Consider the following 115,343-nt stretch of genomic DNA (forward strand, 5'->3'; position numbering starts at 1 on the left):
GTTGCAACACCGGTATTTGAAACACCTGTTGTTGCAACATCTGTGGTTGCCACGCCGGTATCTGAAACACCTGTGGTTCAACCGCCCGTAGTTGAGACACCTGTAGTTGAAACACCTGTAGTTGAAACACCTGTAATTGAAACGCCGGTAGTTGAAACACCTGTGGTTGAAACGCCAACAACAGAAGTACAGCAAGATTTACCTTTTGACGAGCCTCAAGTAGTAGCACAAGTAACTGAAGATGCTATCGAAAAACCGAAGCGAGTTATATCGAGAAAACCAAGCCCGAAAATCAGTTCAAAAGCAGGTAAGGTTTCGAGTAAAGGCAGTAAGCCAGGTAAATCATCTTCACCGATGACTAAAACAGAAACGATTACGATGATCAATGAAATCCCTACTGACTTCGTTGCAAACGAAAATCGTAAGGAACATGCTTCATCAGGTAAGATGGCAATGGTATCTGATGCAGTTAGCCGCAGTGGTGCTGGTCCAACAAAACCGTAGATTTTATCAGTAAAGTATCATCTTTACCGATAGGTGAAACTAAAAAAGCCAGTCATTAGACTGGCTTTTTATTGGCTATAATTGACGTTTATCATTACTTTTATACAACCTATTAAACTTTAATCGGTAACAACCTTAAAAGTATTCTTTTCAAAAGCCCTAAATAATTGGCTATAGGGGTAAACATCAGCAAAAATTTACTTTAGCTTAGAGAGTACTTTCATATTATTCAGATAAATTTTAAATCCCCTAAAATATCAAGTGATTAGCACTAAAGTACAACCTCCTTATACAACGAAGCTTCTAACAAACAGTTTTAATTCCTAAAACATATAACCCTAACACTGACATGATCTAAACTTAACTGATATAAGTCAAAGCTGATCTTGTGCTCAATCGAGGTTAAATTTACTAACAGTAAGAAGCATAAAGTCATTTAAGTTTCAGGGCGGAAATATATGAGTGTTATTTGGAAAAATCATGCAAATCGGCTAATAGACTTCGTTAATAACGATAACGAAGTTCAAGCACACCTTTATCTTGAACAGTTAATGCTATTCCCTTTAGATATTCAAGATAAGATAATTAATGACATTAGCCACTTGGCACATTGTAATTGTGAAGCCGTCTCAAACATCATCAATCAATATATGATGTTTGAGCTCAAATAACCAATGGATTTACTAACGAGATAATTGTTGCTCTCTTAATTTTGCAACTTCATCGCGTAAATTAGCAGCTTGTTCAAACTCTAGATTTTGAGCATGGCTAAGCATATCATTTTCAAGCTGTTTAATTTTTTTATCAATCTCTTTAATAGATAATACTTTATAATCTGTTGCTTGTTCAGCCACATTTAACAACGTATCACTTGAAGATACCGTACCATTGTGAAGTGCATCACTGATTTTGCTTATGACTCCCCGAGGGGTAATATTATTGTCAATATTGTATTGATGCTGCATCTCACGTCGACGTTCGGTTTCATCAATCGCTTTTTTCATTGAACCGGTAATTTTCGCCGCATACAAAATAGCACGGCCATTAATATTACGAGCAGCACGACCAATGGTTTGAATTAGGGAACGCTCTGAGCGTAAAAAACCTTCTTTATCAGCATCTAAAATCGCCACTAACGACACTTCAGGCATATCTAAACCTTCGCGTAGTAAGTTAATACCAACCAGGACATCAAACTTACCTAAACGAAAATCGCGAATAATTTCGACACGTTCAACAGTATCAATATCAGAGTGTAAATAGCGCGCTTTTACATTATGTTCATCTAAGTAATCAGTAAGATCTTCAGCCATCCTCTTGGTTAACGTAGTGGCTAAAACACGCTCTTGGATAGCAACACGTTTACGAATTTCAGACAATAAGTCATCAACTTGCGTTTCAACAGGACGAACTTCAATAATGGGATCGAGTAATCCTGTTGGACGTACAAGCTGCTGGGCAATATCATCACCTGACTTTTCAATTTCATAATTACTGGGTGTCGCTGAAACATAAATTGTTTGCGGGGCTAACGCTTCAAATTCATCAAACTTCATTGGCCGGTTATCGAGCGCGGAAGGTAAACGAAAACCATAATTCACTAAGTTTTCTTTACGTGAACGATCCCCTTTATACATCGCACCTATTTGCGGCACCGTCACATGAGATTCATCAATAATTAATAAGCCATCATCCGGTAAATAATCGAACAAAGTCGGTGGTGCTTCGCCTTCACCTCGACCTGACAAATATCGAGAATAATTTTCAATACCCGAGCAATAACCCAGCTCTGTCATCATTTCAATATCAAACTGCGTACGTTGCACGATACGCTGCTCTTCTACTAAGCGGTTATTTTCTTTGAGAAATGTTGAACGCTCTTTGAGTTCGATCTTTATTTTATCAATTGCTGATAATACTTTATCTCTTGGCGTTGCATAATGTGTTTTAGGATATACCGTTACTCTTTCTAAAGTACGGTCAACTTGTCCAGTCAGCGGATCAAACATTGACAAGCGTTCTATTTCTTCATCAAATAATTCAACACGTAACGCTAAACGGTCCGACTCTGCAGGAAATATATCAATAACATCGCCACGCACCCGATAAGTCGCTCGCTGAAAAGCAACATCGTTACGCTTATACTGTAATTCAGCGAGGCGGCGTAAAATATCGCGCTGATTAATAATATCGCCAACACTGATGTGTAACATCATTTTTAAGTACGAGTCAGGATCGCCCAAACCATAAATAGCAGAAACTGAAGCAATAATAATAACGTCCCGGCGCTCAAGTAGTGCCTTAGTGGCCGACAAACGCATTTGCTCGATATGTTCGTTAACAGAAGCATCTTTCTCTATAAAAGTATCGGTTGTAGGCACATAGGCTTCTGGCTGGTAGTAATCATAATAAGAAACAAAGTATTCCACCGCGTTGTTTGGAAAGAACTCCTTCATTTCGCTATAAAGTTGAGCTGCGAGGGTTTTATTAGGCGCAATCATCATCGTTGGACGATTTGACGTGGCAACAATATTAGCAATCGTGAAGGTCTTTCCTGAGCCAGTCACACCTAAGAGTGTTTGATGTGCTAAACCACTTCCAAGGCCTTCAAGTAATTGTTTAATGGCAGCAGGCTGATCACCATTGGGTGTATAATCTGACTTTAAGTCCATGGTTTTCATTATGATACTTCCTTTGCTTCAGCAAACTCACGTGAAAATTGTTTATTAAATAAACGGTAAGAAATCATCGCCATAATAAGATTACCAAGAAATCCACCAATAAAAAAACCTTCCAACCCATAATAAACACTGCCGAAATAGGCGAGAGGTACGTAACAGATAAAGAGTCGAACAGCACTAAGCATTAATGCCACCATCGGTTTATGCAGTGCATTAAATGAAGAGTTAGTTAAAATAATAACTCCCTGTAATCCATAGCCTAATGGCAATATCCACATAAATAAAATAATAATATCAGCTACGGCTTGTTCTTTCGAGAAAATATCAGCGATAAAAGGAGCAATTAACACAAGTAAAAAATAGATAAGTAACTGCCATATCAAGACAAACTTTATTGATGCTTTATAACTTTTTTCAACACGGTGCATATTACCTGCACCAAAATTTTGACTGATAAAAGGAGGTAGCGTCATAGACATAGCCAAAACGACTAAACAGGCTATCGATTCAATACGAGAGCCAACACCAAAGGCAGCAACTGCTGACTCACCATAGTTAGCCACAATCGCCGTTAAAACAGCAGCAGCTAGTGGAGTAAGCATATTAGCACCCGCTGCGGGTAAACCTATGTGTAAAATACCTTTACTTGAAGCAATAAATGTCTTTAATGGTAAAAGTTTAGTATGAATTAATTGACGCTTTACACCAACAATGTATAAAACCAATAATAATCCAAAAATCCAAGAAATTAATGTCGCTATTGCAGCACCTTTTATTCCCATCGCTGGGATAGGTCCTAACCCAAAAATAAAAATAGGGTCTAATATCGCATTAATTAAACCAGCGCTGCCCATGATTACACTAGGTGTTTTAGTATCACCAGAAGCCCTTAAAATTGAATTACCTATCATCGGGCCAATTAAACAAATACTGCCGATAAACCAAATATCCATGTATTCATGAATAAGTGGTAATAAGGCTTCACTCGCCCCTAATAATAAAAAAATTTCATCAATAAAGTAAAAACCTGCTAAAGATAAGAGGCCAACAATGATTGCAGCTAAATATATAGCAGCGGTACCTGAATTTTTTGCTGACTCATCACTGCCCCTCCCCAACGCTTTAGCAATAACTGCTGACGTGCCAATACCTAGGCCAATCGTTAGACTGATGACAGTAAAAGTAATCGGAAAGGTAAAGCTAATAGCGGCTAAAGGCTGTGTACCAAGTAAGCCAACAAAAAAAGTATCAACTAAATTAAAGGTCATTAATAAAACCATACCGTAGATCATGGGAATGGTCATGCGTTTAATCGTATCTGCAACGGGGTCTTCAAGTAAGTTGATTTTCTTAGTTTTATTTTTTTCGGTCATTTAAAGGTAGCTTTTGCTTGTCTTTGCAGGAAAATACCAAAGTATTGTAAAAGATAGTGATAAGACTCGCTATGTATATATTTTATTTCAACTTCATTTTAATTTTTTATATAAATTTAATGTTAAAAAAAATAAATAATAACGTTGAAATATCTTTACTTTTGTATAATCCACAGCAAATGGGTATAAAAACTGACGTTGCACAAAAATCACACTAAGAGAGTAAAACCGACAACAAAAAAAGCTAATGCATTGTTATAAAAGAATAAAGATAAAAATCCATTATATCCCTGTTTAGCTGTAACGTGCATTCTTCACCCTAGTTACGCTTTTTTACACTTTAACTCACAAAGTTATCCACAGATTCCGTGGATAACTTTGTGCAATAGTCACTTACAAATCTAAAGAGCAAAAATAGCACTGAATTTGAAGATAAAGCAGACTTAGTGTCGACAAAACAAGCAAACAAACAAAATAATGATTTTTTTCTACATTTTGTGTTGACAGTTCACCCACGGACATTTAATATCTCGCCCCGTTAGCCAAGACCCTTGGCAAACAAAACAATTCCTCAATAGCTCAGTTGGTAGAGCAACGGACTGTTAATCCGTTTGTCCCTGGTTCAAGTCCAGGTTGAGGAGCCAAATTATAGTAATGGCTTTATAGTATTTTAAAGCGGTTACATGAAGAACAATTCCTCAATAGCTCAGTTGGTAGAGCAACGGACTGTTAATCCGTTTGTCCCTGGTTCAAGTCCAGGTTGAGGAGCCATATTGAAAAGCCTGCAAGTATTTGCAGGCTTTTTTATTAATTTAAATTACTATACTTCACTTGATTTATAGTGATGATTGAAAGCACAATTCCTCAATAGCTCAGTTGGTAGAGCAACGGACTGTTAATCCGTTTGTCCCTGGTTCAAGTCCAGGTTGAGGAGCCACATAAGATAAGCCTGCAAATATTTGCAGGCTTTTTTTTTCTGAATAACGATACTTCAATTAATTTATTGTAATGACTTAAAGCACAATTTTTCAATAGCTCCGTTGGTAGAGCAACGGACTGTGCTTAAATAAAACGAGCGTTTGCCCCTGGTTCAAGTCCAGGTTGAGGAGCCACATAAGATAAGCCTGCAAATGTTTGCAGGCTTTTTTTTAATCTGAAAATTTGTAAACCTCGATTATATGACAAAAACGTAACAGCAAAAATACTCGCGAGCCTACTTATAAAAGTAAGGTTAACCACTTATTACTTAACTTGTATTTACCTTCACTTCCAATAAAGTACACAACCCACACAATAAATTAAAATAAATTCAGATAATGTGTAAGTTTTTAACTCCTAAGGTTACTAACTAAACATAACTTCTATAAAAACGAGAACACAATGAACAATACTTCAGCTAAAAACACTAAATTTAATAAACAACCAACTGGCAGTAAAACACTAGGCTTTTTAAAAGCTCTAGCCTTTTACGCTATTTCTTATACATTTTGGATTTTGCTATTTGTAATGAATGACGGACCTGGTGGCGTAGAGTCTCAACATTTAGTCGTAATAGGTATCGCTCACACCATATTGATCTTTATTCATGGCATATCAGCTTTTGACCCCAAAGGCTCTGCAAGCAAAGAACTTCATCACTAACTCTACACTTAAGTTAGACAGAACTGTTTGAACCACCTGTGTAACGCATATTTCAAGTTATCGGTTTAAGCTGACATCATGTATAAGGGCATAGATAAGAGTGAAAGAAAGACTAACTATTGGCCGGGTAATCATAAAAAAATTAAACAAGAACATTAAAAATTAAAACCATCAGTATTACAAAATTGCTTTGAGCAATTACCTTTTCGGTTTGTTTATCTAAGGTGAAATTTTAAATTATTGTTAACTAAATAAACAAACCAATGACATACGGGTTTTATTTAAAACCGCTTAATCATCTAAGCGGGTAATCAAACTAGAAGTATCCCAACGATTACCGCCTTTTTTCTGAACCGTTTCATAGTAACCGTCTAATTGTTTTGTAACCGTTAAGTCAGCTCCAATCTTTTCAGCTTCACTAAACGCCATGGCTAAATCTTTTCTGACCCAGTCAACCGCAAAACCAAAATCAAACTCTCGAGCACACATTGTTTTACCACGATTATCCATTTGCCAAGAGCCCGCAGCACCTTTTGAAATGGTTTCGATTAACTTGTCAGTATCTAAGCCCGCCTTTTGAGCGAAATTCAATCCTTCAGCTAAACCCTGTACGGTATTAACAAAACAAATTTGATTCACCATTTTAGCTAACTGCCCAGAGCCAACTTTACCCATTAATTGGCTAAAGCGTGCATAAGTATCTATTACCGGTTTTATTTGTTCAAAAATATTAAGTTCACCGCCAGCCATAATCGTTAAGACACCATTTTCAGCGCCAGCTTGGCCTCCCGATACAGGTGCATCAATAAAGTGCTTATTTTGTAATTTAGCAAGTGAATCAAGATCTCTTGCCAGCTCTGCTGAAGCGGTAGTGTGGTCAACTAAAATAGCACCGATAGCTAAGCCCGAAAATATGCCATCGTCGCCTAAAACAACTTGTCTTACATCGTTGTCATTCCCTACACATGAAAAGACAATCTCGCAGCCTTCTGCGGCTTCTCTTGGGGTATTAGCTAAACAACCACCAAATTCCTTTACCCATTTTTCTGCCTTTGCTGTTGTGCGGTTATATACACAAACATCAAAACCTGCATTTTTCAAATGCCCGGCCATAGGATAGCCCATTACGCCTAAACCAATAAATGCTACTTTTTTCATATTATCTCCATGATAGGTTAAGTAAACGAATACATCTGATTGTTCAGTAAATGCTACAAAAGTTTATAAAATACGTAGCATGAATTCATGTCAAAAAAAAAGCCTATTACTTACATAATGGGCTCTTAATATTTTTAACACATACATTAATAGTTAAATATAGTCGACTGATACAATCTCATATTCAACAACACCGCCGGGTATAGTAATTTCTACTTCAGAATCAACTTCTTTACCAATTAAACCACGTGCAATAGGTGAGTTTAATGATATACGCCCTGTTTTAAAGTCAGCTTCATCGTCGCCAACAATTTTATAAGTGACTTCCACTTCGGTATCGATGTTTAATAAGGTAACGGTTGTACCAAAAATCACTTTGCCATGATTGGGTATTTTAGTTATGTCGATAACCTGAGCATTACAAAGCCTTCCTTCAATATCTTGAATTCGTCCTTCACAAAAGCCCTGCTCTTCTTTTGCTGCATGATATTCTGCATTTTCTTTTAAATCACCATGCTCTCGGGCAACCGCAATATCTTTTACAATGCGAGGGCGTTTTTCTGTTTTTAAAACTCTAAGCTCTTCTTTTAGCTGTTCAGCACCAAGAAGTGTCATTGGATATTTTGTCATTTTTCTCTTCTTTTTCAAATGATAAAGGTGGCTTACTTAAAAAGTATAACCACCCTTATATAATATATTTTTAATAAGGTATTTACTTAATGGTAAGCAAACACCCTACATAGTTCGTTATTAACTACATTGTTTATGCAGTTCTTGTATCGATGTTACCGTATTTCTGTCGTCAGCGGAATGAGATTGGCATGTAGCAAATGCTGCATTCAAGGTCGTAGTATATTCCACCTTATAGCGCAATGCTCCTCCACGCAAGACTTTAGAATCTTCAATCGCTTTGCGACCTTCTGTGGTGTTAATAATATAACTATACTCACCATTTTTGATTCTATCAAGAATATGCGGTCGCCCCTCTTGAACTTTATTTACAAGACGGCATGGTATATTAGCTTCACCCAATATTATCGCTGTTCCATGAGTCGCATCAACATCATACCCTAAAGCAACCAACTGTTTCGCTAATTCAACAACACGTACTTTATCACTATTACGAACAGAGATTAACGCACGACCTGATTTAGGTACTGAAACACCGGCACCCAAACAAGCTTTTGCGTACGCTTCTTCAAATGTCTTGCCAACGCCCATCACTTCACCCGTAGAGCGCATTTCTGGTCCTACTAATGGATCACTGCCATGAAACTTGTTAAACGGAATAACAACTTCTTTCACAGAGAAATAAGGTGGAATAATTTCTTTCGTTATACCTTGCTCTTTCAATGACTTTCCTGCCATAACACGTGCACCTATTTTAGCTAAAGGAACAGAAGTCGCTTTAGATACAAAAGGAATAGTACGTGCAGCACGAGGGTTTACTTCAATAATGTAAACTTCGTTATCTTTTACCGCCATCTGGGTATTCATCAAGCCAACAACACCTAGCTCAAAAGCTAAATCAGTGACTTGTTTGCGCATAACATCTTGAACTTCTTGGCTTAAGCTATAAGCAGGCAATGAACATGCTGAATCGCCTGAGTGAACACCTGCTTGTTCAATATGTTGCATAATTCCGCCAACAACCACATCGGTACCGTCACAAATAACGTCAATATCAACTTCAATCGCATCATCAAGGAAATGGTCAAGTAATACTGGCGAGTCATTTGAAACGCTAACCGCTTCGGTCATATAACGACGTAAATCGTCTAGGTCATAAACAATTTCCATTGCACGGCCACCTAGAACATAAGACGGACGAACAACTAATGGGAAACCAATCGCTTCGGCTTTCGCCATTGCTTCTTCGATTGACGTAACAGTAGCATTTTCAGGTTGCAATAAACCTAAACGTTCAACGGCTTGTTGGAAGCGTTCTCGGTCTTCTGCTCTGTCGATAGCATCAGGAGACGTACCAATAATTGGCACACCGGCAGCTTCTAAGGCACGCGCTAATTTAAGAGGCGTTTGACCGCCATATTGCACAATGACGCCTTTAGGCTTTTCAATACGAACAATCTCGAGTACATCTTCGAAAGTGATTGATTCAAAATATAAACGATCAGATGTGTCGTAATCGGTTGAAACCGTTTCAGGATTACAGTTCACCATAATTGTTTCATAACCGTCTTCGCGGAGTGCTAATGCAGCATGAACACAACAGTAATCAAATTCAATTCCCTGACCAATACGGTTTGGACCGCCACCTAAGATCATAATTGATTCTTTATCGGTTGGGTTTGCTTCACACTCTTCATCATAAGTTGAATACATGTAAGCTGTATCAGAACTAAATTCAGCGGCGCAGGTATCAACACGTTTATAAACGGGGAAGATATTAGCGTTATGGCGTTTTTTACGCACTTCAGCTTCAGCGATACCAATTAAATCAGCAAGGCGAGAATCAGCAAAACCTTTGCGCTTAAGTTTGCGTAAATAATCGGCTGTTAATATTTTTAAACCGCCTTCAGCAACTTTTGCTTCTTCTAAAACGATATCTTCAATTTGAATAAGGAACCAACGGTCAATCATGGTTAAACGGTAAATATCATCAACTGTTAACCCTAAACGGAACGCATCAGCAATATACCAGATACGGTCAGAACCCGCTTCTTGAAGCTCGTGCATAATTTTAGTTTTAGCGCCAGGTTGTGTTACATCAACCATAGAGTCAAAACCATTGACGCCAACTTCTAAGCCACGTAATGCTTTTTGTAAGGATTCTTGTTGGTTACGGCCAATTGCCATTACTTCGCCAACAGATTTCATTTGCGTGGTTAAACGGTCTTCACAACCCGCAAATTTTTCAAAGTTAAAACGTGGGATTTTAGTAACAACATAATCGATAGTTGGCTCAAATGACGCAGGTGTTGCGCCACCGGTGATATCGTTAGTTAATTCGTCAAGCGTATAACCTACTGCTAATTTTGCAGCGATTTTTGCTATCGGAAAACCTGTTGCTTTGGAAGCTAATGCCGATGAACGAGAAACACGTGGATTCATCTCAATGATAACCATACGGCCAGTCTTAGGACAAATACCAAATTGTACGTTTGACCCCCCAGTTTCAACACCGATTTCACGTAAAACTGCAATCGAGGCATTACGCATAATCTGGTATTCTTTGTCTGTTAACGTTTGCGCAGGAGCAACCGTTATAGAATCACCGGTATGAATACCCATAGGGTCAAAGTTTTCAATCGAACAGATAATAATACAATTATCATTTTTGTCACGAACCACTTCCATTTCATATTCTTTCCAACCGATTAATGATTCATCAATCAATAATTCTGAGGTTGGAGAAAGATCTAAACCGCGCGTACAAATTTCATGGAATTCTTCGCGGTTATAAGCAATACCGCCACCACTGCCACCCATCGTAAATGAAGGACGAATAATACAAGGAAAACCTAGAACTTTACTGGCTGCATGCGCTTCTTCAATCGTATGCACAATTTCGGCATTGGGGGTATCTAAGCCAATCGCTTTCATTGCTTTGTCAAAGCGGGATCTATCTTCTGCTTTATCAATCGCATCAGCGGTTGCGCCGATCATCTCAACATTGAATTCTTTTAGTACGCCTTTTGCTTCAAGTTCTAAAGCACAGTTTAAAGCGGTTTGACCACCCATTGTCGGTAAAACCGCACAAGGACGTTCTTTTTCAATAATTTTACGCACAACTTCCCAGTGAATAGGCTCGATATAAGTTGCATCAGCCATTTCTGGATCAGTCATAATTGTAGCTGGATTTGAGTTAACTAATATAACTCGATAACCTTCTTCACGAAGTGCTTTACAGGCTTGTGCACCTGAATAATCAAATTCACAGGCTTGACCAATAACGATTGGACCCGCGCCTAAAATCAAGATACTTTTTAAATCAGTACGTTTTCCCATTTTTTAATTCTCTCTTATATCTTGTTGAAGGGCTAAGCTTTTTTATCGTTCATTAGATCGATGAAGTGATCAAATAATGGTGCAGCATCTGCAGGCCCAGGGCTTGCTTCTGGGTGACCTTGAAAACTAAAGGCTGGCTTGTCTGTGCGATGAATACCTTGAATTGACTGATCAAATAACGAGACGTGCGTGACTTTCAAATTCGCGGGCATTTTGTTTGCATCAATCGCAAAACCATGATTCTGCGCAGTTATCATAACAACATTGCGTGCGAAGTCTTTAACTGGATGGTTGCCACCATGATGACCAAATTTCATTTTTACGGTACCCGCGCCACTGGCTAAGCCAAGGAGTTGATGACCCAAACAAATGCCAAAAATTGGGGTGTCTGTTTCTAAAAATGTCTTGATTGCGGAAATGGCGTAATCACAGGGTTCTGGATCACCAGGTCCATTTGATAAAAATATACCATCGGGATTCATAGCAAGAACATCACTAGCAGGTGTTTGTGCTGGTACGACTGTTACTTTACAACCGCGGTCGACTAACATACGCAAAATATTACGTTTGGCACCAAAATCGTAGGCAACTACGTGAAACTGTGAATTTTCAGGAGTAATATGACCTTTACCTAATTCCCAGCTACCTTCTGTCCATTGATATTGCTCTTTCGTTGAAACAACTTTTGCTAAATCCATACCTTTAAGGCCTGGAAAAGCTTTAGCTTGAGCTAAAGCCTCTTTTTCTAAGGCCTCAGACATTGTATCAACAGTCATGATGCAACCGTTTTGAGCACCTTTTTCACGAAGAATACGCGTTAATTTACGCGTATCAATATCTGCAATCCCTAAAACATTACGTGCTTTTAGGTAGTCGCTTAAATTCTGTTCATTTCGAAAATTACTCGCTAATAGCGGTAAGTCACGAATAACTAAACCTTTAGCCCAAATAGTGTTTGATTCTTCATCTTCACTATTGGTACCTGTATTACCGATATGCGGGTACGTTAGGGTAATAATTTGCTCTGCATATGATGGGTCGGTAAGAATTTCTTGGTAACCGGTCATTGAAGTATTGAATACTACTTCACCAACAGCCGCTCCGTCTGCACCAATAGCGGTGCCTTTAAATACAGTGCCGTCTTCAAGCACTAAAATGGCAGATTTAGTCAATTTAACCTCCGTAAAGAAGAAAGAAGCTTAACGATGCAACTAAAAAACATCATTAAGTACAATTACGTGTCGGCTGTTTCCTCTAGAAACACCCATAAAAAATGCCAAAAATTTCGTTATTACTAACAGAACCACTAAATTTTTGACAAAATCCACTTATTTTACGCTTGTATCACATATTCGTCTAGCGATAATTGTAAAAACTAAGCGTTTAATTGAATATTCAGTTAAAACAGCCAAAAGTAACTGTTTTCCTTAAAATTTTATTATTTTAAGCCTAAAACATCCTGCATATCATAAAAGCCATTATCTGCTTCACTTAACCAGAATGCGGCTCTCATAGCACCTAGAGCGAAAGTCATTCTTGAACTAGCACGATGGGTGATTTCTAACCGTTCACCAATATCTGCAAAAAAGGCGGTATGCTCACCAACAATGTCTCCTGCTCGCACAGTGGCAAAACCAATGGTTTCTTTATCGCGCTCACCAGTAATACCTTCACGGCCATAAACAGCCACTTTATTTAAGTCTCTACCTAGAGTATTTGCTATGACTTGCCCCATTTTTACGGCTGTACCAGACGGAGCATCTTTCTTAAATCTATGATGTGCTTCAAATATTTCTATATCAGTATAGTCACCAATTGCTTTTGCGGTAACTTCTAGTAGTTTAAACATTAAATTAACGCCGACGCTGGTATTGGGTGCCAAAATAACAGGCATACTTTTTCCTGCTTCTTCAATAATGTTAACTTGTTCATCACTAAACCCCGTAGTACCAATAACGAGTGCTTTATGATGTTGTTGACACCATTTTATATTCTCTAACGTTGTTTCAATGGATGTAAAATCAATAAAAACATCAGCATTTATTAAGTCGTTTAAGTTTGTTGATGTTTTTTGGCCAATAGCGCCAATACCGGCGAGTTCGCCTAAATCAAAATGAGCAAACGATGATAATTCTCGTACGCTGCCACCCACAAGTTCAATAGATTGGTGCTCAACGGCAGCTTGAATTAAGTTACGCCCCATGCGGCCGCTACATCCTAAGATGGCTACTTTTACTTTCATTTTAAATCTCTATAAATTTATATTTTGATACAAGTCACTTTTAACGTACCAACACTAATGGTATTGCTAACTCAACACTGTTGGTTAAGTCGTGTGAAACAACACTGACTATTTTAAAGGCTTCGGCTATCTTAACAATATGAAAAAAAGCGGTAAAGTCAGCATAGATTTCATCATTGTTATCAATAAAAGCCCAATCAATACAAATATCGACGGATCCGTTAGCTGATTGATTATAGCTTGCAATTGTAGGGACTATTTTTTGTGTATTTGCGTGCTTTAATACCGTAAAAATATTTTCAAATTCTTGATTGAATGTTTCACTGTCCACTAAATAAGCAATTTTATCGGGGGTATGTAATGTACAAGGTAAATGGTAACAAGCACGTGCAGCAGCTAAATTACAATCTTCAAAGGCAGAAATATAATCTTTAAATAATTTGATCAGTGCTCGCTCTAACATGCGTTCCTACTTTTATGACGTTGTTAAGGTTAAATATCTATTGGCTTATATTAGTTATGTTTGCAGGGTATTCAACATTCATTACTATTACGGTAAAGACTCCTGCGTTACTTCTTGCATCCATATAGTCAACGCACCACGATATTGCTGGCAAGGACGGTGGTACTTAACTTTTGTCTGCAACTAAAGCTGACCAAGTATCCCGCCCATAAAAAAGCCCTCAACGGAGGGCTTTAAAAAACGAATTAGCTAACAATGGCTAATAACTCAACATCAAATACCAATGTTGAGTATGGTGGTATAGCACCTTGTGAGCCTTGCTCACCGTAAGCTAAATGGTAAGGTACGTATAAACGCCACTTAGAACCTTCAGCCATTATCTGTAAAGCTTCTGTCCAACCAGGAATAACGCCACCTACTGGAAATTCAGCAGGTTGGCCACGGTCTAAAGAACTATCAAAAATGTCGCCATTAATAAAAGTACCGTGATAATGAACACGAACCATACTTGCGGCTGTTGGCTTTTCGCCTTCACCCGTTGCTAATACTTCATATTGAAGACCAGACTCAGTAACCGTTACTTCATCACGCTTAGCATTTTCAATTAAGTATGCTTCGCCTTCAGCTGATTTTTCTTTAGCTGCAGCTTGTTCTAACTCTTGCATTTTTTTCGAAACAACTGAAAACGCAGCATTTAAATCTTCGTCTGATACTTGGCTTGCTGAATTAGCAATAGCATCAGCTAAACCCGCTTGTACAGCAGATACGTCAAATTCTTTGAAAGGGTTATTACGTAGTTGATCACCTAATTGACGACCTACACCGTAACTTACGCGTTGCTCAATAGTTTCAAATGTATTTTCTGACATGATATTCCTTATGTTTTCACCGACACAGTTATTGTGCAAAATGGCGATTAGATAAAAATTCGCGCAAGGATAACATAAAGTGGTGCTGGTCTGTAGCCTGAACTTAATACATTTTTTAATTTCCAGTTATGTCGCTATTTTTTATCGTTTTGCTATCAGTAAACTTTACGATAGACTAGCGTTAACTTAATGTTAAAGATAATTTTATGAATACAGAAGTCGTGACAACTCCCCCTAAAAAACGTTTAGTTAGTCTATTACCTTTTGCTGTTTTTCTGTGCTTATTCCTCGGTACCGGTATTGTACTGACACTACAAGGCGTTGAGTTTGCTTTTTATCAACTCCCTGCCAGTATCGCCATTATTCCTGCAATCTTAGTTGCTATATACCTAGGAAAAGACAGTATTAATGACCAAGTTAGCCAATTTATTTCGGGGGCTGGTCATGCAAATATTATTACAATGTGTGTAATTTATTTACTCGCAGGGGCTTTCGCTACGGTTGCCAAGACAACGGGGAGTGTTGATGCCAGCGTTCAATTAGGTTTGTCATTTTTCCCTGACTATTTACTATTGCCTGGTTTATTTTTAGTGGCTGCTTTTTTAGCAACAGCCATGGGGACCTCTATGGGAACTATTGCCGCTATTGCTCCGGTTGCACTTGGGTTCATCGAGTCTGCTAATTTAGATGCTTCAATTGTTGCTGGTTGCATTATCTCTGGTGCTATTTTTGGAGATAACTTGTCAATAATCTCTGACACCACCATAGCCTCAACACGGAGTCAGGGGGCACATATGAAAGATAAGTTTAAGGTTAACTTTAAATTTGCCGTACCTGCTGCACTTTTATGTTTGCTTATTTATGCCTCGATGGGGGTAAGTATTCCACACGAGCAGGTTCAAGATATTAATGTGCTTGGTTTACTGCCTTACTTGGTCATTTTAACGCTAGCTTTAATGGGCATTAATGTCTTTGTGGTTTTAATTGTTGGTATTATTTTCGCGGCAGCAATAGGCATGTATGATAACGGTTACCAATTGTCCAAATGGATAAGCGATATAAATGCAGGTTTTGGCAGCATGCAAGACATTTTCATTCTGTCGCTGTTTATTGGTGGTTTAAGTGAATTGATAAAGCGCCAAGGGGGCTTAGCCGCCCTAACCCATAGTATTGAAAATTTTGCGCGTAAACTTAACCCTAACAATAAAAAACGAGCGGCAGGTTTTGGTATAGCTTCATTAGCTTTTGCCTGTAATTTTTTCACCGCAAACAATACAGTATCTATTATTGTCACAGGTGAAACGGCGAAAGAGCTTGCTGATGATGGTGGTGTTAGCCCTGCTCACTCTGCCAGTTTATTAGATATCTACGCCTGTATTAACCAAGGTTTACTACCTTATGGTGCTCAAGCTTTACTATTAGGCGCTACTTTGAAAATATCACCTATAGAAGTCGTATCAAGCGCTTTTTATCCAATGATTTTACTCGTTGTTGCGAGCATTGCTTTTTGGCGAATTACTCGATAATTTTATTACCCTCCTGTTTTTCGGTGCTTATTTTTTATAATGAGCACGTTATCACTTTCCCTCTACAATCTTTAATAATGAATTACTCTCCATATCAAAGTAATTCATACCCCACCACTCACCTGTATGTTTTATGAGCGTCACTTGCGGAAAATATAGGCTTAATGTATAACACCAAAAACATACGAAAAAAGTTGTAAACAAAGTCAAATTAAAATCTAAATAAAAAATATAATAGACAAGGAAAACGAGTAAATGACAATGTCAAAAATCATTTTACCTATCGCTTTAGCCTGTAGCTTTTATTAACACCTTTGCTGAATCATCAAAGCCCGAAGTTCAAAAAATAGACCGCATTATCAATAAAGCATATCAGCTTATGGACTTTAACAGATCTGTGACCATCGCTAATGCTAAAGGTGTGATTTACCAAAATGCACTTGGTTTTGCTGATCAGAACAAAAAAATTAAATTAACAACAGACCACCTTTTAAGTATGGGCTCAATTTCGAAGGAATTTTCCACTGTTGCTTTAATCATGCTTGAGAAAGGAGGAAAAGTTCACGGCAACGATAAAGTAAGTATATATTTAACGAACTTGCCTACATGGGGAAAGACATCTCCATAGAACAACTCTTATCGCATACAAGTGGTTTACCTCAAATAGAATGGAGCCTAAATCTAGATACTACTGCAGTTGTAAAACAATTGATGTCGATAAAGACTTTAGCAGTAACACCCGGTACTGATTATTTATATGGGAACTTAAATGTTTTATTACGTGCTGGGGTTATTGAAAAAATAACAAGTCAGCCATTCACTACTTTTGTAAAAGAAAAGTTATTTATACCAGCCAAAATGACAAGTACCTTCAACAAAGTAGATCTTAATGATGTTCGTCCATCTGTTGTTGGTGATTATACATCAGCTATATTAAGTATCTCCTATTTCACCACCCCTGACGATTTATACCTTTGGGGAAAAACATTAATGAATAATCAATTTATTAATAAAGCTTCAATGCAAAGGGCTTTAAGACCTCATACGTTATCAGGTATGTCTTCACGCACATATTTTGATTTAGGGAATTTCATGAAGAATGATAAAGGCGAGATGACTTTATTGTTAAACGATGGCAGTAACCCTGATCACCATGCAATTAAAGCAAATCATCTAGATAAAGAGTCGATCATGATTTTAATGTCTAGCGACAGACGAAAAGTGACACTGTTTGAACTGAATGATTACATCGCTGATCTCGAACAATACAATAATAATGAAATTCCAGCCTCTTGGTGGCTCAGTAATGAAATAAAAAAGTCAAATTTTATTGAAGCATTCGGCAAATTCAAAACAACGATTAATGAGAAAAAATTATTTAATTGTTAGTGAAGATGCCATAAATAAATTGGATAACGCAATTGAAGTGATGAAGTTAAATACTGAGCTTTATCCTAATTCAGCTAATACTTATGATACTTATGATACTTATGCTGAGTTACTTGATCACACTAAACAATACAAAAAAGCGTTGCCTGTTATCCAAAAAGGATTAAAGCTGGAAAATAAAAAGAGCAATACTAAATTAATCAAATTTTTGAATGGGCATTTAATAACAGTAAATAAAAACCTATAACAGACTATTTCATTAAAAAATAAACACCCAATAATCTTTATAAGAAAGAGTTATTGAAAAACCTACAGATAGATTATCTGCTGATCTGTGTCAATGCCACTTTTCAGGTGCTTAAAGTTGAATCCGCTAATTCGCCGAAACGAATACAGCGACAATACCTAAGCCGAATATTGGGCATTTATCATTACAGGAAGTGTCAAAGTCCGCTGATGATCAAACTACGATTTATCGTAATTACGCTCTGCTTCCCAATAATTCGGCCCCCCATAAATGACAAGGAAATTTTTCTCTGTTATAAAATCGTTCTACAATGAAATAATATAAGTTAGACAATTAAACTTAAGCTGAAAAACTCAGATAATAGGTAAAGTAATGTTGCCTAACTAAGATCCGATAACAGTAATATAGCCAAGACTAAAATCGTCTACTTGGCAGCTTAAGTCGATACGTTGCTCATCACTTTTACTCAAAATAGCAGTAACTTGCTTTAAATTATCTGTACATAATAAAATTTTAGAAAACGTTACTTCTTTTTTTGTTTTTAGATTAAAAGCGGGCTGACAATCCTTAAGTACATCTACACAAGCTGAAATTATTGTTTTATTTATTTCTCTTTCTTGTAAAAGATGATCTATTTCGGCTTTCGCTATATTATTTTTAATTGCAGCAAAGACACAGGCAACCTGTAATTCTAGCATAACAACATTACGTAATTTACCTTTACTATCATTAAACAACCCTAATAAACAAGGCACTTTTCCTTCGTGTGCTTGTTGCTTATCTGCTGAATCCAAAGTGATAGTCATAGACAAACTTAAATTAAGTGTTTCATTCAATCGAGATACTTCGGGTAAGAACACTAACTTTTTTTTATTACTCTGAATCAAAGGTAAAACAGCATTATGCAATTCTTCAACATCAATGAGATAACAGATTCTGGCTTAGTGATCTCATCCTTATTATTGTTAATACTGGTGGAGAATGCCTACAAACAAGGGGTTAAAAAACGCACTGAAGAAGCCTTTATACTTATCAAGTTTGAAGCTAAAGAGCAAATTATGGCATTTGAAATATAAAATAATTTCGATGAGAATGAACAATCCAGCAACACGGGTATTGGGCTACAAAATTTAGAACAACGCCGAAAGCTCATCTACCCTGATTTACATCAGCTGGATATTTCATCTGAAAATGGCGTGTATTCGGTTCGGCTTGAAATACAATTAAAAAGCTAAGATAAGTATGAATAACAAAGACATTCGTTTTATGTTCATCGATGATGAACCTATCGCTCATTATATCATAGAAGAATACTATACAAACTTGCCACATTTCAAGTTGGTTAATCATAGTTATAACGCGCTGGAAGCCATGCAGTTTCTCGCGACCAACAGTGTCGATTTAATGTTTCTCGATATCAATATGCCAAAATTAAGCGGCTTTGATTTTCTAAAAACGTTAATGGTAAAACCAACAGTTATTGTTACTACCGCTTATCAAGAATTTGCCCTAGAAGGATTCGAATTAAATGTCAGTGACTACCTATTAAAACCGTTCAGTTTTGAACGTTTCCTAAAAGCAGTGAATAAAGTAACTTCTGAAAAGAATATTCATTTAACAGAACATCAGACTGTTTCAAATATTCCAAGTATTGTGGAAGACCTAAACCAAAGAATATTTATCAAGGGTGATAAAGCTCATCACCAAATTTCCCTAAATGACATTCTTTATATTGAAGCTTGCGGTAACTATTGTTTAGTTTATTGTAGTGATGGCAAAATAGTCACCCATCAAAAAATATCTCAGTTCGAAAACGAATTACCTCAGAATTTATTTATGAGAGTACATAAATCTTTCATTGTTGCTAAAAATAAAATCAACAGTGTGAGCTCTGGGCAAATTGAAGTAGCTGATTCAACCATCCCTATTGGTCAAACCTACAAAAAAAGATTAATAGAATTTATTAAATAAATTCAGTTTATCTAAATTTTTTTTAACCATGTATTGAGGTTAAATAGTCGATCAAATCGACAAACTATTCACAACTGTTATATTATTTCACAAGCTAAACTCATCTTAGAAACAGCAAAGGTATGAAACCTTAGTATAAAAAACGTTTGCTAATGGAATCAGAACTAATTAATTTATAAACAATACCTTCAATTTGTTGTAATAACCGCTTCAATTATAATTGAGCGATTTCCTGGCTTAAATCAATATTGCTATTGGTGACAATTTTTTCGAGTACTATCACCCTATTAACAAGTATATCTAACCTTTGTTGCGTCGCTATAATAGTATGACTCTCTCTGTCTTTTTGTAGCACTAATAATTTTTGATTCATCTCTGATTTGTACATAAAATAATTGCGTACAAACATTATGAGTAAAATTGGTGATGAAAGTGTCATCAATACTAAAAATAATTCAAACATTGCTAATCTCCTTTAGGTGCTTTGAGTTGTTAGTGAAGAATGAGGGGGCTCATCAGATCGATTTTTCCATAATGACTTAAAGGTTATTTCGCGCTTTTTCCCACGTCGAACAAGAAGATGTATGTAAACCAGACTTAGAATAATCGAGCTTGCCTTAAATATATTACCTTCTAAATCTCCTGCTGCACCGCCAGACATACCGAATATTCCATAAGCTGCATTCATAAAAATATGCATCCACAACGGAAACCAGATCCGGTAACCTGATTCACAAAACAACCAAGCAAACCAAGTACCTGCTACGGAAGTGATTGCGAAAGCCGCACAAGCTGACATAGGATCATGTCCTTGATATATATGTCCTAAACCAAAAATGACTGAACTCACTAAAGCTGCGGGTATAAAGCCTAGACGGCAATATCGAAATAAAACACCAAATAATACCGCTCTAAATAGAATTTCTTCGAATACACCTGCATATACTGAACCGACCATGACCCCTGACAGTGCTAAGTTTAGTTCGTTACTTAAGTAAGCGTAACCTAATACCATTGGTAAACAGCAAGCAACAGCTGCTTTAAGGTAATGTTCAAAGCCTTCTATTTTTAGCCCTAAAATTTCTTGTAAACTCACATCTCTAAATAATAAGCGTGCTGCTAAGACTAAGAAACTATATTTAAATAAATAGCTCGCGGGTGTTAATAACAGATAAGATTGTTGGTCCATCACTAATAATGATTCACTCCAACTTTCTCCCCAAAAATATTTCATCACATAATGACAGAATATAAAGGTGCTTATCATTATCAGTGTTTTAATTTTGTTATTCATATCTACCTGCTTAATTTAAGTTTTAAATTTCAAGTTAAGCATGACGAACACTGAATTTAAGATCTATTAATAAGGGGGGAAGTTCTGAATATTGGTACTAATAACAATGTATTGGGGCGATTAACAAGCTTCAGGGACTAACGACAAGGCTTGTTTTATCGTTTCAACATAAGTACGGGATACAGGAACAGTTAGTCCAATAGGTTTCATGACTAATTTCAAACCACCAGCATTACCCGTGCTAAGTTCAATTAATGCCACGTTTACCACATAAGAGCGATGACATCGGTGAACCAATGAATTTTCAGGTAATTGTTTTAATATACTAGTGAGAGAGCTACGTAATAAATGATGACAGACCTTACTGTCTTTCAAAATAGCAAGCTCACAGTAATTGTCAGCAGATTTAATAAATAAGAGTTGTGATAACGTTATTTGCAGTTTGTCTCCTTTATTCTCGCCAATTAAAGTTAATAACTGAGATGCTCCGAGTTCCTTATTAATTAACGTTTTATGACTATTTTCTATATTGTCTTCGGTTTCAATAACTTGTGACAAGACCATTGTCTTTTTTGCATGATTATTAACAAGGAAAATAAAAATAATCGGAAATGAGCCTATAGCAAAAGTATAGAAAATAAACAGTAATTGATTCTCCCAATGCCAACCCCCAAGAATTGCGACAACAAAATAACTGTGATTAAACACAGAAACTAACCCAATATAAATACAAGGAATAATCGAGAAGCGAAATTGGCTTTTAATATTAAGGCGAGTTAATCCAATTTCTAATATACCCGATAACAATAACGCACAAAAAGTTACCAGACCATAACCTGAGAGTCGTAGATATTTGAATGGGATAGTATGGTTATTAGTGCCAAAAGGTTGAAACACAAATAAAACAAATAAGGTTACCATAGAGAAAAATAGTGCCCGTTGGAACACTACTTTTCTGGACACAGAATTATCCTTCAGCCAAAGCTTCATGTTTTAAAATTCTTTTGAAATAACATTGGTAGGAAAAGTAACATATATTATTGATTAGTTACTGATTTTTTTAGCCGTTATTAGCATTAATTCAAATATTTTGGAAACACTGGCAAGCGTTCAAAGTCTTGTTTATCATGCTGAATAATAACTCTAGCGTTTTCTTTTTTTACTAATACTTCAAATTTAATTCTTGAATCAAGCGTCACTGCTTTTACATTATATTGAAGTACAGTATTAAGTTTTCGACCTTGTGCGTGAAGGTATAAGTCACCTGTCAGCAAAATCTTACCTGTTTTATTCAATCGAACCAAAAGTACTGAACTTCCCGGTGTAAGCCCTGGCATTGATTTGATAACAACGGAGCCATCATCAAAAACATCATATTCATCGCTAAATGCAATGGTTTTAGCCTTATCAAGTGCCGAGTAATACTCGCCGAAATATGAAATCACTGGTTCTGAAAACATATATTTATGTTCTAATTCATTGACTATGAACATAGATGAATCAAACTTGTTAGCATTGCCTGCGTGATCAGGGTGTACATGAGAAAGTGACAAATATTCAATGTCTTGTGGTTTGATATTCAATTGAGCAAGCTGTACAACTAACTTAGTTTTTAATTTAGCGTGCCAAACCCCGCCAACTTCACCATTAATATTATCAGCCAAACTATCAACATGACCAGTTTCCCAAAGTAAATCACCTTTAGGGTGTCTGATTAGAAAACACGGATTAGCCATTGGTAATTTTTGGCCATCATATGCTCCTATGCTTGACAGACTTTTCATATCTGCGACATCATAAGAACCACAATCTATCGTGTATAACTTGATGCTGTGTGCACTTAGCGCACTATTAGCCGAAAATATAGGGACTAATAGGCTTATTGAAAGACCAATAAATTTAGTAAAATTCATTTTTATGAGTATACCTATATATTATTGGGCCTTTTACAAGTAGGTGTATTCTTCGATTGATAAAAAACTTGAGATTTTGGTAAGTGAGCCGTCAATTGGTCAATACGCGTTTTATTGGATGGATGAGTTGACATAAATTCTGGTGGCGAACCGTTTGAAATTTTTGCCATATTCTGCCATAACGTGATGGCAGCCGAAGGATCAAAGCCGGACTTGGCCATTAAGTCTTGCCCTACAATATCTGCTTCACTCTCATGGGTACGACCATATGGCATTAACACACCATATTGTAAGCCTAAACCTAAACCCGACATCCATAAGTTACGATTCTCTACATTTCCAGCTGATAATGCCGTGTCGACAACCGCCATGCCTGTTTGAGATATTTTACTTGATGACATACGTTCGTTCGAGTGACGTTCAATAACATGACCAACTTCATGGCCAATAATTGCACCCAGTTGGTTTTGATTTTCTGCCACCTTTAAAATACCGGTATAAACACCAATTTTACCACCTGGTAAAGCAAAAGCATTCACTTGTTCAGAATCAAAGACAACCACTTCCCATTCACCTTGATGAGCTGATTTAGGCACATTGATTGTGATCGCTTTAGCGACACAATATACGTAATTATTCACGGCTATATCAGTACTCATTTTTTCTTTTTCTTTCATTTGCTCAAATGAACTTGCCCCCATTTGCTCAAGCTCTGAACTTGAAAAAAGTGTTATTTGATGACGACCAGTAGAAGATTTTGCGCAACTTGCTAAAAGAACGAGTCCAGCAAGCGTTAATGAGAGGGTAATTTTATTATTCAACATTTTTCCTTAGGTGATTGCTTAAATTAAATCCTTATAAGTATTCTAAGGAAATTAACAAGAAATTTCGACCGTTAAAATAAAACCTACACATAACTTTACGTAAGTTGAATGAAAATGAGCTTCCTTTACCTAAAATACTGGTTACTTTTATATCTGATTTTAATAATTCCAATAGTTTTTTGGTAATCGCAAGGCCTAGCCCTGTATGTTTTTCTTTGTCTTGTACGGCATTACTTGCGCGATAACGCGTATTAAAAATATAAAGTAACTCTTCTTCTTTAATACCTGTATCAGTAATCGTTAATTGGCATTGATGCTGATTAATATCAGTAATAACTAAGGTGATTTCCCCCAAGACAGGGGTATGGCGAATAGCATTCTCTAATAAGTTACTCAGCACACGTTCTAACTTACCAATATCACTATCAACTTGGGCATAAGAACACTCAGGTATCATAGTAACGTCAATTTGCTTGGCCACAGTTTGTAAACTAAATTTAGCAACAACATCATATAACAGCTCGGCTAAATTAAATGCTTCAAGGTTTAAGGAAACTTGCCCGCCTTCTAAATGCGCTAGCTCAAAAACTTGATCAATAAGCCCCTTCAATTGTTGAGCATTTTTCAAAGCAATTTAAATATACTTCTGTCATTGCTCTTTAGTGACCTGATCACTCTTTAAGGCGAGAGTTTCAATATATCCTTGCAAAGAAGATAATGGTGTTCGCAGGTCATGAGAAATATCAGCCAATAATTCACGTCGTTGCTCATCATGTTGTTGCAACATGTAGAATTGTTGATTAATTTACCTAACCATTTGCTCAAACGCTACACCCTGTTGATGCAGCTCATGGCGACTATTTGGCATCCATTGAGCGAGCTGTACTTTATTTTTATCAAAACCAACAGTTTTAAGTGCCTTAGTATCTTTACTTAATTTTATTAATGGTCGAGTAAAATAAGAAAATATGCCTAACATCACCAAGAATAAGAAAAGCATAGCGCCAAACATAACCATAATAGAAAGATCTATTTTAAAGCTTAAACTGCAAACGATTAAAGGCTGATCCATACGCTCTCCTGCAACAATTACATATAAGTAACCTTGCAGGCTACTGCTATTGAAAACAGGCGCAGCAGAAAATATTTTTTTACAAGAAATATGTTGCGGATCGTCTCCATAAATAGGTAACGAAGCTTGATTTTGTGTTAATTGAATTAGCGGGAGTAAATCAATTTTTTTACGCTTGATTAATGTTGGAGTAATTGAATGTGTAATAATTACACCCTCAGGGTCAACAAAGTAGAATTCAAATGCCGGCCCCATAGCCATTAAGGTATGGAATAAATTTTTCAACGCTTTGTGATCATAGGCTCCTTGTAGTAATAATGGGTTATCTCTGGCTAGACTTTCTGCTAACGATAAGTGTAAATATTGCTAAGACTCATATCTTGTTTTCTGCTCAAGCTCTTGTGCCAAAATATAAAACACACTGATAATTGCGATAAATACCACCAATAAAGAAAGCGACAAACGGTGATATAAAGACAATTTCATGCGGCAACACCTTGTTTATTAAATTTAGAGCCCACTCCCCAAACTGTTTGTACAATTTCAGGCTTAGTGGCATTTTTTTCAACTTTATTACGTAAGCGGTTGATGTGTGAGTTTACGGTATGCTCATAGCCGCTATGGTAATACCCCCCATGCACTATTCAGTAGCTGCTCTCAAGAGAAAACTTGGTCTGGATGAGAGGCTAAAAATAACAGTAAATCAAACTCAGTAGACGTTAACTCTATTTTTTGCCTGCTAATAAAGTTACATGAGTGGTATTGTTTATTTGTAATTAACCCAACGTTAAATGGTGTTCAGGTTTTTGCTGCTGTGATTGTTGTCGTCCACGCTGAGCGGATAAAGACATATTACCATCAGTGGTTAATAGCATTGCTGGGGTTGACATGGTGGGGCTAACACTCCCATGGCTGGATTTCCTGCTTTATCCGCCGTTGTTAACATTGCGGATAATTCAGAGATATCGCCACCTTCTACCATCATTTCAAGTTGCGATGACGCCATAACACCCGATGTAAATAACTGTGTATCGCCATCATGTGCAGCAATTAAAATAGTTGTTAAATGAATACCTTGAGTAAAGGTTGGTTACCTTTACTCCAAGCTCTTGTGCTTGTGTTAAAGCGGAAGTGCTTAGCAGTAATGCTGTTAATAAAGATAACGCTTTATTTCTAATTTTTGTTGTTTTCTTTACTGTATTTGAAAGTAGAGTATTCATAAATTTCCTTAGCTAATTAAGATGTCGAAATCAATTATGCAGAGAAAATATTACGAAGGTTTCACGAAGTTATCACAAATTTACCACAAGAATTAATTGTAAAAGTAATGAAATTTTTTAAGAAAAGACGTTCTGTTGTTGATAATATTTTTAGAACTTGCAAATTTAGCATTAAGCATGACAAAATTATTGTCAAATATAGTCTTTTAGAATTTATATGAAATATCGGTTAACACCAGCGCTATTTAATAACATCGCCATTACCTTATCTTCTTTTCGCTGGGTTTTATTAGCATGGAGCGGATTCTTCTTTGTGCTGTTTTTAATGTTAAGTAAGCAGATTACCCAAAGCACGCCAAGTGTTTTAGTGTGGTTCGCTATTTTCATTTTGTTTGCGGCCTTACAAACATTAGTTATTGCCAGTTTTATTTTTTTCTTTCAGGTTTTACCGTCGAATAAAGAAGAAAATAAACCATGGCAAAATTTCTACCGCACTATTGAATGGTGTGAGGCCATCATGTTTACTATTATTTTACCTTTACCCATGATGTTGTTCATTTACGCACTGTTCATTGTTTAAAGCACTTTCAATGACTTTAGGCCTTATTAATAAGGTAAAATAAGGCTTTAATAATCAATAATCAATTGTCGTTTTATTTATATTGAGTCAGTAACGAAACTAACTCATCTTCAGTGAGTATTTCAACACCCAGTTCTTGCGCTTTAGTGAGCTTTGAACCCGCCTTTTCGCCAGCAACTAAAAAGTGTGTTTTTGCCGAAATACTACCTGATACTTTAGCACCAAGTGCTTGTAATTCAGCTTTAGCTTCGTTGCGCCCCATTTGAGTTAACGTACCGGTAAGTACAAACGTTTTATCTTTTAATGGCTGTTCGTCTTCAGATTTTACTTCAATGTTGGGCCACGAAATTATCGTTTCAAGTTCACTGACCACTTCAATATTATGGTCTTGCTGGAAAAATTGCGTAATGTTTTTAGCGACAATTGCTCCAACATCGGGCACTTCTTGCAATAAGACTTCATCAGCTACTTTTATCGCAGAAAAATTCAAAAAGTAGTTGGCTAAATTAGCTGCCGTTGTTTCCCCTACTTCTCGAATACCCAGTGCGTAAATAAATTTGGGTAACGTGGTGGTTTTCGCTTTAAGTAGCCCAGCAATTAAATTGTCTGCTGATTTCTTCCCCATCCGCTCCATCGTGCTTACGTCTAGCTCGGTCAGTTTGAATAAATCAGCAGGCGTTTTGATCAGGTTTTCATCCACTAATTGCTCAACTAATTTATCTCCTAAGCCATCAATATCAAGCGCTTTTCGTGAAGAAAAATGTTTGATGGCTTCTTTGCGCTGAGCCGCACAGTATAACCCCCCCATACAGCGTAATATCGCCTCTCCTTCAACCTTAACCACAGCAGAATCACAAACAGGGCAACTGATTGGAAAAGCAATATCACGGGAATTTTCAGGACGTTTTTGCAGTTGAACACTGACAATTTGTGGAATAACATCTCCAGCACGTCTAATGGTAACGAAATCATTAATCTTAATGCCTAACCGATTAATCTCATCTTGATTATGCAAGGTCGCATTACTCACGGTAACGCCTCCGACAAAAATCGGATTTAAGCGCGCTACAGGAGTGATAGCGCCGGTTCGTCCCACTTGGAAATCAACATCAAGTAATTGTGTCGTTTCTTCTTGAGCCGGAAATTTGTAAGCCGTTGCCCAACGTGGTGCTCGAGCAACAAACCCTAATTTTTGTTGTAATGCAATATCATCAACTTTGAAAACGGTTCCGTCTATTTCATAGCTTAAATTGTCACGTTCTTGCATGATATATTGATAAAAGCTGGCAACTTGTGACGAATCACTCAGTAACTTCACTTCAGGACACATCGGTAAACCCAATGTTTTTAACTGACAAAGGCGTTTATAGTGTGAATTTTCTAACCACGCTTCGCCAAGTGTTTTACTGGCGGCTTGTTCAACATAACCAATGCCATAAACATAAAAAGCTAAGTTACGTTTAGCCGCTACTTTTGAGTCAAGTTGGCGTAAACTTCCTGCCGCTGCATTTCTAGGGTTAGCAAAAGATTTTTCACCTTTTTTTAACGCATTTGCATTTAAGGCATTAAAACTAGCTTTGGGCATAAAAACTTCACCCCTAACTTCTAATATATCAGGATAATTATCACCCTTTAGCTTTAATGGTATTGATTTAATGGTTCGAACATTTTCAGTGATATTTTCGCCAACAGCGCCATCACCACGTGTTGCTGCTTGCACTAAAACGCCACTTTCATAACGTAGACTCACCGCTAGACCATCTAGTTTAGGTTCAGCACAATATTGAATTGTTTCTTTTGACGCAAGACGGTCTTGTACACGTTTTGCAAAAGCTTGCCACTCGTCAGCAGAGAAGACATTATCAAGCGATAACATCGGAACTTGATGAACCACTTGAGTAAATGACTTAAGCGCTTTTCCTCCTACCTTCTGACTAGGAGAGTCAAGGTATTTTAATTCAGGCTCTGCAGTTTCAATCGAGATAAGTTCACGCATTAAGCGATCATATTCCGCATCTGGAACACTCGGTGCATCAAGGTCGTAATATTGATGATTTAATTGATTAATGAGTTGATGAAGCTCTTGTATACGAATGGCGTTAACAGATGATGACATAAAGGTTATTTACTTTTGAAGGCGTTTAAATAACAGGCTAATGGATATATTAACCTGTCGATGGTTTAATTAATATTAAGACGAAGCGATTAAATTTCTTCGCTCAAATTCACGAATTTTACCCGTGTAATGTTGTTCTGTTTGTTTGGTCATAACATTACGTTTATCGTCTAATAGTTGCCCATTAAATTCTAAAGCGAGTTGTTTCGCGGCATTTAACATTTGTTCAAAAACAACAGCAGCATCTCCCACATTGGGTAACGTCATAAATAGACTAATACCTTGTGTTGTAAAGCTTTCCATATTGTCGAGATCAAACGTTCCGGGGTTCATAATATTAGCTAAACTGAACGTTACTTTCCCCTTACCGGCGTTATCTTCATGGCGATGAAAGATATTCATATCACCATATTTCATACCCAAGGTTAATAACATCGGCAAAAGCGCTGCGCCCGACATTTGCTGTTTTTCTGTCATAACAACTGAGACAATAAGCACTTCAGGCTCAATATTAACTTTTTTATGCTTAACTGTATCTGGGGCTTGTTGAGCCGTGCTTTGGTTTTTTTTGTTTTCATTACCAAAATTTATTTCTATTTGATCTCGCTTAATCGGTGCTTTATGACTAAAACGCGCACTGTTTTTTAATGGCTGTTTAGCTGATATTACTGGTGTTTGATAAACCGTCGTTTCAACTTTTTCAGCCAGGGTCGCTTCTTTGTCTTTAACGTTATCAACCAAATATGCTTCATGACCGTGAACATCAGATATTTGGTTGCTTTTCTCTTTCGTTATATCATCTAAAGCAGACATATCGCCTAAACTTGGTTCATCATCTTCAGCACTAAATTCTCGATATGAACGATGTTGCTCTTCATAATCAGAGCGAGTAGACATGGGCATTTCTTGATCGTACGCTTCGTCGTCGAGCAAATTGTCGACCACTCTAGGCTTACTGACCCCATCTTGATCAAAACCTGAACCGTCAAAACCTCGATTATGCGGTTCAAGCTTCTCAGATTTTGCTTTGAGTTTATAAGGGTTTTTATTTTTTCTAATTGTCCAAAAACCATGAACAAATATTGCCGTGATCACTACAGCACTGATAACAATCAATGCGGTTCTGAAATTATATTCCATCGGATAGCCTTTTATTATTCTATTTCAGCTTTGTTTAGCTCTACTTTATTTTATACTTACGCTAATTCAGCCATAGCAATTGCTTCATCAATATCTACAGCGACCATTTTCGAAACGCCCGGTTCAAACATCGTCACACCAGTGAGTTGACTCGCCATTTCCATCGCTATTTTATTATGACTAATATAGATAAACTGCACGGTTTGTGACATTTCTCGAACCAAATTACAAAAACGGCTTACATTAGCATCGTCAAGTGGCGCATCTACCTCATCAAGCATACAAAATGGCGCAGGGTTTAATCTAAAAATTGCGAACACTAATGATAATGCGGTCAGCGCTTTTTCGCCACCCGATAATAAGTGAATCGTGCTATTTTTTTTACCTGGCGGTCTTGCCATAATAGTAACACCCGTTTCAAGCATGTCATCATCAGTTAACGCTAAATAAGCACTACCACCACCAAACACCTTAGGAAATAATGCTTTGAGATCTTTATTAATTTTTTCAAAAGTATCTTTAAATTTGTTCCGGCTTTCTTTATCTATTTTAGCAATAGCTAATTCTAACGTATTAATTGCTTGGGTTAAATCTTCATCTTGTTGATCAAGATATGTTTTACGTTCAAATTGTATTTCATATTCATTAATAGCAGCAAGATTGATAGCGCCTAAACGATTAATATCTTTTCCCAAGTTAACAATATGAGCTTGCCATATTGCCTCTTTTGCCTGTTCAGGCATAGATGATTGCACCGCCAATAAATTTTGCTGCATTTCGTTTAATTGTTCAAGCGCGGCATCCGCTCGCAATCGATAACTTTCTGCTGTTAGGTGCACAGCATTAACCTGTTCTTTCTTATGGTTGATTTTTTTAGTTAATTGTTGAAGTTTTGTTTCAGCAGCATTGATTAACGTTTTAGTATCGGTTGTGTCATGTTGAATTTTTGCTGTTTTTTCATCAATTTTAGCAACATCAGTCAACCATACTTGCAGTTTTTGCTCATCTGCTTGTAACGGTGATACACAGTCTTCAATCATCTTTTGATGCATACGTTGCTGTTCAGTAAGTTGCTGAATACTCTCTTGCGCACGTATCAATGCTAATTGCCCCTGCACTTGTTCATGGTTTAATTTTTCAATCATTAAGGCTTGCTGGTGCTTTTGCTGATGGAGTTTTTGTGTACTCCCTTGACTGTCTTGAATTTTTCTTTGTAAATTCTCTTGTGCTGTACTGATGTCAATAAGCTGATTGGTATCATGTTTGGGCAATTGCGCTAATATGTTTTCTTGTGCAGATAGTATTTCTTTATTTTTAATGAGAAAACGTTCAAGCTCGATAAGTTCTTGCTGATAGGTAGCACTTTGTTTATCACGCTGCTCTTTTGCTTGCTTGGCTAATGCGATCTGTTGCTTTAAAGCCTGCCCTTGATGCATAGACGCTTCAATAGTCGCGCTAAGCACTTTCGCTTCGCTAGCAAGCTGTTCTTTATGATGAGTGAATTGGTCCTCTTCATTTTGACCACTAGTTACATTGAGTTGTAGCTGACTAATTTTTGCTGACGTATTCGTAATATTTTCAGATAACTGCAACAATGCGTTAAAATTTTCAGCACGGCCTTTTCTTAAAAAACGTGCGCTGAGCCACGTACCATCTTGACAAATAACTGACTGATGTTCGGCAATAGACAAGATAATTTTTTGTGCTTGTTGGTAATCATCTGCGATCAATATATTGTTTAAAAAAGCAGTAATTGCAGATAAACCTTTAACTTTCTCAGCTAAAGTACCTTTTATTGCTTGCACACAAGTCAACGAAGACGTTTTACCTTCTGTATCTCTGAGCACCAAAAATAAAGGGTCAATCGTTAATTGTTCTGGAAAACTTTCAACGAGCTCTCCTTGTAGCCAATGATGTAATACTAATTCAACACTTGCCTGCCAAGCTGTTTCAACGTCGAGTGACTGATAAACGGTACCTAAGACCTTCTCTCCTTGCTCGATTAGCCATTCTTTTTGCTTAACACTCCAATCTGCTTGTTGATTTTTTTGTGTCTGTAGCTGCTTTAAAGACAGGTTTAATGCTGAGATTTCACCACTAGTCTGGGCTTGCAGTTGTGAAACTAGGCTAATTTTTTTAACGAGTGCTCGTTGCTTTATTTCATTCTCGTTATGTTGTTTCACAAAAGTCTGATGCTGACTTTCTTGCCTAAGTAACTTGGTTTCAATATCAGCTAGACTTTCAACATTTTCTGAGTGTTCTTCCTCAGATAAACTGACGAGTAAGTGCATTAAGGTCTTTTTACGCTGCTGCTGCTGGTTTATTTGTTCACTTAACTGAGATATTTTTTGTTTAACATTCAGCTGCTGATCGTTTGAATTTTTATGTTGGTGTTGCAAGGTTTGCCATTGCTGATGTTCGTCGCGCTGTTGCTCAATAAAACTATCGAGTTGAGCTTGGCTCTCGAGTAATTGTTGATCAATTAATTCAAGTTCAGGTAAATGTTCAGCTATTTTAAACGAACATTTTTTAAGATGTTCTTGTTCGGCTAAAACCAACTGCTGGGCTTTAATCAGTTGCTGTTGTGTAACACTGTTATCATGTTGGGATTTTTGTTTTTGTTGTTTTAAGTGTTTAATATTTTGCTCTACACGAGCAATATCATTACTTAACAATAATTTTTTCTGGTGGAGATCGCCGCTAGACTCTCCCCCAATCGTCATTTTTTGTTTTGCATCAAACAACTCAATATCAATTTTCTTTTCTTCAACTACTAATGCTTCAATTTCAGTTTGGTATTGGCTTACTTGTTGTTTTTGTTCATTGGCTTGTTGATCAAACTTTTGCCATTTTAAGACAGTGAACTCCGCTCGATATTTTCGCTCTTTAGTTTTTAAGGTTTTAAAACGTTTGGCGGCTTCCGCTTGCTGATGAAGCTTGTCAATTTGCACACCTAGCTCTATACGAATATCGTTTAAGCGTTCGAGGTTTTCTCGCGTATGTCTAATTCTATTTTCAGTGTCTCGGCGGCGTTCTTTATATTTAGAAATACCTGCCGCTTCTTCAATAAAAACACGTAATTCTTGAGGTTTTGATTCAATAAGCTTTGAGATGGTGCCCTGCTCGATAATCGCATAACTGCGAGGACCCAGACCCGTACCAAGGAAAATATCCGTAATATCTCGACGACGACACTTGCTGCCGTTTAAGTAATAAGTATTTTGGCTATCACGGTTTATTACTCGTCGAATGGAGACTTCACTACGATCGGCCATATTGCCTTGAATACGACCATCAATATTATCAAATAACAATTCAACGGATGCCTGACCAACGGGCTTTCGCGTAGCTGCTCCATTAAAAATAACGTCGGTCATGGCGTCGCCACGCAAATTTTTCGCTGAGCTTTCACCAAGCACCCAACGAACCGCGTCAATAATATTTGATTTCCCACAACCATTTGGCCCAACTATAGCCGTCATTTTTTGCTCAAATGGCACTTTGGTTGGGTCAACAAACGATTTAAAACCCGCAAGTTTTATATGCTTTAAACGCATAAAACACAGAAACCTTTTATGTTATATTAGGATTAAACTTAACAATAAAATTTTACCAGAGTTATCTACTATTTGTAACATGAAACATCTGTTCAATTTATGAATTTATTTTATAATCACAAGTAAAACAGCGTGTAAGGATAAAAATCACCCAATGAATACAATTATTAATCAACCGTTTGCTAAAAGTGGTGCAGGATATTTTATTAAAGGCTTTGAACTCATTAATATAAAAGGCATCCGCCGGTTTGTTTTTATACCGCTATTAGTCAATTTGGTTTTATTTAGCTTTGCCTTTTATCGTTTATTTATCGAACTAGAAACTTATATGGCTATGCTCGATAACTGGCTTCCTGCTTGGCTTTCTTGGTTAAGCACTTTTTTATGGCCAATCGCTTTACTCTTTTTGTTGGTGATGTTTTCTTTTATTTTTAGTTCTGTTGCCAATTGGATCGCAGCGCCTTTTAACGGCTTATTGTCAGAAAAAATGGAATTATTACTCTGTGGTAAAACAATTCCCCCCTCTTCTACCCTTGATGTTATAAAAGATGTACCTCGGACATTATCGAGAGAGTGGTGTAAGTTGCGTTATTATCTGCCACGCGCTATAGGCTTTTTCATTCTTTATTGGATTCTGCCTGTTGTAGGCCAAGTTATGTGGTTTTTGTTTTTAGCTTGGATGATGGCGGTTCAATACAAAGACTACCCTTTTGATAATCATAAAATTGACTTTAATGAAATGCGTCAAGCGTTGAAACAAAAACAAGGCTTAAGTTATAGCTTTGGGATCACAACCGCAGTATTTTCAATGATCCCCGTGGTTAATTTAGTCGTTATGCCTGTAGCAATATGTGGTGCAACCGCATTATGGGTTGACCATTATCGAGATGATTTTGTTGACCGTTCAGGTTAATTAATTATTAATCATTTAGTTAAGGATATTCATACAATTAGATGATTAATGAGCCTATTGCTATTTATTATTTAAACAATAGATTAATACACATAAGTCTACGATTATTAAAAATAACCTTGATAGTTACGTTTCAACACACTAAATTGAAAAGAATCAGTGAAAGGATCAAAACCTATGCCTAACCTTCGTCCCTTAAATTTCTCAAAAAAGTTAACCTGTTCACTCAATGCAATATTGTTGACTTTAACGCTAACAATCGTTAATCAGGCAGTTGCAGATGAGACGACAATAGTTACGATACCTACTATGAATGATGCGCGAGTTTTTGCAGAATTCAAAGATAAAATGCCTGCTGTCGTTAACTATTTCACTAAAAGTACTGAGGAAGATGTTATGGGTTTTTATCAAAAAGAGTATGGTCAAGCATTAAATCAAGAAAGAAAACGTGGACGTTTGACTCTAAACTTTAGCCAAGAAAAACATGATATTCGAGTGGTTATTTCACAACAAAACCACCTTAGGCAAGTCGATGTGATTATTGAAAATAGTACGAGTAAATAATATAGAGTCTGCATAATTAATTGAGATAAAAAAAACGCCACGCTAAATAACGTTAACGTGGCGTTTTTTATGATTACTTTCTGATTTTCTAAAAGGCTAATTAACCTTTAATACACCGTCGATAGTACCTTGAGCTAAACCATGATAACCCGGGCGTGCTTTTGCATAGACTTCAAGTGCCCAAGCTTTGCCTTTTGGTGTTTCAGCTAGCGCTTTGTATAAAGGAACAATCAATTTGCGGCGGCCGATTGAGATTAGGTATTTTGACATCGCAGGATATACAGCATCGTAACCCGTTCTTAATGCTAATAAGTACCATGCATGAGCAATTTCGGCATTCGTACTAGCGGTTAGATTAAACGCTTTATCGAGTGAATTCATCCGCTCAGTGGACAAGTTTATAGGTAGGTTATTAATAAAATGCAACCATTCATGCAAGGTCCACGCTTTAGTAGGTAAATTCGCTAAGGTAATTTTATCACTTAACAAGCTATTGATTTGACCATCGATAGTGGTAAATGCACTTGAGGTAGGTTTTGGCGCATAACTCGGTAAACCTTGTTCATAAATCCATTCATTCACGACTTTGTCACTAACAATATTTGGATATTTATGTGTAAGATGCTTCTTCAAGTAGATAACAAAATTAGCCGTTCCTAAGCTTTCAAAAGCATGGCTATTAAAATAATCTAAAATGAATGGGTCAAACTTATCTCGACCAAATTTAGCTTCTAAAAACATTAAAAACAACTGACCTTTTACATAAGGTACACCAGAAAATGCATCGTCTGGATCTCGCCCTTTAAGATCAATGTAAAGTTGAGTATCACCTGGTGCTAATTCAGCAATTTCGTAGTTTAAGCTTTGTGCGCCAAGCGCTTGTTCCATAACCGCTCTTTCTTCACCAAATACCGCTTCCATAATACGGTTTTCAACATAACTGGTAAAACCTTCGTTTAACCATAAGTCGCGCCAACTTTCATTAGTGACTAAATTTCCTGACCAAGAATGAGCAAGTTCATGTGCAATTAAATTGACCAAGCTTTTATCACCCGCAATAACGGTTGGCGTTATAAAAGACAAGCGTGGGTTTTCCATGCCACCAAACGGGAAGCTAGGCGGTAAAATAAGTAAATCGTAACGACCCCAGCGATATGCACCAAAGATTTTTTCTGACTCGTCAATCATCGCCTGTGTATCGTCAAACTCGCTTACGGCTGCATCTAATATACTGGCTTCAGCATAAATGCCTGTTTGTTTGCTCATCGCTTTAAATTCTAAATCACCCGCACTAATCGCAATTAAATAAGGGGGAATAGCTTGTGGCATACTGAAAAAATAATCACCATCGCGAGCAGTATCAGGTTCATTATTTGCGCTCATTACCGCTAATAAGTTATCAGGCGTAGTAATACGTGCGGTGTAGGTTACACGTACACTAGGGGTGTCTTGTAAGGGTATCCATGAACGTGCATGAATGGCTTGATTTTGACTAAATAGAAAAGGATACTTTTTGCCGGCTGTTTGTTCTGCTGATAACCACTGCAAACCTGATGCTTTTTCAGTAGATTGGTAGTAAACACGAATTTTTTGTGCTTTAAAGGTATTGTTAATTGTTAACTTTGAACCTAAAACGTCATCTCGCTCAGCAAGTTTAAAACTTACCCCGCGCCACTGCCCTCCTTTGCTTTGAGCCATTACACGATGAATAATTAAATCTCGGGTATCAAGAATAATCGGCTGCGAATTTTCACTTAACCACTCCATTGATAATTCGGCAAAACCGACAAGTGATTTTTCATCAAAATTCACCGCTAGGTCTAGATAAATGTGGGTTGTTTTTACTTGGTCGTAATTAGCATAGGTGTAGGCATCATTAGTTTTTGCCAAACTTGTAAAGCTTGATAAAACCAATAGTGCAAATAAAGATTTAAACAATGGTCGCATTATGGAAGATCCAATAAAAAAATAGGCTGGTAGGTTAAGATAACCTAGCAGCCTATTCAACTGAATCTTTGTAAAATAATTTTTTAACAGTAAATTCGTCTTTACGGTTATTCCATTCGGATCACGACACGTCTATTTTGTGCTCGACCAATGATGGTGTTATTTGAGGCAATATGACGTTTTTCACCATAACCTTTTGCTTCAATTCGACTCGGGTCAATACCATTTTTAACAAAATGCTCTCGAATGGTATTTGCGCGGCGATTCGATACTTTCAAGTTATCATTTCTGCCACCGTAACTATCGGTATAACCATCAATCAGTACCAGCTCTAAGTTATTATCAAGCGTTAGGTACTCAGCAATCATGCTTAAACGCTTTTTTGATGATTTAGTTAAACTGTCACCACCAAATTGATAATTTAAAACCGTGTAAGAGATATCATCAAAGTTATAGTTAAGTAAGTTACCAACACAGCCAATAAATTCTTGGTAGACACGGTTAAATTTAGCCGTTGAGATACCAACTGAAATTCTTTCATTCTCACTGTACCAATCATTATAGTAAAAAGTAGGGTTCATACCCTGCTCTAATTCATTGAGCATGTTCCAAGCAACTTTTTTAGGGAGGCTCGGAGCAAACTGTTTATAGAGTTTCATATCAGCAATCGTTCTACCGCTCTTACCAGGACGCCAATTAGGTGCAACAGATCTAACTTCAGCTAAGGAATAAGTATCGGGTAGGCGCATCATATCTAGCTCAAATTCCATGTTCATTTTACGGTTTGCCGTACTGTAGAATTTTGCTTCTCCGTAATTAGGTATTTGATGTGAGAGTGTACACTCTAGCCTAGAATTATTGGTTAATTGCCAATTAGCGTGCTCTAAATCAGCGCCATACTGACGAATACCAGCATTGGTTTGGCTAACAAATACGCATAATAATAATGAGATGATAGGTTTTTTCATAAAATATTTATCTTTTATCTTGTCACTTATCTATTATCGACCGAGGTTTATATAACTTTAGCAGTTATCAGTAATATTTTCATAACTTTCAAGCTTCATCGTATTGTTCGCATAGTGTTTCCATTTTTTTTCTGCGATAATTTACTTATTGAAATTGAATGCTAACTTAAAAAAGATGTAAACATGAGTAAAAGCCCAGATAATATAAATAATACTTCTGCTGATAAAAATACTAAGAGTGCTTTTGCACAACGTTTTAGAGGTTACTTTCCTGTTGTTGTCGATGTTGAAACTGCTGGTTTTAATGCCCAAACCGATGCTTTATTAGAAATAGCCGCAACGACTTTATTGCTCGATGAAAGTACGGGACAATTCTCCCTTGATGAAACCATTCACTTTAACGTTGACCCTTTTGAAGGTGCGAACCTAGAACAAGCAGCATTAGAATTTACTGGCATCGATCCAACGAACCCATTACGTGGTGCTGTCGATGAAAACAAAGCACTGACTGATATTTTTAAATTAATTAGAAAAAAAATGAAAGCCGCGGGTTGCCAACGTGCGGTAATGGTTGCTCATAATGCTTCTTTTGATTTGGGTTTTGTTAATGCTGCTGTAGAGCGTTGTTCAATAAAGCGTTCTCCTTTTCATCCTTTTGTCAGCTTTGACACAACAACACTTGCCGGCTTAGCCCTTGGACAAACCGTACTTGCTAAAGCGTGTATGGCCGCAGGATTAGAATTCAATAACAGTGAAGCTCATTCGGCATTATACGATACCGAAAAAACCGCTGAACTTTTTTGTTTTATTGTTAATAAATGGCAAAAAATGGGGGGGTGGCCCCTAGCAATAGCCGATGAAGAACAACAAGATAGTGATACACCAACAAGCGATTAAAATAATTTAGTTGAGCTACTGCGGTTATAATGTCGACACAATAGATTTCTAACCGCTAAAACTATCAAAGTGAATGCAAAAAATTGAAAGAGTGAATTTTTGGTGGCCATCAGGGTAAATAACCCAATAGCGTTGTAAATATAGGGTAAATATTCATAGAAGAGTTCAGGTGTTTTATTTTTTATGACGAGTTTTTTTTGTTTATCGAGTCTTCGACAAGCCGAACGAGTAACTAATGTAACACATGCCGCACTGTAGAATAGCCCTGCAGAAATAAGCATAGGCCATGTCATATTAAAGGTAAGTAAATAACCACTTACAATAAAATACGCGAACGGTAAATTCTCATAAAGCGTCTTAGTTACAAACAAAACGATTCCAGAAACCAATAAGATGATAAATTAAGTGTAGGTTGATTTTCAACTTTTGATTAGCTTAAATGTAAATATCGCTACTTGCTATTTTTAGCCTCCTACATAAAAACGTCGTCATCCTCTATATAAAAAACCGCAATTAAGCGGCTTTTTTAACTAACGATAATAACTAAAGGCTAATTAAAACCAAAGACTTTACACTTAAAGTTTGTCTGCGTTATCAGTTAAGTAAGAGGCAACACCTTCTGGTGAAGCTGTCATACCTTTGTCACCTTTGTTCCAGCCAGCTGGACAAACTTCACCATGCTCTTGGTGAAATTGTAATGCATCAACCATACGGATCATTTCGTCAACATCACGACCCAATGGTAAATCATTAATCACTTGATGGCGTACATTACCTTCTTCATCAATTAAGAATGAACCGCGAAATGCAACACCCGCTTCAGGATGTTCAACATCATATGCTTTACAAATTTCATGTTTAGTATCAGCAACTAAAGTGTATTGAACTGGACCAATACCGCCTTCGTTTACTGGCGTGTTACGCCATGCGTTATGCGAAAATTGTGAATCAATAGAAACACCAATCACTTCAACACCACGGTTTTTAAATTCTTCCATACGGTGATCAAAAGCTAATAGCTCAGATGGACAAACAAACGTAAAATCTAATGGGTAGAAAAATAATACCGCTTTTTTACCTTTAATTGCTGTCGATAACGTAAAGCTATCAACAATCTCGCCACTACCTAAAACAGCTGCTGCTGTAAAATCTGGTGCTGCACGGCCAACTAATACACTCATTTCATTCTCCAATATTTTTATTAAATTTATTTAAATCAAAAAACTGACGCATACCTGTTATTGAGACGATAAGGTATTTTTCAACTTATTTTCATCATTTTTGATAAAAAAGTTAATGCCATCAGTTTTTATACTTGACTAAGCTTTTTCTTGTGAATTATTTTTCTCTGCAGCTTCTTTTATTAAGGTTTGTAATTCACCTTGTTGAAACATTTCCATAATGATGTCACAACCACCCACTAATTCACCATCAACCCACAATTGTGGAAAGGTCGGCCAATCAGCATATTTAGGTAATTCAGCACGGATATCAGGATTTTGTAAAATATCAACGTAAGCGAACTTTTCACCACATTGCATTAAAGCTTGTGACGCCTGAGACGAAAAACCACAACTAGGTAATTTCGGTGAGCCTTTCATGAAAAGTAAAATAGTGTTTTCTGAAATCTGTTCTTTAATACGTTCAATAGTGTCCATGGAGTACCTCTAAATGCGACCGAAACTATGACGGTCTTTAATATATAAAAATTTAATGTTTATTACTTTGATCAATTGAGTTTGACATTAAAATAATCAAGGTAATAAATACTAAAAGTATTTATTTAGTCTAATAAGTAATAACAAGCTTGATATTTACACTAGCAAAACCTATATAAATGGGTACACTATGCAAGCCTTAATAATACTTGACTAGTTTACTAGGTTTTAACCAAGTTTTAAATAAGAGCAAACAATTTCTTTATTTTTGCGCAAAAATAAATTTTTACAAACCATTTCTGGAGAAAATAATGGCTATTGAACTACCCGCATTACCCTATGCACAAGATGCACTTGTACCACACATTTCAGCTGAAACACTTGAGTTTCACTACGGTAAGCATCACAACACTTATGTTGTAAAACTTAACGGATTAATTGAAGGTACTGAGTTTGAAAGTAAGTCTTTAGAAGACATCGTTAAAACTTCATCAGCAGGCATTTTTAATAATGCTGCACAAATTTGGAATCATACATTCTATTGGAACAGCTTAAGCCCTAACGGTGGCGGTGAACCAACAGGCGCTTTGGCTGACGCAATCAATGCAAGCTTTGGTTCTTTCGCTGAATTTAAAACGAAATTTACTGAAAGTGCAATCAACAACTTTGGTTCAAGTTGGACATGGTTAGTCAAAAACGCTGACGGTAGTCTTGCTATTGTTAATACTTCAAACGCTGCAACACCATTAACTGATGAGAATGTAACGCCGGTATTAACTGTCGATTTATGGGAACATGCTTACTACATTGATTACCGTAATCTTCGTCCAAGCTACATGGCTGGCTTTTGGGCATTAGCTAACTGGGATTTTGCTGCGGCAAACTTCGCTTAATTTATATTCATTAAAGATTAATTTATTAACCTTTAATGAATAATTTTATTGAAAACCAGAGTATCTACTCTGGTTTTTTTATGCTTAAAATTCAATAAAAGTGTCCTTTTTCTTTTTAATTCAATATAAAAGACTTTTATATTTTCCTCTTTACTTACAAAAAAATCTCTAATTATTCTCTACCTTAAAAAATAACGTCTAGACTTAATGGTAGACATACTCGTTTCAATGCAAAGTTTAGTGTCTTGTTGGAGCGAATATCGATAGTTTCTTGGTCTTATTTGAATGAGTTAAACAATATCGACTTTGTACTACGGTAAGTTTTACTCATCTGCAAATTTTTTTCCTTATGGAGGCAGTTATGAGTATTTTTCAGCATTATCAGTCACGTTACGATGAAGCTAAAGAAGAGAACTTTAGTATTCAAGCATTTCTAGCTATTTGTCAAAAAGACAAACTTGCTTACGCCACCGCTTCTGAACGCTTATTGAAGGCCATTGGCGACCCTGAAATGATAGACACCTCAAATGAACCTACCTTAAGTCGTATATTTTCTAATCGGGTAATTGCTCGCTATCCTGCCTTTAAGGAGTTTTATGGCATGGAAGAAGCTATAGAGCAGATTGTTGCCTACCTTAAACATGCTTCGCAAGGATTGGAAGAACAGAAACAAATTCTCTATTTATTAGGCCCTGTGGGTGGAGGGAAATCATCATTAGCTGAAAAATTAAAAGCATTAATGCAGCAAGAGCCTATCTATGTGCTCAGTGCTAATGGCATAAGAAGCCCGGTAAATGACCACCCTTTTTGTTTATTTGACGCAAATGCAGATGGCAAAATATTAAAAAAAGAATATAAAATACCAGAACGTTATTTAAAGACCATTATGTCGCCTTGGGTGGCTAAAAGGCTGCATGAATATCAAGGCGATATTGCAAGATTTGAGGTGGTTAAGTTATATCCTTCAATTCTTGATCAAATAGCCATTGCAAAAACAGAGCCGGGTGACGACAACAATCAAGATATTTCAGCCCTTGTTGGTAAAGTTGATATTCGACAGTTAGAGCACTTTTCACAAAATGATCCTGATGCCTATAGCTATTCAGGCGCATTGTGTCGAGCAAATCAAGGTATGATGGAATTTGTCGAAATGTTTAAAGCCCCCATTAAAGTATTGCATCCGTTGTTAACGGCAACACAAGAAGGTAATTATAATCCAACAGAAGGATTATCAGCCCTACCCTTTAATGGCATTTTGCTTGCGCACTCTAATGAGTCAGAATGGCAAACCTTTAGAAATAACAAGAACAATGAAGCCTTTTTGGACCGCGTTTATATGGTCAAAGTCCCTTACTGTATGCGTGTTTCTGAAGAAGTAAAAATTTATAAAAAACTACTTGAAAACAGTGAATTAAAAAATGCACATTGTGCACCAGATACGTTAGAAACCTTAGCGCAATTTTCTGTTCTATCACGTTTAAAAGATCCTGAGAACTCTAGTATTTATTCTAAAATGCGCGTTTATGACGGCGAAAGCTTAAAAGACACCGACCCAAAAGCTAAGTCGTATCAAGAATACCGTGATTATGCGGGTATGGATGAGGGTATGTCTGGGCTATCAACACGTTTTGCTTTTAAAATATTATCACGCGTTTTTAACTTTGATCATTTAGAAGTTGCCGCAAATCCAGTACATTTATTTTATGTACTTGAGCAACAAATTGAACGAGAGCAATTACCCCAAGAAACAGCCGAGCGGTATTTAGAATTCATTAAAGGTTTCTTGTCAGCTCAATACATAGAGTTTATTGGTAAGGAAATTCAAACGGCTTATTTAGAATCTTATTCTGAATATGGACAAAATATCTTTGATCGTTATGTCACTTATGCTGATTTTTGGATACAAGACCAAGAGTATCGCGATGCTGAAACTGGCCAGCTTTTCGACCGAGAAGCCTTAAATAATGAATTAGAAAAAGTTGAAAAACCTGCTGGCATTAGTAACCCTAAAGATTTTCGTAATGAAATTGTCAATTTTGTACTACGTGCTAAAGCGAATAACAACGGTAAGAACCCCAACTGGACAAGTTACGAAAAACTTCGCACGGTTATTGAGAAAAAAATGTTCTCGAATACTGAAGATTTATTACCCGTTATTTCATTTAACACCAAAACATCGAATGACGACCAGCAAAAGCATGACGATTTTATAGAACGCATGATGACTAAAGGCTATACAAAAAAACAAGTACGGTTACTGTCAGAGTGGTATTTACGCGTAAGAAAATCTTCTTAACTTGTACTTTATTGTTTTAAAAAGCCAATAAAGTAAGGGGAAACAATGGCTAATTTTATTGATAGACGCTTAAATAGCAAAAATAAAAGCACGGTTAATCGCCAGCGCTTTATTAAACGTTATAAAAGCCAAATAAAGAAATCCGTTGAACAAGCGATTAATAAACGCAGTGTTACTGACGTTGAACGTGGTGAGGATATTACCATCACCAAAAAAGATTTATCTGAACCTTTTTTTCATCAAGGAAAAGGGGGTATTAAAGATAGAGTTCACCCAGGTAATGACCAATTTTCAACCGGTGATCAGATAAAACGCCCTCAGCAACAGCAAGGACAAGGCAGCGGTAAAGGTGATGCCAGTAACACTGGTGAGGGGAATGATGATTTTATTTTTTCTATTTCTAGAGATGAATATTTGAACTTACTTTTTGAAGATCTTGAATTGCCAAATTTAGAAAAGAACCAATTGGATACGTTAATTGATTATAAGACTGTTCGCTCGGGTTATTGTGCTGAAGGCGTCCCCTCAAATATAGATATTGTAAAGTCACTGCAGGGATCAATAGCAAGACGTATTGCCATGACATCAACCAAGCGTAAAAAGTTGAAAGTTCTTGAACTCGCCTTAGCGGCATTAATGGCTGATAAACATGATCATGTCCAAAAAATTAAAGACCTAAACAATCAGATCGACATGCTTAAAGATAAAATCAGTAAAGTCCCTTTTATTGACACCTTTGATTTACGTTTTAGAAACTATGCAAAACAAGCCCTACCTACATCAAAGGCAGTGATGTTCTGTTTAATGGATGTTTCTGGCTCTATGGACCAAGCCACTAAAGATATTGCCAAACGTTTTTATCTCTTATTGTATTTATTTCTCACTCGTACCTATAAAACGATTGATGTGATATATATTCGACACCACACGCAAGCAAAAGAGGTTGATGAAGAAGAGTTTTTTTATTCGCAAGAAACTGGCGGCACTATTGCTTCAAGTGCATTAGATTTAATGATTAAAATAATGGATGAGCGTTATAAGGAAAGCGAATGGAATATTTACGCTGCGCAGGCCTCTGATGGTGATAACTGGGCCGATGACTCTCCTCGTTGTCAAAAATTATTAACTGAACATATTTTACCTAAAGCACGCTACTTTAGCTACATTGAAATATCACAACGACCTCATCAAACACTTTGGCAGCAATATCAAGAAATTGCAGCATATACAGAACATTTTGCAATACAGCATATTAAAAGTGTTGAAGATATTTATCCTGTTTTTAGAGAGCTTTTCAAGAAAAAACAGAGTAAAGCAGCCTAAGTTAATAATAGCAAAGGAGGCAAATAATGGACAAACGTAAACCCTTAAGTGACCAATGTGACTGGAACTTTGACTTACTTGATCAATATCAAACTGAAATTGCACGGGTTGCAAAGCATTATCGATTAGCTACTTACACCAACCAAATTGAAGTGATCACTGCAGAACAAATGATGGATGCATACGCTAGTGTCGGTATGCCTATTGGATATAACCATTGGACATTTGGTAAAAAATTTATTCAAACAGAGCAAAACTATAAACGTGGTCAAATGGGGTTAGCCTACGAAATTGTTATCAATTCTGATCCTTGTATTTCATATTTAATGGAAGAGAATTCTATGACCATGCAAGCACTCGTTATGGCACATGCTTGTTACGGACATAATTCTTTTTTTAAAGGTAATTATTTATTTCAAACCTGGACTGATGCGAGCTCAATAATTGACTACTTATTGTTTGCTAAAAACTACATTAGCGAATGTGAACAAAAATTTGGCATCAGTGAGGTTGAATCATGCTTAGATGCTTGTCATGCATTAATGAATCACGGTGTTGACCGCTATAAACGTCCACAAAAAATATCATTAGAGGAAGAGTTGCAACGTCAAAAGGACCGTGAATCATATTTACAATCGCAGGTGAACACATTGTGGCGAACATTACCCAAAAACAAAGATGATGCTAAGGATAAAAAACCGACATTTCCAAACGAGCCGCAAGAAAATATTTTATATTTCATTGAAAAAAATGCACCCTTACTAAAACCATGGCAAAGAGAAATTGTGCGCATTGTTCGTAAGGTCTCGCAATACTTTTATCCGCAAAAACAAACACAAGTCATGAACGAGGGCTGGGCCTGCTTTTGGCATTACACACTGCTAAACCATTTATATGATGAAGGCCTAGTCACCGATAAGTTTATGATGGAATTTTTGCATAACCATACTAATGTTGTCGCTCAACCCAATTACAACAGTCCTCATTATTCTGGTATTAATCCTTATGCGTTAGGCTTTAATATGTTTATAGATATTAGAAGAATATGTGAACACCCAACAGAAGAAGATAAACGATGGTTTCCAGAAATAGCCAATAGTAATTGGTTAGATACTCTACATTTTGCTATGAAAAATTTCAAAGATGAAAGCTTCATTAGTCAGTATTTATCACCAAAACTAATGCGCGATTTCAAGTTATTTTATTTACACGATGATGAAAAAGAAAATTTTATTGACGTGGCGGCTATTCACAATGAAAGTGGCTACAAAAAAGTAAGAAGCGCGTTATCTGAACAGTATAACTTGAGTAATCTAGAGGTTAATATTCAGGTAACAAATGCTGATGTTGATGGTGACCGATCGCTTACATTGAAATATACACCACACAAAAATGTTCCGCTAGGTGATTCAAAAGATGAAGTGATGAAACATTTATATACCTTATGGCAATTTAACGTGCGGTTAGTACAGAACAATGAAGAGGGGGATGATGAAGTTATTGCACAATGTCCAGAATGAGAGCAATAACGATAATAAGAAGGCAAGTTAACCCTTGCCTTTAATCACTATAGATAATTTATTCAGATAGCTCTTTTAATACGTCATCTTTAAGTTCTAGCCAAAGCTTACCTGACTCGATACCATATTTACGTACGGCAAATATAGATTCATCAAATTTATTTTCGCTGGCTAGTTCAATTAATTTTTTATAATAGTCTCGAGAAATTTCACGACCTTTAGGATGCGAAAAATATAAAGTCCCCAAACGAGAGTATAAGCCTCTAAAACCGTTTAAAATCAGTAGATATATAGAATTTCCAGAAGCAACCACTAACTCTTTATTTAATCGGTAATCAAATTCAGCAAAGGCTTCACCGTTATCTTCAACGTTTTCATAGGCTTTGATTAGCTCAATCGCTTTTTCAGGATTGTTTTTAATCGCCCCTCGAATGTAGATGGCACTGATATTTGTCCGAGCTGACATTAAATTATCAACAAGGTCAGGGATCCCTTCTTGGTCAAGTTGAGCCAATGTTTCAAGAATATTTAAACTGGAGGTTTCCCAGAAATTATTCACTTTGGTGGGTTTACCATGTTTAATGGTCAACCAGCCATCACGTGCTAATCGCTGTAATACTTCTCGTAACGTGGTACGTGTAACACCAATAAGTTCAGATAACTCACGTTCAGCCGGTAATATAGAGCCCGGGGGAAAACCACCATTCCAAATTGATTCAACAATATATTGCTCTGCAAACCCTGCTGGGCTATGTGCTTTAATAACCATACTGCTCCACGCAATCACTTAAAATTTTAAGTGATTGTACCAGAACATCTATTTGGCACAAGTGGATTAATTCAGCATAAAAATAATTTAGTGGTGGATAAAAAAAATTATTAAACATTTAAACAGTTGTAAACTAGATACTAATATTGAGCTTTGATATATAATCTTGTCATTTTTTTGATATTATTAAATAAATTAATACTAATAATTTCATCATCTTTTGGGAATAATATGATAAAAATTTTGCTCTCACTGCTAGCAATAGGTATCCCTACAATTGCTTTTGCCTCTGATTCAGCCCATAAGACAATTAACCTGACCAGTCACTGGGTAGGATATGCGTCTATTGCCATTTTTGTACTTGCATACATATTGGTTATTTTAGAGGAGCAACTTCACTTAAGAAAATCTAAGCCCGTATTGCTTGCTGCAGGTATTATTTGGATTTTAATTGCTGCATTTTATGGCTCTCAAGGTATGCCACATGCTGCAGAAGTTGCGATTCGTCATAACTTCCTTGAATATGCTGAGTTATTCTTCTTCTTACTTGTTGCGATGACCTACATCAATGCGATGTTAGAACGTAATGTTTTCGATGCACTTCGTGACTGGTTAGTCGTAAAAGGCTTTAGCTATAAAACATTATTTTGGTTAACCGGTACGCTTGCTTTCTTCATTTCGCCAATTGCTGATAACTTAACAACCGCATTAATTATGTGTGCAGTCGTACTCGCAGTAGGTAAAGATGAACCTAAGTTTATTGCAATAGCATGTATAAACATTGTTGTCGGTGCTAACGCTGGTGGTGCCTTTAGCCCCTTTGGTGATATTACAACCTTGATGGTATGGCAAAAAGGAATGGTCCAATTTAGTGAGTTCTTTTCCTTATTTATTCCTTCTGTTGTTAACTTCATTATTCCTGCATTTATTATGCAATTTGCTATTCCCAAAGGTAATCCTGTTGCACAATCAACAGAACTAACACCAATTAAATATGGCGGCTTAACAATCGTTGCTTTGTTTGTCTTAACTATTATGACCGCGGTTTCATTCCATAACTTTTTACACTTACCTCCCGTATTTGGCATGATGCTAGGTTTGGCTTATCTTAAATTCTTTGGCTACTTCATTCGTAAAGTTGGAAAAAGTGGATTTGATGAATCAGATAGTCCGACAGGCCATCAAATTGAAGATGACTTTGATATTTTTGATAAAATAGCAAAAGCAGAGTGGGATACTTTATTCTTCTTCTATGGCGTAATTTTAGCGGTTGGCGGTTTAGGCTTTATTGGTTACTTAGGCATGGCATCTGAATTTATGTATGGGGAACTCGGCGCAACTAATGCAAATATTCTCGTTGGAATATTATCAGCCATTGTAGATAACATTCCGGTCATGTTTGCTGTACTAACGATGAATCCAGATATGTCTCACGCTCAATGGTTATTAGTCACCTTAACTGCAGGGGTTGGTGGTAGTTTATTATCTATTGGTTCTGCAGCGGGTGTTGCTTTAATGGGACAGGCACGTGGTTACTACACTTTCTTTAGTCACTTAAAATGGACACCTGTTATTGCTTTAGGTTATGCCGCGAGTATTTATGTTCATATTCTAATAAATGGTTCTTAAATATACTCATCATTAACGTGTTATTATCAAAAGCTTCTAGAAACATTTAGAAGCTTTTTTTTTGCCTAATTATTATTAAATTATGTACAATCTTTTATATTTGACCTTTAACTAACAATAAATAGGAATCTGTCGTGAAGTTTTTAAGTGATTTATCGGTAAACACCCGTGCTTGGCAATTACTTGCCCTTACCGCTTTTGGTTTGGAATTATCTGCTCTTTATTTCCAATACGTGATGGGCTTAGCGCCTTGTATTATGTGTATTTATCAACGAACGGCTATATGGGGAATATTCTTTGCTGGGATAATAGGAAGTCTAGGTAATAAAAATAGTGTGTTACGCTTAATCGCATTTTCATTATGGGGTGTTAGTGCAATATGGGGGTTATTAATAGCTCTTGAACATGTCGAGATACAATCAGCCACTATGTCATTTTTATACAGCTGTGAATTTATACCTAACTTCCCTAGTTGGGCACCTCTGCACGAATGGTTACCTTCACTATTTGAAGCAACAGGAGACTGTGGAGATATTAATTGGCACTTTTTCGGTTACACCATGCCACAAATGATGATTGTTGTTTACAGTGGTTTCAGCATCGCTTTAGTTGCTATCTTATTGGCTCGATTTGTTGATCAAAGAAAGTTTTAAAATAATAAGTATGAAGAGCGAAAATAGTCAGCATTTTCGTTCTTCACCATTACATGATTTTCGATGAAGCACTGAAGTATCCTTAGAGAATCAAGTCATGTCTCTCTTACTGACCTTATAGTCTCTACATTACTCGCCGGTTTAGCTATGCCGTTAGGTGCGCTTATTGCCTTTATTGAAAGTTTAAAAGTGATTGGCTTGAACAAGAATTAAGGCATACTGTCATCGTTTTTAGTGGTGGTGCGTTATTATCAACTGTAGCGTTGGTTTTAGTCCCTGAGGGAATAGCAAACTTAACCATGTTACCTGCTTATCGTTGGTGGGTTTAGCTTTATGGCGCTTGATATTTACCTTAAAAAAATTGATACCCCTGCGAGTCAGCTTGCCGCAATGCTTTCCAATTTTATTCCAGAATCAATCGCTTTAGGCGCCGCATTCGCAACAGCAAGCGACAATGCTTTTTTACTTGCTGGTCTGATCGCATTACAAAACTTACCGTAAGGTTTTAATGCCTACCGTGAATTAAGTGTATCGGGAGCTTATAGGCCCAATAAAATTATAATCATGTTTACTTTAATGGCATTGCTCGGCCCTATCGCTGAAGTTTCTGGCTTTTTATGGTTGTCAGAGTCCCCTCAAATTATTGCTGCGGTTATGCTTTTCGCTTCTGGCGGCATTATTTATTCAATATTTCAAGATTTAGCCCCTCAAGTAAAATTAGAAAAGCATCGGGCTCGCCCCATGTGAGCTATATTTGGCTTGACTCTGGGTATGTTGGGTTTGATATTAACAACATCATAAAAATCATGAAAAGTTAGCTAATAATCCGTATTAATTGCCAAGGGTAAGCTTCGAAGCAGTTAACACAGGTAAATTCATAAATAACAGTTAATCGTGATAATTAGAACAAAAATAGAAAGCATACTATTGCGATTAAACAAGACATAATAAAACTCAGTATTGCCCCTTCTTTCACCATATCTTTAATTTCAAGTTCACCAGTGCCAAAGGCTATCGCATTAGGCGCTGTTGCAACGGGCAACATAAACGCACAACTTGCACACATAGCTGCGGGGATCATCAAGACCATAGGGTCATAGCCAGCCGATGATGCTACAACCGCTAATATAGGCATCAGTAGCGTTGCTGTTGCGGTGTTACTAATGATCTCAGTAAGATAAGTGACCACTAAACAGATTGTTAAAATCATCACTATTATGGGTAAATTGGCTAATGAAGAGAACCAATCACCGAGTATTTGGCTTAACCCCGAAGCAACAAACCCCTTCGCTATAGCAATACCACCAGCGAACAATAACAACATACCCCATGGTATTGTTTTAGCTGTATCCCAATCAAGTAAACGAGAGCCTTTTCCGTTGGGTATTAAGAACATTAAAACGACAGCGAACAGTGCAACAGTGCTATCTCCAGCGATAGGAATATTTAACCAGTCACTCCAACCACCGAAAGGCTCTTTGCGTGTGATCCATGCAAGTGCTGTTAAACCAAACACCCAAAGAGTTCTTGTTTCTTCACTTCGCCACTGCCCTTGGTCTGGTAATTTAATTTCTTGCTCAAGTTTTATATTTCTCGTTAACCACCATGCCATAATAGGTAGCGCGATGAGAACAATAGGGACACCTATTTTCATCCATGACAAGAAACCAAACTCCCGACCTGTATGCTCTTCATATATGCCCATAAATATAACATTCGGCGGGGTTCCTATTGGCGTACCAATACCACCAACCGATGCTGCATAGGCAATACCTAAAATAAGCGCCACTTTAAGTTCTCTATTATCAATATGAGCAAGAATAGCTAATGCAATAGGTAACATTATTAAGGTAGTTGCCGTATTCGAGATCCACATACTTAATAAACCAGACGCCAACATAAAACCAAAGACTAATCGACGTCCGCTTGAAACCCCAACTAGCCTGACCATATAAACAGCTAATCTTTGGTGAACACCACTTTTTTCTATCGCTTTTGACAGCATAAATGCCCCCATTAGCAATAAAATAACATGACTTCCTAATGATGAAGCCACTGTTTTATGGTCAACCACACCAAATATCGGGAGTAATGCAAAAGGAACAAGAGATGTCGCTGGAATAGGTATTGCTTCACTGACCCACCAAATAACAGTCAATAAGGTGATAGCGGCGGCAGTTGCCGGTTTTGCAGCTAACCCCAACCATAGCAGCAGAAAGTAAAACCCGAAGGATATTAGAGGCGCTAGTACAATAATACTTTGTTTTGTTAGCTTCATTAAGGGCTCTATTTTTATTATTTTTAAGAGGGGAAGTTAAAGTTATGTTATAAATATTCAGCGAATACTTGACGAGCATTTTGCCAAAGAGTGTTATTACGTAGTTCACTTAATCCTCCGGTTGACGTTTTTAATAAACGTAACAACCGTTGATTGCTCTCTTCATCAATGCTGATATTGGCATTATCGATCACATCAATACAGCCTTTTCGGTTGTTACACAGTAATAACATATCACAACCCGCTTGTTGAGCAGCCTCAGCTCGTTCAACATAGCCACCAACACATGCAGCACCTTTCATGGATAAATCATCACTGAAAATAACACCATTAAAGCCAAGTTCCTTTCGTAAAATATCTTGTAGCCAATAAGGGGAAAAGCCAACCGCTTCAGGAGAGATTTCAGGAAAAATAACATGAGCAGGCATTAGAGCATCCACTTTTTCGCTCTTAATTAACGTCTTAAAAGGCAACATATCTACCGCGAATATCTCTTCACGTGAACGAGGATCAATAGGTAAAGCAAGGTGAGAATCTGCTTCGACACTGCCATGACCTGGGAAATGTTTACCCGTAGCCTTCATGCCAACAAGATGTAAGCCGTCAACAAAAGCACTCGCTAGTTTACAGACAATTTCAGGGTCTTTATGGAAAGAACGATCACCGATCACCGCACTAATATCATCAATATCAAGAATAGGGGCAAAACTAATATCGATACCCACCGCTTGAACTTCTAATGCCATTAATATCGCACTTTGTTTAGCCAGCGCTTGAGCTTTAATAACATTTTTATCAGCAAAGTTCCAAATTTTCCCCATCGCTGGAATAAGTGAAAAACCCTCACGAAAACGCTGAACTCGACCACCTTCATGATCGACAGCAATAATAAGGCTTTTATTGGCGGCCACGCGAATACTGTCCGTAAGTTGAGCGAGTTGCTCAGGAGATTCATAATTACGAGTAAATAAAATTAACCCGCCAACAAGAGGATGTTGCAGAAGCTCTTTGTCTTCTGCCGTTAAAGATGTGCCAAGCACATCTAACATAATAGGACCCATAAACACGCTTTTAAAATAATAAGTTATTAAAGGTGCTACTCTACCTAAATCAGGCTTAATTACAAAGCTTGATGTTGAACTATCCTATTAAAAAGAAGAAATAGATCTTTAAAGTAATGGTGCAGAAACACCTGCTGCAACATAGGGGATCACTTTTTTGATAACGCCAGCAATATCCATCGTTTTATCAAAGTCACTTTTTGCAATATCAATTAAAGCATCGCTAGATGACATCGTAAATACCACCGTTCCCATGGTGAAGTGTAAGCGCCAAAACATTTCTTCAGCCGTTAATTCTGGATAAGCTTTTTGAACAGCCTTTACAAAATTGTTAATCACACCTGGGTACTGAGTCGTTAAAAACCAGCGGAGAAAACCTTGGCTATCGCTATAACCTCGTCCAAGTAGTTGCAGAAAATTGCTCGTACCATTTTCTTTAAAATCGTTTAATGATAATAAAGGTTCGATAAAGGCTGAAAACACTTCGAGTAAATTCAAATTGTCACGTTTACATACTTCAACAAGAGCAGACTCTAAACGTGGTGAAAGTTCATTCATATAACGGGACATTACCGATTTTATTAGCTCTTTTTTTGAACCAAAATGATAATTAACTGCCGCTAAATTAACTTCAGCTTGACTGGTTATTTCTCTTAATGAAGTGCCATTAAAACCTTGTGTTGCAAATAAGCTTTCAGCTGCGTCTAGAATTTTATTTTTTGTACTCATCTTCTAACAATACCTTTTAACCACATCTGAATGAAATATTTGATACTAATTTAAGCACAGTTTAAACAAGCGTTTGAAATAACGCAACAATGAATCTCGAATACAAATTTTATTCTTAAAATTCAATAAAATAGTATGATTCATTGTAAAACTCACTATTCGTTATAATATATAAACAGTAAAAAACATCAAGAACCTCATCATTATCTACTGTTTAGAAAGTGGCCGATTACATCACGGTTTATTGGTCTAGCTTTCTTATTTTTTAATTGAGATACAGTTCAATGCATTTACACAACAATTTACAGACCTGAAATTGATCTAGCACCATGTAAAATTTGTTTTACTTATCATGGATAAATCTCTGTATCTTTTTTTCAACTCAAACGAAGTACTTGTTTAAATTTCAAGCCAACAAGTATTTGATCTTGATTTATTACTGTGCAGGTATTATAGGTGGATTCGGTCTGAGCACTTTATGAATTAAAGCAATAATAATATATAAACGTTACCGTTAATCGCCTTAAACCTATCTTGTTTACTGGCTGCCTGTGGTGGTGAATAAAAATCTAAAATTCTATGTGAAAATTTTCAGTTAAGCTTTTTAAAGTGGATAATAAAAAAGTAGAAGGGTATACAAAGCACTGAGCGTGAAAACGTTTAGTGCTTTCTTTTATCTAAAGTTTACCACGATTTTTTAATCGTAAAGCTTTAAGCCCTCTGCACAATTTTATATACTCCCCTCCACTCTCCATTAATAATAAAAATAAGACGTTTATGATAAAGCTATTTAAACAAACGAGTATTGCCTTATGTGTGCTGGCATCGCTTAGCGCTTGCAACAATGAAAGTACAAGCAAAACTCAGCAAACACCAAAGCAGGTTGCGCCCGTATTGACGGCAAAAGACGCGGATGCATTTCTTATCGCTACCGAAAAAGAATTAATAGCCTTGGGTATTGAAGGCAGCCGCGCAGAATGGATTTATTCAAATTTCATTACCGATGATACTGCAGCACTTTCAGCAGCCGCAAATCAAAAATCAACAGAAGCGGGCGTTCGTTTTGCTATGTCTGCAGCTAAATTTGATCATATTGAGGTAACAGAAAATCAACGAAGAAAATTAAATACCTTAAAACAAAGTTTAGTAATGCCCGCACCACAAGATTCGGAGAAATCTGCTGAGCTTGCAAAAATTGGTTCAGAACTCGGTGGTATGTACGGTAAAGGTACTTACACAACGAAAGCCGGTAAAACGCTAAGCTTAGGTGAAATGACGTCAACAATGGCAACTTCACGTGATTACGACGAATTACTCGAAATGTGGCAAGGCTGGCGCACTATTAGCCCCGACATGAAACCATTATTTATCCGTCAATCGGAATTAGGCAATGAAGGAGCACAAGGTTTAGGTTATAAAGACTTAGGCACTATGTGGCGTTCAAATTATGATATGCCTGCTGACGATTTTGCTAAGGAACTTGACCGCTTATGGGGACAAGTAAAACCCTTATACGATGACTTACATTGTTATGTTCGCGGCGAACTTGCAAAAACTTATGGAGCAGATAAAGTCCCACAAGACCAACCGATCCCTGCACATTTATTAGGTAACATGTGGGCACAATCTTGGGGCAACATCTACGAGTTAGTCGCTCCTGAAAATGCAGATCCTGGTTATGATGTTACTGAACAACTAGCCGCTAAAGACTATGACGAAATTAACATGGTAAAAGGCGCGGAAACCTTTTTTACCTCGTTAGGGTTTGATGAATTACCTGAAACTTTCTGGACACGTTCACTCTTTACCAAACCAGCAGACCGTGATGTTGTCTGCCATGCTTCGGCATGGGATCTTGATGCTAAAGATGATATACGTATTAAAATGTGTATTCAAAAAACAGGTGAAGAGTTTAATGTCATACATCATGAACTTGGACATAACTTCTACCAGCGAGCATATAAAGATCAACCTGTTTATTTCCAAAATAGTGCCAACGATGGTTTCCATGAAGCAATTGGCGATACCATTGCACTTTCTGTTACCCCTAAATATCTAAAAGAAATAGGCTTAATTGATACTATTCCTGATGAATCAAAAGATATTGGCTTATTAATGAAAATGGCACTAGAAAAAATAGCCTTTATTCCCTTTGGTTTAATGGTTGATCAATGGCGTTGGAAAGTTTACTCAGGTGAAATAACACCTGAAAATTACAATACTGCTTGGTGGGAGTTGCGTGAAAAATACCAGGGTGTAGCCGCACCGATAGCGCGTGAAGCGAATGCTTTTGATCCGGGTGCAAAATATCATGTTCCTGGTGGCGTTCCTTATAGCCGTTATTTCCTCGCCCATATTCAGCAGTTTGAATTTCATAAAGCACTCTGTGAAGTTTCGGGTAATACCGACCCTATTCATCGCTGTTCAATTTACAACTCTAAAGAAGCCGGCAAAGCACTTAATACCGTATTAGAAATGGGCTCAAGCCAACCTTGGCAAGAAGCTTATAAAGTTTTAACGGGGAGTGAACAAATGGATGCAACTGCTGTACTTGACTACTTTGATCCATTACACGTTTGGTTAAAAGAAAAAAATAAAGGTAAGCAATGTGGTTTCTAAGCTTTTAAGTTAACGATAACGTGGTCTTATTAAAAAAGCCTGATAATTTATTTATCAGGCTTTTTATTGTTAAGATATTTTTACTTATGACCAAGCGTTAACAGGTAAGTGAACAATTTAAAGTGATATATAATTTCATAAGTAACGTTTAACAAATTCGCCTTTTTAACAACGAAAAGGCCTTATTATGAAGCATCAGGTCTTAAATAAGCAATATCATCTTCATCATCAGCGTGGAAGTCATAACCACCGTCAAAATCGCCATTCAACTCATTTGCTAGGGTGATAGGCAGTTCTAATATTTCTTGGATATAAATAGAAATATTTTCTTGCTGGTCAATAATCCCCTTTAGCTCAGTAAAGCTGAGTAAATTAATATCCTGCAAATAACTTTTTGTTGAAATTGGTAGTTGTTCTGTAAAGCGGGCAATGCAAGCCTCCACTTTGGCTAATAACACCTTTTTATCGGTATGCGTCAGATAAGTATTCAGTTGTTCATACAAGCTACTAGTGAAGACTTTTCTTTCTGAATCAATAAGTAATAATGAAATTGCAGTATTTAAAAACTTTTGCAATTCAAACAACAAAACGTCTTCATCATCATCGATAAGTAAGGTATTTGCTGAAAAGTCTGCTGCTATACTTTTATAAACTTGCAGAAGCTTTGCACTTTGATAGCCTTCATTAACAAAGGTCCTGTGCATTAATCTTATATCAGAAGTATCGTTAATACCGAGCGCATAACTCCGGATAGATATTTCTTCAAAGTAGGAGGGCGATATTGTCTTTAATTGAGCATACTTTGCCCAGCCGGCTCTAAAACAATATACAATACCTTGAGTTTTTAGTATGTCTTTAGCTTTATCTGTGTCGTTATCACACAGTTCTAATAAGCCTAAGTTACTCATACCCAAAACAATTTCACAGCCCTTCTTTATTTGATCAGCATAAATTATCGATAGATTATCAGAAGCGATTCTTAATGACATATCAGATAGTTGTTGTTTGGTTTTATGCATAAATTCAGGCGTAAAAAAGCCGTCACTTTCTCCGTCTCTTAATACCAAAAGTAAAAACGGATAATTTCTTAACTCTGCAATGTTCATTGATGAATTCCAATCAATTAAAGCGGTTCATATAGATTAAATAATACGGTTTTTGTTGGCAAGTTAGAGCGGTGCAAACATATCGTCGGTGTCCATTTCAACAGCAGTTACTCGTTGTTTGTTCGCATTTTGTTTTAACGCATTTTCAATGTTTTCGAGTGTTCCATTTGTACTAACCGTCATGACTTCACGATAAGCTTCTTCACTTAGCGTTTTTATTTTCATTAACAGTTCTTCAATGCTCCCTGATGTTTGCTCTTCATCTTCTTCTAATTCTGAAAAGTCATGACCGATAAAGGGCAAAGATAAATATAAAAGACCAAAGTCATCTTCAACTATCGCGTTTAATACTTCTAATTGCTTTTCTTCGTCATCTGAAGAAAGAAATATTTGTGTTAATAAACTATGCGCTTCTGTTTGCGCACAAAAAACATGCTCTTCATCCATATTTTGCCAATACGATGGCTCTACATTTAAGAGTTGTTTAATTGATTCGGCATCCATTAACCATGTTGCAATAGACGGAATAGTCGCATCGTGCTCTCTGACAATTTTTGCTACGGTTAAGATGTCCATTTCTGTTAATACCGCAAGCATTTTTTCGTCGCCCTGTTCAGAGGCAATCGCTTCTAAAGAGGTACCCGCACGTCTGCCACTGTATTGTGCTTGTTCGATAATGTCTGTCGCTAGAATTAATGCATTTTTTGTCAAGGTTATTCCTTAAAACTTATATATAGTACAAATAAATTTATGAATATAAAATTCTGCTTTTATAGAATTTTATATTTATCTCGCTTAGTAATTTTCATCATAGTCATTAGATTCATCATCATCGACTTGAGCATATTCATCTTCTTCAGCTTTTAAAGGTGTTGCATCATAACGGTTATAAAAATGGATGAGCAAAATAGCTGTTTTTAGGTCTTCTTCTGCGTGGGTCATTATTTCGGTAATACAAGCTCTAGCATCAGCATGAACGCCAACAAAAGGTTTAATTTCCGCCCAAGAAGGTTCATCTGCCAGTTCAAGTGTTGACAGGTTTTTGCTATCAATTCTGATCTTGGTTGATATCGCCATCGCTAGTTGGTCAACCATACCATTAAATAATAAGGGCATTTGCTGCAATTGTTCAAAGAGACTTGTTAAATAATTTGATAATAAATCAGGGTTTTCCGGATCGTCTAATGAATTCATATTTTCTAAATACATAGAAAAATCATCCGTTAAATAATCCGGTAAGTTTGTTTGGGATTGCATTCATATTTCCTAATAGAAAGTCTAAGAGAGGGGCTCATTGAGCACTCATTTACGCTTAGTTAAAAGCACTTTGCCAAAAAGAATCAGCAATTTCTCGCGGATCTGTTATCACGGTATAGTTACTTTTTAAGTATACCGACCGTTTTTTGGGATCAGAAATAACATCATAGGCTTTTTGAATTAACTGAAATTTTTCTTTAGCTTCAATATTGTCGTTTCTATCTGGGTGATATTTATTAGCGAGTTTTCGATAAGCTTTTTTAATTTCGATGGTCGTTGATACTCTACTTACACCTAACTGTTCAAAATAATCCATAAAATTTTAACTACCTTTGGTAAGACAACATAAAGTGACTGTTGACACAATTAGGTCAATTTTACCTTTGCAATTACATAATTAACATCATTATGTTTGCTTATTTTCTGTTTATATACATGTGTTGATTAACGCTGTTGAAACTAAACACAAATAATTTTGGGTGAGACAGCAAATAAAGTTGAGAATGTTGAGGGAAAACTAAAGACAATATTATATTTTTATTATTTCAGCTCTGAAAACAGCTAGTTTTGCGAGTATTCTATTTTGGGATGAGTAAGGAATACCAACATCTTCCATAGCCTGTATCAGTAGTTCAACCACACGATTGAAGTCTCCTTCATTAATATTCATGCCGGTATGAATATCAATCATGCTATCGCCATTATATTCACATGGCCCGTTTACCAACCCACATAAATGATTGATAAAACCTTGCTTGAAATGTTTGACGCTCGACTTAGCAAAATAAGGCAATATGACTTTATCTTTCACAATTCTTTGCACAAACGCATCAACGAGGCTTTCTAAACCTTCATGACCACCAATTTCAGCATAAAGCGCCTCACGTTGTTCTACTCGTTGGCTGCTGCAACCCAAGCATAGTTGCAAAGCGAAGACAAAAATAACAGTGCTAAAATATTTAGACATTAATAGGATCCTGACAACGACAAATACCAACCTTTTTGATCCGACAATCCCGCAAGAGTACCTAAATCAAGGTAAGCGAGAGTAACATTCACGTATTTATTTGGAAACCATGCCAAAAAAAGATCTTGCCAGTCATCCTCTTTAAGCCCTAAATTATCAGGTTTATGTCGATATTCAGTACCTACAGCAATATGTTTATTGAATAATACCGCCACAGACATTTCAGTTTGTAACGCGCCATTACCATTAGGTCCGCTAAATCCGAGCAGTCCCATTTCATTGGCTTGTGTGTATCGTAAAGAGACATTCCACAATACGTTATAACCCGCTAAAAGGCCTAAATGTAGTTTACTTGCCGCTAAATAAAAGTCGGTTCCTGTATCGTCTTTGGCGCCTAATGAAAAAGCAACATCAGCGGTTCTTAGTGATTTTTGCTGAATACCTACTGATAATTGTGGCCAAGTGCTATAAAGCAAATCACCATATAATCTTAATTTAAGACCCAGAATATCTTGAGACAGTGTTAATGACAAAGGCTCTACATCAAAGTGTTGTTTTACAAAAGAGACCTCTAAGCGATCATAAAAATTAACCTGACCACCACAACTGTTTAATTGAAAATCCTTCACATTAGCTTGTGTACAAAAGGCAGAAAAGGCTAATTCATCTTCTGTTGCATAACCTGCTAATTGAGCCCAAGGAACTAAACCGCCACCACCTGAGCCCTCTACTTGAGAAACACCTGGGGTTGCTAATATCTTACCATTAGCAAAACTCACTATTGGCAGTAACATTAATAGCAGTAAGCTAAAACTAAAGCGGCGATTCATAGCTTTTATACCATTCAATAAATTGTTCAGCGCTAACTGGTCTCGATAAATAATAACCTTGTGCATAGTCACACTTAAAGTCATTGAGTAACATTAAGCTTGCTTTATTTTCAACACCTTCAGCAACAACACTCAGCCCAAGTTTATGGCCTAGAGAAATAGTTGAGGCGACGATATCTTGATCTTTCTGACATTGCTCTAATGTTAAAATGAATGTTTTATCGATTTTTAATTCATCGACAGGCAAGCTTTTCAATTTAGCTAGTGAAGATTGACCAATACCGTAATCATCAACTGAAATAGTAAAACCCAGTGATTTTAAATGTGATAAACGTGCAATCACTAGTGCTTCATTTTCGGCGATATCTCGCTCTGTTAATTCCAGTGTTATTTGTGTTGTAGCGACGTCATGATTGTTCACTGTGGTAAGTAAATAGTCGACAAATTGTTCATTTTGAATATCTTGGGCAGATAAGTTAATCGAAACCTTAAAGAGGTATCCCATTTTATTCCATTGTTCCATTTGCTGAATAACCTGTAAAATTACCCAGCGAGTTAACGAGACAATTAAGCCCGCCTTTTCAGCTAAATCAATAAATAATTCAGGGTTTACAAATTTCCCCTCTTTGTTAATCCAACGAATTAAGGCTTCAAGTTTATCAATTTTGCCGGTATTCATATTTAATTTCGGTTGGTAATTCATAAAGAGCGGACTGACTTCACTTTCAAGTGCACCTTTTAACTCTTCAATTAACCGCAACTTATAAAGATAGTTTTCATCTTCGCCTTCTTGATAAAACCTTAACGAAACCTGCTCTTGATAAGCTAAAGAAACGGCCATAGTTGAGCGCCTGATCAAGCGTTCAGCATCAATCCCATGATCAAGTGAATTGGCGACACCAAAATAAAGTGACAAATTAATTTTAATATCATCAAGCCAAAAGGGTCGGTTTAATTCACGTTGTAATAATTCAATAAAATGGTTTATTTCATTTGTATCATTAATTGGAATAGCGATTAAAAACTCATCTGAATTGCTTCTTGCTGCCATAGTATCGTCTTTTAAGACTTGGTTTGACTTTTCAATAAAAACAATGATGCGAGCAGCGATATCTTTCAATAGACTATCGCCATTACTGAGACCAATTGTGTCATTAAGGGCTTTAAAGCCCTTAATGTTAAGAGTAATAACCACTAAGTTGATCTTTTCTTCAAAGGAGTCAGCAATAATATTTAATATTTTATGACGGTTATACAAACCCGTTAGTACATCGCGTTCTGCTTGATAAAGGATAGCTTGTTCACGGTTTTCAATAGCGGCCCCCATAACTGAAAACCCTTGATAAAGTTCACTAAATTCAACAGGCAAACGCTTAGCTAATGTAGGCACCTTAAGTTCACCACGACCAATTTTTTTGGTTAGCTCCATTAAAATGTGCAACGGGGTAGATAAGCCTCTAGATAAAAGACGAGATAAAGTAATGGCAATCACGATCACAGTCATAGCGATAATTAACATAGAGTAAATCAAACGATTAAAGTCACTCTGAATCTGTGTTAAAGAAGCAGACAACGTCGCTCTTACATCTTTAGAGCCACCGAAACTAATTGTTTTGTGAAAATAATCAGAACGGGTTAGGAGTAAATTAGGAGATGTTTGCTGGTAGCCTTTTAACAATTTTTTTATAATATCTTTATCATCAATACTTGAATCAATAAGCAGATTATTTTGTACTAGAGTTAAATCTAAAGCGATTAATTCTTTAAGTTTCAATAAGGCTATTTGATCAAATTCAAAGCCAATCACGGTATAGGCAATAACTCTCGGCGCCTTAACAGGGACAACGATGACTTGAAAAACTTTATTTTCGATACTAAGAATTTGAGCATGCACCTCTCTAAAAGGAAGTTTGTTGATATTTCTCTCAATAGTCTTAGTATCCAAAGAATGTAATGAGCTGGTCGTTGATAGCTTGCCTTCTAAGTCGAGTATTAACATCAAATCAGCATTGATACGTTTGCCGTGGTTAAGAAGTACGCTCTCTACCGTCTTTTTGTCGCGGGTCGCTACGGCTTGTTTAAAACCAAAATCAGCAGCTAAAACGCTTGCTGTTGTCGTTAACACTTTTTCTTGTGATCTCAGCGTTTGCTCAAGTACATTTTGAGCAAAATACATTTGGCGTTCAATTTGGTTTTCTGCATAATCAGCAAATCGAAACCAATTACTGCCCGTTAAAAAAATCACGGTTAATAAAATTAAACTGGTTAATAACCAAGTGATTTGTGCTTTAAAGCTAAACCTAGTGCTCATGAAAAGCTAACTCTTCAAAACTGTCTCTTGGTTCGGGTGTGTTAACACTTATTACAATAACAATGTCATTCTCATCTAGCATTTTTTGGTCAATAGTCAATAAGGTATGTTGAGATAAACCTTTAGTGCTATTAGGGTGCCAAACTTTTAATTGCATATTTAACGCTAAAGTACGCGGCAGTAACACCTCACCTTTTTTATTGCTCACATAGGCATTTTCTTTATCAGTGACATAAATATATCCCACCATAGCATCATGAATATTACAGCCCATAACAACAAGACCTTTATCATTAAAACGAACCGGACTTTTAGGTTTGCCCGCGTATAATTTTAATTCAAATGTTTTAGCGGGTGAAAAAGAGTAAACATGATGTCGTATATCATCACTATTAGGAAAGCTGACTAAACTATTAACTGGAACAACTAAAACAAGTGGTTCAAACGCTTTGTTTATTTGATCCATCACATAGATAGGGTCTTCAGTCGATTTATTTACAAGCGGTTGGGGAACCGCATACTCAATGACCGCATTAGGTAGTGGGAGATAATTTTGGTTAACAATTTTTACAAGGGTTTGGCTAAAAGCAGTTTCAGCAAAGCATACTGAACAGAAAAACATGACCATAAGCAATCGAAACTTAAGCGTTATCATAATGACCTTAGATAATTTTTTTTCTTTTTTAAATCATACCTGTACAAATGACAAGAGTCTAATTTTAATGATGTACTGATAAGCAGTCTCCTATTTTAATAAGATGATTTTATCTGCCCTCCAAAAATAGAATAACTTAAGTTTTTATAAAGTGACATTTCTCTATTTTTTATAATTTATAAAGCCAAGAAAAATAGAAGTAACTCCTTTTAAATAATACTTGTCTTCTGACGTTTCATATAATAAATGTAACCTATTGTTCAGCAGACAAGGTTTAATTTTTAGCGGCCTAATTATCGATTAACCCCACTAAGCCCTTTTTCACAAAACTGGGCAAAGCAAAGGAAGCAGCGTGTAAAGGTGCGTTATAATAATCAAAGGTCAAACCTGATTTTTCAACACGCGTAGGATTAAAATCGATCGTGGGATGATATTGCTTAGACGCAAAGGTAAAACTCCACAACCCCCCTGGATAAGTTAAATTACTAAAACTATACAAGTAGCTTTTAGGAAATACGTTATTTAATACTTTCAACAGTGATTGTTGAATATCCATGGCGTACCATGACGACTCTCCCTGTGAAACAACAATACCATCATCCGCTAGGCAATTAAAAACATCTTTATAAAACGCTTCACCAAATAAGGGTTGTGCCGGTCCAATCGGGTCTGTGCTGTCGACAATAATAACGTCGAACTTCTCAGTCGTGTCTTTCACAAACTGAACACCGTCCCCTATAATAAGATTGATACGCTCATCATTAAGTGCCGCAGAGGTCTGTGGAATGTGCTCTTTACAGGCATCAACAACCATAACATCGATTTCAACCATCGTGCATTTTTTCACGGATTTATGACGAATAACTTCTCTTGCCGTTCCACCGTCGCCACCACCAATCACTAAGACATTTTTAGGACTAGGGTGAACAAATAATGGCACATGGCTTATCATGTCGTGGTAAGCAAATTCATCACGCTCGGTGACCATGATCAAGCCGTCATTTAATAACATTTTTCCATGGCCTTTTGTTTCAACAACATCGACAGTTTGAAATTGACTTTTTCCAGAGAAAAGCACCTTTTCTACCTTAAATTTAATGCCCAAGAAATCTTCGAACTTTTCTTCTACCCATAAATTAGAGTGCATGGTTTTCCCCTGAAATATTGAGCATAATTGGCTCAACAAAGGTTGTTTGAGGCAAAATATAGTTAGCAAAGTTAACTAAGTAGCCATTATCAAGCTTTTTGCAAACACGTGATTTACTCACGTATTTGCCTGGAATTAAAGTAATGAGTTTTTCTTCAAAAGCTTGCTCATTAAAACTCATTAAATCAAAAGATTTTGGTGCCAATATCTCTAAGAGTGTTGGTGCAAGTGTCAGTAAATCTATATTTGATTCAAAACTAATATAACTGCTGTCCATTTGTGGTGTAACGTGAATGGTTAAATATTGCTGTTCTTTAAGCGCATTAAGTGAGTAACCGTAAGGAGAAAACACGAAATCGTCAATAATAAAGCCTGGCAATATCTTATCAATACATAAAAAATCACGGATCTCTTGGCCGGACAAATTGGCTTGTGTTAAATGTTTTGAGGCTTGTTCACTTATTTGATAGGCCAACAACTCGTAGGTAATATCATCAGTATCAGCAGTAAAGTCGTTGTCTAAGTGAAAGACATAGTTATGGTGACTGTCCATTTCACCAAAACGATATGCTTTACCAGGTAAATATTGATTAATTAACTTTATATCATCGCCAAAGCAACTTGGCTGTGCATTAGCAAAATATTCATTCTTACGCTGATAAGTAAGCTGTTTTATCACTTTTTTACCCAGTTTTTGAATGAAAAATTCTACCGCTTTCACTAACTGTGTTTCACCACAGGTTAAAATTAATATTCTGTCCCGCCAAACAAATAAGCTGGATTCAGACAATAAGAAGGCTTTGCAATGCTTATTTTGAATAGATGATAGTATTTGGGCTTGGCTACGATTGACTAATTCTGACCAAAATTCGTTATCAATATCAATAAGTAAAGAAAGCTGTTTACCATCAATTAAGATTTCAGCTTTTTTTTCTGACCCCTCAAAAAACATAACAACCCCTTAGTAAAAAAATAGTGCGTTATTTTACAAATTCTATAGTTATTATCAATAAAATAATGGTACTAATATTGATATAATAAACAATAAAGGTATGAACAATAACGTGATTTGGTTTGAAAGACTTTCTTTTATAAAAAATAACTATACTTTTAGGTCTTTTTTTGGATAATCATTGAAAATGATTGTTATAAGCTCTCGTTGCTAAATAATGAAAATAGTTAAAGAAATTAATGTTGAGTTAATACCTGCCCTGATACCTTTTGAAGGGGCTAAAAATAAGTAGGCTATATTTCAAGACACAACACACATTGTCGGTTTTGAGTTCGATGGTACCGCCTGCTTTAGAAAAGGAACAAAAGCCGGACCTAACGCACTTCGCCATGCTTCTGATGGCATTGAATCGTATTCCCCTTATTTAGACGCCGACGTCGAGGACATTTCATTTATTGACCTGGGTAATTTGCCCATTGACTTGTCAATCGATGAGCAAAGTGCAAAGGCTGATATCGAGAGCGCTTATAATAAAACGAATAAGGCATTCACGACGTTATTTGATGATGTTGCTTTAAAAGAAAATAACATTCGCTGTTAACGTTAGGCGGTGAGCATTCAATTTCATACGCGCCAATCAAGAAGTATTTATCCGATTTTCCTAATTTAGTGATTTTACATCTCGATGCACAAGCTGATTTGCGTGATGGTTACTTAGGGTATCATTACTCTCATGCTTCAATAATTCGTGGTATTACCGACCATTTTGGTGAGCAGAATCAATTGATACAATATGGTATTCGCTCCGGTACTCGCGAAGAATATCAATGGATGAAAACCCATAATACCCTTAAAAAAAGTCGAGCTGAATTTTTCGCCTGTGTTCAAGCGATACCCAAAGACATTCCTATTTATTTAACCCTAGATTTAGACTATTTTGATCCCAGTTTTTCCCCTAGCACAGGTACTCCTGAGCCAGGAGGGGAAGATTTCCATTCATTTATTAGTTTATGTAAAATATTACGCACTAAATATTTTGTCGGTTGCGACGTAGTAGAGTTATCACCGGCTATTGACAGCACAGGAAACAGTGATATTTTTGCTGCTAAGGTGGTGCGTGAATTGCTGCTTTGTTTAGAGAAAACCTTTCTACCTATTTTCCATAATCAAACAGCACCTTAAGTTAACACCTTTAATATAACATCAATAAATTAAAGGTGTTTTTAAGTATGTTGAGCCACTTAACCATTTATTAAAAAATGAACATAAATGCTAGCACCGTACCCTAAAGCGATCGCCCAACTCCATTTTAAGTGTCCTATAAATGAATATTTACCTTTAGTTTGCCCCATTAGAGCGACACCTGCCGCTGAACCAACAGAAAGTAAACTTCCCCCTACTCCAGCGGTCATTGTGACTAATAACCATTGTTGAAGATCCATAACGGGGTTCATGCTCAATACTGCAAAAACAACTGGAATATTATCAATAATGGCTGAAAGTACGCCGACGGCAATATTGGCATAAGTAGGATCCCAGTTGGTATACAATAACTCTGAAACCAAACCTAAATAGCCCATAAAGCCAAGCCCACCAACACACATAACTACGCCATAAAAGAACAGTAAAGTGTCCCATTCGGCACGGGCTATTTTTTCAAAAATGTCAAAAGGAACTATATTACCTAGACGCTTTAACGCTTTTTCATCATGACTTATGGTCGCCAACGTTCGTTTTTTATTCAACGAGTGAGGTAAGCTTCTGCGTAAATAAAACCCTAAGAATTTTAAATAGCCTAAACCCATCATCATCCCCAATACCGGAGGCATGTTAACAACACTGTGAGTGGCAACCGCAGTAGCAATAGTTAGTATAAATAAAAATATAATTCGCTTAGCACCACGTTTTAATATGAAATCATCGTCAGTTATCGGTGTTGATTTTTCATTAGAGATAAAGAAGCTCATAATAACAGCAGGTATTAAAAAGTTTACCAGTGACGGTATAAAGAGGACAAAAAATTGTTCGAACTTAACTAATTCTGCCTGCCATATCATTAACGTCGTTATATCACCAAACGGACTAAAAACCCCACCTGCGTTAGATGCTACTACAATATTAATACAGGCAATATTAATGAACTTAATATCTTTAGGGGCCACTTTAAGTACGATGGCACACATTAACATTGCGGTGGTTAAGTTATTCGCAAACGAAGAGATAGCAAATGCCATTAAGCCTGTAACCCAAAATAAGCTGCGTAAACTTAAGCCTTTAGAAATCATCCAAATACGTAAACTGTCAAAAACCCCTCGCTCTTCCATCGCATTGATATAAGTCATCGCGACTAATAAAAAGAGTAGTAATTGAGCATATTCAAGTAAATTATGATTAAAAGCCTCTTCAGCTGCTGCTGGAATACCATGTTGTGTGTAGATCCAACCAATAATTAACCAAATAATACCTGCCGCAACCAATACCGGTTTTGACTTTCTAAGGTGTATGAATTCTTCACCGATCACCAGTAAGTAAGCAATAATGAAAATGGTTAATGCAGTTAAACCTGCTATTGAGTTCGTTAGATCTATTTCACCAGCTCCAGCCGCAAAAGCAGGCGTTGCAAGTAGAAATAGCAAGACAGTTGTTATAAGTTTTTTCACAATACTTCTCTAAGGGTTAATTTAAAATTTGTTATAAAAACGTTTTATCTCTCGTATAAATCTGCATGGCTATTTCTTTAAAACTGACAAAAGAAGAAGATATAAAGCAATATTTACCGTTACAAATAAGCTTAGCGCTAACGTTTAAAAGGCAGAAACTTATAAGTTAAGATCTGCTAAAAATAAAGTGGGGGGATTTTACCTGCATAAACGAGCAACTAAAAAATCATTCGGTAATGTATTATTTATTTTAGCCATACGCTAATCCTGTAATCGCATCAACGTATTAGCATGACTTAAAGTATGTGTTTTATAATTTTCATCAATAAATACACTCATTTATGCTTAATCGTTGCATAGCCCCCAAAAAGATGACGATTATATTCCAATTAAAAGACAATACAATTCTAATTAAGTGATAATCAAAATAACATGTCGCTATAGAAACATTAAAGATGAAAAAAACAACAACCATACTTGCTGTATTAATTAACCCAGAACAGGCACCTTTGAAAAACTGATTGCGTTAGATGATATCAATGCCTCGCAAAAAGTTCGACAAATGTTCAGGGAATATATTGGGATAAACTAGAAGAAAATTGGCAAGATGACGTATTTAAGTCATAAATTAAGTTAGAAGTGTATTACTAAGTATTTATAAACCGTTTATCGTCTTCATAAAAGAGACCTTTTCGGTATCGACTTACCCACTTTAATGGTGAGTATTAATTTAAAAACGGCCAAACAATCACCTTAAACATGACCAGTAAACGACAACAATCAAAATATGCGCAGACATTAATCAATACTATAATATTGAAGCGTTATTCATGCGCTAATTTTTCCCAGATGATTCCCTATAAATAAACTTCCTTTAGTTGTTAACACTATCGGTTCATTGAATTGTTAAGGCTATTGTAACGTGCAATAAAATAACCTTTCTGTATATTTTAGCGTCCTAATTTAAAGCATTACAATATTGATTTGTTTATGCTCCTCAACTAATGTTATATGAATCACGTTATTTTAAGTAATGACTTACAAGCACTTACAAAGTTATTTTTTTTGTAAACACCCGATTAAAGTTCATATATTAATGTTTGATTTGTATAAAAAACTAATATTAATTACACTTAAAAATGGATAGAAAATGAATAAAAACAATAAATTATTTACATACCTTTTTAGCGTATTGTTTGCTGAAAGTTTACTGTTAGGTTTTATCTATGATTCATATTTTTCTGCATTTGTCATAGGTTTACCTGCTTTACTTGTGCCAATATATTTTTATAAGACCGCGGCAAATAAAGCTATTGCTGGTCATATATCAGCACTTTCAGCAATGATATTTGCTGCTTTGCACATTCATCAAGCCAACGGTTTAATTGAAGTTCATTTTGAAATTTTCATTTTATTGGCTTTTTTAATCATTTTTCAGGATTGGCGAGTATTTATTACCGCTATTATTGTGGTTGCAATACATCATGTTTCTTTTTACTTTCTTCAGGTAAATGATACAGGGGTATTTATATTTGATGAGGAAAGACTTTTATTTACAACGGTAATCATTCATGCAGTCTACGCAATTGCTGAGTCGATTATTGCCGGTTACATAGCACATTCTATGAAAGTTGAGAGTGAAGCCGGTAAAGAATTATCTTTAGTGGCCACTGCATTAACTGCGGATGTTAATGCAATTGATTTAAACATCAAAACAACGGCAAATAATAGCACCCTGCTGTCATTTAATGAGTTGCTGGGGCTATTAGCAAGCGTAATTCAAGGCGTAAAAGAGCAAGTTATCGAATTAAATACTAATTCACTAAACTTAAATAAAACGAAAACAGAGCTCGAAAGTTCTACAGCACAGCGTCAACAAGAAACTGAAGTTATTGCCGCCTCTGCAGAAGAAATGGCGGTAACCGTTGCATCGATAGCAGAAGAAACTAACCAGTTAAGTGATCAGATGCAAGAAGCAACCAATTACACTAAATCCTCTAACGAAGAAATAATGAGGATTAATGAACAAAACAAAAATTTAACATCTGCATTAGAAAAAACAAGTGAACAGGTAAATGACTTAGCAAACTCTACCGAAGCTATCTCCAAAGTATTATCTGAGATTAGTGGTATTGCAGAGCAAACAAACTTATTAGCATTAAATGCAGCAATAGAAGCTGCTCGAGCAGGAGAGCAAGGCAGAGGCTTTGCTGTTGTCGCCGATGAAGTACGAGCATTGGCCACTCGAACAAAAGAAAGTACAGACAAAATAAGTCAAACACTGTCTCTTTTGAAAAATTATTCTAAGTTAACTACAGACTCTATGACTCATAGTATAGCCATTGTGCAATCCGTCATTGAAAGTGCTGATAATGCCCAAAAACAAATATCTCAAGCATCAACACTCGTTGAACATGCCAGTGCTATATCAATGAATGTCGCGGCTGCGATTGAACAACAATCAGTAACCACAGCAGATATAGCAAAAAGTGCAGAAACCTTAAGGGACACAGCGTTAATAGACAGAGAAAGAGTTGAAGCATTGGCTCAAGAAGCGAATAGTGTCACTCATACATCGAGTGCTATGGCGCTTAATATTGCTCGTTTTAAATAACTTCATGACAAAATTCCAACTTGGAGTACTCACCGTGTGGGTAGTTTTTACGCTATCTGCATTTGGTTACTTTACCAAAGGTAGGCTTGTGGATTTTGATGAGAGTAATAAGTTAGCCGGTATTGAATATCAACAACTTTCTGATGACTTTACCCGCTATACTTATCAAGAAAATATGACAGGTCGCAATACCATATTACACTTTTCTACACCTAGTTGTTATTGTCAAAAATTCAGTGAAAAACATATTCAAGATCTCAATAAATTAGCTGACGTTAATAATTTCATTGTCAAAAATGTTGTCGTTGCACAGCACAATATAATCCCTTCCACTCCTTCTGTCGCATTAATAGATGAGACAGGAAAAGTTGTCTATTTTGGTCCTTATGGGCAAGGTTTGGCTTGCTCGAAAACTACAGGTTATGCTCAAACTATGCTAAATAATTACCTAAAAGGATATACCGCAAATATTGTGGTTAAAGAAGCGAAAGGCTGTTATTGCAATGTTTAAAATTAGTTTAATAATAACTGTGGCCCTGCAAGAAATTTGAATACGCATGTTGAATTCAACCAGTATGTTTAACAAACACTACTTTATCTATTCAACTAAGTTTAGTGATCCATTAAAGGCAAAAAATTACCAATCCCATTAAGTGATTGGTAATTTAAACATCTCATAAACCTAAACCCCTAACAACTTCACGTTAAATATTACGATGGTTTAATTTTGTTAACACCTTTGCGTATTAACCAAGCCATGTCATTTTTATAACGAACGCTGTAACGCTTAATATCTTCCATAATTAGGTAATTAATTGGTACTAAAAATAAGGTAATTATCGTTGCAAACAAAATACCAAAACCCAAACTTACTGCCATTGGAATTAAGAATTGTGCTTGCGTACTTTTTTCAAATAAAAGTGGCATTAAGCCGGCAAACGTTGTTAGCGACGTTAGTAACACTGGCCTAAAGCGTCGACCACCTGCCGCATAAACAGCATCAAATAATGCGGCACCTTCTGAGCGTTTTTTATTGATATAGTCAACAAGCACCAAGGAGTCGTTAACAACAACACCTGATAAAGCTAATACTCCCATCAAACTTAACAGGGTTAAATCCATTCCCATTATCCAGTGACCTATCACGGCGCCAACCATACCAAATGGGATGACCATCATAACAACTAAAGGCTGAGAATAACTTTTAAAAGGAATAGCCAGTAAAATATATATCACCAATAACAAACCATACATGCCAAACTTTAACTCTTGAGAAGACTCTTTTTGATCTCTCGCCTCTCCCGCCATTTCATAGCTAAGACCGGGGTAGCCGCTAATAGCTTGCTGCAAAAACTCACTTAACTCTTCTTGTACAGCCGATAAGTTACCTTGCTCTTTATTAAAATCAGCTGTTATAGAAAGCGTGCGTTGGCGATCAATACGTAAAATACTTGAAGGACTTAACCCCGGCACAATGTCGGCAATTTGCCACAAAGGTACTTCTTGACGTTCCCCGACTCTTATCATCATCTGTTCTAATGTTTCAATCGACTGCCTGGCTGCAATAGGGTATCGCACCATCACTCGAACTTCTTCTCGCCCACGCTGAATACGCTGAACTTCGAAGCCATATACTGCTTGGCGCACTTGCCTAGCAACCATATTCAAGTTGAGTCCGAGCAAAGTCGCTTCTGACTTGAGTTTTAATTGTAATTCTTCTTTACCATCAGACATTGAATCTTCAACATCAGAAACCGCAGAAAACTCGCTTAATTTACCTTTAAACTTTTGACCTAACGCAGCTAAATCGTCGGCATTTTTCCCCCGCAATTCAATATTAATTGCCGGCCTGCTCCAACCAATTTCAGCACGATAATTTAATTGCTCTGCACCCGCCACTTGTCCAACCATTTTACGCCACTCAGCAACAAGCTGTTGTGTACCAATTTCTAAACTGCGATCTTCTGGCGGAATAGTTTCTACGCGGACCCGACCAGTACTTGAGTTACGCCCACCACTAATAGAATATATATTCTTAATAATCGATTCACCCAATTCAGGGTCAATGTATTTAGCTTGTAATAATTGCGCTTGTTTTGTCATGTGAGCCACAATACGGTCAGTACTTTCAAAAGCAGTACCTGCTGGCATTGTCAGCGTTGCTGTTGCGACTTCACTTTGTACTCTAGGAAAAAATACAAACTTAGTTTGACCACTAGCAAGCGCGCCAATAATAATAAATAATGACGACAGCATAATGGCTAGCGTCGCGTAACGCCAACGTAGCGCTAATGCAAGTGCGGGTTGATAAAAATTGGCGATAAAAGTCTCTAAAGATTTTGATATCGCCATTTGAACACGGGTTAACCGAGATGGCGCGCCTGTGCGTGGTTTAATATGTTTAAGATGCGCAGGTAACACTAATTTAGATTCTATCAATGAAAAAAGTAAAACAGGTACAATAACGTAAGGAATGCTTTGATACCAACTGCCCCGACCATCTAATAAAGCAAGAGGTATAAAAGCAGCGACTGTGGTTAAAATACCAAAAGTAACCGGTACAGCAACCTCTTGCGTACCTTTAATAGCAGCAGTAAGGGGATCTGTGCCCCGCTGCATATGTTCATAAACATTCTCACCAGTAACAATCGCATCGTCAACGACTATCCCCAACACTAAAATAAAAGCAAACAAACTCATAAGGTTAAGTGATATACCAAAGACAGGCATCAAAATAAATGCCCCCATAAAAGACATGGGAATGCCAATACACACCCACAAGGCAACAGCAGGCCTTAAAAATAAAGCTAACAATAAAATAACTAATAGTGCGCCTTGCCATGCACTTTTAGTCAGTGTCGCCAATCGTGCTTTTATCGACTTACTGCGATCTCGCCAGTAGGTCATCGTTAAACCTTCAGGTAACGCTCCTTGCTTAGCTAAAATATAATTTTTAACCGCATCAGTTACATCAATAATGCTTTGGTCACCGACACGAAATACTTCTACCTCTATTGCAGGAATACCATTAAACCTTGTTCTTAAGGGCGTTTCTTCAAATTCATCACGTAGTACGGCGATATCACCTAGGCGAATTAACGTACCATCATTATCAGTTAAAATAGGTAATTGGCTAAAGTCACTTGCTCTGTAAGCTTGACCAATACTACGGATAAAAATATCTCCGCCTGCTGTTTTTAAATTACCGGCAGAAACATCTGTAGAGTTACGCCTCAAGGCATCAGCAACTTGTTCTAAAGTCAGATCGTATTTTCTTAAAGACCACTCGGGTATTTCAATCGATATTTCAAAACGCAGTGAATTATCAACACTAACCTGAGACACTTCAGGCAACGCAGCTAGTTCGTCTCGCACATCTTCAGCCAAACGACGTAACGTTAAACTGTCATAATCACCATACATCACAACACCGATGGCATCGCGTTTTCGCTGTGGCATCGTGACAAGTGGGCGCTCAGCTTCAACAGGAAAGTTATTGATTGCGTCAACTCGACTTTTCATCTCATCGAGTAATTCTCTTACATCGAAACCATCTTCAACTTCAACCGTAACACTTGAACTTCCTTCATTAGAACGTGAGGTCATTTCACGAATGCCGGGAATATCTTGAATAGCCTCCTCAATCTTTATTGTTAACCCTTCTTCCACTTCTTGTGGTGAAGCGCCGGGCAGCACTGCACTTACTTGCACGGTATTAATTTCAAATTCAGGAAACAGGTCAATAGGAATTTTATTCGATAAGCTATAAAGTCCAGCGATCACAATAACTAACATTAAAAGGTTAGCTGCAACATCGTTGCGAGCAAACCAAGCGATTAATCCATGCATAATAAGCTCCTAGTTTTGCGTCGGTGTGGATGAGTTAGCGGCCGCTTTATTTACTGCGGGTAAAGTTACTGGACTATTATCGCTTGGCTTGGTATCTTTTTTAACGGGGAATATTAAAGACTTATTGGTGGCTAACTGCTCGTTAGCGTTCACATCATTCAATGACCTTACACGTGTACCAGCAGCCAAATTAGCGGTTGGCGTTAAAATAAGTTGGTCGGTGGAATTAAGCACTTTATTATAATTGTTAATGGTACCTGCTTGTGGTGACGCAGAAATAACTACCGAGTCTTTATCTGTCCATAAAGGAGCAATTAGTCGCTTTTGTAATACTCCCTCTTCAGCGACCGCAACCATATTACTCTGACTTACCGCTCGTCTTGGAATAGCATAAACGTTCGTCAGTTGTGTACCTTCAATTTTCGCTCTTAAAAATTGCCCTACGCGTAATGCCGGTAATTGCTCTGAGCTAACAAACGGATTGTCTAGCTTAGCAACGACATAAAGCATACGAGTAGATGAGTCAAATGCGCCTTCGTTGCGCACTAATTTACCTTCCCAAGTATACGTTTTACCGCCTAGTTCCCCTTCAAAAAGCACAATGGGTAAGTTTTCTCGGTTATTTATAGGGGTGTTTCCTGGGGTATGATAATCATCTGGTAACTGAATATGTGCTAAATCTTGTGCTTTTACCGGCAGCCTGACTTCAATAAAATCGGTTGAATATATTTCAGCAATTGTTTGAGAAGGGTTAACCACCTGTCCTAAATCCACCATTTGCTTTAAAATCTTCCCATCAAAGGGAGCTTTTACTTGTGTCCTTTCGAGATTCAGCTTAGCTTTCGCTAAACGTGCTTTTGATGCATCAAAAGAGGCCAACGCTGCAGCAACTTGTGGTTTTCTAAGTGCTAAGTCACGCCCTGCGTCATTACCTGGCTGTATATTCCAGTCTTGTTCAGCGACATCAGCTTGCGCCAACTCTTCTTTATATTTAACCCATGCATCAGCAACCGTTGACTTAGCAACATCGACTTCTATTTGGTAATCACGGGGATCAATAGAGAGTAAAACATCTCCGGCCTTAAAAGATGCACCCGCACGAATATTATTAGCCACCTCGATAACACGACCATTTACCTCTGCAACTAGCTGTGTTTGCGTTAATGGCTCAGCAGAGCCATAAGACTCAATCCAAACAGGATAATTAGACGCGGTTAGTTTTACTGTTTCTACACCAACTGAAGCCGGTGGTCCTCCTCCCCACTTTCTCACACTAGGTTTACTGGTAAACATTGCGGCAATGATTGAGAAAGCAACAATAAATATAATAACGGTCACAATTAAGTGAACCCCCCAAACGACAGGTTTATTACTGACTTCTAAGGCTTCCACCGATTTTTTGGGTGAATTTACATCGCTCATCTAACACTCTCTCAAATTTTTTTATAGAATAATTATGTGTACATAGCACCTTGTATTAACGGCACGTTTTAATTTTAATAACTATACGGAATAAGTCATGCTTTAGTTTACTTTATGTTTTTAAAATTGTAATTACCTTAATAGGCATTAAAAGAAATTATAATCATAAATTCAAACGATATCGGCGAGTTACAAAAAACCTGACTAAAATTCATTTATTAAATCGTATACTCAAGCAGTTTTTTCGCTAAAAATCCATTTCGAGCGTTGTTAAATCTTCAATGAAATCATCTAACTTACCATTTAAAATTTTTCGTTGCCTGTCAGTTAAATCATTCATCAAGTAATGGAATACTCTTACAGATGTTTCCATATTATTTTTAGAGAGCATCCTATACTCTTCAGACTTTAATGTGTCAGGGTTTGAGATAAGTTCCGTGAACATAACCTCATATTGTTGCTTATTTAAATCAATTGATAACACTTGTTTTAAGCCTGAGAGCCACTTTTTTCGGTAGTCCATTCTATGATTAAATGTGGGTAAAAATGCTTGCATAAGCTCACACACTTCTAACTTTTGATCAGGTGTTAACTTCCCTACCCACTTTTTAAGCTGTTCTTGTCGCTCTTTACATTGTTCTTTAAACCACTGCTCTTTAATGAGTTGTTCTTGATCATCATCACGATCTTTATTTTTTCTGGCAATTTCATCAATAACTTGTTTTCTTTGAATACTATCTAAAGTGGAGACTAACACTATAAGTTTAGGCTTTGCTCTTTCTCGCACCGTGACCCAATGATTTTTAACCTGCGCTAAATGTTCACTAACCTCTATATCGGTAATACCTCGATTAACTTGTTCTTTAAGCGTTCTAAATTGCAGTGTGTACTCCCTGAGTTGTGTTTGTCTGTGCCAAAAATGGAGCTCGTTAAATGTAGTATCAAATAACTGTTGCTGCTCTTGGTTTAGTGTAACGTAATCATTAAGGTACCAATCACTCCACCAATCTAAGTGGTTATAAATAAAACTAAAGCTACATGCCGTTAAAAGAAATGAACTAAAAATCACCAAAAAACCATTTTTAATTATTCGTGGCATATACAAACCCCCCTTTGTTTTATTTAGTTTTAAAAAAACGATTAATGTTCACAGCTATTATTCCTGGATTCTTTTAACCCATTCCATATTGAGTCGTCAGGCTATAATTCTGCTTTAACATTATTATAAGGCCATACTTTCAAAAAGTTAAGTCAACATCCTAATGGACTTTTTAGCATAGAAAGGCGTCACTAAATACGTTTAAAATTCAAAGAAGGTTCAGAAGATACTTTTTTTATTGGTTAATATTTTTAGAGAGAATTTATAAATAATTAATATTTACGTATAAATATGTCAGTAATTTTTACATTTTATTTCTATTTATTTTACTAAAAAGCATAAGTTAATGTTTTAAATGTAAATTAACAAAGTGGTTTCAACCTTGCATATGCCTTATCAACTACTTTAAAAAGGATTACACGGATGCGTAAAGTTATAAGATTTTGTTCCATTTTTTTTGCGTTAGGCTTGATTACACCAACAGTTACTGCGGGGTTAATTCCGCTAGATATCTCTCTTACCGGTAGCGCTGAACATGCTATTGATTCAGCTCCTACCACAGGTAACGCCAGTCAAAATGCGGATATGTCAATTATTGTTGGCGGTAACACCACACTTACCTCTATTGCTAATCTCACGCCAACAGGTGCCAACCCTTTATCTGGGACATTGACTGATTTTGGAGATGGCGTTGGTGTTAGTGCTATTGGGTCTTCTACTGCGGGTGCAATAAGTGAAGTTCCTGATTTTATCTTTGATATGGGGTTTTCCTTATTTAATAGTTCAGCTACTGATACTTATCAAATATTTTTTGAATTAGCATTTTTAAACTTTGCTGATGCAGACGGGCCTGATGCTTATATTGATGCTGAAATCAACCTTTTTAATACTTTAATCCCTGAATTATTCGCCTCTGATTTAACCTCAGATACTTTTTATAATGACAGCAAAAATGGTACAGATTTACCGACTAGTGGGGCAGCACTATCTGATAATGGCACATTCCTTTTTGATATTACGTTGGCGGCAGGTGCCTCAGATAACTTCTCCGCATTATTAAAAATGGATGGTAAAGCTTTCGACAATAGCTCTATTTTTAATGCACGCACCAGTGCCTTTATTAGTATTGTTGGTGCAGACAACTTAACTAACCCACAACCACCATCACAAGTGCCAGAGCCTAGTACATTCATACTGTTTTTTATTGCGATGGCACTATTACAAGTAAAGCGCAAAATAAATAATTAATGATTTTTAATAATTAAGGACAATAGAAATGAACATTGTAAAAATAATAAAATTAAGCTGTATTTTAGGATTTAGTCTCACGGCTATCACGATGCCGATGAAAGCATTAGCCTGCTCTGCTCAACCATATTTGGCTGGAATGTGCGCTTTTGGTGGTAATTTTACCATTCGAGGTTGGGCAAAAGCTGAAGGGCAATTACTGGCTATTTCAAGTAATACCGCGTTATTTTCTCTTCTTGGCACAACCTTTGGTGGCGATGGACGAAGAACTTTTGCCGTACCCGATTTACGTGGTCGCTCTCCTATTGGTCAGGGCCAAGGACCCGGACTTGGTTATTACCGTTTAGGACAAAGGGGTGGGTCAGAAACCCACACCTTAATTACTTCACAAATGCCATCGCATAATCATATAGCTACAACCACAACCAACAATGTTGTCGATACAAGTGCGACAACAATTGCGTTACGTGCATTAGCATCAAGTAGTAGGACTAATTCACCTACGAATGCGGTTTTATCAAATAGTCCAAATAGGGAAAATATATACAGCAATGGTGCTCCTAATGTCGATATGAGGGCTGATGCGATTATTTTAGACTTAAGTGTTGATGTAAGTTCCACATCAACTACAGTGGTTAATTCTAATGGTGGTAATCAAGCTTTTAATATTCGTGGACCTTACCTCCCATTAACCTGGTTAATTTCCCTTCAAGGTATTTACCCGTCGCGTAATTAATATGGCTGAATCATTTAAAAGTCAAATAATTCAAGGTCGATTAACTATCGGCCTTGTTATTATTATACTCATACTCTTCAAACCACCTGTTTTTGCCAACAATGTTGATGATTGGGCAGACCCATTACATGATGCCCAAGCATTACTGGCAAAGCAGCAATATAAAGACGCATTAATAGCCTTTAAAGCACAAGCTAATTTAGAAAATGGTCTTGCGCAATTTACTGTCGCATTATTTTACGATCTAGGTTGGGGAATCACTCCCAGCCGTTCAACCGCCTGTCAGTGGTATCAAAAAGCAGCAAAAAATAATATACCAGGCGCTATGCAATCATTGGGACAGTGCTTCTTTGAAGGACAGGGGGTTAAGCAAAATAAAAAATTGGCTTACCATTGGTTTCTAAAAGCGTTTGAACAAGGAATACCGTCGGGAGGATGTCAGGCTGGCGAATTATTACTTTCCGGTGATGGTGTTAACGTTGATTTAATGGCTGGACAACGGCTTTGCCTTAACGCAGCCCAGCAAGGCTCAATTAGTGCACAAAACAAGCTTGCTCAGTGGTACTTTTATGGTCAATATTTTCCGCAAGATTATCAACAAGCGTTTAACTGGCTACAGCGTGTTGTAAGTGAAAAATCGCCCGGTTCAGCTTATCTTTTAGCAAAATTTTATGATCAAGGAATTGGTATGAATGTTGATGAGAAAGCGGCATTGCAATGGTATGAAATCGCGGCATTAGGAAAATATAAAAAAGCTTATATGCCAACCGCTTTATTATATTGGCAAGTGTTTACCAAAGCAAAAATCAATAAAGATAAGCTTTTAGCAAAAAGCTATTTATGGGCAACAATATGGTCAAACTCATCAGAGCGATTAAAAGATAAAGCAGTGGCTAAGCAATTATTAGTGCGAATTATGGAGGAAATGCCAGAAACGTGGCAAGCAAGTTTAGATGAAAAGAGTGTTAGCCATTTGGCAGTCCCTTAGCCGTTGTTACCACGATAAAAAGAGTGTTATAAAAATCCCCCTATATTCAATGGCTTTTTTAGACTTTTTTAATAACCTCCTTAACTATGTTCCACTCATTATATTTACTCTTTTTCTGCACTTTGAAGTAAAGAAGTGATTAGCTAAATATGATGAGTGGCAAGAAACACTATTATCAATAGACTCGATTAAATGCCCTCATTGATATAATTATTAAGGCTGTCAAAAGCCGTTGTATCGTCTAACACTTTTGCTAAAATCATCATCCCTTCTAAAGTGGCTAATAATTGAATAGCTTTAGTTTTGGCAATGTCTACTGCTAAACCTTTTTCGTCTATATACACTGTTTGTAACCAGTTTATATTTAATTCAAAAAAGCGTTTTATTTCTATGTTGACTTGCTCTGGCAGTGCATCAGACTCTGCGCCTAACAGGCCACATAAACACATTTGATTGTCTTTTTCTAATGCCGTTTTAAAAGCATTAATATAGAGGTTAATCGCACTACGGCCCTTTAACTTTGCTTTTTCAGCATTTAATAACGCTAAAAACTCATCTACGTACTGGTGTGCTAGTGCGGCACCTAAATCAGCTTTTGTACGAAAATAGTAATGAACACTTGAACTTTTAATGCCAATTTCATCAGCCAGTTCCCTAAAGCTAAAATTACCATAGCCACCAGATCTTACTTTATTTTCAGCTAATTTGAGTATTTGAGATTTTTTATTCATAAATAAATGCTATTTGAAGGTGAAGTAAATGATGAAATTATTAAATAAATTTAATAATTTCATCCATTATCAATGACTAGGCTATTTTATTCAAATAGTTAATAATATCTCCAGATTCATACAGCCAAGATTCTTGACCATTTCTGTGATTTTTAAACAAGGTACCTGTTTCTTTCCCCCTTGTTCGATTAACTCTTTATTAAAGGCTAAATTTTTCTCTGTATCACATAATTCAAGGGCTACATTGCTATTTTTCATTGCGGCAATGTGGACAATGAACCTTATGATATAAAGCATAAGAACTTTTACTCATTTTATTTTCTCTCTAGTTAATATAATCAAATTCTTTTTTTAGTGAGCTAATTGCTATATCGGCAGCATAAATAGCCCCTTCAAGGTAACCTGCATCTTGCTGAGCAAATTCACTACCTGCTAGATATAAATTCAATGATGATAGCTCATCAGAAAAGCCCAATATGTTAAAGTCAGGATGTGCAGGAGGATCTGTTCTATCTTGCTCTATAGCAACGTAATCATCATTGCCCCAACTTTTTAAATAACACTGATCGTATTGTTGTGCTTCGTCGCCAAACAATAGTCTGAGTTGCTCAATACAAAGGGCTTTTAACTGTTCTGTTGATATACTTTTTATAGCTTGAGGTGAAAGTCCAATAAAACCAAATAAAGCAAACCCCTGTTGATTTTTTGCTGATGCGTCATGAATTTCAACCATCGGTCCAGTTCGACTAAAGGCCTGCCCTGCTAATCCCTTATTTCGCCAAAAAGGTTTTTGATAAGTCGCTACAAATTTGGCTTGACCTGCCATCCAGGTTGGTACGGAAACTAATGCCTGGGTAAGCCTTTTACTCGCCCAATTTTCAGGTGTTAAGTATCGGCAAATAATTCTAGGTGGTAGCGCTAAGATTAAGTGGTCTGCTTGGTGCACGACGGTTGAAGTATCTTTTCTATTTTTTACTGTTACCTGCCAAATATCATTTATTTTTTCTACGTTATTAACAGAGCTACCAAGCTGATAGTTGTATATTGATAACTTGGCTTGTAGCGCTAAAATAAGCTTGTATAAGCCCCCAGTTAAACGATGTAATAATTGTCCTTGGCCATTTTCAATAATTTGTAGTTGAGTATTTACATTTTCCTGATAAACAACCGCTCCTTCAATGTGCTGCTGAAAAAGTTGCTGGTCTAAATTTTCCACTAATGTTTTCATACGGTGGTGATGAGGAAATATCCATGTTGGACCAAGATCATGCCATAGCGTTTTATCGTCATTCACTTCAGGTTGTTCACTGTATATTCGGCCACCGAAAATATCTTTTGCTTCAATGAGCAGATAAGGAATATTCAATTTTTCCAATTGAAAGGCTGTATATAAACCAGCCAACCCGCCACCAACGATAATTACACGTTTATTATTCATACACTCAAAGCTACCTACCTACTGATAGGCGAATAATAGCCAGCGATGTCTTTTAAAGCAACTTAAATTTTCAGTAAAAGCTCAGCATAAATAAAATTTGACAATATAAATAAAACCTACCAAACTATCTATCAGTAGATAGCCAGATAATACAAAAAAAATTAATTAGAGATAAAAATATTAAAATATATGATGTAGAAGGTTTTCCTAACCCATTGCGTGTTCGCATGGCGTTAGCAGAGAAAAAGGCTTCTGACAAGGTCACTTTTATTGCTGTTGATGTGATGAACAAAGAACATCGAAGTGACGCTTTCCTCGCTATGAACCCCTTAGCCAGCGTACCCGTATTGGCATTAGATGATGGAACTTATATCGCTGAATGTTCTGCTATTATTGAATATATCGACCACACTTTTGATGGCATATCGTTAACAGGCACAACGGCAAAATCGCGTGCGGTTATCAGTATGATGCAACGCAGAGCTGAATCGATGGTACTTAATGCTGTCGCCACTTATTTCCACCATGCCACAGAAGGCTTAGGACCAGATTTAGAAACATATCAAAATAAAGAGTGGGGAAATAAACAAGGCGAAAAAGCCCTTGCCGGTTTTAAATATTTCAATGATATTTTAAGTACTAACGCTTATGTCGCAGGGGAAACGTTTACCGTGGCTGACATTACCTTGTTTGCTGGTCTTGGTTTTGCTGATTTTGCAAAAATAGCCATACCCAATGAATATACACATTTAATCACGTGGCGCGCTAAAGTCGCTGACCGCCCTAGCGTAAAGTAAAAGTAACGACGGTTATATTAAGTGATGCATCTAGTATCACTTAATAGTGATTAACTACATATATCATGGTTTTAAATAGGATTAATTATGGAAATTCTAGCTAATTTTGAGAAAAGAGCTATCGTTCACAGCACGGCATTAGCATGGCTAACTTCGCCTATGCCAGGCGTAGACAGAAGACCATTAGACCGAGTGGGTGGTGAAGTAGCAAGAGCAACTTCAATTGTGCGATACGCAAAAGGGAGTAAATTCTCTCCTCATGTTCATACCGGTGGTGAAGAATTTATTGTGCTTGAGGGGGTATTTCAAGATGAGCATGATGATTATCCTGCTGGATCTTATATTCGAAACCCTCCGCAATCGAGTCATACTCCTCGATCCGACCACGGTTGTATTATCTTTGTTAAATTGTGGCAATTTCAACCTGAAGATAGAACACAGGTGAGTCTTATGATGGATAAGATACCTGCGATTTCTTCTCAAGCAGCCGGTGTATCTATTACCCCTTTATACAAAGACGAAATAGAAGAAGTATCAGTTTTTGATTTTGAATCGAATGCAAAAATGAATTTTTTAGCACCCGATGGAGCAGAATTTTTTGTACTAAGCGGTGAGATACAGGCAGGAGATGACTTATTACAACAACATAGTTGGATGCGTTTACCTTTAGGTGATTCATTAATAGTCACAGCAAAAAATCATGATGCAAAAGTTTGGATTAAAACAGGAAACTTAGCTGATGTAAGTAATCAAATAAAACGAGTTCAAGCAGCTAGCCCCTCTAATAAGTAGCAACATAAAATATAAACGACTAATATAATTGTTCAAAATTGGGAATAGCACGTTCCCAAATAGGAATATCTTTTCCTAAATATTCGCGCACAGCATCAAAAAATAGTCGCGTTCTAACAGGAAGATCACGATGAGGATATACTGCATAAATAGCGCCATATTCCATTAATTTAACGTCGGTTAATAACGGAACTAAACGGCCATCTTTAACTTCATTATCGAGAACAAAAGCCGGTGCGACAAAAAATGCGGTATCTGACAGTGTTTTCATTAACAAAACTTCTGCATCGTTTGCTCTATAGATACTGTTCAGTTTCTGCTCCTTAGCTTCACCATTTTGATCATAGTAACGTACCCCTTCCACTTTAAAAGAGGTGCTTGCATAACTCGCTGCAGGTAAGTGCGTTAAATCTTCAATAGTTTTAGGCATACCATAATTTTCGATAAACACCGGTGTAGCCAAAATTAACAAACGGTTGCGGGCAATTTTTCGCGCGATTAATGATGAATCTTTTGGTTCTCCGATACGAAACGCTAAATCAAAACCTTCTGAAACTATATCGATAACGCGGTCATCTAAACGCAGCTCAACTTCAACTTGAGGAAAACGCATTTGAAAGTCGTTAATCACCGGCTGCAAGTAACGTTTACCAAATAAGGTTGAAGAGGTTATTTTAAGGACACCTTGTGGCTCTAAATGATAATTTTCAGCCATACGGACTGTTTCGCCCAGTAACTCTCTTAGCTCAGCTGCTTTTTTAACCATCTCTGCGCCAGCGGCTGTTAAAGAGAATGAACGAGTTGTACGGTTAAGCAGCCTAACGCCTAATTGTTCTTCTAGGCGACTCAGTTGTTTAGAAATAACGGAACGGTCGATATTGCGAACTTCTGCTGCTTTAATAAAAGAGCCCTGTTCAACAACTTCAAGTAACATTAATAACCGACTGGTTGTATCCATATTTCTTCAACTTAATAATTTAATTGGTGCTATTTTGGCACTAATCAAATGCGAAATCTATGGTTTTTATCAACAGGTTTATTCCGTAAAATTGCGACCAAATTAAAAGAGGTCTCATCATGAATAAACATTTAATCGCAGTAGCTATTACTCTGGCCAGCTTAACCTTCTTGGGTTGCTCAGAAGAGCCTAGCCAAAATACACAGCAACAACAACAACAACAACTGCAGTCAATTGATGTAGCAGAAGTTCTGGTGAAGTCTGTACAAAATTGGCATACCTATACCACACGCTTAGAAGCGCCACAGCAAGTCGCATTAAAACCTCGTGTTTCTGGCGTAATTGAGCATATTGCCTTTAATGAAGGTGAGCAGATAAAAACGGGTGATCTTCTTTTTAAACTAGATGACCGCCCATTTCTAGCAATAGTCGCGAGTTTGGCTGCACAAATTAACAGTGCAAAAGCAGCATTAGATCAAGCGCAGAGTGAAGAAAAACGTGCTACTCGGTTAACTGAGCGAAAAGCAATATCAACTGAACAGGCGGAATCACGCACCTCTACATTACGTCAACGCGAGGCACAGCTTGCTGCTTTACAGGCACAATTAACAGCGGCACAACTAGATTTAGAGTTTACCTCTATCCGTTCACCTATCGACGGCATAATCTCTCGCGCCAATATTACTAAAGGTAATAACATTCTAGCAGGACAAAGTGTGCTGACCACGATTGTTTCTAACCAAGCGATGTTTGCATATTTTGATATTGATGAACGCACGTGGAATAGCGACTTTGCCAATATTAGTGCTACTGACCAACAACAAGTTGTTATGCAAAAACTAGGACAAAGTGAATTTTCTTATAAAGGTTACATTGATTTTATTGACAACCAAATAAACTCGTCTACTGGCACATTGCGCGTTAGAGCCGTATTTAATGAAGACAAAAACCAATTGCGCGCAGGTTCTTTTGCACGTATTAAGTTAGCGGCGAATGCCGTCAACGAAAAAATTATCGTACCTGCTCGTGCAATTGGTACCGACTTAAAAAATAATTTTGTCTTAACCGTCGGTGAAAACAATATTTTGCAATATAAGCTTGTTCAGTTAGGTGAGCGTTACGGTAGCTTGCAGGCGATTACTTCTGGATTAAAAGTCACCGATATTATCGCAGTTAATGGTCCGGCCCGAGTTGGACCTGGCATGCCTATCGCACCTAATAACGTAAAAATTGATAGTGCAGGTATTGCCTTTACTTTGTCACCCGATGCTGATGCCAGTTTAACGGCAAAACTAACGTCAAAAGAATAAGAGTTAATCATGAAATTTTCCCACTTTTTTATACAGCGACCTATATTTGCCGCGGTCTTGTCATTAATAATTTTACTTGCTGGCGGGCTTTCACTTTTTCAACTACCCGTCAGTGAATACCCCGAAGTCGTTCCGCCAACAGTCGTTGTTACGGCAAATTACCCAGGCGCAAACCCTTCAGTTATCGCACAGACGGTGGCAACGCCACTTGAACAAGAAATAAACGGTACTGAAAACATGTTATATATGTTTTCTCAAGCCACTGGCGATGGTCGCATGACCTTAACCGTTACTTTTGCTTTAGGCACCGATCTAGACCGTGCACAAGTGCAAGTACAAAATAGCGTTAACAGTGCATTATCTCGCTTACCCGAAGAAGTACAACGCCTAGGTGTGATCGCAGAAAAGTCATCTCCTGACTTGGCGATGGTTGTACACCTATACTCACCAGAAGAAACTCACGACACGGCATATCTATCAAACTATGCAGATCTCTATGTTAAAGATCAAATTACCCGCTTAGCTGGTGTTGGTGACGTAAAATTATTTGGTGGTGGCCAATACTCAATGCGCGTGTGGCTTAATCCAGATGCATTAGCTGCGCGTGAACTCACCGCGACTGATGTTATTCAAGCACTACGAGCGCAAAACCAGCAAGTTGCCGCTGGTAGTTTAGGGTCTCAACCTGCTGCTAACGATAGCCAATTTCAAGTCTTACTTAATGTTAAAGGTCGACTTGATAACATTGAAGAATTTGAGCAAGTTATTATTAAAGTTGGCGAGCAAGGTCAACTGACTCGATTAAAAGATGTTGCGCGTGTTGACTTAGGGCAAAATACTTATGCATTGCGTGCTATGTTAGACGGCCAGCCTGCACTCGCTATGCCTATTTTTCAACGCCCAGGCTCTAATGCTATAGAATTATCAGATCAAGTACGTGCAACTATGGCCGTATTATCTGAAGATTTTCCTGCTGGTGTTGAGTATGACATTGTTTACGATCCTACTATTTTCGTACGTGATTCCATTGACGCAGTAATAACCACTTTAATTGAAGCAATTGTGTTGGTCGTTATCGTTGTAGTGCTATTTTTACAAACGTGGCGCGCTTCAATCATTCCTTTAATTGCTGTGCCAATTTCATTAATTGGTACCTTTGCCGTAATGCAATTACTTGGCGTATCAATTAATACCTTATCTTTATTTGGCTTAGTGCTCGCCATAGGTATTGTCGTTGATGACGCTATTGTGGTGGTTGAAAATGTCGAACGTAACATTGAAAAAGGCTTAACACCTTTAGAAGCGACAAAAGTTGCGATGACCGAAGTCACAGGGCCTATTATCGCTATTGCATTAGTCTTAAGTGCTGTGTTTATTCCTACGGCATTTATCAGTGGTGTATCAGGTCAATTTTATAAACAATTTGCCTTAACCATTACCATATCAACCATCATTTCAGCCTTTAACTCATTAACGTTGTCGCCAGCATTAGCAGCATTATTATTAAAATCACACGACAGTAAGCCAGACCGATTAACACGTCTACTTAATAAGCTTTTTGGCCGTTGGTTATTCACCCCTTTTAACCGAGTTTTTGACCGTGGCAGTAATGGTTACCAAAAGTTAGTTAAAAAATTAATGCGTATGAGTGTGGTCGTTATTGTTGCTTATATTGCGCTACTGGGCGGAACAGTTCAGCTATTTAATACAGTCCCTGGTGGCTTCATTCCTGCACAAGACAAGCAATACCTTATTGCGATAGCACAATTACCTGATGCAGCAAGCCTTGACCGCACACATGCCGTTGTCAGAGATATGGAAAAGATAGCACTACAAATACCCGGCGTTGCTCATACCGTATCTTTCCCTGGATTGTCAGTGAATGGCTTTACTAATAGCCCGAACAGCGGCATTGTCTTTGTTCCACTCGATGCCTTTGCGCTTCGTACTGATCCTAGCCGTTCAGCGATGGCAATTGCAGCACAATTAAACCAGCGTTTTACTGCTATCGATGAAGCCTTTGTGGCTGTTTTCCCACCACCACCGATCCAAGGTTTAGGCACTACAGGTGGCTTTAAATTACAAATTGAAGACCGTGGTAATAAAGGTTTTGAAACATTATTTAATAGCCTACAAGCCGTTATTAACAAAGCGAGAAAAGACCCCGCATTGGTCGGGCTTTTTTCAAGTTTTAGAATTCAAGTACCCCAAATGGATATAGACATTGACCGTGAACAAGCGCTCATCCAAGGGATCCCTCTTGATGAAGTTTTTAATGCTTTGCAAGTATATTTAGGCTCGGTATATGTTAATGACTTCAATATGTTTGGCCGTACCTACCAAGTCAAAGCTCAGGCAGAAGCTGAGTTTCGCCAAGACCCTGATCAAATATTAAACCTCAAAGTACGTAATCGCCAAGGCAACATGGTGCCGTTAGGTTCTGTTTTAACGGTAACGCCAACAACAGGGCCTGATAGAGTGATGCATTACAATGGCTACCCTAGTGCTGAGCTTAATGGTAGCCCGGCTCCTGGATATAGTTCAGACCAAGCACAGACTGCGATAGAAAATATTTTGGCTGATACGCTACCCAAAGGTATTACTTACGAATGGACCGAGGTGACTTACCAACAAATATTGGCAGGAAATACTATGGTTTATGTTTTTCCGTTAGTCGTACTATTAGTTTTTATGGTGTTAGCCGCGCAATATGAAAGTTTGCGGTTACCCTTAGCCATTATCCTTATTGTACCCATGACGATATTTTCTGCGCTGTTAGGTGTTTGGTTTGTTGGCTCAGACAACAATATTTTCACCCAGATTGCGTTAATTGTACTCGTCGCCCTAGCCTCAAAAAATGCCATATTAATGGTGGAGTTTGCTAAAGATCAAAACCAGAATGGCTTGTCTCATTTTGACGCCATTATTGAGTCGTGTAAGCTGCGTTTACGTCCGATACTCATGACTTCAATTGCATTTACAGCAGGTGTGCTACCGTTAGTTTTTGCTACGGGTGCAGGAGCTGAAATGCGCCATGCTATGGGCAATGCCGTATTTTCAGGCATGATAGGTGTTACTGTGTTTGGCCTATTATTTACGCCAGTATTTTATATATTAGTGACCAAGACTCAACCCAAAAAGAATGAGGAATAGCAGATGATTAACTTACTTATCAAGCGATTTAAAGCCAAGCAGCTAAAAACAAAGTTAACCATTAGCGCCGTTTTAGTGGCGACCTTCTTGTCAGGTTGTGCTAATAAAATTGATGAAAAACAGCATCAACAACTGATGAAAAAATTTATTGCGGACGCAGAAATAGCCACGCAATTGACAGGTAAAGACGAAATAAACTGGTGGCAACAACTTAGCTCAACGCAATTGAATCAATTGGTCAAAGATGCGCTGGCTAACAATTACAACTTACAAACGAGTCAGCTCGAATTACAGAGTGCACTTGCCCGATTAAGCGCACAAGAAGCCGATTTTTTACCCCAAGGTGGGCTAGAAATTGGTGCGCAGCGAACAAGTGTAGCAGACAACATCAGTCGTCAATCCAATGCTAATTTGGCAATGAATTGGCAACTCGATTTGTTTGGGCGCATGAGTGCGTTAGTCGATGCGGCCAACGCATCCGCCATGAGTCAAGCCGAGCAATTACGTGCTTTACAAACTCAAGTGGTTGCATCGGTCGTTAAAGGCTACATTAGCTATCAGGGCAATAAGCAAAAACAGCATATTGTGAACATGCAAATTACCGCGCTTGAACAAAGCATCGAAGTACTTGAGGCACGTGTTCAAGAAGGTATTGCTAATGAACTGGACTTAAACCGCACTCGTGCACAGCTAAGCCGCCAGCAAGCATTACTTCCTGACACCATTTATGCTCAATACCGCGACTTATCAACACTTGCATTACTCAGTGGTCGTTTAAGTGGTGATTTAGTGCTAAAAGATGAACAAGGGGTATTTGACTTACCTTTTGAGGTAGCTTTAGCTCAACCGAATGAGTCAATAGCCTTACGTCCTGACATTAGCCAAGCGTTATATGAGTTTAGCCAAGCAAACTCTCTAAGCATCGCAGCAAGTAAAGCCTTACTGCCTGACATTAGTTTACATGCTTTTGCAGGTGTATTAAGTCTAGGTAATAATCAACTCAATAATACGCAACAACAATGGCAAGTTGCTCCGCAAATACAATGGTCGCTGTTAAGTTATCCTGCGTTATTAGCACAACGTGATGCTCAGCAATATTTGAGTGAAGCGGCTTATAGCCAGTATCAGCAGGTCGTGCTTAGTGCCATCAATGAAAGTGAGCTTTCATTGCGGTTGCTAACAAAACAACTTAAACAAAAAGGGTTTGCAGATAAACGTTTTACCTATGCCAATAACGCTTTTATTCAGGCCAATGCTATGTACCAAGAGGGGCAGATCCCTTACTTAGAGTTGTTAGATGCGCGGCAGGATGTTTTAATAGCCCAAGAAAATGCAGTTAACGCGACAATTTCATCATCGTTAGCCAAAGTAACCGCTTATCAAGCGTTTAACGGCCGATGGAGTTATGGTTTAATCACCTTGTAAAATTTGAGTTTTTTATGCTAGATATTAACATATTACCCAACATTGACTTACCTCAATCGATGCGAGCCATTGAGCTAGCAGAGCCAGACGAACAGATTAGTTTATCTGACGTGCGCTTGCCTGTGCCTGAATGTAGCGAACACGAACTGTTAGTCAAGGTTGAATATGTCGGTCTAAACCCTATTGATGCTCACTTTGCTAAATCTGGATTTTCTAAATGGCAATATCCACATATACTCGGTTTAGATGCAGTTGGCACGGTAGTTCAAGCTAAAAAAGGCTTATTTCCCAATATAGGTGACCGTGTAATGTGGCATGCCAATATTGGAGAGCAAGGTGTACTTAGTGATTATGCCAAAGTGCCAAATTTTGCCGTTTCTGTTGTGCCTGAAAATGTCACAGCAAGTGAAGCGGCAACATTACCTTGTGCCGGAATGACCGCTTTAATCGCATTAGAGAAATTACAAATAGTACAAGGAGATACTATTTTAATTGAGGCTGGCGCGGGAGCCGTTGGGCAATTTGCTATTCAATTTGCTAAACAGCGCGGTGCTGATGTATTTACAACCGCTTCTAAGCATAATCACAAGTTAGTGAAAAAACTTGGAGCGGATGCCATATTTGATTATCACGACACAAAACTCTGTGAGAAAATTCGCCGAGAATTAGGGCCTCAAGGTTTTGATGCGGTACTTGACTCTATTGGTGGTGATTCAACAATACGTAATATTGAACTGATGCGTTTCTGTGGTCGTATTGCCTGCTTAAGACCTTTGCCTAATTTTGATCAAGAGCTGATGTTTAGAAAAGCGCCAAATATTGGCATTGTTTCTTTAGCAGGAGCTTGGTTAGCTAATAGCTTGTGTGCGCAACAAAGAATGAGCTTTATGAGTAATCAATTACTTGAAGGCTTGTCAAAAGGTACGCTTAGCGTGCCTAATGTGACCTTGATTGAATTTACTGCTCAGGATGTTTCTCGTGCTTTACATACGCAGATAAACGGTAATTTCACAGGAAAACAAGTCGTAAAAATAAGTGAACCTACACGTTAAAATGTTACTATTGTAACAGTCCACCTTACTAAAATTAACGCTATCAGTCGCTCCTCACTCTTAATAACTATATACAAACTTACCCATCACTAAAAATGAGACTTAACGTAAATTGTTAAGTCTTTTTTACGTAAATCAATCGACTTCTCAGTAGCTATATCACCCGTCAAATCCTTCTTCTGGCCTTGCGATGAAACTAACAATAAATATCGAAAAAACAACTTATTCTGAAGATATCATGGTTAAATAAACATTCCCCAATGTAGATTTTGTGTATAAGAGCACATTAGGCTATATTCGTTAAATGATGAAAATACATTCAAATTACCAAAAACAAATAAATAGCGCTATAAAGACGGTATTGTTCTTTGTTATTATTTTTGTCCTAAGCTTATTTTCTCCCATATTCTATGAAATGAAAGGCATTGTTAGTTATCCCCCCCTTCATACACTTTTTGAGTTTTTATCAATCGTTATATCAGCAATGATTTTTGGTACCGCTTGGGTTCATATTGCTGACAATAAAAACCTGCGTAATTACATTATCCTTGCCTGTTCTTTTCTTGGTGTAGCGATACTTGATTTCTTTCATGTGTTCTCTTTTCCTAATATGCCTGCGTTAATTACGCCAAGTGGTCCAGAAAAAACTATTAATTTTTGGCTAATGGCTCGCTACTTTTCAGCCTTCAGCTTATTACTTGTTTCGTTACTTTCATGGCGAAATATTGCAACAAGGTTAATGCATTGGTCGATATTAGGTTGTACTTTATCGCTAGTCGTCATCCTCGTGATTATTGGGTTATTTTTTCCATCATTAATCCCCAGTACCTATATTGAAGGACAAGGACTTACCCCCTTCAAAGTCATGAGTGAATATACTCTTTTCGGACTTTATTTAACGGTTGGTCTCCGCCTTTTTTATTTAATGCGAACTAACCAGCCTTATGATGTTGTTAATTTATTTACCGCCGTGTGTTTAATGGCAATGAGTGAGCTCTTTTTCACACTTTATACTGACGTGACTGATGTATTTAATTTTTTAGGACACAATTATAAAATTTTTGCTTACTTTTATATCTATAAAAGTATCTTTGTCGCTAGTATTATACAGCCCTATGAGGAATTGTCGAAGTCGCGAAATTTATTAAGTACTATCATTGAAGCTATACCAACAAGAGTTTTTTGGAAAGATAAAAACTCTTGTTATCTCGGCTGTAATACAAAATTTGCGCGCGATGCCGGAATAAAAACCCCCAATGAAATAATCAATAAATCTGATCATGAGCTTGCTTGGCATGACCTCGCGGCAAAATATCAATCGGACGATCAACATGTGATTGACACCGGTAAAGCAAAACTGAACTACGAAGAGAATCAATTAACCCCTGCCGGTGATCATATCTGGCTACGCACCTCTAAAACGCCAATACATGACGAAGACAACTGTATTATTGGCATGGTTGGTATCTATGACGACATTACCGATTGGCATCATTATCAAGAAAAAATTCAACTCGCCGCAAGCGTATTTACACACGCCCGAGAGAACATCATTATTACCGATACCGTAGGGTTTATTGTTGATGTAAATGATACCTTCACGACAACAACAGGTTATAGCCATGAAGAGGCCATTGGACAAAATCCTCGCATGCTTAAATCAGGTCGACAATCGCCTGATTTTTATATCAACATGTGGCAAGCGCTTACCGGAGACGGTTATTGGTACGGCGAGCTGTGGAATCGTCGTAAAAGTGGCGAAGTCTATGCTGAAATGAAAACCATTAGTGCGGTATACGACGAACATGGTGTCACAACGCATTATGTTTCTTTAGGTAGCGATATTACTCCAATGAAAAAATATCAAAATCAAATAGAACATATTGCGCATTATGATTTACTCACTGATTTACCCAATCGCGCCTTGTTAGCTGACCGGTTATCTCAAGCCATGTTGCAGTGTAAACGACATGCACAGTCCCTCGCCGTTGTCTTTATAGATTTAGACGGATTTAAACGTGTTAATGATGTTTATGGTCATGATATAGGTGATGAACTTTTGATTGCCCTTTCTGCTCTTATGAAAGAGGCATTACGAGAAGGTGATAGCTTAGCACGCATTGGTGGCGATGAATTTGTAGCTGTATTAGCAGACTTATCAGTTGTTGAAGATTGTGAACCTATATTAGAGCGTTTACTATTAGCAGCATCAGAGCCGGTAAAAATTAGCGATCTTATATTAACGGTGTCAGCGAGTATTGGTGTAACACTTTACCCACAAGACAATGCTGATGCCGACTTACTAATGCGCCATGCCGACCAAGCCATGTATATCGCTAAAGAATTAGGTAAAAATCGTTATCATTTATTTGATACCGCTCAAGATGACGCGGTTAAAGTACAACGTGAAAACCTAGAGGCTATTCGTAGCGCATTAGACAATCAACAATTTGTTCTCTTTTATCAACCCAAGGTTAATATGCGTATAGGTAAAGTCACTGGCACTGAAGCCTTAATTCGCTGGCAGCATCCGGTTCGAGGTTTATTAAGTCCGATAGATTTTTTACCTTTTATTGAAAATAACCCGATGATGATAGAAATGGGTGAATGGGTTATCGACACCGCACTGACACAAATCAGCCAGTGGCAAAAAATGGGACTGAGTCTTACGGTCAGTACCAGCGTAAACATTGCCGCAGTGCAATTACAGCAACCAAACTTTACCAAAAGACTAACCGCCTTGTTAGCAGCACATCCTGATGTTGAACCACACTTTTTAGAACTAGAGGTTTTAGAAACAAGTGCCTTAGATAATATAAGTCATATTTTCGCTGTCATGAATGATTGCATAGCACTGGGTGTAAGCTTTGCCTTAGATGATTTTGGCACTGGTTATTCATCCCTCAATTACCTTAGACGCTTGCCTGCCAATTTAATTAAAATAGATCAAACCTTTGTACGAGACATGTTGATTGATGATGATGATTTAGCAATTGTTGGAGGCGTAATAGCGTTAGCGAAGTCATTCAATCGAGAAGTAATTGCTGAAGGTGTAGAAACAATTGAACACGGTACTGCTCTGTTGAAAATAGGATGTGAATTGGCGCAAGGTTATGGCATTGCCAAACCGATGCCTGCTAGTGATATTCCTAAGTGGATTAAAGGTTGGACGCCTGATGTCAGTTGGCAGTAATCAATAACCCGGTGAAATAAAGATAAGTAATGCAATAATCTTAATCTTATAATAATGATTGCATTATCTTAATAGAGAAAACGTCATCTAAATAATTAACTTAACCCGTTTACATCTGGATATGGGTAAACATAATGAAGAGGTAAGCATGATGTTGATCTAAATTCTGACCATCACGATGAACAATTTAATCTTTAATCTTTAATCTTTAATCTTCACAGCGGTGACAAAGGGTGTGTTGCTGACACAAGCGGTAATTCCAATAATGACCACCTGCGATAACCGCTGATCCCATCAGAGTAAGTACTTTTTCCCAAAATTCGTTACCTAACGAAATGGCGAGAACTAAGAAAATTAGTCCAACGAAGCCAATAAACAGTAATCTATAACGTTTATGTTGCTTACACCCCATAAATAGTGCAAATACACTTGTAGGCAGAACAATGAGTACCATCGCAGTATGATACGCTTCATTGTTGAGTTGCAATACCACAAAATTTGGCAGTAACAGCAACAATAACGGCATTACTAAGCAATGAATAGCGCAAGCGACTGATAGAGTGATTGCCATTTTATCTGTAATATTTTCTATTTTTATCATCTTTTAATTTCCTGACCACTATACGGCTCTTTTATAATCAATTTTTAATACTCATAATCATAGATGTATTATCTTACGTTCTGCGCTTAGTGTTACGACACCTTTTTTTGTGTCTGTTATCCACATCGCACGAATTTCCTTAATACCTAAAAATTGATCAAAGGCTAGTACCGTAATAGCTGATAACGTTGCTGTTTCTTCACAGTGATAACGATAATTTGCCACTATTTGGCTATGATTTTGATGAGTTGTCTCTTGAATGCGGTGATCATCATGCGATTTTTTTCTATTTTTCGGCTGATGTTCATGCTCATTTTCATGACCTTTTAGTGAACCTGAGACATCAATCACGGTATTAATGAGCGAACAACCACCACCTGAAAAATAAAAAAGTGATGAAGTATTGCTCAGTAGTGTTTTAGCATTATTAACAAGCGTAATCTCTTTTTTGTTGCTTGCTTTGTGCTCAAAACCAAAGAGATTAACCGTTGGAGAAATCAATTGAATATCCAGTATTTCTCCTTCAATCGCCATCGTCATTTCAGATAAACCATGTACATGAAAATCTAAGGGACTACCATGTTCTTGCTGACTTTTTGCATGAACGAGTTGACCTAATAAAAAAACATTAAATAGTATTATATTTAACAAAAAGGATACTAACTTTTGTACTTTGATTTTTAAATTTCCCATCACTAACACTCTTTAATTATTAATAAAATCAAGCGTTAATAATAAACGACGTTCATTAGTTGAATCTTCTGACTGAACGGGTGAACGATGTACCAAACCGGCACCTTCATTATTATGCCAAAACTCACCTTTGAGTAAGGCAACATCACCTTTACTCAGTTGACAAATATCATCAGTACGATCAAAAAGACCTGATTGTTCATCTGATTTACCTTGATTTCCCGCACCTAATTTACTGCGGTCAACCAACTGATGAGGAAGCCATTCGGTGGCAACACCATGATATGTGGTTACCAGTCGACACGGAATTCGATCAAAATGAAATCTGGGACACATAGCACGATCGAGTGCCGTTAATCGTAATCCAACTTCTTTGAGATCAAACAAACAGCAAAACATATCAACCAATAGTGTGATGTCTTCGCTCAACATCCTAACAGCGCTTGTCGCACCTAACGCATTACAAAGCGTAGCATTGACACTTTTTACGGTAACTGCCTCTGCGATTTTTACTCTTGTACCCGACTTTAAAATATCATTCACAGCCAAGGCTAGTTCGTCAGGCAATTTACGTTGCCAAATTGCTATATTGATGTCATCTCGATAAATATCAGTAAATACCTCTGGCGTATCACTTTCACTGGCACGTTTTGTCAGTAACTTAGGTAAGAGGTGGCTTGTTGATTGGCTGTCATTGATCGCTGCTAGTGCACTCATTCGCTTTCACTCCACTCTGGAAACGGATCACTGAGTGTTGCCCAGTAATTTTGTCCTTTCAGTAATTCATCATCTGACAACAGGCATTCATTGAGTGCACGAGTCATCGCCACTTGATCAAGTTGCTGACCAATAAATACTAATTCTTGACGCATATCACCAAATGGCTCAACCCACTGTTTCTGTATAGCGTTCAATGACTCTTCATCGCTAGGCCAGTCTTTTTTAGGGACCGACTTCCAGAACATAGCAGCAAAACCATAATGAGCAATGCCACCCGCTTGATTCCATTGACCTGAAAAATCGGGGCGAGAAGCCAACCAAAAATAGCCTTTAGAACGAATTAATTTACCAAACTGTTCTGTATCGTGAAGAAAGTGAAAAAATTTCTCTGGATGAAATGGACGACGAGCAAGAAAACTAAAACTACTAATACCATATTCTTCGCTTTCAGGAATGTGTTCACCGCGCATTTCCTTCAGCCAGCCCGGCGCGCTGTGGGCACGTTCAAAATTGAACAAACCAGTATTAAGCACTGCATCAATATCGACTTCGCCTTGAGTAATAGGGGTAATTCTGGCATGGGTATTCAGCGTTTTAAGTATTGCTGTTAGGCGCTTAATATCAGAAGTATTAACCAAGTCGATTTTGCTAATCAAGATAACATCGGCGAATTCGACTTGGTCAACGAGTAAATCAGAAACACTACGTTCATCTTCTTCCCCTAACGACTCCCCTGCTTCTTGTAAGGAAGATGCCTCTTCGTAATCCTTTAAAAAATTTACCGCATCAACAATCGTAACCATCGTATCGAGTGTCGCCACATCTGATAATGAAATACCGTCCTCGTCGGAAAACGTAAAGGTTTCGGCTATCGGCAATGGCTCAGAAATACCTGTAGATTCAATAACCAAATAATCAAATCGTCCCTCTTTTGCTAACTTGGTCACCTCTAGGAGAAGATCTTCACGTAACGTACAACAAATACAACCATTACTCATTTCAACAAGCTTTTCATCGCTACGATTAAGAGATACTTCGTTGGCAACTGTCGCAGAATCGATATTAACATCACTCATATCATTAACAATGACAGCCACTTTTTTACCTTGACGATTATTTAAAATATGGCTTAGTACCGTGGTTTTTCCAGCACCGAGAAAACCCGATAGCACAGTAACCGGCAACTTATTTTTTTGAAGCATGAACGCACTCTCTGTTTATATCATTGAGATTGACTAGATGAACCATCCAGACATTGTGATATTATGTTATAACATCACAATAACTTAATAAAGTACTTTTGTGATACCATAACAACAAAAAACTTGAGTGCTTTATGCTTTATATTCACAAAGTAGCCCTTAACCCAACTAGTGATATTTTAGAGAACCTTAAATATTAATTTTACAATCTTGATTTAATGAGAGATTGGTATAATTATATAAAGTTCCTGTACCTTTAATCTTCGTAAAGATAAGCTTTATTAAGCCGTAGACTATATGCTGATTTTCCTAGCAGGCTGTCTGTTGTATCAATACTTAAAGTCCCTTCAAACCAAAACGCATCATATAAAGAGGTTACTTCAATGCCTACTGACGATTTTACAAAAATAATTTGATTTGGCGGTGGTGGTGGCATATGTAAGCATGCTCCAAAGTAGGGAACAATAAAGAATTGTATTACCCGTTGTTTTTCATCAGTTTCTAATGGCACAACAAATCCTGGAAGTCGAATACTTTTGCCATCAAATGTCTCTACGACACGCGTTGATTCTAGCGCCTGTTGATACCTTTTAGTTTTTTCATCAATTGGAATAATGTCTTTCAATGCATTCATATTATCATTTTCTACTTGATCTTCTATTTCAAATAAAAAATCTGGCGGATTAAGTAATACTGCTAAATCATCGGCTGGAATTAATTCGGTCCATTCTATGTCAATATACTGAACCTGTGCATGTACCGTTGCACTAAAGATTAATAGCACTAGCATGAATATTTTTGAGCATAGCAAACGGTGGCTATTCATTTTATTAAAATTAAAAACCTTCTTTCCAAGCCAGATGAATATGTTATAAAGTAACACAAAGCATATACAGATAGAAATACTTATACTGTAATTTCCGAAGGTGAATGGAACTTGTCAACACTTGCTATCAACTTACAAGATATACACTACCGCCATAAAGATACCCCTGCTAATTATGCTGGATTATCTATTGAACAATGGAAAGTCGGTATCACTGAACGTGTATTCTTATATGGAAACTCTGGTTCAGGGAAAACCACACTTTTAAATTTATTGTGTGGTATTTTAATACCAACGTCAGGCAGTGTTAATCTATTCGATAACAATATAAGTACGTTGTCAAACAGCCAGCGGGACTTATTTAGAGCAAAAAATATTGGCGTGGTATCTCAAAAATTTAACCTTATACCCTACCTGTCTGTACTTAAAAACATTCAGCTCGCAGCCTACTTCGCCAAAAATTCAAGACCTGATGTGAACAATGACGTCAAAACGTTGCTTAACGTATTACAGCTACCTAATAATATTATACACAGACAAGTTAACCAATTGAGTGTTGGGCAGCAACAACGTGTGGCAATTGCGCGTGCTCTGATAAATCATCCGAGATTATTATTGGTTGATGAACCTACCTCTGCCCTCGATGCCTCAGCAAAAAATGCATTTATGGACCTTCTTATGCAAATCTGTGACAACACTAAAATGACGCTTATATTTGTCAGTCATGATACTGCTTTGTCGCATCATTTTGATAGTAGCCTCGACATCACTACATTGAGCAGGACATTAAGTAAAACTGAGGAAAACATCGCATGATGATATTACCTTCTGTTGCATGGCAAAGCTTATTAAGCCGAAAAAATACGGCCATCTTGACCTTTTTATCATTAACCGTCAGCATTGTTGTATTGCTAAGTATCGAACATATTCGCCTGCAAGCAAAAGAAAGTTTTAATCGTACTATATCAGGTGTCGATTTGATTGTTGGCGCGCCTAGTGGCCCGTTAAACTTATTGTTATATTCTATTTTTAGAATGGGTAGCCCCGCCAATAATATTAATTACACCAGCTTTACTACGCTCGAAAAACGACAACTAGTCGACTGGGCCATCCCTATTTCTCTTGGCGATTCTCATCAAGGTTTCCGTGTTATTGGCACGAATAACAATTATTTCACTCATTATCGCTATGGTAAAAAACAGTCACTTAAATTTGAACACGGCGGTGAATTTTCGTCCTTATTTAACGTCGTTATCGGTGCTGATGTAGCAAGAAATCTTAATTATAATTTAGGCGACAAAGTCGTCATTGCTCATGGTATTGGCAATACAAGCTTTACCAAACACGCGCAAGCACCCTTTGTGGTTAGTGGTATTTTAGCAACCACTGGCACGCCAGTTGATAAAAGTGTTCACGTAAGTTTAGGTGCCATTGAAGCGATCCACTTACCTCCATCATCACTAAAAGCATTAATAAAAGATCCCGAAGCAATACCTCCCACTCCTAAAAGTATTACAGCTATTATGCTTAAACTAAAAAGTAAATTATCAACGTTTGGATTACAGCGAGAGATTAATAACGACCAAACAGATAGACTAATGGCTGTTTTACCTGGTGTTGCCATGGCCGAACTATGGAGTTTGATGGCAACCGGTGAAAATGTGCTGCGTATCATAGCTGTGCTAGTGCTTATTTCATCCTTGTTTGGACTCACAACTATGTTGTTGGCCTCAATGAACGAGCGTCAAACTGAAATAGCAGTATTACGTATGTTAGGGGCTAGTCCTGTTACCTTATTACTATTAGTTTTGTTAGAAGCCATTATTTTAGTAAGTCTAGCCATAATGATGTCAATAGTCGTATTAACACTCGCGCTTTATAGCCTTGAGGCATGGTTGGCTGCTGAATTTGGTTTGTTTTTAAGTGGTGATATTTTTACCATGGAATTGATGAGGTTAATCTTTATGATATTTATCGCAACATTGGTTGTGCCTTTGTTACCCGGAATTAGCGCATATAAACAAGCTTTACACATTCAGCTTTCGAGTACTTAAGCATTGAACTCTGCCTGATTTCTCAGACAGAGTTTTTATAGCCTAAATTTTTATAACCTTAATCTTCAGCTTCGTCGTCAACTCTAACGCCCCAAACATCATGCTCGTCGGCATGAATTATTTGTACCCACATTAGGTCGCCAGGCTTAGCGTCATAATCATCAGACAAATACACTTTACCGTCAACTTCTGGCGCATCCATATAAGAACGCCCAACAATACCAAGGGCACTCACTTCATCAACAAGAATTAAATATTCTTGACCAATACGTGCTTGCAACTTATCAGAACTGATTTTCGCTTGAACCGCCATAAAACGTTGTAAACGTTCTTCCATAACTTCAGGTGAATTATGGTCAGGTAAGGCATTAGCCGTAGCACCTTCAACAGGCGAGTATTTAAAACAGCCTACGCGGTCAAGTTGTGCTTCTTCTAAAAATTCTAGTAACTCTTCAAATTCTTCTTCTGTTTCACCTGGGAAACCAACAATAAACGTTGAACGAATAACAAGTTCCGGACAAATTTCTCGCCATTTAGCAATGCGTTCTAATACACGGTCTGAGCTACCAGGACGTTTCATTAATTTGAGAATACGTTTATTGGCATGCTGAAAAGGAATATCTAAGTACGGTAGTATTTTACCTTCCGCCATAAGAGGAATTATTTTATCAACATGTGGATACGGGTAAACATAATGAAGACGTATCCAAACGCCCCGCTTGGCTAATTCTTCACATAACTGCTGCATGTGCGTTTTAACCGGCATACCATCCCAAAAATCAGTTTTGTGTTTAACATCGACGCCGTAAGCCGAAGTATCTTGAGATATAACTAACAATTCCTTAACGCCAGCATCAACCAAACGTTTTGCTTCACCTAAGACATCGCCAATAGGACGAGAGTCTAAGTCGCCACGCATCGAAGGAATTATACAAAAAGTACAACGGTGATTACACCCTTCTGATATTTTTAAATACGCGTAATGCTTAGGGGTAAGTTTAACGCCTTGTGGCGGCACTAAATCAATAAACGGGTTATGAACAGGTTTTGCAACGTGCTTGTGTACTTGCGTTAACACTTCATCGTAAGCATGAGGTCCCGTAACACCTAAAACATTGGGGTGAAGTTCGATAATCTCATCTTTTTTCACACCTAAACAGCCAGTGACTAATACTTTACCATTGGCAGCAAGCGCTTCACCAATAGTATCAAGTGATTCTTGTACGGCTGAATCAATAAAACCACAAGTGTTTACAATAACGAGTTCAGCATCATCGTAGCTATTGGTTACATCGTAACCTTCAGTGCGAAGCTGAGTAAGGATACGCTCGCTATCAACAAGATTTTTTGGACAGCCCAATGAAACGAAACCAATCTTAGCCGCTTTAGAGGCCTGTTGACTATTCACTTGCTGTTCAATCATCTTAGACGGAATGTCTAACGTGGTTGTTTGGCTCTCGGCTGAATTACTGCTCTTTTTAGTTGCTTGTGGGTCGAATTGTTCTACGGTCATACTGTGCCTCAACTTGCTCTTTATTTTATTACGGTCGTGCTACTGGTGCTTTTACTCATATTTTATTAAAGATAAAGAGCAGCGTTATAAATAGTGATTTTACGGCCTTTAGTGCAAATTCAGGTTTTTACTCTAAAGGCTGTTGTTTAACAGCGCGAGATTATACAGGAAAGATGTTTCAAGTGGAAAGTATTGACAATCATATACAAACTATTCTCAATACATCGCATGCTTGATAATAAGTTAAATTTCTTTTCATTATAAATCAGCAATATAATGACCTAATAAAACGAATACCAATGAATTTAATCATTATTTGTCAGCTTCGTTAAGCGTCGCTGACAAACTCTATTTTTTACTGCTCTTTTTTGTTCAATTAATAGCCCCTATATTATTTCACACGAATTACTGATGTCTCATCACTTCCTAGCAAAATCTTAATGTATTGTCATTATTCAAATATACCCTTGCATTAATTACCATCCCCTACATCGACATTTGCCAAAAGAGCTGTTTATAACAGTGTCTAAATAAGCCTTATAATGCTCAAAAATCACACAGTCCGTTTTTCGCCATGAGCTAATTCTTATCTTAGAGCTATTGATTTATTCATATTGTGAATAGACATCGCTTGTGAGATTTCTAGACATGGAATGAGATTGAGACGTTTTATGCAATATTCACTATTACCACTTTGCTGGCCTAAATTAGTCCTGAAAATTAGGCCAATTTATGTTCACTTGGATACGATAGAAGGCATTAAACCCAATAGGTTTTTGAGCTATATTTAGTACTTATGAGACGTATAGCTACCTTCATCTTGATAGTCAACAAAGCGGTCATAGAGAGTTTAGAGGAAAGCGGCGCTCACCCGAAAAATGAACACTCAGCCGTTTTGTATTGAAGCTTACTATTTGCAAATTAAATAAGTCGAAGTGAGATACTTGATCGATTTAAATTGCACAAAAGATTTCAGTTATTTATTCAATCCCTCTAATATCTTTTGAATACGTTGATTGCCCACATCTAGCTCTAACGCCTTATGATAAAAGGTTTTAGCCTTGTTCATATTTTTTGCATTGAAGTGAGCCTCTGCAAGGCTGTCGAATGCATTGGATGAATTAGGGTTATCTTGACAATTTAACTCAAATATAGAAATAGCTTTATATGGCCCTAGAGTCCGCATAACGTTATAACCTAAGGTGTTTATCATTTCTGCTGTTTCTAATGTCATATCATGAGAAGCTTTTTTAAATTGAGCGTATTCAGCTTTCGCTTGTTCCAAATTGTTAGCTTCTACTTCTCTAAACATGTTTTCCTTGAGAGTTATCAAAGGTGTTTTCATTTCCGTCATAATTTCACTAGCTAATGTGTAAGAGAAATCAAACGCATTGAAATATTTATTGCGGCCATTGGTTAAGTGAATAATCGTAACCGTATCTTTCGTTAAGTCATCTTTGAAAAAATGCCTAACATTCACAATATCACCACCATAGTGACCAACAGCGGTATAACCATTTGTGTTTTTTATCTCCCAGCCATGGGTGTGACGAGCTTTTCGACCATTTTTCAACGAGAGGGGGGTCCATATTTTTTCAAGGGTACCTTTACTTATAAATTGTCCTGCTAATAGTGCTTGAAACCAAATCGCTATGTCCTTTACCGAACTATTCATACCATTGGCGGCATAGTAATAGGCAGGAGGATCATTACTCACAATCCGTTTGTTTCCAGAAGCCGTGCCTTTATATCTCGTTGCACGACCTAAAACTATGTCAAACTCTCCACCAAAGTTCGTATGTGACAATTTATGAGGAATAAGAGCATGTTGTTGAATTGAACTTTCTATACTTAAAGCATCAAATTTTTCAACAAGCTTTTGAATATAAAAGAAATTTGTCTGGTTATAACTACTTTTCGTGCCAGCTTCGAATTCCATTGATTTATCGGCAACATAAGATATTGCTTCAACACCAGTTAAGCGAGTCATTTTTTTTTGCGAATATTCTGGAATGCCGGAAATATGCGAGAAAGCTTGTAAGATAGTAATTGACTTCCAATTATTCGGTATCTCCGAAAAGTGCTCACCTAAGGTGTCATCAAGTTCTAATTTCCCTTGCTCAACCAACTGCATAAGTCTTGTCGAAACAAATAGTTTTGTTGCAGAGTAGATAGTGTATATCGTCTCAGGGGTTGCAGGGATGTTAAATTCAATATTTGCTTTTCCGGTAGCTCCGAGATAAACCAGTTTACCGTTCTTAAGAACAGCTAAAGATTGACCAAAAATCCCGTGTCGCTTTTGGGCGTTCTCCAAATGATGAGTTAGCTGATTTTTTGTATCTAACGAAATACCTTTGGCTGAAACGAGCATGCTTGAAAATAGTGATAAAAATATTAAACTTTTGAAATTAATCATGTGCCACTTACCAAGTTATTTTAATGTTAATTTTTCAATTAAAGGCCATAAGTTAAATCAAAAGATTGATGACTACTTTAAGTCCTTTTGTAGTATTTAGAGGATATCATAATCCAAAAAAGTTACTAAATGTGAATAGCTTACTTTTGTAACAAAATGATATATCAATGACGGGGCTTTCTTATAAATAAATTATGGTTTTAGGCTCAAAGTTACGAGTGACTAAATCAATACTTCAGCTCCGTGCTAGGAGCGGTCACTCAGCTTTTCTAAAAAGAATCCAAGTTTGCTCTTTTAGCCGCCATTCAGCTATGCTTAAACCATGCTGGAGACCAAACATGGTTCACTGAAACCACTCTCGATACTGCTTATTCATGGTTATGTAAGCATTGGCGTAACTTTCCCGCCAATGCCGATATTTGGCATCTGCGCCTTTATTGGCACACTATCCGTGGTGAGCTGCTGCAAACACTCCACAGACAAGATTACACCTTCATGCCGCTCAGTGTGGTCACCAAAGCCGATGGTGAAACCCTTCACTTGTGGTCATCACAAGATGCGCTGGTATTGAAGATGTTAGCCATGGCATTACCGGAGGCATTAGCATTATCGCCATTTTGTACTCATATCAAAGGCCATGGTGGATTAAAAGCTACCATCAGTACACTGCAAGCCGCCCTGCCTGATTATACTTATGTCATGAAAACGGATGTGAAGGGCTACTATGCGTCCATTGAACATACGATATTGCTCAAGCAATTGGATAAAGACATCACCGACCCGTTTATCTGACGCTTGTTAGTGCAGTTTGTGAAACGCAGCGCTGAAAGGGGTAGTACGTTTAAGTCCATTACTTGTGGAATATCCAGAGGTTGCCCCTTATCACCTGTAATCGCTGCCTATTACTTAAAGGGCTTAGATGAGCAGATGGAAGGTGACCCTCGCTATTTTTATCGCAGGTACATCGATGATGTGATTGTATTAGCCAAAACGCGTTAGCACTTGCGCAAGGCGGTGAGAACCGTCAATCAACACTTTAATCAATTAAAAGTGGAACAAGCGCCGGATAAAACCTTTATCGATAAAATCAGTCGGGGCTGGGATTTTCTTGGTTATCATTTTGATGGCAAACAATTAACCGTCGCAGCAAAGACGGTGGCAAAACACGTTTTACACTACAGGCAGCTTTATGAGCAACTAAGCATAAAAAAAAGCCACCTCAGATGAGATGGCTTTGGCCGAGGTTTGTACGTAAAACGTTGGCAGCGATGGGTCAATGCTCGCATTGGAGCATGGGTTACCCCCACAAAAACAGATGTCGTACTATCGTAAATGGTCAAGTAGTTAAGAAATTAAAGCCACACTTATAACCGGCTATTTATTTCATCTTTCAAAGTATTCTATCATACATCGGATTGCTCTGGCCGTATAAAGATTAGGTATCTTGAATCAATTACCCCGTTGCGATTCGTACTTAAATATGTCCAATCATGATCATGGCATTTCGAAAGTTTGAAATAACACACAGTATCGATATTTAGTAAATACATAGTATTTTAATCGTCTATACAACTGTATTTACCACCTATGCTCACTAAATCAATCTCGAATCACATCGGTGGTACCTCAGCAACTGGGATTAAACAGGCATCACCAATGGTAGAAACGCTTACCGGTCCTGTGGCGTATAAATTTCCACATGCAACATCGCTCGTGGCGCCATTTACCGCGCCATTCACATACGTCTCACCACTAAACGTTGACCCTGCTCCTAGATTGAGCGAACCGCCCAAAATCCATGTCACAGTAGCACCGTCACCCAGCACAATTTCTGCCCCAGCCCCGATAGTCATTGCCTCGCTTGTAATGACCGTGACGTCGCCATCTATATAAAGTTTGGAGTCCACCTGCAGATTTATCGCACTGTAGCGAACTGTTGTTTCAGTACCGACCGTTCCAATAGAAGAGCTGGACAGGTCCGTATTAATATTGACATATTCCTGGTTTACGTTCGCGGTCCGTTCGAGAACAGTATCAATATTCTCCATAGCAACTACCATATCGTCGGCTTTCTTTATTATGCCTGTTGATGTCTCTGCTGCATCATTTGCCCATTCTTGGTATATGTCTGAATATTCGGTCGAATCGGTGATAACTGTGCTACCCGCACCACGAGTGACAACTCCTGTATAATCGTTGGGGACCTTATGACCCACACCTGCGCCCAATGTGATGGCTGCGCCAGCTGTTATTGTGCCGACTTGCCCATTGGCACCGACGACCACTGCGGCCCCCGCGTTAACGTCCAGAGCGAAGGCATTAGCACCCACTCCAGCGGCAGCGCCAGCGTCGACATCCTTCACTCTTGACCAAGCACCTGTAGTAACAGCAGCGCCAGCATAGATGTCATTGACGGTCGTATAAGCACCGACAACAACAGCCGCTTGTCCAGCGAGATGTCCGCCAACATTGGGGGCTGTCACATAATCAGGTTGCGCTGCTATATTCACCGCACCTCCTGAAATGATAGAATACGTGAGCATTTCGTCAGGGGTCATGCCTGCAGCTTGTCCATTTGCTAAACCAGCAACAGACAAAGCCAAAGCGGTTAAGCAGGTTTTTAATACTATATTTTTATTTTTCATCATCTACTTCCATCTAATGTTATCTGATAACCTCATTGAGGGGTGACCAAGGTGTGAGGTAACAACTACCTATTAATTAACGCTCATGATGTAAAGTGAATGAGCGTAACTTCCTGACCAGACAAAGGCTTATGCCTTCATATAAGGTGCGATATGCTAAGTCTACTGAATGTATGGTAAACCTCACACCACTAATTTTTATTATATGTAATACAACGTGTTAGCTTGTTTTTCTGTTATTAATATGTGGCTTTGTAAAAAAATCTGACACTTCTTATTTTGGCTAAAAGTGGATGGAATAAGCAGGCCATGTGTGTGGGCCAACTGCGGACTCTACTATAGCTTGATTTGCCGTGGTGTGCTAATAATGCAGCGAAAATCGGTCATAGGATTGAATGACCCCCGACTGTCTGCAATTCGCCTTGAGTTCAAATGGTCAATGCAATGCTATCCTTAAACAAAGGAGCGCAGCGATGAAAGGAAGAACTCGTATTATCTATACTGCTCAGCAAAAAGCATTAATGTGGGAAAAATACCAACAAGGAAGTACGCTTAATGATATAGCTAGATTGTTTGACCGACATCATCCTTCTATATCTCGCATTATAGCGGCGACTGGAGGTATACGACCTAACAACAAACAAAGGGCAAAAAATCATTTAACGTTGGATGAACGTGAAGAGATTTCTCGTGGTATTTCAGCCAGCCTATCAAGGAAATCTATAGCTACTAAACTCAACCGCACACCATCAACTCTTTGCCGTGAAATTAATCGTAACGGTTGCTATGATAAATATCGTGCTGCACATACAGATAAAGCTGCATGGATAAGAGCAGAGCGACCTAAAACATGTAAGTTAGCATTAAATAAAAAGCTAACTCTTATTGTCGCTCGTAAACTAAAGTGCGCATGGTCACCACAACAAATAGCGGGTTGGCCACAAAGAACTCATCCTAATAATGAAGACTTTAAAGTGTCACATGAGACGATATATAAAACGTTGTATATTCAAACAAGGGGCGCATTAAAAAAAGAACTACAAAAATGTTTAAGATCAAAGCGTATCATGCGCTACTCCAGCCACGCCACACTAAAAAATAAAGGATATGGGAAAATATCAGATGGACTCACAATCTGTGAAAGGCCTGAGTCAGCAGAAGATAGAGTTGTTCCTGAACATTGGGAGGGAGATTTAATTAAAGGTTGTAATAATAGCTATATTGCAACCCTTGTAGAGCGTCATTCACGCTATGTAATGCTTGTTAAAGTTCAGGATAGTAAAACTAAGACGGTCATAAAATAATTAATAAAAAATGCTAAAAAGTTACCAAGAGAAATGTATAAATCCCTCACATGAGACAGAGGCTATGAAATAACTAATCACAAAGAATTTACGATAGCGACAAAAATTCCAGTATATCTTTGTGATCCTTATTCTCCTTGGCAGAGAGGATCAAATGAACATACTAATAGGCTAATCCGACAATATTTCCCAAAAGGAACTGATTTATCTATACACAGCCAACAAAAGTTAAGCAGTGTTGCGAGAAGGCTTAACGAAAGACTGTTGTGGTCAGAGTGATTTGGTTAGTAGCCAAAGATTCCAAAAAAGTACAATATAAATAACGCAAATAGCATAAATTATATACTAAAAATAATTACAGGAAGTAAAATGAATAAAAAATTAATTGCTTTAGCTTTATCCGTAACAATGAGCATTACGAGCTACGCAGATACTACCCTTGTTGCTACGGCTTTAGAAAATGATGATGTAAAAGCTGCTAAACTTGCTTTTAATGAATTGTCCTTGGAAGAGAAGCAAAGTATTGAAGGGCAAATATTAAGTGGCAGAATTTTATTGCAAAAAGATAAAACTGAAGAAGCGTTTGATTATTTTGAAGAATTACGCGATGACCATACCGAAAACATTGACGTAAATTATTACTTAGGTGTTAGCGCAGTGATCATGGCACAAAAAGCGAGTATTTTTTCAAAGCTAGGTTATGCCAAAGATTTTCTAGAAGCGATAGAAAAAACAATTAAATTAAACCCCAATCATGAAGATGCGTTAAATACCTTGATTGGTTTTCATTTAGGAGCGCCGAGCATTGCAGGTGGTGATACAGATAAAGCGCTTACCTATGCAAAGCAACTGCAAAGCTTTAATAAAGAACAAGGTTATGAACAACTAGCCAATGTTTATTGGCAAATTGAAAAAGCTGATTTAGCCGAGCAAACGTTGCTTGAAGGTTTAAAAGAATTTCCTGAAAGCGCTGTATTATATTTGACTAGAGCAAGTGCTTATATTAAAGATGAAGCGTGGAAAAAAGCCCGTATTGATTTAAATCTTGCAATAAAACATGCCAATGACAATGAAGAAAAAAGTCGTGCTTTATATCAACAAGGTAAGGTTTCTGCTGAATCAAGACAAGAAATTGAATTAGGCATTGAGTCACTTATTCAGGCGATACCATTAGCCGATGAGCAATATAAGCCATGGGCAGAGTATCGTTTGGTACAACTTTATATTCACAATAAAGAGTTAGATAAAGCCCAAAGCTATATTGCCAATATTAATGTTGGTAAAGATGACGATTTAAAAAGTAAAATTAAGAAACTAAAAAAGAAGCTTAAAAAGCTAATAAAACTGAACATAAGTTACCTTGAGCAGATGGAGCTAAATTAGGCCTGAATAATATCCCCTTTTTGTACATAGCAGTCTAAATTAAAATGAAAACTTAGGGGGTTATTTCCTCAAAGCGAGATAGAGCGAGGGGCTAGTTTGATGACTGCTAAGATACGAAAGAAGACCTTAGCTTTAGTTTATCTAGCGACATTTGAATCGATGAAAATCAGCCCTGCGTTAGATAATAGAATTGTTCTAAATTTCACCAGATACTTGTAAAGAAAAAAATTCTAATTTGATTAAAAAATATCTAAGCGGACATTAGATTAATATGATTTTAGGTATTAAATTCTATGGTGCTTGGGGGCACAAAGCACCATAGAGTTCATTCATTTTTTATAGTCGTTTTTGAATAAAAACTTACCAATAACTATTCGAATATTAATGTCCGATTTATCTTTTATTTATCTGATATTTTAGAAATACAATTTAATTCTCTATCCTATTTAATTAATCTCAGTATTAAAGCTAATGAAATTGGTTTTAAGTATGTTTTTTATACTAAAAAATCTGTATCGTCTTACCAACAAAGCTCTATTTATATCTTAAATAATATTGAAGACATTGTATTAAAAGAGTAGTGATTTTAAAGATTCAGTTGATAATACAATTTTTTCAACGTGGTAAAAATTCCACTTCAGTAGGTTGTAGGGGGAAGCTGATTTTAAAGGTTATTAATATTAAATTGAAAATTTAAAATTGAGTAATGATTAAGAGAACCTAGTGCTTATTTCTGGATTTAAGAAAATCTTTTAAAGATGGGGTTGAGTAACACTTAACCCTTCCTCCTAGAAGCCCACTTAATTCAGCAACACCTCTTTGAAATCCAGAGTTACAATCTACATTTTTATTCTTAAGTTTAATTTCTTCCGCTTTAGTTGAATCAGGAAAAAATTTGTTGATAGATTTATCTATACTGTTTTCGCTAGCTAGTTTTTCCTCATAGTCTTCGTTCAAACCTTGCTCTAATGTTTGTGCATTAATTGATGCTCTTAATTTATTTAATGATTGTTCTGCTAAAGATGAACTCTTTAATGTGTTTGAGTGTGGCTCAGTAGAATTGATAGACGGGAGTGATTCTTTAATGAATGTACTAGTCTCTTTAGAAGTACTTTTTAGTTTTTTCTTTGAAATTGACTGGATTTTAGGCAATTGGTTCTTAGTAATTTTATTAGGAATGAGTTTAGCATTTGTTGTTTTTTTTATAATGGATTTGGTCTCAGGAACCTTTGCTTTAGCTGGCGTTCTATAATATAAAGTGGCCCTTACTTTAGGTTCTGCATAAGGTGTAACTTGTATTTTTGAGCCAGATTTTGACAAATTAAAGGCAGCACCAAGTGCAATATGCACCGCAATAATAAATACTAAATGGGTTAGTTTACATGATACTTTTACTGTGCTTTTGATGTCGGATTTTGAGTTTTTTATGACCAAATTATCAAACGCAGAGTAAGGGACATTAATGTCATAATTAAAACAAAAATTAGTGTCTAAAACTTCATCATCTTTAATACCTGGATAGAAAAATGGTTCAGATTTCATACCTTATTCATGACAATTCCATGTCCTTAGCCTTATTATTCAATTATGACAAATTATATAGTACTTAGTTTCAATCATAAATATGTGTGAATATCTTGATGTAAAATAAATCTTTACACACTGTATATATTTTGTAAATATAATTACAAGTTAATTATTTAAGAATTGATTTTGATTCTAAAAGGATTCACTGCTGGCAACGTGCCAAAAGGAATAGAGGGGAACCTCTCACAATAAAAAAAAGGATAAAAATATGAATAACCAAATGTTTGATGTAGAAAAACTAGACACTCGCTTAGAAATGCAGATCATTAGCGCAGCAGTAACTGATGCGCAAGCACAGGCACCATGCCCTCAAGAAAATGGTTGTCAAGAACCGTCATGTAGCATCCCATTTTAAGTAATACTTAGAATTTCATAGAGGCCTCGGCCTCTATTCTTATTTTAAAATAGGAAATCACAATGGAACTGGAATTTCCAATCATATTTTCAAAGTTTTCACTTAGTGTTTCTACTGAAAATGACCGATACCTACTAAACACAAATGGTAGTTATAGTGAAATATCCCCCGAATTAAGTGGATTCCTCGAAAAAATCCAATCGCACTCAAATACTGTCGATGAATTCGATATGTATTGTAAAAACAGTGGACTAACATCACAAGGTGCTATCGAAGGCTTACAAAAGTTAAGTTTAGTTGGTGATGGAATTGATAATAAAAAGCATGGTCTTGATGGTTTTATTTTCACTTTAGATCTACTGAGTAGTAAGTCAGTAACAACATTATCTAAACCCTTTACGATTCTCTTTTCAAAATCTCACCTTGTCATTTTAGCCGTTTTATTATTTTGTTGCTTTGGTATGTATAGCGAAGAAATTCGAGTAATAGAGTTTAATCAATTTATGTTTTTAAGTGATCCTATACTAATTTTCATAATATATTTTTTTAGTGTTCTATTTCACGAAATTGGTCATGCAAGTGCGCTGGTTAAGTACACAGATAGAGCTGGTGAAATTGGTTTCGGATTGTATTATATATTCCCCGTTCTATATGCAGATGTTAATGAAAGCTGGACGCTAACTAAATCTCAACGATCATGGGTTTCATTTGGAGGAGTGTTTTTCCAATTAATATTTCTGTTGGTAGTTATTTCGTATGGGATTGTGTTTGAAAGTGCTACGGCAATATCAGCTAGTAATCTAATTACAATATCAATCATATTCACCTTAAATCCTTTGTTCAAGTTTGATGGATACTGGATTCTGTGCGATGTTCTTGATGTTAATAACCTCCATAGGTATGTATCTAGAGGCTTATTTTCGTTTAGCGCAGCAGGTGTAAAGAATGTTATATTCTCATACTGCTATCTGGGTATAGCTGTACTTTACATTTTGCTGATCATCAGTTTCCTCAACAATCAATTCACTCTACTTGTGAGTCTTTATGATGGAGTAAATTCAGAAATTACTATTATGACGTTACTTGGTAGTGTGTTGGGGCTTGTTTTAATGATGTTTATGCTTATAGGAGTAGTAAGGATTTCTATGAGAACCATTAATATAGTTAGTAACTCATATAAAAATAGAGGGCTTTATAATGACAACTCAAGAGGGGTTTAATAATGTTTTGTCAAAAGCCGTTAAGAAAGAAGCTGATGCTAAGTTCACTAAGCGCATAAACAGGTGGTTGCGCCACATAAAGAATAATTATGATCGAAATAATATTTTTAACGGGAATAAGAACATCCTTTTTTTTGAACCATTTAATCAATCAGACAACGATATATTCTATAAATATGTAAATAAAAATACTAACTATAAAGTTTGTAAACTCGGTGCGAAAAAGCAGATAAATACTGGTGATAATTGTACTTACCTTGAGTTTAAAGCTAAGTGGAAAGAAGCAGAAAAGACGATTTTTATTTATACTCCCAATACCGATGTAGATCCTGACAACTTTAATATAAATACCTCAGTATTAGCAATAGATTATGAGTTACCCCTAACGATTTTTGCATTGATAAAAAATGCAGGGAATACTATTAATTATATCAAAATGGATACTTATGAAATTAGTTCGTGTTATGCAAATATGTATTCAATGGAAGGTAAAGTCAAAATAGTTAATAACATTACTACCATCATTACTGAGTATATACAGAATAGAAAAAAGGATACAAATCTAGACAATATAGCCCGGTATTTCCCCTTTTATTCAATACCAAAACAAATAAAGAAAGATGCCCTACAAAAGTTGATTATACGCCATCAAGAAGAGAGGTCTGCATGAAAGTCGTGTTGTATATAATTTCGATATATGGATGGTTAATGGGTAATTATAAGTACTTTATTTCGGTAAAGAAATCCACGGTAAAAAATAACCTTGTAGACTTCTTCGGCTATAGTCACAAGAGGGCAGATATAGAGACATTAAAGCACTTTGTAACCTTTTCAATAGGTCAACTCTTACAATGGTGGTACGGTAATTTATCGGCAAGATCGAGAAGTAAATTTATAGCTGAATTTGTAGATTACAAAATTCATCCAAAGGCCTTGGCGCTTGCAAGAAGTAGTGAAGGGGCAATAATTATAACCCCTCACCAGTCTATACAATCAATTGCCGCAATAGGTTTGAGTAAATTTTTATCGGAAAATGAAAGCAAGCTGGGAACATTTTTCGATTCAACTGATGTGAATTCAGGTAACGCAAAACACTTAGAAGTGATTGATAGCGATAAAGAAGATATAATGATTTTTCATAATAGCACTAGAGATTTAGTTAAATCCATAAGATCACTACGAGGTGGTATGTGGTTATCAATGTACCCTGACATATTTCAGTATAGTAGTGCATTTATAGCTGTACCTATGTTCAATAGAGTCATGGCTGGCATGTCGGGTATAGAGTATATGGCTTCAAAAACAGGCTCTGCGGTTATCTCAGGTGTTGCCGAGTTTAAAAATGGAAGACTTGAGATTAAAATTCACGAGCCCATAAGGACTGAACTTCTAAAATCAGGTGCTATTTCCAGCCTTGTATACACACGATTAGAAAAGTGTATCAGAGAGCAACCATATAACTGGCAATACTTATCTCAAATGAAGCAATATGTAATTGTAGATCAACCTATTGATAGAATAGCTACAATCAAAACTGAAAAGATGAACAGTCCCATTACAACCGTATAATTCTGAAGTGGTCAAGTAATATTGGCCACAGTTTTGTAGCTTAACTCATACCTTCTTTCTGATTCATTTGGACTTATTCCTGCGTTGTACCTATGTGGC

At 37.1% G+C, this 115,343-nt stretch carries 100 protein-coding genes, 4 tRNA genes and 6 pseudogenes (1 of these 110 running past the window's edge); 49 read left to right on the top strand and 61 right to left on the bottom strand.

Annotated elements, in window-relative coordinates:
• Both H4J73_RS01280 and H4J73_RS01285 read left to right on the top strand, forming a co-directional pair.
• Window positions 1–504, top strand: a pseudogene (locus tag H4J73_RS01280) (hypothetical protein); the annotation flags it as partial.
• A 458-nt stretch (window positions 505–962) separates the two neighbouring features.
• Complete coding sequence (locus tag H4J73_RS01285) at window positions 963–1,175, top strand: hypothetical protein (RefSeq protein WP_182177943.1); 213 nt, start codon at window positions 963–965, stop codon at window positions 1,173–1,175.
• A 12-nt stretch (window positions 1,176–1,187) separates the two neighbouring features.
• Here the strand turns inward: H4J73_RS01285 and uvrB are convergent, their stop codons facing one another.
• Both uvrB and H4J73_RS01295 read right to left on the bottom strand, forming a co-directional pair.
• On the bottom strand, window positions 1,188–3,185 hold the full coding sequence (gene uvrB, locus H4J73_RS01290; RefSeq protein ID WP_182177941.1) for an excinuclease ABC subunit UvrB: 1,998 nt from the start codon (window positions 3,183–3,185) through the stop codon (window positions 1,188–1,190).
• A complete protein-coding gene (locus H4J73_RS01295; RefSeq protein ID WP_182177939.1) occupies window positions 3,185–4,558 on the bottom strand; it encodes an MATE family efflux transporter in 1,374 nt (457 codons plus the stop codon). The genes uvrB and H4J73_RS01295 overlap by 1 nt, the downstream gene beginning before the upstream one ends.
• A 568-nt stretch (window positions 4,559–5,126) precedes the next feature.
• On the opposite strand from H4J73_RS01295, the gene H4J73_RS01300 reads away from it, so the two are divergent.
• The 5 genes from H4J73_RS01300 to H4J73_RS01320 all read left to right on the top strand — a co-directional run bounded on the left by H4J73_RS01300 (window position 5,127) and on the right by H4J73_RS01320 (window position 6,199).
• A tRNA-Asn gene (locus H4J73_RS01300) sits at window positions 5,127–5,202 on the top strand.
• 51 nt (window positions 5,203–5,253) lie between these two features.
• A tRNA-Asn gene (locus tag H4J73_RS01305) sits at window positions 5,254–5,329 on the top strand.
• A gap of 90 nt (window positions 5,330–5,419) precedes the next feature.
• A tRNA-Asn gene (locus H4J73_RS01310) sits at window positions 5,420–5,495 on the top strand.
• Window positions 5,496–5,583: 88 nt separating this feature from the next.
• A tRNA-OTHER gene (locus H4J73_RS01315) sits at window positions 5,584–5,670 on the top strand.
• A gap of 268 nt (window positions 5,671–5,938) precedes the next feature.
• On the top strand, window positions 5,939–6,199 hold the full coding sequence (locus H4J73_RS01320; protein ID WP_182177937.1) for a hypothetical protein: 261 nt from the start codon (window positions 5,939–5,941) through the stop codon (window positions 6,197–6,199).
• A gap of 291 nt (window positions 6,200–6,490) precedes the next feature.
• Here the strand turns inward: H4J73_RS01320 and H4J73_RS01325 are convergent, their stop codons facing one another.
• The 7 genes from H4J73_RS01325 to H4J73_RS01355 all read right to left on the bottom strand — a co-directional run bounded on the left by H4J73_RS01325 (window position 6,491) and on the right by H4J73_RS01355 (window position 14,900).
• Window positions 6,491–7,357: an NAD(P)-dependent oxidoreductase gene (locus tag H4J73_RS01325; protein ID WP_182223289.1), complete on the bottom strand. Its 867-nt coding sequence runs from the start codon at window positions 7,355–7,357 to the stop codon at window positions 6,491–6,493.
• Between the two features lie 153 nt (window positions 7,358–7,510).
• Window positions 7,511–7,987 (bottom strand): transcription elongation factor GreA, encoded by a 477-nt coding sequence (gene greA / locus H4J73_RS01330; protein WP_182177933.1) that lies wholly within the window; start codon window positions 7,985–7,987, stop codon window positions 7,511–7,513.
• Window positions 7,988–8,107: 120 nt separating this feature from the next.
• Window positions 8,108–11,326: a carbamoyl-phosphate synthase large subunit gene (carB, locus tag H4J73_RS01335; RefSeq protein ID WP_182177931.1), complete on the bottom strand. Its 3,219-nt coding sequence runs from the start codon at window positions 11,324–11,326 to the stop codon at window positions 8,108–8,110.
• A 32-nt stretch (window positions 11,327–11,358) separates the two neighbouring features.
• The gene (gene carA / locus H4J73_RS01340) at window positions 11,359–12,498 is read right to left on the bottom strand and encodes a glutamine-hydrolyzing carbamoyl-phosphate synthase small subunit (RefSeq protein ID WP_182177923.1); all 1,140 of its coding nucleotides are present in this window, start codon (window positions 12,496–12,498) and stop codon (window positions 11,359–11,361) included.
• A gap of 266 nt (window positions 12,499–12,764) precedes the next feature.
• Window positions 12,765–13,568 (bottom strand): 4-hydroxy-tetrahydrodipicolinate reductase, encoded by an 804-nt coding sequence (gene dapB / locus H4J73_RS01345; RefSeq protein ID WP_182177916.1) that lies wholly within the window; start codon window positions 13,566–13,568, stop codon window positions 12,765–12,767.
• Window positions 13,569–13,608: 40 nt separating this feature from the next.
• Entirely contained in the window at window positions 13,609–14,031 is a 423-nt protein-coding gene (locus H4J73_RS01350; RefSeq protein ID WP_182177915.1) for a hypothetical protein, read from the bottom strand.
• 245 nt (window positions 14,032–14,276) lie between these two features.
• Window positions 14,277–14,900 (bottom strand): FKBP-type peptidyl-prolyl cis-trans isomerase, encoded by a 624-nt coding sequence (locus tag H4J73_RS01355; protein ID WP_182223288.1) that lies wholly within the window; start codon window positions 14,898–14,900, stop codon window positions 14,277–14,279.
• Between the two features lie 206 nt (window positions 14,901–15,106).
• Between H4J73_RS01355 and H4J73_RS01360 the strand changes: the two genes are divergently transcribed.
• The 3 genes and pseudogenes from H4J73_RS01360 to H4J73_RS01375 all read left to right on the top strand — a co-directional run bounded on the left by H4J73_RS01360 (window position 15,107) and on the right by H4J73_RS01375 (window position 18,062).
• Window positions 15,107–16,426, top strand: a complete 1,320-nt coding sequence (locus tag H4J73_RS01360; RefSeq protein WP_182223287.1) for a Na+/H+ antiporter NhaC family protein — start codon at window positions 15,107–15,109, stop codon at window positions 16,424–16,426.
• 379 nt (window positions 16,427–16,805) lie between these two features.
• A pseudogene (locus H4J73_RS01370) lies at window positions 16,806–17,815 on the top strand (serine hydrolase domain-containing protein).
• The gene (locus H4J73_RS01375; protein ID WP_182223284.1) at window positions 17,790–18,062 is read left to right on the top strand and encodes a hypothetical protein; all 273 of its coding nucleotides are present in this window, start codon (window positions 17,790–17,792) and stop codon (window positions 18,060–18,062) included. The pseudogene H4J73_RS01370 and the gene H4J73_RS01375 overlap by 26 nt, the downstream one beginning before the upstream one ends.
• A 383-nt stretch (window positions 18,063–18,445) precedes the next feature.
• Here the strand turns inward: H4J73_RS01375 and H4J73_RS01380 are convergent, their stop codons facing one another.
• A complete protein-coding gene (locus H4J73_RS01380) occupies window positions 18,446–18,898 on the bottom strand; it encodes a hypothetical protein (RefSeq protein WP_182223283.1) in 453 nt (150 codons plus the stop codon).
• Between the two features lie 66 nt (window positions 18,899–18,964).
• Between H4J73_RS01380 and H4J73_RS01385 the strand changes: the two genes are divergently transcribed.
• Window positions 18,965–19,138, top strand: coding sequence for a hypothetical protein (locus H4J73_RS01385; RefSeq protein WP_182177907.1), 174 nt, complete (start codon window positions 18,965–18,967; stop codon window positions 19,136–19,138).
• 166 nt (window positions 19,139–19,304) lie between these two features.
• Window positions 19,305–20,033 (top strand): LytTR family DNA-binding domain-containing protein, encoded by a 729-nt coding sequence (locus H4J73_RS01390; protein WP_182223282.1) that lies wholly within the window; start codon window positions 19,305–19,307, stop codon window positions 20,031–20,033.
• A 214-nt stretch (window positions 20,034–20,247) separates the two neighbouring features.
• Here the strand turns inward: H4J73_RS01390 and H4J73_RS01395 are convergent, their stop codons facing one another.
• The 11 genes and pseudogenes from H4J73_RS01395 to H4J73_RS01435 all read right to left on the bottom strand — a co-directional run bounded on the left by H4J73_RS01395 (window position 20,248) and on the right by H4J73_RS01435 (window position 26,356).
• Window positions 20,248–20,496, bottom strand: coding sequence for a hypothetical protein (locus tag H4J73_RS01395; RefSeq protein ID WP_182223281.1), 249 nt, complete (start codon window positions 20,494–20,496; stop codon window positions 20,248–20,250).
• A 12-nt stretch (window positions 20,497–20,508) separates the two neighbouring features.
• Window positions 20,509–21,327, bottom strand: a complete 819-nt coding sequence (locus H4J73_RS01400) for a CPBP family intramembrane glutamic endopeptidase (RefSeq protein WP_182223280.1) — start codon at window positions 21,325–21,327, stop codon at window positions 20,509–20,511.
• 120 nt (window positions 21,328–21,447) lie between these two features.
• Window positions 21,448–22,290, bottom strand: coding sequence for a LytTR family DNA-binding domain-containing protein (locus H4J73_RS01405; protein WP_310649678.1), 843 nt, complete (start codon window positions 22,288–22,290; stop codon window positions 21,448–21,450).
• A gap of 113 nt (window positions 22,291–22,403) precedes the next feature.
• On the bottom strand, window positions 22,404–23,240 hold the full coding sequence (locus H4J73_RS01410) for an N-acyl homoserine lactonase family protein (protein WP_182177903.1): 837 nt from the start codon (window positions 23,238–23,240) through the stop codon (window positions 22,404–22,406).
• Window positions 23,241–23,254: 14 nt separating this feature from the next.
• A complete protein-coding gene (locus tag H4J73_RS01415; protein ID WP_182177901.1) occupies window positions 23,255–24,064 on the bottom strand; it encodes a M48 family metallopeptidase in 810 nt (269 codons plus the stop codon).
• A gap of 31 nt (window positions 24,065–24,095) precedes the next feature.
• Window positions 24,096–24,692 (bottom strand): sensor histidine kinase KdpD, encoded by a 597-nt coding sequence (locus H4J73_RS20275; protein WP_259367813.1) that lies wholly within the window; start codon window positions 24,690–24,692, stop codon window positions 24,096–24,098.
• Between the two features lie 21 nt (window positions 24,693–24,713).
• Entirely contained in the window at window positions 24,714–24,851 is a 138-nt protein-coding gene (locus H4J73_RS20280; protein ID WP_259366587.1) for a histidine kinase dimerization/phospho-acceptor domain-containing protein, read from the bottom strand.
• 18 nt (window positions 24,852–24,869) lie between these two features.
• Window positions 24,870–25,421, bottom strand: coding sequence for a hypothetical protein (locus H4J73_RS20285; RefSeq protein ID WP_259366588.1), 552 nt, complete (start codon window positions 25,419–25,421; stop codon window positions 24,870–24,872).
• Window positions 25,422–25,618: 197 nt separating this feature from the next.
• A pseudogene (locus H4J73_RS01425) lies at window positions 25,619–25,865 on the bottom strand (winged helix-turn-helix domain-containing protein); the annotation flags it as partial.
• 136 nt (window positions 25,866–26,001) lie between these two features.
• A complete protein-coding gene (locus H4J73_RS20860; protein ID WP_182177957.1) occupies window positions 26,002–26,208 on the bottom strand; it encodes a hypothetical protein in 207 nt (68 codons plus the stop codon).
• Window positions 26,174–26,356, bottom strand: a complete 183-nt coding sequence (locus H4J73_RS01435; protein ID WP_182177900.1) for a hypothetical protein — start codon at window positions 26,354–26,356, stop codon at window positions 26,174–26,176. Before H4J73_RS01435 ends, H4J73_RS20860 begins: the two co-directional genes overlap by 35 nt.
• Window positions 26,357–26,573: 217 nt before the next feature.
• On the opposite strand from H4J73_RS01435, the gene H4J73_RS01440 reads away from it, so the two are divergent.
• The gene (locus tag H4J73_RS01440) at window positions 26,574–26,936 is read left to right on the top strand and encodes a hypothetical protein (RefSeq protein WP_182177898.1); all 363 of its coding nucleotides are present in this window, start codon (window positions 26,574–26,576) and stop codon (window positions 26,934–26,936) included.
• Between the two features lie 73 nt (window positions 26,937–27,009).
• Here the strand turns inward: H4J73_RS01440 and ligA are convergent, their stop codons facing one another.
• From ligA to smc, 3 genes are all read right to left on the bottom strand, one after another.
• Complete coding sequence (gene ligA, locus H4J73_RS01445; protein ID WP_182177896.1) at window positions 27,010–29,052, bottom strand: NAD-dependent DNA ligase LigA; 2,043 nt, start codon at window positions 29,050–29,052, stop codon at window positions 27,010–27,012.
• A 75-nt stretch (window positions 29,053–29,127) separates the two neighbouring features.
• Entirely contained in the window at window positions 29,128–30,192 is a 1,065-nt protein-coding gene (zipA, locus tag H4J73_RS01450; RefSeq protein ID WP_182223278.1) for a cell division protein ZipA, read from the bottom strand.
• Between the two features lie 56 nt (window positions 30,193–30,248).
• A complete protein-coding gene (smc, locus tag H4J73_RS01455; protein ID WP_182223277.1) occupies window positions 30,249–33,749 on the bottom strand; it encodes a chromosome segregation protein SMC in 3,501 nt (1,166 codons plus the stop codon).
• A 154-nt stretch (window positions 33,750–33,903) separates the two neighbouring features.
• On the opposite strand from smc, the gene cysZ reads away from it, so the two are divergent.
• Window positions 33,904–34,662, top strand: a complete 759-nt coding sequence (cysZ, locus tag H4J73_RS01460) for a sulfate transporter CysZ (protein WP_182223276.1) — start codon at window positions 33,904–33,906, stop codon at window positions 34,660–34,662.
• A 177-nt stretch (window positions 34,663–34,839) separates the two neighbouring features.
• Window positions 34,840–35,226: a hypothetical protein gene (locus tag H4J73_RS01465; RefSeq protein WP_182177892.1), complete on the top strand. Its 387-nt coding sequence runs from the start codon at window positions 34,840–34,842 to the stop codon at window positions 35,224–35,226.
• A 96-nt stretch (window positions 35,227–35,322) separates the two neighbouring features.
• Here H4J73_RS01465 and H4J73_RS01470 read toward each other — a convergent pair whose 3' ends face one another.
• Together H4J73_RS01470 and H4J73_RS01475 are read right to left on the bottom strand one after the other, a co-directional pair.
• Entirely contained in the window at window positions 35,323–37,173 is a 1,851-nt protein-coding gene (locus H4J73_RS01470; protein WP_182223275.1) for a M1 family metallopeptidase, read from the bottom strand.
• A gap of 107 nt (window positions 37,174–37,280) precedes the next feature.
• Window positions 37,281–38,141, bottom strand: coding sequence for an OmpA family protein (locus tag H4J73_RS01475; RefSeq protein ID WP_182177890.1), 861 nt, complete (start codon window positions 38,139–38,141; stop codon window positions 37,281–37,283).
• 183 nt (window positions 38,142–38,324) lie between these two features.
• On the opposite strand from H4J73_RS01475, the gene rnt reads away from it, so the two are divergent.
• Window positions 38,325–39,038, top strand: a complete 714-nt coding sequence (gene rnt, locus H4J73_RS01480) for a ribonuclease T (RefSeq protein ID WP_182177889.1) — start codon at window positions 38,325–38,327, stop codon at window positions 39,036–39,038.
• On the opposite strand, the gene H4J73_RS01485 is transcribed toward rnt, so the two are convergent.
• The 3 genes from H4J73_RS01485 to H4J73_RS01495 all read right to left on the bottom strand — a co-directional run bounded on the left by H4J73_RS01485 (window position 39,035) and on the right by H4J73_RS01495 (window position 40,696).
• Window positions 39,035–39,409, bottom strand: a complete 375-nt coding sequence (locus H4J73_RS01485; protein WP_182177887.1) for a hypothetical protein — start codon at window positions 39,407–39,409, stop codon at window positions 39,035–39,037. The two genes, rnt and H4J73_RS01485, sit on opposite strands and share 4 nt — an antisense overlap.
• Window positions 39,410–39,613: 204 nt before the next feature.
• Window positions 39,614–40,219, bottom strand: a complete 606-nt coding sequence (locus H4J73_RS01490) for a peroxiredoxin (RefSeq protein WP_182177885.1) — start codon at window positions 40,217–40,219, stop codon at window positions 39,614–39,616.
• Between the two features lie 138 nt (window positions 40,220–40,357).
• On the bottom strand, window positions 40,358–40,696 hold the full coding sequence (locus tag H4J73_RS01495) for a Grx4 family monothiol glutaredoxin (RefSeq protein WP_182177883.1): 339 nt from the start codon (window positions 40,694–40,696) through the stop codon (window positions 40,358–40,360).
• 311 nt (window positions 40,697–41,007) lie between these two features.
• On the opposite strand from H4J73_RS01495, the gene sodB reads away from it, so the two are divergent.
• The 4 genes from sodB to H4J73_RS01515 all read left to right on the top strand — a co-directional run bounded on the left by sodB (window position 41,008) and on the right by H4J73_RS01515 (window position 46,728).
• Window positions 41,008–41,589 (top strand): superoxide dismutase [Fe], encoded by a 582-nt coding sequence (gene sodB / locus H4J73_RS01500; RefSeq protein ID WP_182177881.1) that lies wholly within the window; start codon window positions 41,008–41,010, stop codon window positions 41,587–41,589.
• 361 nt (window positions 41,590–41,950) lie between these two features.
• Window positions 41,951–43,885 carry a PrkA family serine protein kinase gene (locus H4J73_RS01505; RefSeq protein WP_182177878.1) on the top strand — a complete coding sequence of 645 codons (1,935 nt, stop codon included), beginning with the start codon at window positions 41,951–41,953 and terminating at the stop codon, window positions 43,883–43,885.
• A 45-nt stretch (window positions 43,886–43,930) separates the two neighbouring features.
• Window positions 43,931–45,208 carry a YeaH/YhbH family protein gene (locus H4J73_RS01510; protein WP_182177876.1) on the top strand — a complete coding sequence of 426 codons (1,278 nt, stop codon included), beginning with the start codon at window positions 43,931–43,933 and terminating at the stop codon, window positions 45,206–45,208.
• A 26-nt stretch (window positions 45,209–45,234) separates the two neighbouring features.
• Complete coding sequence (locus H4J73_RS01515) at window positions 45,235–46,728, top strand: SpoVR family protein (protein WP_182177874.1); 1,494 nt, start codon at window positions 45,235–45,237, stop codon at window positions 46,726–46,728.
• Between the two features lie 58 nt (window positions 46,729–46,786).
• Here H4J73_RS01515 and fadR read toward each other — a convergent pair whose 3' ends face one another.
• Window positions 46,787–47,497: a fatty acid metabolism transcriptional regulator FadR gene (gene fadR / locus H4J73_RS01520; protein WP_182177872.1), complete on the bottom strand. Its 711-nt coding sequence runs from the start codon at window positions 47,495–47,497 to the stop codon at window positions 46,787–46,789.
• A gap of 231 nt (window positions 47,498–47,728) precedes the next feature.
• Between fadR and nhaD (H4J73_RS01525) the strand changes: the two genes are divergently transcribed.
• The 4 genes from nhaD (H4J73_RS01525) (at window position 47,729) to H4J73_RS20870 (ending at window position 50,526) form a co-directional block, all read left to right on the top strand.
• A complete protein-coding gene (gene nhaD, locus H4J73_RS01525; RefSeq protein ID WP_182177870.1) occupies window positions 47,729–49,126 on the top strand; it encodes a sodium:proton antiporter NhaD in 1,398 nt (465 codons plus the stop codon).
• Between the two features lie 134 nt (window positions 49,127–49,260).
• Window positions 49,261–49,779 (top strand): disulfide bond formation protein DsbB, encoded by a 519-nt coding sequence (dsbB, locus tag H4J73_RS01530; protein WP_182177868.1) that lies wholly within the window; start codon window positions 49,261–49,263, stop codon window positions 49,777–49,779.
• Window positions 49,780–50,112: 333 nt separating this feature from the next.
• Window positions 50,113–50,280 (top strand): hypothetical protein, encoded by a 168-nt coding sequence (locus H4J73_RS20865; RefSeq protein ID WP_404851835.1) that lies wholly within the window; start codon window positions 50,113–50,115, stop codon window positions 50,278–50,280.
• A gap of 63 nt (window positions 50,281–50,343) precedes the next feature.
• Window positions 50,344–50,526, top strand: coding sequence for a hypothetical protein (locus H4J73_RS20870; RefSeq protein WP_404851834.1), 183 nt, complete (start codon window positions 50,344–50,346; stop codon window positions 50,524–50,526).
• Between the two features lie 154 nt (window positions 50,527–50,680).
• On the opposite strand, the gene H4J73_RS01540 is transcribed toward H4J73_RS20870, so the two are convergent.
• The 3 genes from H4J73_RS01540 to H4J73_RS01550 all read right to left on the bottom strand — a co-directional run bounded on the left by H4J73_RS01540 (window position 50,681) and on the right by H4J73_RS01550 (window position 53,847).
• The gene (locus tag H4J73_RS01540; RefSeq protein WP_182177866.1) at window positions 50,681–52,057 is read right to left on the bottom strand and encodes a DASS family sodium-coupled anion symporter; all 1,377 of its coding nucleotides are present in this window, start codon (window positions 52,055–52,057) and stop codon (window positions 50,681–50,683) included.
• Window positions 52,058–52,104: 47 nt separating this feature from the next.
• Window positions 52,105–53,118, bottom strand: a complete 1,014-nt coding sequence (gene nagZ, locus H4J73_RS01545) for a beta-N-acetylhexosaminidase (RefSeq protein ID WP_182223274.1) — start codon at window positions 53,116–53,118, stop codon at window positions 52,105–52,107.
• Between the two features lie 108 nt (window positions 53,119–53,226).
• Window positions 53,227–53,847 (bottom strand): TetR/AcrR family transcriptional regulator, encoded by a 621-nt coding sequence (locus H4J73_RS01550; RefSeq protein WP_182223273.1) that lies wholly within the window; start codon window positions 53,845–53,847, stop codon window positions 53,227–53,229.
• Between the two features lie 777 nt (window positions 53,848–54,624).
• On the opposite strand from H4J73_RS01550, the gene H4J73_RS01555 reads away from it, so the two are divergent.
• Window positions 54,625–56,466, top strand: coding sequence for a M2 family metallopeptidase (locus H4J73_RS01555; RefSeq protein ID WP_182177863.1), 1,842 nt, complete (start codon window positions 54,625–54,627; stop codon window positions 56,464–56,466).
• Window positions 56,467–56,651: 185 nt separating this feature from the next.
• On the opposite strand, the gene H4J73_RS01560 is transcribed toward H4J73_RS01555, so the two are convergent.
• The 10 genes from H4J73_RS01560 to H4J73_RS01605 form a co-directional block, all read right to left on the bottom strand.
• On the bottom strand, window positions 56,652–57,572 hold the full coding sequence (locus tag H4J73_RS01560; protein WP_182177862.1) for a hypothetical protein: 921 nt from the start codon (window positions 57,570–57,572) through the stop codon (window positions 56,652–56,654).
• A 63-nt stretch (window positions 57,573–57,635) separates the two neighbouring features.
• Window positions 57,636–58,283: a hypothetical protein gene (locus H4J73_RS01565; protein ID WP_182177861.1), complete on the bottom strand. Its 648-nt coding sequence runs from the start codon at window positions 58,281–58,283 to the stop codon at window positions 57,636–57,638.
• Between the two features lie 84 nt (window positions 58,284–58,367).
• On the bottom strand, window positions 58,368–58,829 hold the full coding sequence (locus tag H4J73_RS01570; RefSeq protein WP_182177860.1) for a hypothetical protein: 462 nt from the start codon (window positions 58,827–58,829) through the stop codon (window positions 58,368–58,370).
• 55 nt (window positions 58,830–58,884) lie between these two features.
• On the bottom strand, window positions 58,885–59,145 hold the full coding sequence (locus H4J73_RS01575) for a DnaJ domain-containing protein (RefSeq protein WP_182177859.1): 261 nt from the start codon (window positions 59,143–59,145) through the stop codon (window positions 58,885–58,887).
• Between the two features lie 213 nt (window positions 59,146–59,358).
• Window positions 59,359–59,796: a group 1 truncated hemoglobin gene (locus H4J73_RS01580; protein ID WP_182177858.1), complete on the bottom strand. Its 438-nt coding sequence runs from the start codon at window positions 59,794–59,796 to the stop codon at window positions 59,359–59,361.
• Window positions 59,796–60,626, bottom strand: coding sequence for a DUF3034 family protein (locus H4J73_RS01585; RefSeq protein ID WP_182177856.1), 831 nt, complete (start codon window positions 60,624–60,626; stop codon window positions 59,796–59,798). Before H4J73_RS01585 ends, H4J73_RS01580 begins: the two co-directional genes overlap by 1 nt.
• The gene (locus tag H4J73_RS01590) at window positions 60,610–62,937 is read right to left on the bottom strand and encodes an EAL domain-containing protein (RefSeq protein ID WP_182177854.1); all 2,328 of its coding nucleotides are present in this window, start codon (window positions 62,935–62,937) and stop codon (window positions 60,610–60,612) included. Before H4J73_RS01590 ends, H4J73_RS01585 begins: the two co-directional genes overlap by 17 nt.
• Window positions 62,927–63,592, bottom strand: a complete 666-nt coding sequence (locus H4J73_RS01595) for a methylamine utilization protein (protein ID WP_182223272.1) — start codon at window positions 63,590–63,592, stop codon at window positions 62,927–62,929. The genes H4J73_RS01590 and H4J73_RS01595 overlap by 11 nt, the downstream gene beginning before the upstream one ends.
• A gap of 289 nt (window positions 63,593–63,881) precedes the next feature.
• Complete coding sequence (speE, locus tag H4J73_RS01600; RefSeq protein ID WP_182177850.1) at window positions 63,882–64,739, bottom strand: polyamine aminopropyltransferase; 858 nt, start codon at window positions 64,737–64,739, stop codon at window positions 63,882–63,884.
• Entirely contained in the window at window positions 64,729–65,691 is a 963-nt protein-coding gene (locus H4J73_RS01605) for an adenosylmethionine decarboxylase (RefSeq protein ID WP_182223271.1), read from the bottom strand. Before H4J73_RS01605 ends, speE begins: the two co-directional genes overlap by 11 nt.
• Before the next feature lie 316 nt (window positions 65,692–66,007).
• On the opposite strand from H4J73_RS01605, the gene H4J73_RS20290 reads away from it, so the two are divergent.
• Together H4J73_RS20290 and H4J73_RS01610 are read left to right on the top strand one after the other, a co-directional pair.
• The gene (locus H4J73_RS20290; protein WP_310649954.1) at window positions 66,008–66,292 is read left to right on the top strand and encodes an arginase family protein; all 285 of its coding nucleotides are present in this window, start codon (window positions 66,008–66,010) and stop codon (window positions 66,290–66,292) included.
• 35 nt (window positions 66,293–66,327) lie between these two features.
• On the top strand, window positions 66,328–66,873 hold the full coding sequence (locus tag H4J73_RS01610; protein WP_310649955.1) for an arginase family protein: 546 nt from the start codon (window positions 66,328–66,330) through the stop codon (window positions 66,871–66,873).
• 59 nt (window positions 66,874–66,932) lie between these two features.
• On the opposite strand, the gene nhaD (H4J73_RS01615) is transcribed toward H4J73_RS01610, so the two are convergent.
• On the bottom strand, window positions 66,933–68,354 hold the full coding sequence (nhaD, locus tag H4J73_RS01615; RefSeq protein ID WP_182177955.1) for a sodium:proton antiporter NhaD: 1,422 nt from the start codon (window positions 68,352–68,354) through the stop codon (window positions 66,933–66,935).
• Between the two features lie 511 nt (window positions 68,355–68,865).
• Between nhaD (H4J73_RS01615) and H4J73_RS20875 the strand changes: the two are divergent.
• The 3 genes and pseudogenes from H4J73_RS20875 to H4J73_RS01625 all read left to right on the top strand — a co-directional run.
• A pseudogene (locus H4J73_RS20875) lies at window positions 68,866–68,943 on the top strand (hypothetical protein); the annotation flags it as partial.
• 558 nt (window positions 68,944–69,501) lie between these two features.
• Entirely contained in the window at window positions 69,502–70,965 is a 1,464-nt protein-coding gene (locus H4J73_RS01620; protein ID WP_182177846.1) for a methyl-accepting chemotaxis protein, read from the top strand.
• A gap of 4 nt (window positions 70,966–70,969) precedes the next feature.
• Window positions 70,970–71,476: a DUF6436 domain-containing protein gene (locus tag H4J73_RS01625; protein ID WP_182177844.1), complete on the top strand. Its 507-nt coding sequence runs from the start codon at window positions 70,970–70,972 to the stop codon at window positions 71,474–71,476.
• A 200-nt stretch (window positions 71,477–71,676) separates the two neighbouring features.
• Here H4J73_RS01625 and H4J73_RS01630 read toward each other — a convergent pair whose 3' ends face one another.
• The 3 genes from H4J73_RS01630 to H4J73_RS01640 all read right to left on the bottom strand — a co-directional run bounded on the left by H4J73_RS01630 (window position 71,677) and on the right by H4J73_RS01640 (window position 77,335).
• Window positions 71,677–74,814: an efflux RND transporter permease subunit gene (locus tag H4J73_RS01630; protein WP_182177842.1), complete on the bottom strand. Its 3,138-nt coding sequence runs from the start codon at window positions 74,812–74,814 to the stop codon at window positions 71,677–71,679.
• A 9-nt stretch (window positions 74,815–74,823) separates the two neighbouring features.
• Window positions 74,824–76,236 carry an efflux RND transporter periplasmic adaptor subunit gene (locus H4J73_RS01635; RefSeq protein WP_182223270.1) on the bottom strand — a complete coding sequence of 471 codons (1,413 nt, stop codon included), beginning with the start codon at window positions 76,234–76,236 and terminating at the stop codon, window positions 74,824–74,826.
• A gap of 247 nt (window positions 76,237–76,483) precedes the next feature.
• The gene (locus H4J73_RS01640; RefSeq protein ID WP_182177838.1) at window positions 76,484–77,335 is read right to left on the bottom strand and encodes a DUF6279 family lipoprotein; all 852 of its coding nucleotides are present in this window, start codon (window positions 77,333–77,335) and stop codon (window positions 76,484–76,486) included.
• Between the two features lie 423 nt (window positions 77,336–77,758).
• Between H4J73_RS01640 and H4J73_RS01645 the strand changes: the two genes are divergently transcribed.
• From H4J73_RS01645 to H4J73_RS01655, 3 genes are read left to right on the top strand one after another with little or no spacing between them, the layout of a single operon-like run.
• Window positions 77,759–78,583 (top strand): PEP-CTERM sorting domain-containing protein, encoded by an 825-nt coding sequence (locus tag H4J73_RS01645; RefSeq protein ID WP_182177836.1) that lies wholly within the window; start codon window positions 77,759–77,761, stop codon window positions 78,581–78,583.
• 28 nt (window positions 78,584–78,611) lie between these two features.
• Window positions 78,612–79,319 (top strand): phage tail protein, encoded by a 708-nt coding sequence (locus tag H4J73_RS01650; protein WP_220459994.1) that lies wholly within the window; start codon window positions 78,612–78,614, stop codon window positions 79,317–79,319.
• Window position 79,320: 1 nt separating this feature from the next.
• Window positions 79,321–80,307, top strand: coding sequence for a tetratricopeptide repeat protein (locus tag H4J73_RS01655; protein ID WP_182177834.1), 987 nt, complete (start codon window positions 79,321–79,323; stop codon window positions 80,305–80,307).
• Window positions 80,308–80,495: 188 nt separating this feature from the next.
• On the opposite strand, the gene H4J73_RS01660 is transcribed toward H4J73_RS01655, so the two are convergent.
• From H4J73_RS01660 to H4J73_RS01665, 3 genes and pseudogenes are all read right to left on the bottom strand, one after another.
• Window positions 80,496–81,038: a TetR/AcrR family transcriptional regulator gene (locus tag H4J73_RS01660; protein ID WP_182177832.1), complete on the bottom strand. Its 543-nt coding sequence runs from the start codon at window positions 81,036–81,038 to the stop codon at window positions 80,496–80,498.
• Between the two features lie 76 nt (window positions 81,039–81,114).
• Window positions 81,115–81,233: pseudogene (locus H4J73_RS20880) on the bottom strand (glutaredoxin); the annotation flags it as partial.
• Window positions 81,234–81,363: 130 nt separating this feature from the next.
• Entirely contained in the window at window positions 81,364–82,476 is a 1,113-nt protein-coding gene (locus H4J73_RS01665; protein WP_182223269.1) for an FAD-dependent oxidoreductase, read from the bottom strand.
• A 179-nt stretch (window positions 82,477–82,655) separates the two neighbouring features.
• On the opposite strand from H4J73_RS01665, the gene H4J73_RS01670 reads away from it, so the two are divergent.
• Complete coding sequence (locus tag H4J73_RS01670; RefSeq protein ID WP_182177951.1) at window positions 82,656–83,273, top strand: glutathione S-transferase family protein; 618 nt, start codon at window positions 82,656–82,658, stop codon at window positions 83,271–83,273.
• An 87-nt stretch (window positions 83,274–83,360) separates the two neighbouring features.
• A complete protein-coding gene (locus H4J73_RS01675) occupies window positions 83,361–84,065 on the top strand; it encodes a cupin domain-containing protein (protein ID WP_182177828.1) in 705 nt (234 codons plus the stop codon).
• 19 nt (window positions 84,066–84,084) lie between these two features.
• Here the strand turns inward: H4J73_RS01675 and H4J73_RS01680 are convergent, their stop codons facing one another.
• Complete coding sequence (locus tag H4J73_RS01680) at window positions 84,085–85,023, bottom strand: LysR family transcriptional regulator (protein WP_182177826.1); 939 nt, start codon at window positions 85,021–85,023, stop codon at window positions 84,085–84,087.
• 119 nt (window positions 85,024–85,142) lie between these two features.
• Here H4J73_RS01680 and H4J73_RS01685 point away from each other — a divergent pair, with 119 nt between their 5' ends.
• The 5 genes from H4J73_RS01685 to H4J73_RS01705 all read left to right on the top strand — a co-directional run bounded on the left by H4J73_RS01685 (window position 85,143) and on the right by H4J73_RS01705 (window position 95,156).
• Window positions 85,143–86,333, top strand: coding sequence for an efflux RND transporter periplasmic adaptor subunit (locus tag H4J73_RS01685; RefSeq protein ID WP_182223268.1), 1,191 nt, complete (start codon window positions 85,143–85,145; stop codon window positions 86,331–86,333).
• Window positions 86,334–86,342: 9 nt separating this feature from the next.
• Window positions 86,343–89,486 carry an efflux RND transporter permease subunit gene (locus H4J73_RS01690; RefSeq protein ID WP_182177822.1) on the top strand — a complete coding sequence of 1,048 codons (3,144 nt, stop codon included), beginning with the start codon at window positions 86,343–86,345 and terminating at the stop codon, window positions 89,484–89,486.
• A 3-nt stretch (window positions 89,487–89,489) separates the two neighbouring features.
• Window positions 89,490–90,911, top strand: coding sequence for a TolC family protein (locus tag H4J73_RS01695; protein ID WP_182177820.1), 1,422 nt, complete (start codon window positions 89,490–89,492; stop codon window positions 90,909–90,911).
• A 14-nt stretch (window positions 90,912–90,925) separates the two neighbouring features.
• Window positions 90,926–91,963, top strand: a complete 1,038-nt coding sequence (locus tag H4J73_RS01700; protein WP_182177818.1) for a zinc-binding dehydrogenase — start codon at window positions 90,926–90,928, stop codon at window positions 91,961–91,963.
• A 304-nt stretch (window positions 91,964–92,267) separates the two neighbouring features.
• The gene (locus H4J73_RS01705) at window positions 92,268–95,156 is read left to right on the top strand and encodes an EAL domain-containing protein (RefSeq protein WP_182223267.1); all 2,889 of its coding nucleotides are present in this window, start codon (window positions 92,268–92,270) and stop codon (window positions 95,154–95,156) included.
• A 208-nt stretch (window positions 95,157–95,364) separates the two neighbouring features.
• On the opposite strand, the gene H4J73_RS01710 is transcribed toward H4J73_RS01705, so the two are convergent.
• The 5 genes from H4J73_RS01710 to H4J73_RS01730 all read right to left on the bottom strand — a co-directional run bounded on the left by H4J73_RS01710 (window position 95,365) and on the right by H4J73_RS01730 (window position 99,162).
• Window positions 95,365–95,757: a MerC domain-containing protein gene (locus H4J73_RS01710; RefSeq protein ID WP_182177814.1), complete on the bottom strand. Its 393-nt coding sequence runs from the start codon at window positions 95,755–95,757 to the stop codon at window positions 95,365–95,367.
• 57 nt (window positions 95,758–95,814) lie between these two features.
• Window positions 95,815–96,450, bottom strand: a complete 636-nt coding sequence (locus H4J73_RS01715; protein WP_182223266.1) for a DUF2796 domain-containing protein — start codon at window positions 96,448–96,450, stop codon at window positions 95,815–95,817.
• 12 nt (window positions 96,451–96,462) lie between these two features.
• A complete protein-coding gene (locus H4J73_RS01720) occupies window positions 96,463–97,167 on the bottom strand; it encodes a DUF1826 domain-containing protein (RefSeq protein ID WP_182177812.1) in 705 nt (234 codons plus the stop codon).
• Window positions 97,164–98,372 carry a zinc metallochaperone GTPase ZigA gene (gene zigA, locus H4J73_RS01725; RefSeq protein WP_182177810.1) on the bottom strand — a complete coding sequence of 403 codons (1,209 nt, stop codon included), beginning with the start codon at window positions 98,370–98,372 and terminating at the stop codon, window positions 97,164–97,166. Before zigA ends, H4J73_RS01720 begins: the two co-directional genes overlap by 4 nt.
• Window positions 98,373–98,628: 256 nt before the next feature.
• Window positions 98,629–99,162 (bottom strand): DUF3299 domain-containing protein, encoded by a 534-nt coding sequence (locus tag H4J73_RS01730; protein WP_259367921.1) that lies wholly within the window; start codon window positions 99,160–99,162, stop codon window positions 98,629–98,631.
• 147 nt (window positions 99,163–99,309) lie between these two features.
• Between H4J73_RS01730 and H4J73_RS01735 the strand changes: the two genes are divergently transcribed.
• Both H4J73_RS01735 and H4J73_RS01740 read left to right on the top strand, forming a co-directional pair.
• Window positions 99,310–100,014, top strand: a complete 705-nt coding sequence (locus H4J73_RS01735) for an ABC transporter ATP-binding protein (protein ID WP_182177806.1) — start codon at window positions 99,310–99,312, stop codon at window positions 100,012–100,014.
• Window positions 100,014–101,252, top strand: a complete 1,239-nt coding sequence (locus tag H4J73_RS01740; RefSeq protein ID WP_182177949.1) for an ABC transporter permease — start codon at window positions 100,014–100,016, stop codon at window positions 101,250–101,252. Before H4J73_RS01735 ends, H4J73_RS01740 begins: the two co-directional genes overlap by 1 nt.
• 58 nt (window positions 101,253–101,310) lie before the next feature.
• Here the strand turns inward: H4J73_RS01740 and rimO are convergent, their stop codons facing one another.
• Both rimO and H4J73_RS01750 read right to left on the bottom strand, forming a co-directional pair.
• Complete coding sequence (rimO, locus tag H4J73_RS01745) at window positions 101,311–102,765, bottom strand: 30S ribosomal protein S12 methylthiotransferase RimO (RefSeq protein ID WP_182177804.1); 1,455 nt, start codon at window positions 102,763–102,765, stop codon at window positions 101,311–101,313.
• 976 nt (window positions 102,766–103,741) lie between these two features.
• Window positions 103,742–105,181, bottom strand: a complete 1,440-nt coding sequence (locus H4J73_RS01750; protein ID WP_182177802.1) for a serine hydrolase domain-containing protein — start codon at window positions 105,179–105,181, stop codon at window positions 103,742–103,744.
• Between the two features lie 495 nt (window positions 105,182–105,676).
• On the opposite strand from H4J73_RS01750, the gene H4J73_RS01755 reads away from it, so the two are divergent.
• Entirely contained in the window at window positions 105,677–105,973 is a 297-nt protein-coding gene (locus H4J73_RS01755) for a hypothetical protein (RefSeq protein WP_182177800.1), read from the top strand.
• An 818-nt stretch (window positions 105,974–106,791) separates the two neighbouring features.
• On the opposite strand, the gene H4J73_RS01765 is transcribed toward H4J73_RS01755, so the two are convergent.
• Entirely contained in the window at window positions 106,792–107,829 is a 1,038-nt protein-coding gene (locus tag H4J73_RS01765; RefSeq protein ID WP_182177794.1) for a hypothetical protein, read from the bottom strand.
• Between the two features lie 470 nt (window positions 107,830–108,299).
• On the opposite strand from H4J73_RS01765, the pseudogene H4J73_RS01770 reads away from it, so the two are divergent.
• Both H4J73_RS01770 and H4J73_RS01780 read left to right on the top strand, forming a co-directional pair.
• Window positions 108,300–109,391 (top strand): annotated as a pseudogene (locus tag H4J73_RS01770) (IS30 family transposase); the annotation flags it as partial.
• Between the two features lie 108 nt (window positions 109,392–109,499).
• Window positions 109,500–110,513, top strand: a complete 1,014-nt coding sequence (locus H4J73_RS01780) for a lipopolysaccharide assembly protein LapB (protein ID WP_182223264.1) — start codon at window positions 109,500–109,502, stop codon at window positions 110,511–110,513.
• Window positions 110,514–111,233: 720 nt separating this feature from the next.
• Here H4J73_RS01780 and H4J73_RS01785 read toward each other — a convergent pair.
• On the bottom strand, window positions 111,234–112,055 hold the full coding sequence (locus tag H4J73_RS01785; RefSeq protein ID WP_182177788.1) for a hypothetical protein: 822 nt from the start codon (window positions 112,053–112,055) through the stop codon (window positions 111,234–111,236).
• Between the two features lie 253 nt (window positions 112,056–112,308).
• Between H4J73_RS01785 and H4J73_RS01790 the strand changes: the two genes are divergently transcribed.
• The 4 genes from H4J73_RS01790 to H4J73_RS01805 all read left to right on the top strand — a co-directional run bounded on the left by H4J73_RS01790 (window position 112,309) and on the right by H4J73_RS01805 (window position 115,244).
• Entirely contained in the window at window positions 112,309–112,455 is a 147-nt protein-coding gene (locus H4J73_RS01790) for a hypothetical protein (protein ID WP_182177786.1), read from the top strand.
• Between the two features lie 62 nt (window positions 112,456–112,517).
• On the top strand, window positions 112,518–113,675 hold the full coding sequence (locus tag H4J73_RS01795) for a hypothetical protein (protein ID WP_182177784.1): 1,158 nt from the start codon (window positions 112,518–112,520) through the stop codon (window positions 113,673–113,675).
• A complete protein-coding gene (locus tag H4J73_RS01800; RefSeq protein ID WP_182177782.1) occupies window positions 113,653–114,345 on the top strand; it encodes a hypothetical protein in 693 nt (230 codons plus the stop codon). The genes H4J73_RS01795 and H4J73_RS01800 overlap by 23 nt, the downstream gene beginning before the upstream one ends.
• Window positions 114,342–115,244: a hypothetical protein gene (locus tag H4J73_RS01805; protein ID WP_182177780.1), complete on the top strand. Its 903-nt coding sequence runs from the start codon at window positions 114,342–114,344 to the stop codon at window positions 115,242–115,244. Before H4J73_RS01800 ends, H4J73_RS01805 begins: the two co-directional genes overlap by 4 nt.
• Window positions 115,245–115,255: 11 nt before the next feature.
• On the opposite strand, the gene H4J73_RS01810 is transcribed toward H4J73_RS01805, so the two are convergent.
• The gene (locus tag H4J73_RS01810; protein WP_182177778.1) for an IS3 family transposase occupies window positions 115,256–115,343 on the bottom strand (it continues 1,101 nt past the right edge of the window). Within the gene, window positions 115,256–115,343 belong to an annotated coding region that runs on past the window's edge; the region does not span the whole gene.

The sequence above is a fragment of the Colwellia sp. MB3u-41 genome (assembly GCF_014076845.1).
Lineage (GTDB): Bacteria > Pseudomonadota > Gammaproteobacteria > Enterobacterales > Alteromonadaceae > Colwellia_A.

Coding starts and splice junctions, on each gene's coding strand:
- H4J73_RS01285 (WP_182177943.1), top strand. CDS start 963: ATGAGTGTTATTTGGAAAAATCATGCAAATCGGCTAATAGACTTCGTT.
- uvrB (WP_182177941.1), bottom strand. CDS start 3,185: ATGAAAACCATGGACTTAAAGTCAGATTATACACCCAATGGTGATCAG.
- H4J73_RS01295 (WP_182177939.1), bottom strand. CDS start 4,558: ATGACCGAAAAAAATAAAACTAAGAAAATCAACTTACTTGAAGACCCC.
- H4J73_RS01320 (WP_182177937.1), top strand. CDS start 5,939: ATGAACAATACTTCAGCTAAAAACACTAAATTTAATAAACAACCAACT.
- H4J73_RS01325 (WP_182223289.1), bottom strand. CDS start 7,357: ATGAAAAAAGTAGCATTTATTGGTTTAGGCGTAATGGGCTATCCTATG.
- greA (WP_182177933.1), bottom strand. CDS start 7,987: ATGACAAAATATCCAATGACACTTCTTGGTGCTGAACAGCTAAAAGAA.
- carB (WP_182177931.1), bottom strand. CDS start 11,326: ATGGGAAAACGTACTGATTTAAAAAGTATCTTGATTTTAGGCGCGGGT.
- dapB (WP_182177916.1), bottom strand. CDS start 13,568: ATGAAAGTAAAAGTAGCCATCTTAGGATGTAGCGGCCGCATGGGGCGT.
- H4J73_RS01350 (WP_182177915.1), bottom strand. CDS start 14,031: ATGTTAGAGCGAGCACTGATCAAATTATTTAAAGATTATATTTCTGCC.
- H4J73_RS01355 (WP_182223288.1), bottom strand. CDS start 14,900: ATGTCAGAAAATACATTTGAAACTATTGAGCAACGCGTAAGTTACGGT.
- H4J73_RS01360 (WP_182223287.1), top strand. CDS start 15,107: ATGAATACAGAAGTCGTGACAACTCCCCCTAAAAAACGTTTAGTTAGT.
- H4J73_RS01375 (WP_182223284.1), top strand. CDS start 17,790: ATGAGAAAAAATTATTTAATTGTTAGTGAAGATGCCATAAATAAATTG.
- H4J73_RS01385 (WP_182177907.1), top strand. CDS start 18,965: ATGCAATTCTTCAACATCAATGAGATAACAGATTCTGGCTTAGTGATC.
- H4J73_RS01390 (WP_182223282.1), top strand. CDS start 19,305: ATGAATAACAAAGACATTCGTTTTATGTTCATCGATGATGAACCTATC.
- H4J73_RS01395 (WP_182223281.1), bottom strand. CDS start 20,496: ATGTTTGAATTATTTTTAGTATTGATGACACTTTCATCACCAATTTTA.
- H4J73_RS01400 (WP_182223280.1), bottom strand. CDS start 21,327: ATGAATAACAAAATTAAAACACTGATAATGATAAGCACCTTTATATTC.
- H4J73_RS01410 (WP_182177903.1), bottom strand. CDS start 23,240: ATGAATTTTACTAAATTTATTGGTCTTTCAATAAGCCTATTAGTCCCT.
- H4J73_RS01415 (WP_182177901.1), bottom strand. CDS start 24,064: ATGTTGAATAATAAAATTACCCTCTCATTAACGCTTGCTGGACTCGTT.
- H4J73_RS20280 (WP_259366587.1), bottom strand. CDS start 24,851: ATGTTGCAACAACATGATGAGCAACGACGTGAATTATTGGCTGATATT.
- H4J73_RS01435 (WP_182177900.1), bottom strand. CDS start 26,356: ATGAATACTCTACTTTCAAATACAGTAAAGAAAACAACAAAAATTAGA.
- H4J73_RS01440 (WP_182177898.1), top strand. CDS start 26,574: ATGAAATATCGGTTAACACCAGCGCTATTTAATAACATCGCCATTACC.
- ligA (WP_182177896.1), bottom strand. CDS start 29,052: ATGTCATCATCTGTTAACGCCATTCGTATACAAGAGCTTCATCAACTC.
- zipA (WP_182223278.1), bottom strand. CDS start 30,192: ATGGAATATAATTTCAGAACCGCATTGATTGTTATCAGTGCTGTAGTG.
- smc (WP_182223277.1), bottom strand. CDS start 33,749: ATGCGTTTAAAGCATATAAAACTTGCGGGTTTTAAATCGTTTGTTGAC.
- cysZ (WP_182223276.1), top strand. CDS start 33,904: ATGAATACAATTATTAATCAACCGTTTGCTAAAAGTGGTGCAGGATAT.
- H4J73_RS01465 (WP_182177892.1), top strand. CDS start 34,840: ATGCCTAACCTTCGTCCCTTAAATTTCTCAAAAAAGTTAACCTGTTCA.
- H4J73_RS01470 (WP_182223275.1), bottom strand. CDS start 37,173: ATGCGACCATTGTTTAAATCTTTATTTGCACTATTGGTTTTATCAAGC.
- H4J73_RS01475 (WP_182177890.1), bottom strand. CDS start 38,141: ATGAAAAAACCTATCATCTCATTATTATTATGCGTATTTGTTAGCCAA.
- rnt (WP_182177889.1), top strand. CDS start 38,325: ATGAGTAAAAGCCCAGATAATATAAATAATACTTCTGCTGATAAAAAT.
- H4J73_RS01490 (WP_182177885.1), bottom strand. CDS start 40,219: ATGAGTGTATTAGTTGGCCGTGCAGCACCAGATTTTACAGCAGCAGCT.
- H4J73_RS01495 (WP_182177883.1), bottom strand. CDS start 40,696: ATGGACACTATTGAACGTATTAAAGAACAGATTTCAGAAAACACTATT.
- sodB (WP_182177881.1), top strand. CDS start 41,008: ATGGCTATTGAACTACCCGCATTACCCTATGCACAAGATGCACTTGTA.
- H4J73_RS01505 (WP_182177878.1), top strand. CDS start 41,951: ATGAGTATTTTTCAGCATTATCAGTCACGTTACGATGAAGCTAAAGAA.
- H4J73_RS01510 (WP_182177876.1), top strand. CDS start 43,931: ATGGCTAATTTTATTGATAGACGCTTAAATAGCAAAAATAAAAGCACG.
- H4J73_RS01515 (WP_182177874.1), top strand. CDS start 45,235: ATGGACAAACGTAAACCCTTAAGTGACCAATGTGACTGGAACTTTGAC.
- fadR (WP_182177872.1), bottom strand. CDS start 47,497: ATGGTTATTAAAGCACATAGCCCAGCAGGGTTTGCAGAGCAATATATT.
- nhaD (WP_182177870.1), top strand. CDS start 47,729: ATGATAAAAATTTTGCTCTCACTGCTAGCAATAGGTATCCCTACAATT.
- H4J73_RS20865 (WP_404851835.1), top strand. CDS start 50,113: ATGGCGCTTGATATTTACCTTAAAAAAATTGATACCCCTGCGAGTCAG.
- H4J73_RS20870 (WP_404851834.1), top strand. CDS start 50,344: ATGTTTACTTTAATGGCATTGCTCGGCCCTATCGCTGAAGTTTCTGGC.
- H4J73_RS01540 (WP_182177866.1), bottom strand. CDS start 52,057: ATGAAGCTAACAAAACAAAGTATTATTGTACTAGCGCCTCTAATATCC.
- nagZ (WP_182223274.1), bottom strand. CDS start 53,118: ATGGGTCCTATTATGTTAGATGTGCTTGGCACATCTTTAACGGCAGAA.
- H4J73_RS01550 (WP_182223273.1), bottom strand. CDS start 53,847: ATGAGTACAAAAAATAAAATTCTAGACGCAGCTGAAAGCTTATTTGCA.
- H4J73_RS01555 (WP_182177863.1), top strand. CDS start 54,625: ATGATAAAGCTATTTAAACAAACGAGTATTGCCTTATGTGTGCTGGCA.
- H4J73_RS01560 (WP_182177862.1), bottom strand. CDS start 57,572: ATGAACATTGCAGAGTTAAGAAATTATCCGTTTTTACTTTTGGTATTA.
- H4J73_RS01570 (WP_182177860.1), bottom strand. CDS start 58,829: ATGCAATCCCAAACAAACTTACCGGATTATTTAACGGATGATTTTTCT.
- H4J73_RS01575 (WP_182177859.1), bottom strand. CDS start 59,145: ATGGATTATTTTGAACAGTTAGGTGTAAGTAGAGTATCAACGACCATC.
- H4J73_RS01580 (WP_182177858.1), bottom strand. CDS start 59,796: ATGTCTAAATATTTTAGCACTGTTATTTTTGTCTTCGCTTTGCAACTA.
- H4J73_RS01585 (WP_182177856.1), bottom strand. CDS start 60,626: ATGAATCGCCGCTTTAGTTTTAGCTTACTGCTATTAATGTTACTGCCA.
- H4J73_RS01590 (WP_182177854.1), bottom strand. CDS start 62,937: ATGAGCACTAGGTTTAGCTTTAAAGCACAAATCACTTGGTTATTAACC.
- H4J73_RS01595 (WP_182223272.1), bottom strand. CDS start 63,592: ATGATAACGCTTAAGTTTCGATTGCTTATGGTCATGTTTTTCTGTTCA.
- speE (WP_182177850.1), bottom strand. CDS start 64,739: ATGCACTCTAATTTATGGGTAGAAGAAAAGTTCGAAGATTTCTTGGGC.
- H4J73_RS01605 (WP_182223271.1), bottom strand. CDS start 65,691: ATGTTTTTTGAGGGGTCAGAAAAAAAAGCTGAAATCTTAATTGATGGT.
- H4J73_RS01620 (WP_182177846.1), top strand. CDS start 69,502: ATGAATAAAAACAATAAATTATTTACATACCTTTTTAGCGTATTGTTT.
- H4J73_RS01625 (WP_182177844.1), top strand. CDS start 70,970: ATGACAAAATTCCAACTTGGAGTACTCACCGTGTGGGTAGTTTTTACG.
- H4J73_RS01630 (WP_182177842.1), bottom strand. CDS start 74,814: ATGCATGGATTAATCGCTTGGTTTGCTCGCAACGATGTTGCAGCTAAC.
- H4J73_RS01635 (WP_182223270.1), bottom strand. CDS start 76,236: ATGAGCGATGTAAATTCACCCAAAAAATCGGTGGAAGCCTTAGAAGTC.
- H4J73_RS01640 (WP_182177838.1), bottom strand. CDS start 77,335: ATGCCACGAATAATTAAAAATGGTTTTTTGGTGATTTTTAGTTCATTT.
- H4J73_RS01645 (WP_182177836.1), top strand. CDS start 77,759: ATGCGTAAAGTTATAAGATTTTGTTCCATTTTTTTTGCGTTAGGCTTG.
- H4J73_RS01650 (WP_220459994.1), top strand. CDS start 78,612: ATGAACATTGTAAAAATAATAAAATTAAGCTGTATTTTAGGATTTAGT.
- H4J73_RS01655 (WP_182177834.1), top strand. CDS start 79,321: ATGGCTGAATCATTTAAAAGTCAAATAATTCAAGGTCGATTAACTATC.
- H4J73_RS01660 (WP_182177832.1), bottom strand. CDS start 81,038: ATGAATAAAAAATCTCAAATACTCAAATTAGCTGAAAATAAAGTAAGA.
- H4J73_RS01665 (WP_182223269.1), bottom strand. CDS start 82,476: ATGAATAATAAACGTGTAATTATCGTTGGTGGCGGGTTGGCTGGTTTA.
- H4J73_RS01675 (WP_182177828.1), top strand. CDS start 83,361: ATGGAAATTCTAGCTAATTTTGAGAAAAGAGCTATCGTTCACAGCACG.
- H4J73_RS01680 (WP_182177826.1), bottom strand. CDS start 85,023: ATGGATACAACCAGTCGGTTATTAATGTTACTTGAAGTTGTTGAACAG.
- H4J73_RS01685 (WP_182223268.1), top strand. CDS start 85,143: ATGAATAAACATTTAATCGCAGTAGCTATTACTCTGGCCAGCTTAACC.
- H4J73_RS01690 (WP_182177822.1), top strand. CDS start 86,343: ATGAAATTTTCCCACTTTTTTATACAGCGACCTATATTTGCCGCGGTC.
- H4J73_RS01695 (WP_182177820.1), top strand. CDS start 89,490: ATGATTAACTTACTTATCAAGCGATTTAAAGCCAAGCAGCTAAAAACA.
- H4J73_RS01700 (WP_182177818.1), top strand. CDS start 90,926: ATGCTAGATATTAACATATTACCCAACATTGACTTACCTCAATCGATG.
- H4J73_RS01705 (WP_182223267.1), top strand. CDS start 92,268: ATGATGAAAATACATTCAAATTACCAAAAACAAATAAATAGCGCTATA.
- H4J73_RS01710 (WP_182177814.1), bottom strand. CDS start 95,757: ATGATAAAAATAGAAAATATTACAGATAAAATGGCAATCACTCTATCA.
- H4J73_RS01715 (WP_182223266.1), bottom strand. CDS start 96,450: ATGGGAAATTTAAAAATCAAAGTACAAAAGTTAGTATCCTTTTTGTTA.
- H4J73_RS01720 (WP_182177812.1), bottom strand. CDS start 97,167: ATGAGTGCACTAGCAGCGATCAATGACAGCCAATCAACAAGCCACCTC.
- zigA (WP_182177810.1), bottom strand. CDS start 98,372: ATGCTTCAAAAAAATAAGTTGCCGGTTACTGTGCTATCGGGTTTTCTC.
- H4J73_RS01730 (WP_259367921.1), bottom strand. CDS start 99,162: ATGCTAGTGCTATTAATCTTTAGTGCAACGGTACATGCACAGGTTCAG.
- H4J73_RS01740 (WP_182177949.1), top strand. CDS start 100,014: ATGATATTACCTTCTGTTGCATGGCAAAGCTTATTAAGCCGAAAAAAT.
- rimO (WP_182177804.1), bottom strand. CDS start 102,765: ATGACCGTAGAACAATTCGACCCACAAGCAACTAAAAAGAGCAGTAAT.
- H4J73_RS01750 (WP_182177802.1), bottom strand. CDS start 105,181: ATGATTAATTTCAAAAGTTTAATATTTTTATCACTATTTTCAAGCATG.
- H4J73_RS01755 (WP_182177800.1), top strand. CDS start 105,677: ATGCCGCTCAGTGTGGTCACCAAAGCCGATGGTGAAACCCTTCACTTG.
- H4J73_RS01765 (WP_182177794.1), bottom strand. CDS start 107,829: ATGATGAAAAATAAAAATATAGTATTAAAAACCTGCTTAACCGCTTTG.
- H4J73_RS01780 (WP_182223264.1), top strand. CDS start 109,500: ATGAATAAAAAATTAATTGCTTTAGCTTTATCCGTAACAATGAGCATT.
- H4J73_RS01785 (WP_182177788.1), bottom strand. CDS start 112,055: ATGAAATCTGAACCATTTTTCTATCCAGGTATTAAAGATGATGAAGTT.
- H4J73_RS01790 (WP_182177786.1), top strand. CDS start 112,309: ATGAATAACCAAATGTTTGATGTAGAAAAACTAGACACTCGCTTAGAA.
- H4J73_RS01795 (WP_182177784.1), top strand. CDS start 112,518: ATGGAACTGGAATTTCCAATCATATTTTCAAAGTTTTCACTTAGTGTT.
- H4J73_RS01800 (WP_182177782.1), top strand. CDS start 113,653: ATGACAACTCAAGAGGGGTTTAATAATGTTTTGTCAAAAGCCGTTAAG.
- H4J73_RS01805 (WP_182177780.1), top strand. CDS start 114,342: ATGAAAGTCGTGTTGTATATAATTTCGATATATGGATGGTTAATGGGT.